This window comes from Flammeovirgaceae bacterium (genome assembly GCA_015180985.1).
Taxonomy (GTDB): Bacteria; Bacteroidota; Bacteroidia; order Cytophagales; family Cyclobacteriaceae; genus UBA2336.
In genome coordinates, this window is record CP054185.1 from 2,332,009 (window position 1) to 2,447,351 (window position 115,343).

The 115,343-nt window shown below is 45.9% G+C and carries 109 protein-coding genes (2 of these 109 only partly in view); 60 read left to right on the forward strand and 49 right to left on the reverse strand.

The annotated features are described in order from the left end of the window. The 6 genes from HRU69_10855 to HRU69_10880 form a co-directional block, all read left to right on the forward strand. On the forward strand, positions 1-181 hold the end of the coding sequence (locus tag HRU69_10855; GenBank protein QOI97952.1) for a hypothetical protein. The gene continues 722 nt to the left of window position 1, outside the view; only the last 181 of its 903 coding nucleotides appear in the window; the start codon falls outside the window, past its left edge; the stop codon is at positions 179-181. Between the two features lie 119 nt (positions 182-300). Then, complete coding sequence (thyA, locus tag HRU69_10860; GenBank protein QOI97953.1) at positions 301-1,095, forward strand: thymidylate synthase; 795 nt, start codon at positions 301-303, stop codon at positions 1,093-1,095. A 71-nt stretch (positions 1,096-1,166) separates the two neighbouring features. Beyond that, positions 1,167-1,844, forward strand: a complete 678-nt coding sequence (gene sdaAB / locus HRU69_10865) for an L-serine ammonia-lyase, iron-sulfur-dependent, subunit beta (GenBank protein QOI97954.1) — start codon at positions 1,167-1,169, stop codon at positions 1,842-1,844. A 10-nt stretch (positions 1,845-1,854) separates the two neighbouring features. Beyond that, entirely contained in the window at positions 1,855-3,273 is a 1,419-nt protein-coding gene (locus HRU69_10870; protein QOI97955.1) for a TolC family protein, read from the forward strand. A 23-nt stretch (positions 3,274-3,296) separates the two neighbouring features. Next, positions 3,297-4,667 carry an efflux RND transporter periplasmic adaptor subunit gene (locus tag HRU69_10875; GenBank protein QOI97956.1) on the forward strand — a complete coding sequence of 457 codons (1,371 nt, stop codon included), beginning with the start codon at positions 3,297-3,299 and terminating at the stop codon, positions 4,665-4,667. A gap of 79 nt (positions 4,668-4,746) precedes the next feature. Further along, a complete protein-coding gene (locus tag HRU69_10880; protein QOI98904.1) occupies positions 4,747-5,283 on the forward strand; it encodes an inorganic diphosphatase in 537 nt (178 codons plus the stop codon). Here the strand turns inward: HRU69_10880 and HRU69_10885 are convergent, their stop codons facing one another. Further along, a complete protein-coding gene (locus tag HRU69_10885) occupies positions 5,284-6,276 on the reverse strand; it encodes a lipopolysaccharide biosynthesis protein (GenBank protein ID QOI98905.1) in 993 nt (330 codons plus the stop codon). It abuts the gene before it with no gap. 1 nt (position 6,277) lies between these two features. Beyond that, positions 6,278-6,973, reverse strand: coding sequence for an FkbM family methyltransferase (locus HRU69_10890; GenBank protein ID QOI97957.1), 696 nt, complete (start codon positions 6,971-6,973; stop codon positions 6,278-6,280). A 117-nt stretch (positions 6,974-7,090) separates the two neighbouring features. Here HRU69_10890 and HRU69_10895 point away from each other — a divergent pair, with 117 nt between their 5' ends. Next, a complete protein-coding gene (locus HRU69_10895; GenBank protein ID QOI97958.1) occupies positions 7,091-7,846 on the forward strand; it encodes a glycosyltransferase family 2 protein in 756 nt (251 codons plus the stop codon). Between the two features lie 7 nt (positions 7,847-7,853). After that, positions 7,854-8,555: a hypothetical protein gene (locus HRU69_10900; protein QOI97959.1), complete on the forward strand. Its 702-nt coding sequence runs from the start codon at positions 7,854-7,856 to the stop codon at positions 8,553-8,555. Here HRU69_10900 and HRU69_10905 read toward each other — a convergent pair. The 4 genes from HRU69_10905 to accC are packed head-to-tail and all read right to left on the reverse strand — an operon-like array spanning position 8,552 to position 12,810. Then, on the reverse strand, positions 8,552-9,487 hold the full coding sequence (locus HRU69_10905) for a CPBP family intramembrane metalloprotease (protein QOI97960.1): 936 nt from the start codon (positions 9,485-9,487) through the stop codon (positions 8,552-8,554). The two genes, HRU69_10900 and HRU69_10905, sit on opposite strands and share 4 nt — an antisense overlap. Further along, the gene (gene maf, locus HRU69_10910; protein QOI97961.1) at positions 9,488-10,057 is read right to left on the reverse strand and encodes a septum formation protein Maf; all 570 of its coding nucleotides are present in this window, start codon (positions 10,055-10,057) and stop codon (positions 9,488-9,490) included. It abuts the gene before it with no gap. Then, complete coding sequence (locus HRU69_10915) at positions 10,023-11,318, reverse strand: DUF1015 domain-containing protein (protein ID QOI97962.1); 1,296 nt, start codon at positions 11,316-11,318, stop codon at positions 10,023-10,025. Before HRU69_10915 ends, maf begins: the two co-directional genes overlap by 35 nt. A 1-nt stretch (position 11,319) precedes the next feature. After that, positions 11,320-12,810 (reverse strand): acetyl-CoA carboxylase biotin carboxylase subunit, encoded by a 1,491-nt coding sequence (gene accC, locus HRU69_10920; protein ID QOI97963.1) that lies wholly within the window; start codon positions 12,808-12,810, stop codon positions 11,320-11,322. Between the two features lie 142 nt (positions 12,811-12,952). On the opposite strand from accC, the gene HRU69_10925 reads away from it, so the two are divergent. After that, positions 12,953-14,206, forward strand: coding sequence for an aminotransferase class I/II-fold pyridoxal phosphate-dependent enzyme (locus HRU69_10925; GenBank protein QOI98906.1), 1,254 nt, complete (start codon positions 12,953-12,955; stop codon positions 14,204-14,206). An 85-nt stretch (positions 14,207-14,291) separates the two neighbouring features. Beyond that, positions 14,292-14,468: a histone H1 gene (locus tag HRU69_10930; GenBank protein QOI97964.1), complete on the forward strand. Its 177-nt coding sequence runs from the start codon at positions 14,292-14,294 to the stop codon at positions 14,466-14,468. Between the two features lie 46 nt (positions 14,469-14,514). Here HRU69_10930 and HRU69_10935 read toward each other — a convergent pair whose 3' ends face one another. The 15 genes from HRU69_10935 to HRU69_11005 all read right to left on the reverse strand — a co-directional run bounded on the left by HRU69_10935 (position 14,515) and on the right by HRU69_11005 (position 29,724). Continuing rightward, entirely contained in the window at positions 14,515-15,399 is an 885-nt protein-coding gene (locus tag HRU69_10935) for a 4-hydroxy-tetrahydrodipicolinate synthase (GenBank protein QOI97965.1), read from the reverse strand. 3 nt (positions 15,400-15,402) lie between these two features. Continuing rightward, positions 15,403-15,909, reverse strand: coding sequence for a hypothetical protein (locus HRU69_10940; protein ID QOI97966.1), 507 nt, complete (start codon positions 15,907-15,909; stop codon positions 15,403-15,405). Continuing rightward, the gene (gene ligA / locus HRU69_10945) at positions 15,906-17,930 is read right to left on the reverse strand and encodes an NAD-dependent DNA ligase LigA (GenBank protein ID QOI97967.1); all 2,025 of its coding nucleotides are present in this window, start codon (positions 17,928-17,930) and stop codon (positions 15,906-15,908) included. The genes HRU69_10940 and ligA overlap by 4 nt, the downstream gene beginning before the upstream one ends. Positions 17,931-17,974: 44 nt before the next feature. Further along, positions 17,975-19,834 (reverse strand): M1 family metallopeptidase, encoded by a 1,860-nt coding sequence (locus HRU69_10950; protein ID QOI97968.1) that lies wholly within the window; start codon positions 19,832-19,834, stop codon positions 17,975-17,977. Positions 19,835-19,877: 43 nt separating this feature from the next. Then, positions 19,878-20,822: a hypothetical protein gene (locus HRU69_10955; protein ID QOI97969.1), complete on the reverse strand. Its 945-nt coding sequence runs from the start codon at positions 20,820-20,822 to the stop codon at positions 19,878-19,880. A 6-nt stretch (positions 20,823-20,828) separates the two neighbouring features. Then, entirely contained in the window at positions 20,829-21,335 is a 507-nt protein-coding gene (locus HRU69_10960; protein ID QOI97970.1) for a hypothetical protein, read from the reverse strand. 6 nt (positions 21,336-21,341) lie between these two features. After that, complete coding sequence (locus HRU69_10965) at positions 21,342-21,749, reverse strand: hypothetical protein (GenBank protein QOI97971.1); 408 nt, start codon at positions 21,747-21,749, stop codon at positions 21,342-21,344. Positions 21,750-21,786: 37 nt separating this feature from the next. Then, positions 21,787-22,323 carry a sigma-70 family RNA polymerase sigma factor gene (locus tag HRU69_10970; GenBank protein ID QOI97972.1) on the reverse strand — a complete coding sequence of 179 codons (537 nt, stop codon included), beginning with the start codon at positions 22,321-22,323 and terminating at the stop codon, positions 21,787-21,789. A 67-nt stretch (positions 22,324-22,390) separates the two neighbouring features. After that, positions 22,391-23,470, reverse strand: a complete 1,080-nt coding sequence (locus HRU69_10975) for an aminotransferase class V-fold PLP-dependent enzyme (GenBank protein ID QOI97973.1) — start codon at positions 23,468-23,470, stop codon at positions 22,391-22,393. A gap of 313 nt (positions 23,471-23,783) precedes the next feature. After that, a complete protein-coding gene (gene serA / locus HRU69_10980) occupies positions 23,784-25,676 on the reverse strand; it encodes a phosphoglycerate dehydrogenase (GenBank protein ID QOI98907.1) in 1,893 nt (630 codons plus the stop codon). Positions 25,677-25,760: 84 nt separating this feature from the next. Next, a complete protein-coding gene (locus HRU69_10985) occupies positions 25,761-26,195 on the reverse strand; it encodes an arsenate reductase ArsC (protein ID QOI97974.1) in 435 nt (144 codons plus the stop codon). A 1-nt stretch (position 26,196) separates the two neighbouring features. Next, positions 26,197-27,078, reverse strand: coding sequence for an arsenite methyltransferase (locus HRU69_10990; protein ID QOI97975.1), 882 nt, complete (start codon positions 27,076-27,078; stop codon positions 26,197-26,199). Positions 27,079-27,126: 48 nt separating this feature from the next. Beyond that, a complete protein-coding gene (locus HRU69_10995; protein QOI97976.1) occupies positions 27,127-27,453 on the reverse strand; it encodes a winged helix-turn-helix transcriptional regulator in 327 nt (108 codons plus the stop codon). A 61-nt stretch (positions 27,454-27,514) separates the two neighbouring features. Beyond that, entirely contained in the window at positions 27,515-28,744 is a 1,230-nt protein-coding gene (locus HRU69_11000; protein QOI97977.1) for an amidohydrolase family protein, read from the reverse strand. Further along, complete coding sequence (locus HRU69_11005; GenBank protein ID QOI97978.1) at positions 28,744-29,724, reverse strand: transketolase family protein; 981 nt, start codon at positions 29,722-29,724, stop codon at positions 28,744-28,746. Before HRU69_11005 ends, HRU69_11000 begins: the two co-directional genes overlap by 1 nt. A 134-nt stretch (positions 29,725-29,858) precedes the next feature. Here HRU69_11005 and HRU69_11010 point away from each other — a divergent pair, with 134 nt between their 5' ends. Then, positions 29,859-31,070 carry an ATP-binding protein gene (locus HRU69_11010; GenBank protein QOI98908.1) on the forward strand — a complete coding sequence of 404 codons (1,212 nt, stop codon included), beginning with the start codon at positions 29,859-29,861 and terminating at the stop codon, positions 31,068-31,070. A 410-nt stretch (positions 31,071-31,480) separates the two neighbouring features. On the opposite strand, the gene HRU69_11015 is transcribed toward HRU69_11010, so the two are convergent. Further along, on the reverse strand, positions 31,481-31,639 hold the full coding sequence (locus tag HRU69_11015; protein ID QOI97979.1) for a hypothetical protein: 159 nt from the start codon (positions 31,637-31,639) through the stop codon (positions 31,481-31,483). Further along, positions 31,636-32,205: a zeta toxin family protein gene (locus HRU69_11020; GenBank protein QOI98909.1), complete on the reverse strand. Its 570-nt coding sequence runs from the start codon at positions 32,203-32,205 to the stop codon at positions 31,636-31,638. Before HRU69_11020 ends, HRU69_11015 begins: the two co-directional genes overlap by 4 nt. 88 nt (positions 32,206-32,293) lie before the next feature. Here HRU69_11020 and HRU69_11025 point away from each other — a divergent pair, with 88 nt between their 5' ends. The 3 genes from HRU69_11025 (at position 32,294) to HRU69_11035 (ending at position 37,109) form a co-directional block, all read left to right on the forward strand. Then, positions 32,294-32,659 carry a hypothetical protein gene (locus HRU69_11025; GenBank protein QOI97980.1) on the forward strand — a complete coding sequence of 122 codons (366 nt, stop codon included), beginning with the start codon at positions 32,294-32,296 and terminating at the stop codon, positions 32,657-32,659. A 100-nt stretch (positions 32,660-32,759) separates the two neighbouring features. After that, entirely contained in the window at positions 32,760-35,789 is a 3,030-nt protein-coding gene (locus HRU69_11030) for an amidohydrolase family protein (GenBank protein QOI97981.1), read from the forward strand. Between the two features lie 21 nt (positions 35,790-35,810). Next, entirely contained in the window at positions 35,811-37,109 is a 1,299-nt protein-coding gene (locus HRU69_11035) for an amidohydrolase family protein (protein ID QOI97982.1), read from the forward strand. Positions 37,110-37,156: 47 nt separating this feature from the next. Here the strand turns inward: HRU69_11035 and HRU69_11040 are convergent, their stop codons facing one another. Further along, positions 37,157-38,158: a metallophosphoesterase gene (locus tag HRU69_11040; GenBank protein QOI97983.1), complete on the reverse strand. Its 1,002-nt coding sequence runs from the start codon at positions 38,156-38,158 to the stop codon at positions 37,157-37,159. A 72-nt stretch (positions 38,159-38,230) separates the two neighbouring features. On the opposite strand from HRU69_11040, the gene HRU69_11045 reads away from it, so the two are divergent. After that, a complete protein-coding gene (locus HRU69_11045) occupies positions 38,231-39,289 on the forward strand; it encodes a membrane dipeptidase (protein ID QOI97984.1) in 1,059 nt (352 codons plus the stop codon). Between the two features lie 4 nt (positions 39,290-39,293). Here the strand turns inward: HRU69_11045 and HRU69_11050 are convergent, their stop codons facing one another. The 5 genes from HRU69_11050 to HRU69_11070 all read right to left on the reverse strand — a co-directional run bounded on the left by HRU69_11050 (position 39,294) and on the right by HRU69_11070 (position 47,630). Further along, positions 39,294-40,550, reverse strand: coding sequence for an aminotransferase class V-fold PLP-dependent enzyme (locus tag HRU69_11050; protein ID QOI97985.1), 1,257 nt, complete (start codon positions 40,548-40,550; stop codon positions 39,294-39,296). 6 nt (positions 40,551-40,556) lie between these two features. Continuing rightward, the gene (locus HRU69_11055; GenBank protein ID QOI98910.1) at positions 40,557-41,204 is read right to left on the reverse strand and encodes a PrsW family intramembrane metalloprotease; all 648 of its coding nucleotides are present in this window, start codon (positions 41,202-41,204) and stop codon (positions 40,557-40,559) included. An 82-nt stretch (positions 41,205-41,286) separates the two neighbouring features. Next, positions 41,287-44,301 carry a hypothetical protein gene (locus tag HRU69_11060; protein ID QOI97986.1) on the reverse strand — a complete coding sequence of 1,005 codons (3,015 nt, stop codon included), beginning with the start codon at positions 44,299-44,301 and terminating at the stop codon, positions 41,287-41,289. A 64-nt stretch (positions 44,302-44,365) separates the two neighbouring features. Beyond that, positions 44,366-45,412 (reverse strand): hypothetical protein, encoded by a 1,047-nt coding sequence (locus HRU69_11065; protein QOI97987.1) that lies wholly within the window; start codon positions 45,410-45,412, stop codon positions 44,366-44,368. 100 nt (positions 45,413-45,512) lie between these two features. Next, entirely contained in the window at positions 45,513-47,630 is a 2,118-nt protein-coding gene (locus HRU69_11070) for a tetratricopeptide repeat protein (GenBank protein QOI97988.1), read from the reverse strand. A 98-nt stretch (positions 47,631-47,728) separates the two neighbouring features. On the opposite strand from HRU69_11070, the gene HRU69_11075 reads away from it, so the two are divergent. Both HRU69_11075 and HRU69_11080 read left to right on the forward strand, forming a co-directional pair. Beyond that, positions 47,729-48,952 (forward strand): asparagine synthetase B, encoded by a 1,224-nt coding sequence (locus HRU69_11075; GenBank protein ID QOI97989.1) that lies wholly within the window; start codon positions 47,729-47,731, stop codon positions 48,950-48,952. Positions 48,953-48,973: 21 nt separating this feature from the next. Continuing rightward, entirely contained in the window at positions 48,974-50,665 is a 1,692-nt protein-coding gene (locus HRU69_11080; protein ID QOI97990.1) for a DUF4071 domain-containing protein, read from the forward strand. On the opposite strand, the gene HRU69_11085 is transcribed toward HRU69_11080, so the two are convergent. From HRU69_11085 to HRU69_11095, 3 genes are read right to left on the reverse strand one after another with little or no spacing between them, the layout of a single operon-like run. Continuing rightward, positions 50,666-52,087 carry a metallophosphoesterase gene (locus HRU69_11085; protein ID QOI97991.1) on the reverse strand — a complete coding sequence of 474 codons (1,422 nt, stop codon included), beginning with the start codon at positions 52,085-52,087 and terminating at the stop codon, positions 50,666-50,668. It lies immediately after the preceding gene. Between the two features lie 9 nt (positions 52,088-52,096). Next, on the reverse strand, positions 52,097-53,104 hold the full coding sequence (locus HRU69_11090; GenBank protein ID QOI97992.1) for a hypothetical protein: 1,008 nt from the start codon (positions 53,102-53,104) through the stop codon (positions 52,097-52,099). Further along, positions 53,104-53,685, reverse strand: a complete 582-nt coding sequence (locus HRU69_11095; GenBank protein ID QOI97993.1) for a DUF4956 domain-containing protein — start codon at positions 53,683-53,685, stop codon at positions 53,104-53,106. The genes HRU69_11090 and HRU69_11095 overlap by 1 nt, the downstream gene beginning before the upstream one ends. 62 nt (positions 53,686-53,747) lie before the next feature. On the opposite strand from HRU69_11095, the gene HRU69_11100 reads away from it, so the two are divergent. Beyond that, positions 53,748-54,800, forward strand: a complete 1,053-nt coding sequence (locus tag HRU69_11100) for a hypothetical protein (protein ID QOI97994.1) — start codon at positions 53,748-53,750, stop codon at positions 54,798-54,800. A gap of 1 nt (position 54,801) precedes the next feature. Here the strand turns inward: HRU69_11100 and HRU69_11105 are convergent, their stop codons facing one another. Further along, entirely contained in the window at positions 54,802-55,479 is a 678-nt protein-coding gene (locus HRU69_11105) for an energy transducer TonB (GenBank protein QOI97995.1), read from the reverse strand. A 278-nt stretch (positions 55,480-55,757) separates the two neighbouring features. Between HRU69_11105 and HRU69_11110 the strand changes: the two genes are divergently transcribed. Next, positions 55,758-56,954: an AAA family ATPase gene (locus HRU69_11110; GenBank protein QOI97996.1), complete on the forward strand. Its 1,197-nt coding sequence runs from the start codon at positions 55,758-55,760 to the stop codon at positions 56,952-56,954. A gap of 25 nt (positions 56,955-56,979) precedes the next feature. Here HRU69_11110 and HRU69_11115 read toward each other — a convergent pair whose 3' ends face one another. From HRU69_11115 to HRU69_11130, 4 genes are all read right to left on the reverse strand, one after another. Continuing rightward, a complete protein-coding gene (locus HRU69_11115) occupies positions 56,980-57,831 on the reverse strand; it encodes a transketolase (GenBank protein ID QOI97997.1) in 852 nt (283 codons plus the stop codon). A gap of 181 nt (positions 57,832-58,012) precedes the next feature. After that, positions 58,013-58,549, reverse strand: coding sequence for a thioredoxin-dependent thiol peroxidase (gene bcp / locus HRU69_11120; GenBank protein ID QOI97998.1), 537 nt, complete (start codon positions 58,547-58,549; stop codon positions 58,013-58,015). Positions 58,550-58,551: 2 nt separating this feature from the next. Then, the gene (locus HRU69_11125) at positions 58,552-60,453 is read right to left on the reverse strand and encodes a M23 family metallopeptidase (protein QOI97999.1); all 1,902 of its coding nucleotides are present in this window, start codon (positions 60,451-60,453) and stop codon (positions 58,552-58,554) included. Beyond that, positions 60,440-61,054 (reverse strand): fumarylacetoacetate hydrolase family protein, encoded by a 615-nt coding sequence (locus HRU69_11130; protein ID QOI98000.1) that lies wholly within the window; start codon positions 61,052-61,054, stop codon positions 60,440-60,442. Before HRU69_11130 ends, HRU69_11125 begins: the two co-directional genes overlap by 14 nt. Before the next feature lie 79 nt (positions 61,055-61,133). Between HRU69_11130 and HRU69_11135 the strand changes: the two genes are divergently transcribed. The 4 genes from HRU69_11135 (at position 61,134) to HRU69_11150 (ending at position 65,444) form a co-directional block, all read left to right on the forward strand. After that, complete coding sequence (locus tag HRU69_11135) at positions 61,134-61,928, forward strand: M48 family metallopeptidase (GenBank protein ID QOI98001.1); 795 nt, start codon at positions 61,134-61,136, stop codon at positions 61,926-61,928. Between the two features lie 76 nt (positions 61,929-62,004). Further along, on the forward strand, positions 62,005-62,736 hold the full coding sequence (locus HRU69_11140) for a hypothetical protein (GenBank protein ID QOI98002.1): 732 nt from the start codon (positions 62,005-62,007) through the stop codon (positions 62,734-62,736). Positions 62,737-63,079: 343 nt separating this feature from the next. Further along, entirely contained in the window at positions 63,080-64,465 is a 1,386-nt protein-coding gene (gene nhaD / locus HRU69_11145; protein ID QOI98003.1) for a sodium:proton antiporter NhaD, read from the forward strand. A 19-nt stretch (positions 64,466-64,484) separates the two neighbouring features. Then, complete coding sequence (locus tag HRU69_11150) at positions 64,485-65,444, forward strand: calcium/sodium antiporter (protein QOI98004.1); 960 nt, start codon at positions 64,485-64,487, stop codon at positions 65,442-65,444. A gap of 496 nt (positions 65,445-65,940) precedes the next feature. On the opposite strand, the gene HRU69_11155 is transcribed toward HRU69_11150, so the two are convergent. The 3 genes from HRU69_11155 to HRU69_11165 all read right to left on the reverse strand — a co-directional run bounded on the left by HRU69_11155 (position 65,941) and on the right by HRU69_11165 (position 68,123). Next, complete coding sequence (locus tag HRU69_11155) at positions 65,941-66,096, reverse strand: hypothetical protein (protein QOI98005.1); 156 nt, start codon at positions 66,094-66,096, stop codon at positions 65,941-65,943. Positions 66,097-66,387: 291 nt separating this feature from the next. Then, entirely contained in the window at positions 66,388-67,191 is an 804-nt protein-coding gene (locus tag HRU69_11160) for a 3'-5' exonuclease (protein ID QOI98006.1), read from the reverse strand. 14 nt (positions 67,192-67,205) lie between these two features. Then, entirely contained in the window at positions 67,206-68,123 is a 918-nt protein-coding gene (locus HRU69_11165; protein ID QOI98007.1) for a hypothetical protein, read from the reverse strand. A 236-nt stretch (positions 68,124-68,359) separates the two neighbouring features. On the opposite strand from HRU69_11165, the gene dnaB reads away from it, so the two are divergent. Continuing rightward, complete coding sequence (dnaB, locus tag HRU69_11170) at positions 68,360-69,892, forward strand: replicative DNA helicase (GenBank protein QOI98008.1); 1,533 nt, start codon at positions 68,360-68,362, stop codon at positions 69,890-69,892. On the opposite strand, the gene HRU69_11175 is transcribed toward dnaB, so the two are convergent. Then, positions 69,889-70,206: a tetratricopeptide repeat protein gene (locus HRU69_11175; protein ID QOI98009.1), complete on the reverse strand. Its 318-nt coding sequence runs from the start codon at positions 70,204-70,206 to the stop codon at positions 69,889-69,891. The two genes, dnaB and HRU69_11175, sit on opposite strands and share 4 nt — an antisense overlap. A 93-nt stretch (positions 70,207-70,299) precedes the next feature. On the opposite strand from HRU69_11175, the gene HRU69_11180 reads away from it, so the two are divergent. The 16 genes from HRU69_11180 (at position 70,300) to HRU69_11255 (ending at position 85,515) form a co-directional block, all read left to right on the forward strand. Then, the gene (locus HRU69_11180) at positions 70,300-71,037 is read left to right on the forward strand and encodes an electron transfer flavoprotein subunit beta/FixA family protein (protein ID QOI98010.1); all 738 of its coding nucleotides are present in this window, start codon (positions 70,300-70,302) and stop codon (positions 71,035-71,037) included. 29 nt (positions 71,038-71,066) lie between these two features. After that, positions 71,067-72,020, forward strand: a complete 954-nt coding sequence (locus HRU69_11185) for an electron transfer flavoprotein subunit alpha/FixB family protein (protein ID QOI98011.1) — start codon at positions 71,067-71,069, stop codon at positions 72,018-72,020. A gap of 2 nt (positions 72,021-72,022) precedes the next feature. Further along, a complete protein-coding gene (locus HRU69_11190; protein QOI98012.1) occupies positions 72,023-72,619 on the forward strand; it encodes a bifunctional nuclease family protein in 597 nt (198 codons plus the stop codon). Positions 72,620-72,679: 60 nt separating this feature from the next. After that, on the forward strand, positions 72,680-73,993 hold the full coding sequence (locus HRU69_11195; GenBank protein ID QOI98013.1) for a NupC/NupG family nucleoside CNT transporter: 1,314 nt from the start codon (positions 72,680-72,682) through the stop codon (positions 73,991-73,993). Between the two features lie 6 nt (positions 73,994-73,999). Next, the gene (locus tag HRU69_11200) at positions 74,000-74,686 is read left to right on the forward strand and encodes an RNA methyltransferase (protein ID QOI98014.1); all 687 of its coding nucleotides are present in this window, start codon (positions 74,000-74,002) and stop codon (positions 74,684-74,686) included. Positions 74,687-74,716: 30 nt separating this feature from the next. Then, positions 74,717-75,361: a YdcF family protein gene (locus HRU69_11205; GenBank protein QOI98015.1), complete on the forward strand. Its 645-nt coding sequence runs from the start codon at positions 74,717-74,719 to the stop codon at positions 75,359-75,361. 75 nt (positions 75,362-75,436) lie between these two features. Then, entirely contained in the window at positions 75,437-77,923 is a 2,487-nt protein-coding gene (locus HRU69_11210) for a carboxypeptidase-like regulatory domain-containing protein (protein ID QOI98016.1), read from the forward strand. A 57-nt stretch (positions 77,924-77,980) separates the two neighbouring features. Then, positions 77,981-79,915, forward strand: a complete 1,935-nt coding sequence (thrS, locus tag HRU69_11215; GenBank protein ID QOI98017.1) for a threonine--tRNA ligase — start codon at positions 77,981-77,983, stop codon at positions 79,913-79,915. A 203-nt stretch (positions 79,916-80,118) separates the two neighbouring features. Further along, a complete protein-coding gene (locus tag HRU69_11220) occupies positions 80,119-80,619 on the forward strand; it encodes a translation initiation factor IF-3 (protein ID QOI98911.1) in 501 nt (166 codons plus the stop codon). Between the two features lie 9 nt (positions 80,620-80,628). Beyond that, positions 80,629-80,829, forward strand: coding sequence for a 50S ribosomal protein L35 (gene rpmI / locus HRU69_11225; protein QOI98018.1), 201 nt, complete (start codon positions 80,629-80,631; stop codon positions 80,827-80,829). A 100-nt stretch (positions 80,830-80,929) separates the two neighbouring features. Next, complete coding sequence (gene rplT, locus HRU69_11230; protein QOI98019.1) at positions 80,930-81,274, forward strand: 50S ribosomal protein L20; 345 nt, start codon at positions 80,930-80,932, stop codon at positions 81,272-81,274. A 32-nt stretch (positions 81,275-81,306) separates the two neighbouring features. Then, positions 81,307-81,495, forward strand: coding sequence for a hypothetical protein (locus HRU69_11235; protein QOI98020.1), 189 nt, complete (start codon positions 81,307-81,309; stop codon positions 81,493-81,495). A 332-nt stretch (positions 81,496-81,827) separates the two neighbouring features. Then, the gene (locus HRU69_11240; GenBank protein QOI98021.1) at positions 81,828-82,661 is read left to right on the forward strand and encodes a SprB repeat-containing protein; all 834 of its coding nucleotides are present in this window, start codon (positions 81,828-81,830) and stop codon (positions 82,659-82,661) included. Between the two features lie 3 nt (positions 82,662-82,664). Continuing rightward, positions 82,665-83,225 carry a YceI family protein gene (locus HRU69_11245; protein ID QOI98022.1) on the forward strand — a complete coding sequence of 187 codons (561 nt, stop codon included), beginning with the start codon at positions 82,665-82,667 and terminating at the stop codon, positions 83,223-83,225. Positions 83,226-83,231: 6 nt separating this feature from the next. Beyond that, complete coding sequence (locus tag HRU69_11250) at positions 83,232-84,113, forward strand: hypothetical protein (protein ID QOI98023.1); 882 nt, start codon at positions 83,232-83,234, stop codon at positions 84,111-84,113. A 19-nt stretch (positions 84,114-84,132) separates the two neighbouring features. Further along, positions 84,133-85,515 (forward strand): sodium:solute symporter family protein, encoded by a 1,383-nt coding sequence (locus tag HRU69_11255; GenBank protein QOI98024.1) that lies wholly within the window; start codon positions 84,133-84,135, stop codon positions 85,513-85,515. Here the strand turns inward: HRU69_11255 and HRU69_11260 are convergent. Then, entirely contained in the window at positions 85,508-86,647 is a 1,140-nt protein-coding gene (locus tag HRU69_11260) for a ThiF family adenylyltransferase (protein ID QOI98025.1), read from the reverse strand. The two genes, HRU69_11255 and HRU69_11260, sit on opposite strands and share 8 nt — an antisense overlap. A gap of 17 nt (positions 86,648-86,664) precedes the next feature. Between HRU69_11260 and HRU69_11265 the strand changes: the two genes are divergently transcribed. Then, on the forward strand, positions 86,665-87,096 hold the full coding sequence (locus tag HRU69_11265) for a RidA family protein (protein ID QOI98026.1): 432 nt from the start codon (positions 86,665-86,667) through the stop codon (positions 87,094-87,096). A 36-nt stretch (positions 87,097-87,132) separates the two neighbouring features. Further along, on the forward strand, positions 87,133-87,882 hold the full coding sequence (locus HRU69_11270) for a hypothetical protein (GenBank protein QOI98027.1): 750 nt from the start codon (positions 87,133-87,135) through the stop codon (positions 87,880-87,882). Positions 87,883-87,887: 5 nt separating this feature from the next. Here HRU69_11270 and lhgO read toward each other — a convergent pair whose 3' ends face one another. After that, the gene (gene lhgO / locus HRU69_11275) at positions 87,888-89,087 is read right to left on the reverse strand and encodes an L-2-hydroxyglutarate oxidase (GenBank protein ID QOI98028.1); all 1,200 of its coding nucleotides are present in this window, start codon (positions 89,085-89,087) and stop codon (positions 87,888-87,890) included. 227 nt (positions 89,088-89,314) lie between these two features. Here lhgO and HRU69_11280 point away from each other — a divergent pair, with 227 nt between their 5' ends. From HRU69_11280 to HRU69_11360, 17 genes are all read left to right on the forward strand, one after another. Further along, a complete protein-coding gene (locus tag HRU69_11280) occupies positions 89,315-91,252 on the forward strand; it encodes a GAF domain-containing protein (GenBank protein QOI98029.1) in 1,938 nt (645 codons plus the stop codon). Positions 91,253-91,415: 163 nt separating this feature from the next. Next, positions 91,416-92,249 carry a hypothetical protein gene (locus tag HRU69_11285; protein ID QOI98030.1) on the forward strand — a complete coding sequence of 278 codons (834 nt, stop codon included), beginning with the start codon at positions 91,416-91,418 and terminating at the stop codon, positions 92,247-92,249. Continuing rightward, entirely contained in the window at positions 92,239-92,727 is a 489-nt protein-coding gene (locus HRU69_11290; GenBank protein QOI98031.1) for a hypothetical protein, read from the forward strand. Before HRU69_11285 ends, HRU69_11290 begins: the two co-directional genes overlap by 11 nt. Positions 92,728-92,927: 200 nt before the next feature. Next, positions 92,928-94,274, forward strand: a complete 1,347-nt coding sequence (locus tag HRU69_11295) for a hypothetical protein (protein QOI98032.1) — start codon at positions 92,928-92,930, stop codon at positions 94,272-94,274. Positions 94,275-94,289: 15 nt separating this feature from the next. Further along, complete coding sequence (locus HRU69_11300; protein ID QOI98033.1) at positions 94,290-94,688, forward strand: hypothetical protein; 399 nt, start codon at positions 94,290-94,292, stop codon at positions 94,686-94,688. 107 nt (positions 94,689-94,795) lie between these two features. Then, entirely contained in the window at positions 94,796-95,524 is a 729-nt protein-coding gene (locus HRU69_11305; GenBank protein QOI98034.1) for a hypothetical protein, read from the forward strand. Between the two features lies 1 nt (position 95,525). Beyond that, complete coding sequence (locus tag HRU69_11310; protein ID QOI98035.1) at positions 95,526-96,155, forward strand: hypothetical protein; 630 nt, start codon at positions 95,526-95,528, stop codon at positions 96,153-96,155. 363 nt (positions 96,156-96,518) lie between these two features. Beyond that, complete coding sequence (locus tag HRU69_11315; GenBank protein QOI98036.1) at positions 96,519-96,668, forward strand: transposase; 150 nt, start codon at positions 96,519-96,521, stop codon at positions 96,666-96,668. Between the two features lie 252 nt (positions 96,669-96,920). Continuing rightward, positions 96,921-97,415 (forward strand): ORF6N domain-containing protein, encoded by a 495-nt coding sequence (locus HRU69_11320; protein QOI98912.1) that lies wholly within the window; start codon positions 96,921-96,923, stop codon positions 97,413-97,415. A gap of 44 nt (positions 97,416-97,459) precedes the next feature. Beyond that, positions 97,460-98,818, forward strand: coding sequence for a hypothetical protein (locus HRU69_11325; GenBank protein ID QOI98037.1), 1,359 nt, complete (start codon positions 97,460-97,462; stop codon positions 98,816-98,818). Positions 98,819-98,826: 8 nt separating this feature from the next. After that, the gene (locus tag HRU69_11330) at positions 98,827-99,204 is read left to right on the forward strand and encodes a hypothetical protein (GenBank protein QOI98038.1); all 378 of its coding nucleotides are present in this window, start codon (positions 98,827-98,829) and stop codon (positions 99,202-99,204) included. Between the two features lie 278 nt (positions 99,205-99,482). Beyond that, the gene (locus HRU69_11335; protein ID QOI98039.1) at positions 99,483-100,472 is read left to right on the forward strand and encodes a hypothetical protein; all 990 of its coding nucleotides are present in this window, start codon (positions 99,483-99,485) and stop codon (positions 100,470-100,472) included. 13 nt (positions 100,473-100,485) lie between these two features. Next, positions 100,486-100,944, forward strand: coding sequence for a hypothetical protein (locus HRU69_11340; GenBank protein ID QOI98040.1), 459 nt, complete (start codon positions 100,486-100,488; stop codon positions 100,942-100,944). Between the two features lie 72 nt (positions 100,945-101,016). Continuing rightward, positions 101,017-101,181 carry a hypothetical protein gene (locus HRU69_11345; protein ID QOI98041.1) on the forward strand — a complete coding sequence of 55 codons (165 nt, stop codon included), beginning with the start codon at positions 101,017-101,019 and terminating at the stop codon, positions 101,179-101,181. After that, positions 101,168-101,539, forward strand: a complete 372-nt coding sequence (locus HRU69_11350) for a type II toxin-antitoxin system VapC family toxin (GenBank protein ID QOI98042.1) — start codon at positions 101,168-101,170, stop codon at positions 101,537-101,539. Before HRU69_11345 ends, HRU69_11350 begins: the two co-directional genes overlap by 14 nt. Before the next feature lie 137 nt (positions 101,540-101,676). Beyond that, entirely contained in the window at positions 101,677-102,966 is a 1,290-nt protein-coding gene (locus tag HRU69_11355) for a hypothetical protein (GenBank protein QOI98043.1), read from the forward strand. Further along, on the forward strand, positions 102,966-103,580 hold the full coding sequence (locus HRU69_11360) for a hypothetical protein (GenBank protein QOI98044.1): 615 nt from the start codon (positions 102,966-102,968) through the stop codon (positions 103,578-103,580). The genes HRU69_11355 and HRU69_11360 overlap by 1 nt, the downstream gene beginning before the upstream one ends. Before the next feature lie 659 nt (positions 103,581-104,239). Here HRU69_11360 and msrA read toward each other — a convergent pair. From msrA to HRU69_11390, 6 genes are all read right to left on the reverse strand, one after another. After that, positions 104,240-104,863 (reverse strand): peptide-methionine (S)-S-oxide reductase MsrA, encoded by a 624-nt coding sequence (gene msrA / locus HRU69_11365; protein ID QOI98045.1) that lies wholly within the window; start codon positions 104,861-104,863, stop codon positions 104,240-104,242. Between the two features lie 75 nt (positions 104,864-104,938). Then, a complete protein-coding gene (locus HRU69_11370; GenBank protein QOI98046.1) occupies positions 104,939-106,075 on the reverse strand; it encodes a hypothetical protein in 1,137 nt (378 codons plus the stop codon). Positions 106,076-106,124: 49 nt separating this feature from the next. Further along, positions 106,125-107,339: a hypothetical protein gene (locus HRU69_11375; GenBank protein QOI98047.1), complete on the reverse strand. Its 1,215-nt coding sequence runs from the start codon at positions 107,337-107,339 to the stop codon at positions 106,125-106,127. Then, the gene (locus tag HRU69_11380) at positions 107,336-108,868 is read right to left on the reverse strand and encodes an MFS transporter (GenBank protein ID QOI98048.1); all 1,533 of its coding nucleotides are present in this window, start codon (positions 108,866-108,868) and stop codon (positions 107,336-107,338) included. The genes HRU69_11375 and HRU69_11380 overlap by 4 nt, the downstream gene beginning before the upstream one ends. 7 nt (positions 108,869-108,875) lie before the next feature. Next, the gene (locus tag HRU69_11385; GenBank protein ID QOI98049.1) at positions 108,876-111,278 is read right to left on the reverse strand and encodes a DUF4968 domain-containing protein; all 2,403 of its coding nucleotides are present in this window, start codon (positions 111,276-111,278) and stop codon (positions 108,876-108,878) included. A gap of 99 nt (positions 111,279-111,377) precedes the next feature. Next, positions 111,378-112,418, reverse strand: coding sequence for a LacI family DNA-binding transcriptional regulator (locus tag HRU69_11390; protein ID QOI98050.1), 1,041 nt, complete (start codon positions 112,416-112,418; stop codon positions 111,378-111,380). Positions 112,419-112,585: 167 nt separating this feature from the next. Here HRU69_11390 and HRU69_11395 point away from each other — a divergent pair, with 167 nt between their 5' ends. Beyond that, positions 112,586-115,343, forward strand: the 5' portion of a protein-coding gene (locus tag HRU69_11395; GenBank protein QOI98051.1) for an alpha-amylase. 101 nt of this gene lie beyond the right edge of the window; the window shows 2,758 of its 2,859 coding nt (coding positions 1-2,758); it begins with the start codon at positions 112,586-112,588; its stop codon lies beyond the right edge, outside the window.

A 115,343-nucleotide genomic window follows, 5' to 3' on the forward strand; every position in this document is an offset into this window, starting at 1 on the left:
TGTTGAAGAACTCGTTTATAAGAGAGGCTGCCCGATTGCCGTTTCCGGAGTTAAAGAATTTACCGATGTGGCTTCCGGCAAAGTAATCACGATTGACTATGGCGATGGCGATTGCGACCGGATAATTACCATCTCGGTTGATGGCCAGTCGAGAAGTTTTGAAGTAAGACGCAGAGGGTAGTTAGGGTTGTCCGTGCCGTGCCTGTGCCTACAGGTGCGGGCGGACTTTTAGTGTGTCCTGGTCCCGGTTTAGCCGGGGTCAGGACTTTTTATTTTATTTGCAGGCATAATCCCACACCGATGAAGCAGTACCTCGATCTGATGCGCGATATTCTTGATAACGGTACTAAAAAAACAGATCGGACCGGTACAGGAACCCTTTCGGTGTTTGGGCGCCAGCTCCGGTTTAACCTGCAGGAGGGATTTCCCCTTGTTACCACAAAGAAACTTCATATTCGTTCGATAATTATTGAGTTGCTGTGGTTTCTTCGGGGAGACACCAACATCAAATACCTGCATGAACATAATGTAACCATCTGGGACGAGTGGGCCGATGCCAACGGGGACCTCGGCCCCGTGTACGGCCACCAATGGCGCAGCTGGCCTGCTCCGGGCGGGGGAACCATTGACCAGATTAGCAAGGTACTTGAGCAGCTCAAAGCAAAACCGGATTCGCGAAGGCATATTGTTACCGCCTGGAACCCGGCCGAAGTCGATAAAATGGCCTTGCCTCCCTGCCATGCCCTTTTTCAGTTTTATGTAGCCGATGGAAAACTCTCATGCCAGTTGTACCAGCGCTCGGCCGATTACTTTTTAGGTGTTCCCTTTAATATCGCCAGCTATGCCTTACTTACCCATATGGTTGCCCAGCAATGCGATTTACAGCCCGGTGAATTTGTTTGGACAGGGGGAGACGTTCACCTGTATACCAACCACCTTGAACAGGCGCAGCTTCAGCTTTCCAGAGAACCGTATCCCTTGCCCCAACTGGTCATCAGGCGCAAGCCATCAACTATTTTTGATTACCGGTACGAAGACTTCGAGATAGGTAACTATCAGGCGCATCCTTCTATAAAGGCACCCATTGCTGTATAGTTTCAAACTATAATTGTGTTAGGTGTAACGAACGCATCCTTTAAGCGACAAATGCCGTATTCAAACCAGCCATGCACGAGAAAAGCAGTGTTTTTGATATGATAGGCCCGATAATGATCGGCCCGTCAAGTTCGCACACTGCCGGGGTAGTGCGCATTGCCCGTACAGCCCTCAAACTCCTGGGCGATATTCCGGAGGAGGCCGAAATCATTTTTTACAATTCGTTTGCCCGGACGTACGAGGGGCACGGCAGCGACCGGGCCATTATTGCCGGCCTGCTTGACATGAAAACCGATGATAAGCGTATTAAGGAATCGCTGGAACTGGCTAAAGCAAAAGGGCTTAAGTACACGTTTAAATCCATCGGCAATGCCTCCACATTTCATCCAAACACCATCCGGCTCACTATAAAAAAAGGTGACCGGGAAATTGAAGTGCTGGGCGAAAGTAAGGGTGGTGGTATAATTAATATTGCTGAAGTTGATGGCTTTAAAGCCGACTTCAGTGCAAGCCTGCACACGCTTGTAATTTTTGCCGATGATGTTAAAGGCAGCATTGCCTTCATTGCCGGTATACTGGCTAACGATGATTGCAACATCGCCACGATGTCGGTATCGCGCAAGGGTAAGCACGATGAGGCCTGCCTGGTTATAGAAATGGATTCGGGTATCAAACCTGTAACATTAGAGTACCTGCGGAGTCTAACCTGGGTTAAGGAAGTTATCTACATACCGGATATTGATCGTTGAAATCAGTTATATGAAAAGGATTGTTTTTTTATTGAGCATAGTTACATCCTTCGCGTTCGGGCAGGAGGTAAAAAAAACCTGGACACTGCGTGAGTTAATTGATTACGCCATTGCCAACAACCTGGCAGTTAAACGAAGCAATTATAACGTGCGAACCGGTGAAATAAACCTGCTGCAATCAAAAATGGCCATGCTGCCCAATTTGAATGCCAACGGGAATTACGGTATCAACTGGGGTCGTACCATCGACCCGACTACCAACATTTTTACTGAGAACGAAGTGCGTAACTCCAACCTGAGCGCCAGCAGCAGTTGGTTGTTGTGGAACGGATTTCGGTTGTTCTATAATTTAAAGCAAAACGACACAGAACTGGAAGCCATTAATGAAGACCTGATTAAAGCCCGTAATGACGTAATACTGAATGTAATCACCCTGTATCTGAATGTTGTATTTAATAAGGAGTTGTATAGCGTGGCGCAACTACAGGTTAAATCAACCCAGGAGCAGTTGGTGCGTACGCGTAAATTAGCCGATGCCGGGTCGGTACCAATTGGTGATGTACTAAATCTTGAAGCTCAACTAGCCACCAACGAACTGAGTGTGGTGCAACAGGAAAATGCTTTGAACCTTTCATTATTGCAACTAAAGCAGGCATTACAACTACCCGCTTCCTCATCCATGGATGTTGAGCTTCCTCAGGTTGATATCGGGAATGAAACAAGTTTGACAAAAAGTGCTGACGAGATATATGAAATTGCTACACTGGCTATGCCCGAAGTAAAGGCTGCTGAACTTCGCAAGAAGGGTGCGATGTATGCGTTTCGGTCGGCCAAAGGCAATCTCTATCCCCGCATTAGCATCAATGGTAATTATAACACGGTCTATTCTGATCAACGCCAGCAATTTACACCGGATGGTTCATCAATCGATGTTCCGATTGGTTTTGTGCAGGGTACAGGCGATCTGGTTGTGCGAAGTACTCCTACCGGAACATTTTACGTTCCAGGCATCGGAGATCAGTTCAGGGATAACCGCGGCCGGAGTGTTGGCCTGAATATTCAAATACCTGTGTTTAATGGGTTGCAGGCGCGGTCGGCAGTACAGCGGGCAGCTATCAGCCGCGACCTCGCCACTATTTCTGCCATTGAAATACAAAACCAGTTACGTCAAACTGTTGAAACAGCGTACAACAATGCAGTTGCTGCACTAAAAACGTATAATTCAACCGAAAAGCAGGTAAAAGCCCGCGATGAAGCTTTCAGAATGACCACACAGCGATATAACCTGGGGGCTGTGAATTTTGTCGATTACCAGATTGCTGAAAACAACTTGTTCCAGGCGCAGTCTGATTTGCTGCGGGCGAAATACGAATTTATTTTCAGGAAAAAGGTACTTGATTTTTACCAGGGCCTCCCTTTAGGATTTTAAAATACTGACCTAACATTTTATCCATGGCTAAACAAAAGAAAAAGTCGAATAAGTTATTATATGTTTTAATAGGCACGGTGGTCATTCTCCTGCTGTTTATCATCATCGGCCGCTCGGCCGGTTGGATTGGTAAGCCCAAAGATTTGGAAGTTGAACTGGCAAAAGCGGGCCGTACCACTATTGTTGAAAAGGTAAGTGCATCGGGCACGGTACAACCGGTTACCGAAGTGAAACTTGCACCGGAGGTGTCGGGCGAGATTCGCGAGTTGCTCGTTGAAGATGGCGATTCGGTAAGCCGGGGTAAACTGCTTGTAAAAATACGCCCCGACACATGGCTTTCACAACTGGAACGTGCCGAGGCTTCATTGAATCAGCAGCGCGCTAATCTGGTCTCGGCTGAAGCTTCGTTGGCCAGGGCTGAAGCTACCTATACCCGTGCCGAGCAGGAGTTTGAACGACAAAAAAAATTGTGGAACGAAAAGGTCATCTCCGAAGCGGAGTGGCAACTGGCCCAGCAAAACTTTAAAGTAGCTGAAAATGACCTGAAATCGGCCAGGCAATCGGTTCAGGCTGCCAAATACATTGTTCGAAGCGGTGAGGCAACCGTAAATGAAGCGCGCGAAAATGTACGCCTGACCAGTGTGGTAGCTCCTATGGACGGGTACGTGTCTAAACTAAATGTGAAGAAAGGTGAGCGCGTAGTGGGTACAGCCCAGATGCAGGGCACTGAAATGATGCGTATTGCCGACCTGAGCAAAATGGAGGTTCGTGTAAACGTAAATGAAAATGATATCGTGCGTGTGCATATAGGCGACACCACTATTATTGATGTTGATGCTTATACCAATTCCGGTAAACGCTTTAAGGGCATTGTTACACACATTGCCAATACAGCAAAGGACAAAGTCTCGGCCGATGCCATTACCGAGTTTGAGGTACGCATCCTGATATTAAATTCTTCGTACAGCGATCTGGTTGCAGAAGGAAAGAAATACCCCTTCCGCCCGGGTATGACCGCCAGCGTTGAAATACTGACCAACCGAAAGGAAAATGTGTTGTCTGTTCCGCTTTCGGCCGTAACTACCCGCAGCGATGAGAAAAAATTGCAAGCTGCACAAGAGGGAACTGCCCAACCGGCCGGACAAGCCAAGCCCGCTCCTAAAAAGGAAGAAAAGGTAGTTGTGTTTGTTAACGATAAAGGCGTGGCCAAAATGGTGGAAGTAAAAACCGGTATGAGCGATTATGATAATATTGAAATTCTTTCGGGCGTAACCGATAGCACCGAAGTGGTTACCGGGCCTTTTCTGGTAGTTTCCAAGCGGTTAAAAGACGGAGATAAGATCCGGAAAGCCGAACCAAAAAAAGAGAAGAAGCCGGAAGCTAAAACTGAATAATTAATTGAAGGTTTAAGGTTTAAAGTTAAGATCATTTAAATTCGGGTGTTTAACTTTAAACCTTGCACCTTGAACTATGATACTGCATCCCTGGCACGAGGTTTATACCGGCAAAAATCCACCGCATGAAGTAAATGCCATCATTGAAATTCCGCGTGGTTCGCGGGCTAAGTACGAAGTGGATAAAGCAAGCGGTTTAATTAAGCTTGACAGGGTAATTTATGCTTCCATGTATTACCCTCTGAATTACGGGTTCATTCCGCAAACACTTGGCGATGACCTAGATCCGCTGGACATCGTAGTGCTTACCCAGGTGGCAGTAGTACCCTTATGCCTTATTCCTGCAAAAGTTATCGGGGTGATGCATATGATTGACAGGGGAGAGGCGGATGAAAAGATAATTGCCGTGGCTGAACAGGATGCCAGCGTAAGCCATATCAATGATGTTTCGGAGTTACCCGATTATTTTCGGGTGGAGCTCAAACACTTTTTCGAGAATTATAAAACCCTTGAAAACAAAAAAGTGGAAGTACCTGAGTTTGGCAGCAGAGACAAAGCTTTGCCGGTTATTGAAAAGAGTATAGCCTATTACAACGCTACATACAGAAATAAATAATCACTCGTAATACGGCTGGGGGCGGTAGGGTAGTTGCCCGGTCTTAAAAAAATACTTCTCCAGTACAAGCAATGAAATTATATCTTCGCGCTTTTTGTTTTTGAATTGTGCCACGTATTCGTTGGCATTATGGATGATCGTAAGGCACTCTTCCGGATGGTTAATGTAATAGGTTAAACGTTCCTCCAAGTCAGAGTAATCATCTTTAATCTGAATATAATGATGGTTAGGAATGAGCGTACCTTCCATAAACCAGGTTTCAAATTTCGGTTTGGGCATTACGGCCAGCGAGTTGGATGACATGACCCACTTCAGGTTACTGGCCACATCGTTGCCTTCAAGGCAAAGAATAAACTTGTAGTCCAGTTGCTCGTCAATCGTTAGCCGTTCTTTAATCCAATGATCATTTTTCCCCCACCGGTTTGTTTGCCCGATGTTGCACAAGGGGTGGCTGAAATACATTTCATAAAATTTAATACGGTGTGGGCGTGTAATTCCGCCTCTTCCTACAAGCATGTTTTTCTTGCTTGCAAAGGGTTTCTTATCATTGGTGTAAATAAAGTGGCGTACCTTGTTGAGTTTCAGCAGAACTGAATTGACGTTGTCGTCAGTAATTGGCCGGCTTTTTAGCAGGCTCGGTATTTCCGGCACTTCGCGGATGTCGCCAAAACGGAAGGACGCTTTTAATTGTCCCGTAAAGTAACGGAGGTACTCCTGGGTATCAAAAAAATAAACCTTTTGCTTTTTTTTGAGTTTAAGCGCTGTTAATGCAGGTGTGGTTTCGGGCAGCTTTACCGGCACTGTAAGTTTATTATAGTAATTCGTACGAAACCGGATGTAATCGGTATCAAATTCACTTGCCTGAGCAAGTTTATTCTTTAGGTTTAACCGGAAGAACTGGGGCGGCAGCAACAGCCTGGCAAACCCTGTTGCGTAATACAGGAATTTATTGTTCTTATGCCTAACGGATAACTTTTTGCGCAGCGATTTCATTTCAGGCAACGGCCATAATCTCGGTATCGCCCTTAATACCGTCCTGATTCAGAATATTAAACTGATATGCGTGTGTATTGAGAAATTGAACTACATAATTGTGTGTTTCCGGACTGTGTGTGGCAATCAGTAACTTGGGTTTGTGTTGTGATATGGTTTGCTCGCATCCTTTTAGTACTTCTATTTCACCGCCCTCCACATCAATTTTAATAAAATCCGGTGGCGGCAGTTTGCCTGAATTAACAAGCTGGTCAACCGATACAACTTCGACTGTTAAATTACCGGTCTCCGAAAGATGGCCGGTTGCTGTACCCGTGTTGGCATTAAAGCGTAAGGTTCCTGCTTGCTCGGCAACGGCCGCTTTTGTTAAGGTAAAATTACTAAAGCCGTTTATGGCCATGTGCCGCAAGTAGAACTTTGCATTGTCGGGACGAGGCTCAAATGCATATACGTGGCCGGACTCCTGGTTGATGGAGCAGGCAATGGCCGAGAAATAGCCTATATGTGCGCCTATGTCATAGAAAACAGAACCTTTTTTAAAGTGATCTAAAAAGGCCTGCGTTTTATATTCTTCAAACCTACCGGTAATGAATTTTTTACCGGATGTGGCAATCCACCGTTTACCTTTTAGTGGTCCGGATTGAATGGGCAGGGTTATACCGCTCAACAGGTTTTTGATTATGTGTTTGAACTTCAAGGCGTATCGGGTTTACTAATCGGCTTGTAAAATAATTCTTTTTTGCCGACTTCGCATCCGGTTAACAACTTGCAGTCTTTAAGTAAGACCGTATCTTTGTAACCTTACCAGACTGGAATGGCCAAACTGACTGCCCTTATTCCCACCGGAAATGAAGAACACAATATTATCGAAGTACTCCATAGCGTAAGTTTTGCCGATGAAATACTGGTAGTTGATTCATTCAGCACGGATCGTACCGTTGAACTGGCAAGGCCCCTTGCCACCCGTATTATTCAGCGTGAATACATCAATTCGGCTTCGCAAAAAAACTGGGCCATACCACAGGCCGCCCACGAGTGGATACTGATTGTAGATGCTGATGAGCGGGTAACACCCGAACTTCGGGAAGAAATACAATCCCTGTTAAAACAGGATAATCATCCTTACGTAGCCTATGATATTTACCTGAACGAACATTTTATGGGTCAGCGCATGCATTACAGCAGCCTTCAGGGCAACAAGGCTACCCGGTTTTTTATGCGTGACAAGTGCCGGTACGAAGAAAAGCATGTGCATGCGGATATTATTGCCGATGGCCCCATTGGCGTGTTAAAGGGAAAACTCAACCACAACACCTACCGCGATTTTGACGCCTTTATCAATAAACTTAACCGGTATGCGTGGTGGCAGGCCCGTGATTATGAAAAGCGGGTAGGGAAAATCACTCCTTTGCATGTGGTGATTAAGCCATTCTTTCGGTTTATGAAACACTACGTTATCCGCCTGGGCTTTTTGGATGGATTTGCCGGATTTGCGTATGCCTATGTGCAATCGTATGCGGTGATGACACGCTATTTGAAATTATGGCTCCTTCGAAGGGGCCTTAAATAATAAATGGATGACAGTAATAAGAAAACCCTCTGCGCTTAATCAATTCTACAGAGACATTAAGGAGAAGTTCAATCAAAAAGTGCTCAGGCGCTTTAAGCTCCCCTGGATGAAATCAAAAGAATTGGATATTATTCTTGAAGTGATTTCGAAATTACAACCAAAGGTATGCTTTGAGTGGGGCAGCGGCTTCAGCACAGTTTATTTTCCCGAAGTTTTTCCATTTATCGAGAAGTGGTATTCGGTTGAGCATAACCCGGAATGGTTTAAAGTTATTTCTGAAAAAATAAATGATCCACGGGTAGATTTAGTGCATATAAAACGCGATCAGGAAGCAGATCCTAACGGAACCGGACATAATGATGGTAGTTATGCTGACTTTAAAAGTTACGTGGAGTATCCGCTCACTCTGAATACACTGTTTGATTTTATTTTTATTGACGGCCGTGCACGGAAAGCCTGCCTGCAGAAAGCGTATGACCTCATTACCGATAAGGGCATTGTAATAGTTCATGATGCCAACCGCGATTATTATGTGAGGGATATGCCGCCCTTTACCCATGTGTTGCGTCTAACGGACTACCGAAAGAAACGAGGCGGTATTTTGCTGGCTTCTAAAAGCAGGCCGATGGGTGAAGTGCTGGATATTAAAGCTCATCAGGCCGCCTGGAAAATTCATGACATTATTGCAAAAATATTAGTGATGCGCTAAGGCGCGCGAAACAACCCCTGCAGGTAAGCGGCCAGTTCCATGAGCCAGGCTATGCCCACATGCACAATCACACCGCCCCAGATGCTGCGTGTTTGGTACGCAATCGCACCCAATATAAATCCGCCAAAAATCGAGCTTACCGCTTCGCCCATCGGTTTGCCAAAGTGAAGGAAACAATACAGCGAAGCCATGCTAAGCACACTGTTCCGCCCCAGTACCTGCATCATACCCATTACCAGGAACCCGCGGTAGAAAAACTCAATCGATACGAAATTTATTCCGTAGGTCAGTTCATAGATTACCGCCACAACCCATTCATCCACACCGAAATAAAGGTGTGCTGATGTGCTTTCGTATCGCGGGTATTGTTGCTGAAAATCAGGTAAAAAAGATGCAGCCGTAATAAGCGGCAGCATCATCAGCAGCATAACGAAGTACGGTTTAAAATCGAATTGATTGGCGTTCAGTCCGTAGCGATAACCCTTGTCACGATCGGATTTCCAATAGAACAAGAGCAGCGGAAAAATAAGAATTAAAACGCCTGCCATGTTTTTACCAATCTTATACATGTAGTATAGCGTTTGCCGATTGGCTAGTTGATTGATGAGATTATCGAAATAAGGCAAACTACGGTAAATACTCAGCAGCAATAGCGCCAGTAAACTCCGAAACCAGAAGCTACGCGAATGAAAAACACGGGCTTTTCGGATACCCGCATAGAGCGCTACCGGTACATAGTAGGCTATGCAATGCCACAAAAAGTAGAAAAGAATGCGCTGTTGTTCGGGGCGCGTGTCCAGGTAGCTGTCTTCAAAATCAAAGCGGTAGTTCAGGTATATGCTAACTGCCAGAAAAAGAAATGTGAGCGTGTATACGGTTACATTAAAATCTTCTTTAAGATGTTGAGTTACGTAATTCCAGACTTTACGCATCTACCAGTTTTTTAAGGCTGCATACACTTTATGAATAGGGAGGCCCATCACATTAAAGTACGAGCCGTTAATTTTCTCAATGGCTATCATGCCAATAAAATCCTGTGCGCCATACGCGCCTGCTTTATCGTATGGTTTATGGGTATCTACATAGTAGGCTATCTCTTCTGGTGTAAGTTTTTTAAAGGTTACTTCGGTGGTATCATCAAAACTTATTTCTTTTTCGGCTGATAAAATGCATACACCGGTCATTACGAAGTGGGTTTTTCCGGAAAGCTGAGAAAGCATGTGTATGGCCTCGTTCCGGTCGGCCGGCTTGTTGATAATTTTTCCGTTAAGAATAACCACCGTATCGGCCGTAACAAACACCTGGTCGCCATGAATTATGGTACGAAAGTATTCGGCTTTTTTTTGTGCAAGGTATCGGGCTACCTGCTCTGCCGGCAAGTCAACCGGAAAGGATTCATCCACACCGGGTTTTTCAACTGTAAAGGTAAACCCGGCCTCTTTCATCAGGTAGTGCCTGCGAGGGGAGCTAGAAGCGAGAATAAGGTGGTGTTTGAAATTCATCCTGCTTTATTGAACTGAACAAAAAACCGCATATTACCTTCGGATAGAAATAGGTGGATTTCTGTGGCATGGTAGCCCCGCTATGGCATACGGTTTTCACATCCTCAATAGAAACCTCGTTAGTAATTATAGCCAGTTGGGCTTCACCTGTAATTACTTTTTTTAAGCAGTCGGAAAAACTACGGTCAAACAGAATGTGTTCTGATTTCCGTTGCTCCTTACCGGGAATGCCCAGGGCTTTTTCAATGATGAAGTAGTGCATCACGGTGAGGTCCAGTTTTTTAACAACCTCCGGAAAGTGCCAACTCATGGTATTGAGTGCTTCTGGTTTAAGGCGGACTTTGTAGGTATTTTCTTTAAACATCAACCCGAAAGCCCAGGGTTTACCGGCAATAATTTCATTAACGGTGTCGGCATCCTCAAGGGGTTTAATAATAAAATTAGGTTCAAGCTTTTTTAATATGGCCTGCTCGTTAAAATCGGTCAGGCCGCGGATGAGCCGGTGCGTGGGCAATATTTTCAAGTCATCAGCTTCGGTGTTTGTCAGGTACATCAGGTGAAAATTGTAACCTTCGTTGCCGGTATGGGCGGGATTGTTATTGATCATTTTTTTCCGAAATTCCAATGATGCTTCATACCGGTGATGGCCATCGGCCAGGATAATGGTCTTAGTCTTTATCGCATCAATGAACCGCTGAATCACTTCGGCATTGTGAATAACGGCCAGCACATCCCGAACGCCCTGGTAATCTTCAGTTTCGTAAAGCGGATTTTGAATGGCCTCATCCATATAAGGCTCCAGTTCATGGTTGAGATCGGTGTAAAGTCCGTGTGTGGGGCTTACCTGCAGCAGGGTTTTTTCCAAAAGTTCAATCCGGTCGTTTACGGCTTTCGGTATGGTATTTTCATGGCGTAGAATTACCCCTTCGTTCCAGTCGTACGCACGGATGTGGCAGATGAATCCCTTCCGGCAAAATTCTTTGTGTGTGCCAGGCAGTGTAAAGTATTGGTAGTACACATAAATACCGGGCAGCTTATCCTGCTCCAACACGTGGGTTAACTTCCATTGTTCAAGTAAGGAAGAGGCCTCATCGGCACTGCCCTGTGGTACCGACAGGTAAATGCTGTTGTATGGGTGTTGGTACAATGCCTTGCGCTGCTTATCGGATACGACATCAAACAGTGGGGAGGTTAGTTCATCAAGTTGTTGCGCAAGGTTGCGGTTATAGCGCCAGGCCCTGAGCGGTAGAATATCGGCCATATTAATGCGTTCGGTTCTTTTTCCATTTACCGGAAGAGCCGGTGGCAGGTTCCATTTGGTTGGTATTTTCCGGTTTTAATAAATAGGTTGTCAGCGCAGCAGCCAGTTTTTCTTCTTCAGCCCCGGGAGGAAGGTTTAATGCTTCAGGACTGAAGTAGTTCTCGACAAATTTGGTATCGAATTGGCCCGACCGGAAAGCCTCATGGTTGAGCACATACCGGCAAAACCCCAGCGTGGTTTCGATGCCGGTAATCTCGTATTCGTCAATAGCCCTGATGGTTTTTGCAATGGCCATGTCGCGGGTTTCGGCATGGCAAATCATTTTGGCAATCATCGGGTCATAATAAAACGGGATGCTCATGCCTTGCTCGAAGCCGTCATCAATGCGGATGCCGTTACCATCGGGCCGCTTATACGTTTTCAAAATACCAATATCGGGGAGGAAATTGTTAGCAGGGTCTTCGGCATATACGCGTATTTCGATGGCATGGCCGCGCATACTAAGCTGCTGCTGTGTAAAGGGCAACTTTTCTCCTTCGGCAATCCGAATTTGCAACTTTACTAAATCAATGCCTGTAATCATCTCCGTTACGGGATGTTCCACCTGCAGGCGGGTATTCATTTCCAAAAAGTAGAAGTTCAGTTTTTCGTCAAGTATAAATTCAACCGTACCTGCACCGTAGTAATTGGCTGCGCGTGCCACGTTGCAGGCGGCTTCGCCCATGGCTTTTCGAAGCGCTGGCGTAAGCACCGATGAGGGAGCTTCTTCAATTACCTTCTGATGCCTTCGCTGAATGGAACACTCGCGTTCGAAAAGGTGAACCACGTTTCCATGCTTGTCGCCAAAAATCTGGAATTCAATATGGCGGGGTTGGGTAACATATTTTTCAATGAATACCGAACCGTCTCCGAAGGCAGAGGTTGCTTCGCTAACAGCCCGCTCCATTTGTTCAATAAATTCCGCATCGTTGTGCACGATGCGCATCCCTTTACCGCCACCGCCCGCGCTGGCCTTGATTAGAACCGGATAGCCGATCTGGGCAGCCAGCTTTTTTGCAGCCGGTATATCCGTAATCGGTTCGCTGGTACCGGGTACAAGGGGAACATTAAACTTTGCAACAGCCGCTTTGGCAGCAAGTTTACTTCCCATTAAAGCAATGGAGTGGGCGGATGGCCCGATAAAAATCAATCCGGCCTTTTCAACCTGTTCGGCAAAATCTTCATTCTCCGACAGAAAACCGTACCCCGGATGAATGGCATCGGCACCGGTGCTGCACGCTGCTTCGATAATGGTGCCGATTTTAAGGTAGGATTCCGAAGAAGGAGGAGGACCAATGCATACAGCCTCATCGGCAAACCGAACGTGCAAGGCATTCCGATCTGCCTCGCTGTATACAGCCACAGTTTTAATACCCATTTCGCGTGCACTGCGCATAACCCGCAAGGCAATTTCACCGCGGTTGGCCACTAAAACTTTGTTGATTTTTTTCATCCTTAATACCGAAAGTTGCAATGCTAATGAATTAAAACGGTTGCGCCAACGGGCAGGGAGTTCATAATGGGTTAGGTCGTTTCTTGGAAGTAGGCTTTTTTCGCTATTTTTGCCGCAATTTTTAATCCCCATTATCCCCATGATTGACTTATTTGACAAGCTGAAGATGGAGGCCGGCCCGTTGGCCAAATATTCCCATTTACCTGATGATTATTTCTTTTTCCCTAAGCTGGAGGGCGACATTGGCCCGCACATGAATTTTATGGGCAAGCCGGTGCTTAACTGGAGCCTGAATAACTATCTGGGATTAGCCAATCACCCGGAAGTTCGCAGGGTTGACGCTGAAGCTGCTGCCCGGTTTGGTCTTGGCCACCCAATGGGTGCCCGCATGATGTCGGGCAACTCGGTGCACCACATTGAACTGGAGAAACAACTTGCCGATTTTATTAAAAAGGAAGATGTGATGCTGCTCAATTACGGTTATCAGGGTGTGGTATCTATTATTGATGCTTTGGTTGATCGGAAAGATGTAATTGTTTACGATGCCGAATCGCATGCCTGTATTATTGATGGCGTGCGGTTGCACATGGGCAAGCGTTTTGTTTACGCCCATAACGATATGGATAGCCTGGAGAAGCAACTGCAACGTGCAACCAAGCTGGCCAACGAAACAGGTGGAGGTATTCTGGTTATTACTGAAGGCGTATTTGGTATGTCGGGCCGTCAAGGCGACTTAAAAGGCGTGGTGGCACTCAAGAATAAATACAATTTCCGGTTGTTTGTGGATGATGCACACGGTTTTGGTACTATGGGAACTACCGGTGCCGGTACCGGTGAGGAGCAGGGCGTACAGGATCAGATTGACTTGTATTTTTCGACCTTCGCCAAATCCATGGCCAGCATTGGTGCATTTGTTGGCGGTGATAAGCGGATTATCAAATACCTCAGGTACTCGCTTCGCTCGCAGATTTATGCCAAAAGCTTGCCCATGCCCTTAGTTATTGGTGCTATTAAGCGGCTGGAGTTGTTGCGTACAAAACCCGAACTGAAGGACAATTTATGGAAGATTGTACGGGCCATGCAGGATGGCCTGAAGGCCCGGGGCTTTAATATTGGGTTAACCTCATCACCTGTAACACCCGTCCTGTTTAAGGGTGGTGTTGGTGAAGCAGCCAATATGGCCATGGACCTGCGGGAGAACTTCCATATTTTCTGCTCGGTAGTTATCTATCCTGTTGTTCCTAAGGATGTTATCATGTTCCGGATAATCCCCACTGCGGTACATACCTTGGAGGATGTAAACCGTACACTGGAAGCCTTTTCGGCCTTAAAAAGCAAGCTTGACAGCGGTTTTTACCGTAACGAAGAACTGGTAGCTGTTACCAAGGCGCTATAAAAAAAATGCCCTTTTGAGTTGATTTTTTAGGTTTTTAGTTAAATTGGCATACGAAAATTCAATTAACCATTTAAATATCAGGACAATGCAAAAATTTCAAGAACTCAAAAACCTCATTGCTTCACTGGAAAACGATGCTGATAAGTTCTACAACAAAGGCAACAGTGCGGCCGGAACCCGTTTACGGAAGGGTATGCAGGAGTTAAAAAACATGGCTCAGCAGATTCGCGGAGAGGTTCAGGAGCTCAAGAATAAGGCATAAGTTTTTTAAACCTAAACCTTGTATTGTGAAAAGGATAACTTTTTGGTTATCCTTTTCTGTTTTTTAAGGTTTTCAGGATTGCTTTGATCTTCTTTTGAAGACCTTCGGATGCAGGCACCAATGGCAGTCGTACAAAATTTTTACAGATGCCCATTTCCTGCAATACCTGTTTAATGCCTACCGGGTTTCCTTCTTCATACATCGGGCTGTTAATTTCAAGCAGATTGAAAAGAGCCTTTTGGGCGCTTGCATAATCACCTTTAAAGGCGCTTTCTTTCATTTGCCTGAAGGTAACCGGAAAGGCATTGGCTAACACTGAAATAACACCTCTGGCCCCGATGCTGTACAAGGGCACGGTAAGCAGGTCATCGCCCGATATCAACAAAAAACCACGGGGCATGTTTTTGCTAATCTTCATGCACTGCTCCAGGTTGCCTGAGGCTTCTTTGATGCCAATGATGTTCGGGTGTTTTGCCAGTTGCAGGGTGGTTTCTGCACTCAGGTTTGAAGCAGTACGCCCGGGAACATTATACAGAATAACAGGTACCGGGCATGCATCTGCAACGGTTGTAAAATGCTCCACAATACCTTGTTGCGAGGGCTTGTTGTAATACGGACTAACCGAAAGCACAGCATCAACGCCTTTGAAATCGGTTGAACGGATAGCTTCTAAAACGGATTGTGTGTTGTTGCCGCCAATGCCGTAAACAATGGGTAAGCGTGCCGGGTTGTTATCTTTTACAAACTGAAGTATCTTCTTCCTTTCTTCCGTTGTAACCGTTACCGATTCACCGGTGGTGCCCATTACCACATAGTAGTCAATACCGGATGATGTATGATTTAACAGTTTTTTTAACGCGGTAAAATCAATGGCATTTTTTTTATCGAACGGGGTAATCAGGGCTACTCCGGTTCCTTCCAGTTTTTTCATGATCTATTTCAGTTGAGTGGAATATTTATAAACGCCTTCTATGAGGTTGCGGGTACTCGCTTCGCTGTTGAGCATCAACTCAAAATAAGGCTCACCGCTTGTCCAGAAACGGCCTACACGGCATTTGGCCTGACTGCGCGCAAGCAGGTATAAAATGTAGGGATTCGGTTCTGTATCCAGATAGTACAGGTAATCGAAGGGTGTTTCACAAAATTTAATGGCAGTTTGCGAAGTGATTTTACCCCAAAACGATACATCTTTCACGGTAAAGAAATCAAAAAGGAATTCGTGATTTTCCCGTTTTTCCGGCAGAAAACTCATGACATGCACTTTCTTTCCGTCTTGCTCTAATTTATGGATAAAGTCTTTTATCTGGTCGTGTTTTTGCCGGTCAGCAACAGTAAAGACAACACCTACAGTTTGTGCCCTTTTGTACGGCATGTTTCCCCGCTGCGTGTTGTTGTGACGCAGTTGTCGGGATGTTCGGCTCTTTAAAAATCGTAGTTTCATTCGGCAGGCAACTTACCTTTGAGCAATGCTTCAAATTGTTTCTCCGAAATAATGGTCACCCCCAGTTTTTCGGCTTTTTCGCGTTTGGAAGGCCCCATGTTTTCTCCGGCCACTAAGTAATCCAATTTTCCTGATACTGACGCCAACACACGGCCTCCATTTTTAAGTATTATTTCTTTTAACTGGTCGCGTTCATAATTTTGGAAGACCCCCGAGATAACAAAGGATTTATTGGCCAGTACATCGCTTTCTTTTGTAATCTCCTCCTCATTCACTTCAACCCGAAGGCCGGCCTTCTTCAACCGTTCAATTTCACGCTGGTTTTCAGGATTATCGAAGAACTGCCGTACGCTTAACGCAATTTTTTCGCCCACTTCAGGGGCCTGAAGCAATTCGTCATAACGTGCTTCAGCAAGTTTATCGATTGATTTAAAATAGCGGGCCAGTTTTTCGGCCACGGTTTTACCTACATACCGGATGCCGATGGCGAATAATACACTTTCAAACGGTGTGGCTTTCGATTGTTCGATTCCGTTTAGCACATTGCGCGCTGATTTTTCTTTAAACCCATCCAGCTTAAGTAAATCATTAAGCGTGAGATCATACAAATCAGCCGGACTTTTTACAAGTCCCAGTTCATATAATTGTTCAATCGTGCGAAAGCCCAACGAATCAATATCCATGGCTTTACGCTGGATGAAGTGCTCAATTCGGCCTTTGATTTGGGGCGGGCAGCCGTTCACATTGGGGCAGTAGTGGGCCGCTTCGCCTTCTATGCGGATAAGTTTTGTATTGCACTCGGGGCAGCGGTCAATATACGTTACAGGCTCGGTGTTCTTTGTCCGCCTGGCTAAATCTACTCCGGTTACTTTAGGAATAATCTCACCACCTTTTTCAACAAACACGTAATCGCCAATATGCAAATCAAGGCGGGCAATTTCGTTGGCATTGTGAAGGGAGGCGCGCTTTACCGTAGTGCCCGATAGAAAGACTGGTTCCAGTTCAGCCACCGGTGTAATGGCACCGGTTCGTCCTACCTGGTAAGTAATGCTATTGAGGCGCGTACTTACCGATTGCGCTTTGTATTTATACGCGATGGCCCACCGCGGACTTTTTGCTGTAAAGCCGAGCCGCTCCTGCTGATCTAACCGGTTTACTTTGATCACAACCCCATCGGTTTCGAGCGGTAAATTTTCGCGCTTGTTTTCCCAATCAGCAATGTAGTTCAGTACTTCCTGTATGTTTTTACACTTCCGGTAAGTAGGCGATACATTGAACTTCCATTTTTCGAGTTGATGAATCCCTTGTTCATGGGTTTCGATACCTTCATAGCCCAGCAGGTAATAGGCAAAGCAATCAAGCCTTCGTTGCGCTACTATTGATGAGTCCTGCATCTTTAGTGTACCGGAGGCTGTATTCCGTGCGTTGGCATAGCGTTCCTCGCCAATATCTTCCCGCTCTTTATTCAACTGTTCAAAAACAGTTTTGGGCATAAAAACTTCTCCGCGAACTTCAAAATTTGCAGGAGCCGACTTATCGTGTATCCGCAGGGGAATGCTCCGGATGGTTTTTACATTGGCTGTTACGTCATCACCCCGTACACCATCGCCCCGGGTTACACCCCGTACCAACAGGCCATTTTCGTAAATCAGGCTGATGGAAACACCATCGAACTTCAACTCGCAAAAGTATTCGTAGGGTTCGCCTTCAAGGCCTTTGGCAACGCGCGTGTCAAAATCTTGCAGTTCCTGCTGTGAATACGTATTCCCCAGCGAGAGCATGGGGTATTGGTGATTAACGGTTTTAAACTCTTTGGTGATGGTGCCGCCTACCCTCTGGCTGGGAGAATCCTCGGTTTTTAGTTGAGGAAAGTCGGTTTCCAGCTTGATTAACCTCTCCAGCAACTGATCAAATTCGTAATCGCTTATTTCAGTTCGGTGCTGCTGATAATAGAGTTCGTTATGGTAATTGATTTTTGCGGTGAGTTCCTGAATTTTCTTCCGGGCCTGTTCAACGGTCATTGGGTAAGGGGGCTTTTCAGGAGCGAAAATACATTAATTCAAACTTACCGAGTGGGGTTGGAATACGCTTTTAAATCTTTTGCGAACTCAACCTTGTTATTTTTCCGGTCGATGTCGGCCATGCGCATTGACGGGTCAATTTCGATGGAAGCGATTTCAGACGAAGGTTTACCAATAGCCAGTGTATAGGTAGGATTGACCCATGGCCAGGCTTCCAGGTCAACCCGTTTCACTGATTTATCTTCGGCCGGTTTATTGCCGATGGTTTCATTAATGGGTAAGTAAAATAGTTCTTTTGCACCATCGCGATAAGTAATTAGTAAGTCAACAGGCATAGGTAACTCACCAATGCGGTCGATGGTTATGTATGTTGTTTTATCGCGCTCATAGATACTTTTTACGCCATAATCGATTCGTTTAGTTGTATTAACCCAATAACTCATAAACCAGCGCAACTGCATGCCCGAGGTTTTTTCCATTACACGGATAAAATCATTGGGTTCAGGATGCCGGAATTTCCAGGCGTTGTAGTAGTTGCGCATGCCCTTGTAAAAATTTTCTGAACCGATAATGTACCTGATTTGATTTAACAACATACTGCCCATGTTGTATGCAGCAGTTCCGTATGCCCGGTTGGTGGTGTAGTGATCGGAGTGCTGGCTTATCGGTTCCTGCAATCCGCTGCGCACCAGGTTAAAGTAGCCTGCGTACGTTGACGCATGTGGATTTTCTGTGTTTGAATTGGTGATGAAGGCAAGCGACTCATCGGTGGCAAAGGTAGTAAAGCCTTCGTCCATCCACGGATACAGCGATTCGTTGGAGGCCAGCACGGCCTGGTACCAGCTGTGACAGATTTCGTGTATGGTGGTTCCGGCAAGGCCGTTAAAGTTCCCTTCGCCAAGAACAAGTGTACACATGGGATATTCCATACCGCCATCGCCTCCCTGTATTACCGAATATACTTCGTAGGGATATTTTCCAAACGTGCGGTTCATAAACTGGAAATGTTTTACAACATAGTCTTCCAGTTTTTTCCAGTTGTCGGCAGTTTTTTCATTTTTCTGAAACAGGAAATGCACTTCCGGGCCGTCAGGCACCTGAACGATTGTATGCGTATAGTCCGGGTCGGCAGCCCAGGCAAAATCAATAACATTTTTAGCTACGAAGTGCCAGGTAAGTTCACCGGATGGGCGGGTTACTTTGGTATTTGGTTTTTCGTAACCATGCCCTACCTTATCGGCATTCTGAAGTCTGCCGGTGCCGCCAACTACAAAGGTTGGATCAATGGTAATCTTCACATCGAAGTCTCCCCATACGCCATGAAATTCTCTGGCAACGTATTGATACGCATGCCAGCCCTGGTGATCATATTCGGCAAGTTTGGGGTACCACTGGGTCATCGAGTAGGCAATGCCTTCGCGGTTGTTACGCCCGGTGCGCCTGATTTGCACGGGCACCTGCGACTCAAATTTCATATCAAAGGTTGTTTTTGATTTGGGCAGCAGCGGTTTTGCCAGTTCAACTTCCAGAATTGTTCCCAATACCTTGTATGCAATGTCTTTGCCATCCTGTTTTAAACTTGCAATATGCTGGTAGCCGATTTCATCGTCTTTTAATTTAGATATCCGGTCGGTAACACGTCCATCCGGGTCGGCAATGTTACGCGAGCGTACATCCATCATGCTGCCGGGTTGGAAAGCATTGAAGTACAAATGGTAGTAAACCTTTCGCAGCGTATCGGGCGAGTTGTTGGTGTAAATCAGTTTTTGAGTGCCGTAAACTTTATGCGTTTTCACATCCAGCCGCACATCCATGGTGTATTCCACCCGTTGCTGCCAGCGGTAATCCTGGGCGAGTGTAGCAACAGTAAGGTGAAGTAAGGGCAGGAGGGTAATTAAGCGCATGGTTCGGTAGGTTAGGGAAGCAAAATATCCAAACCGGTTGATTTTACAAAGCCGGTTTTTTACGCCTGGGTGTAAGCAGGTACATGATGCTGGCGCTGATGAAGCCGCTCTCGGAAAGTGTAAGTGTTTCGCCCGGCAATGCTTTTGGAATGTTGTACGTATAGCTTGCCGAAAAAGTCCAGTTTTTGTAGTGGGCGTAGAGCGGAGCCGTAAATGCATAATTCATGATACCAAATTCATTACGGGATTTTACAGTATACCATGGTAATCCGTTTTGAATTTTTATCCAGGCGATAATCCATTCGGCACGGGTTTGTGGCAGGATAATTTCTGTAATGGTTGCGTTTCCAAGCAAAACGAATACCCCGGGTGTGAAAGCAATCTTATCAACACCTATAAAATTTTTCTTTTCAAGTTTACCGCTTACCGAAGGGAGTAACCGGTGCACCTGCTGGTCGCCAAAAAAGTAGGAGTAATCAAACCTGATGGTCGCATACTTAAAATCAAGAAATGGGGTTACGGTGACTGCATTTTCGAAAGGGGTAAAATCTTCATCAAACCGGTAAAAGTACCGGTCGTAGCTGGCGATGACTGAGAATGATTTTGAAAATGTATGCATATAGCCAGCCGACAGAATGGTTAAGTAGTATTTTGGTTCAAAATCTTTACTCCAGAAAAAGGAGGCATCGGCATACAAGCCGGTTTTGTGGTAATAGGATATACCGGGTGACAAGCCAAACTGGTCAATACCCAATGTGCGGCCGGCAGCCAGTACGTTACTGTTGTACATTAACCGGAAACCTAGTTGTGAAGCCGGTTTTTCTTCCGGCAAGGAAAGCAGGCTATCAATCAGTTTAAAAATGGATAACGAATCGTTGAGGGTCAGCAACGAATCAGGTTTAATAAATAACGAATCAGCGTCCTGAGCATTAGCTACCCATGACGCTGACAGAGCTATTGCAATAAGCCAACCTTTATGGTGCCGCATTCATGCTTAATTGTTTCGTTGCCGGAGGCGCTGTTCGTTTCGTTCCTGAAATTGCTGCCTTCGCTGTTCCTGTAATTGCCGTTGCTGTATCTGCCGGATGACCATGTTTCTGAAATCCTGCTCGGCCTGCCGCAGGGCTATCAGTTTTTGAGCTGAAATGGTGTTAAGTATGCGACCAGAATATTCCTTTTCCAGGTCAAGTTCGCGTTGTTTAATCTGGAAACTTAAATCAAGTAGCTGCCGCTCATTCTCTTCTTTTGTTCGTTTTGGATCAGGGGTCCGTTTAGCCTGTTCAAGTTCCTGGCGAAGGGCCAGCCGTTTTGTGGCAAACTCGTGGTATACCGGCCAGAACTTTTCAGCTTCGGCAGGTGTGAGGCCGAGGCGTTCGGTAATAAAGGCAATGCGGGCGGCTTTTATCTTTTCCTGCGCCTTTTGATCTTTAACCTGCTCTTCCTGCGCCAATAAGGGAACCGCCAGCAGGAACAGGGTCAGCATGTTTACAATTTTTTTCATAGCACACTATAAATTATCCAGTTCAGTTTCTAAATCATCAAGAACTTCTGCCGGGAGTAACATAAAGGCCTCGGCTTCAATAGCCTCAACCACCGCGTCATCATAGGTGGCATTTTCCAACAACTCGTCCAGGCTCATATCACTTTGTTCAAGGTAGGTGGCCAGTTCTTCGGTACTCACTGAAGCAAGTAAACCCTCTGCATCCAGGGGTTGGGCAGGTTTTAGGAAGATCAAAGCGGCCACCAGTAATACCACAACCGGTAAAGCGTATTGTAATGCATACCGCAGGTAAGGCCGGGCCTCCTGGGGCCTGTTCTCGGTTATGCGGGCCTGAATAACTCCGGGAAGCTTGTGGAAATACCCATCGGGTACTTCAAAAATGGCTTTTTTGGGTATTTCTTCAAGCTTTTTCATGATGGTGTATTGACAGTTTTTATGGTAACAGGTTTAATCATTCCTCCAGAAATTCTTCAATTTTCTTTACGGCATGGTGGTAGCTTGCCTTCAGGGCGCCTACGCTGGTGTTGGTAATCTCTGCTATCTGTTCATAGGAAAGATCGTCATAGTATTTCATATTAAAAACAAGCCGCTGTTTTTCGGGTAGTTTGATGATGGCCTTTTGAAGTTTTTTCTGAATATCGTCTCCGCTGATGTGAGGTGCCTGGTCTACTTTTGAAACCAGTTCGCTCTTAACATCGCCAATGGGCAGGAAGAAACGTCTTTTTTTCTTTTGCAGAAAACTCAGGCATTCATTGGTGGCAATCCGGTAAATCCAGGTAAAGAGTTGCGCGTCTTCGCGGAAGGTATCGATATGCCGATGTATTTTAATGAACACTTCCTGGGTCAGATCATCGGCATCATCATGGTCGATAACCATTTTCCGTATATGATAGTACACCCGTTGCTGGTAGGTGCGAACCAGCATGTTGAAGCCGTAATCCCGGGTTTCCGGATTGCGGATTTTGGAGAGTAACTCCTTATCTTCCACGGGGGTGTCAGGGTAAAAAGCGCAAATTAGACAAATCCTTGGTCAGGAAGTTTAATTAACTACTTCATTAAGGTTCAAAATTTTGCAGCAGGTCAACCAAAAGTTCAACCTGCTCTTTTGAATGGGCCGGAAAATTAGCGAACCGCAGTTGCATAGCGTGATAAGAACCATATCCTTCGCCCGGTTGAATGCCTTTTTGCATAAGGTATTCAGTTAGTGATTTGGTGTAAGTACCGCAATCGGCTACTACTACTGTTTTGGATCGCCATTCCGTTTTACGGACAAAAGGCTTAATAAAGCGGTTTGCTTCCAGCGCCTGGTATAGAATAGCAGCTTTGTATTCTGTTTCATTTCGGATGGCTTTGATACCCCTGCGGAGCATGTCTTCAACAACCATTGCCAACAGGTATATACCCAACACGTTTGGCGTTTCAGGAGTTTGATTTTTTCTGGCATAGCTTACCAGTGAAGGCAGGTTATGGTAAGTTCCTATCAGAGCACCTTTTGATTTTATTTGCTCTGCTCGCTCAAGGCACCTGGTATTTACAATCCATACACCCAGGCCGGCCGGCAAACCAAAACCTTTTTGAACGGAAAAGAACAGGGAATCAATTTTTGTAAAATCGAATTCAGGGTAGGGCAGGGATGATACGGCATCGACTGCAATCAGGGCTTGCGGATTTGTTTCACGGAAGCCGTTAATGAATGCCATTGGAAGTGATACGCCAGTACTGGTTTCGTTGTGGGTAAGCGCAATGAGTTCGGCTGAATCATGGGTCTGCTGTGTAGTAAAGCCCTCGTCATCCGATGCAGTTATAGCCTCCGCTTTTTTACCAAGCTGACCTGCTGTTTCGAAGAAACGTTTACCAAAGGCCCCGTTTACATAATGTGCTGATTGTTCAGCAACCAGGTTTTGAATGCATCGTTCCCATATCTCAGTAGCAGAAGCGGTAAATACAATATGAAAATGCTCAGGGATGCCCAGCAAACTCCGAAGCCCGGCTGTTGCGCGGATAAAAATTTCCTCGAATGTTTTACTCCGGTGAGAGAGCGAAGGAATACCATCGCGAAAAGCTTTTCGGATATGATCTTCTACGGTAAAGTAAAGCTGGGATGGCCCGGGCGTGAAAATTATTTTTTGCTTCATAAAAATCGGGCCAAACTTAACATGACTTGCTTAATCAAAAAATAATTGAAACACAATCTTGAACAGCTTTACTCTTTTGTATACGTTTGGATTGAATTCCCACTCGGATTTGGGACACGTTTGCTGAACCTAACAATTAAAAACAATACCGAGTGAAGCATTCATCCAAAACCAGGCCTCATCCTGGCGGTTTCCGTCAGGACCTCGTTCTCCGGAGCAGGATAACAGTGGAAGGTTGCGGGTGCAGTGCAGCTCAAAACCTGTCTTTTATGGGGTTCAGAAACACCTCACCAAATCCGGTGGGTTTTTATATTTAATAGAGCACCCTGAATTTAATCGTATGCTCAATGCCGCGTAATTCTTTAATCACCTCGGGGTCGTACTCCTTGTCAATGTCGGTAATTACGTAACCAATCAGTTCATTGGTTTTCAGGTACTGTCCTACAATGTTAATGTTATGGTTGGCCAGCACCTGATTTATCCTGGCCAGTATGCCGGGCACATTATCATGAATGTGGATAAGGCGATGGGCATTCTCCAGTGTAGGTAATGTTAAGTTCGGGAAATTCACACTGTTTGATGTGCTGCCTGTGTTTATATAATCCTGGAATTTACCCGGCACAAAATGCCCGATGTTTTCCTGGGCTTCGAGTGTGCTGCCGCCAATATGCGGAGTGAGGATAGTATTCGGCAAACCGCGTAATTCAGAGATGAATTCTTCGTTGTTGCTAACCGGTTCGTACGGAAACACGTCAATGGCGCAACCGGCAAGTTTTCCCGATTCAATAGCTTGTTTTAGTGCGGCAATATCCACTACATGGCCGCGGCTCAGGTTGATGAATATGGCTCCTTTCTTCATCCATTCAAATTGCTGCGTTCCAAAGTAGTTTGTGTTCGATTCGCGCCCGTCAATATGCAATGACACTACATCGGCTTTCTGAAGCAGTTCTTTTAATGATTTGCATTTGGTAGCATTGCCCAGTGCCAGTTTTTCTTCAATATCATAATAGAGCACGTTCATGCCCAGCGATTCGGCCAGTACCGAAAGCTGGGTGCCAATGTTTCCGTAACCTACAATGCCTAATTTCTTTCCGCGTATTTCAAAACTTCCCTGTGCCGATTTATCCCAACTACCGCGATGCATTTTGTTCGACTTATCTACCAGGTTACGCATCAGTACTATCATTTCGGCAATAGCCAGTTCAACCACCGAGCGTGTGTTGCTGAATGGCGCATTAAATACGGCAACGCCTTTTTTGGTAGCCTCTTTCAGGTCAATCTGGTTGGTGCCGATGCAGAAAGCGCCAATGGCCATCAGGCGGTTAGCCTGCTCAAGCACCTTTTTTGTTACCTGCGTTTTTGAGCGGATGCCCAGCACACTCACATTTTTAATCCGTTTGCAAAGTTCCTCCTCCGTTAAGGCGGCCGGATACGTTTCTACATTAAAACCATCAGCTTTCAGTATCTCTACGGCAACGGGGTGAATGTTTTCGAGGAGCAGTACATTGATCCGGTTTTTCGGATAGGAGATGGCTGTGTTCAGTTTATTCAGATAAAGAAATTCATCCAGACTGGGCGTAATGTGATCGGCTTTATCCAGAATACCGTTGCGCTCCACATTTTCAGTAAATGCATAGAATTTATTGGCCAGTCCGGCCAGTTTTATTTCGTAATCGGTATACCCATCGCCAATTACATACACATCGCCCGGCAGATTGAGGCGCTTGAGTTGTTCAACTTTTCCGTTGTTGGCCGATAGGGGATTATCTTTATCGAAACCAACTACATTGCCCTGTTCATCGAAATGGAAACGATTAGCGAGGATGTTTTCGGGCTTGATGCCAAAATCAGTAACTACCGGATCGATAAACACATGGAAACCATTGGAGATAACGTAAATGTTATCGGCATACTTTTTAAAAAAATCTTTATTGCGCTTAAACGATTCGGATACCTGGCTTTTTAACCGTTCGGCTAACTGCACCAGTTGGTGTCGTTTGGGTGCGAGCAGTTGTATACGCTTTTCGAGCGACTCGCGGAAGGAGATGGTACCGTCCATACCCTGGTTGGTAATGTCGGCAATTTGCTTTTTGATGGATTCTTTCTCCGGGCTACCGTCCAGGCTGATGTCGGCCAGCAGATCAAATGCTTCAACCTTGGTAAAGGTGCTGTCGAAATCGATTACGATGAACTTATTGAGCTTCATTGAGATGAAAACAATCCCAAATGTAGAAAAATAGTCGATAGTCACGGCTGATCGGTCAATGGTAGATTGTTACCTGTTGACAGCTTAATCGTTGACTACCGACTCAATAAATGATTTTGAAAACGTTTTGATTTGCTGACGCACCTGCCTGAACTGATTCATTATTTCAGTTTCACTACCGGTGGCTTTTGCCGGATCGGGAAAATTGTGGTGAACCGTTTTTACTTTGGCCGGAAAGTATGGACAGTTTTCCAGGGCATTATCGCAAACGGTAATAACATAGTCGAAATCCATGTGGGCGTATTCGCTGACATTGTTGGAAGTGTGATGCGAAATATCAATTCCATCTTCTTTCATAATGGCCACAGCCCGCGGATTTACGCCATGTGCTTCAATACCTGCACTGAAAATATCGGCTTTTCCTTTAGCAAAATGCCGAAGGTAACCTTCGGCAATCTGGCTTCGGCACGAGTTGCCGGTGCACAAAACAAGAATTTTTTTCTTTTGCTGACCGGCCATATCAGCAACAGGTTGATTCAGCACCGCAACAAGCAGCCTTCTGTGCCTGCTTCTCTTCTTTTGTTAGCGCGGGCTTCTCTGCGTAAACCGTTATGCTGTAAATACCTGATTCGCCCGATTTGAACCGAATGAACTCTTCCTTACTAAGGTGGGCTGCCGCAATTTCATCGGGAATGGTGATCATTTTTTCCTTTTGAATTTTTACATTTTTAAAACCTGTTTCCTCAATGATATTCAGGTAATCTTTTTTAGAAATGGCTCCGGCCACACAGCCGGCATACATCTCCGCACTTTTTCTGAGGCCTTCGGGTAATTCGCCACGCAGCACAATGTCGGAGACACTGAAATGACCACCCGGTTTCAACACCCGGAATGTTTCGGCAAAGGCTTTTTGTTTGTCGGGTACCAGGTTAAGTACGCAATTGCTTACCACAACATCCGCAACGTTGGCTGTTACCGGCAGGTTTTCAATATCTCCCAGCCGGAACTCCACATTATTGTAGCCGAGTTTTTCAGCGTTTGCCCGTGCTTTACCTATCATTTTTTCGGTTAAGTCAACGCCAATCACTTTTCCTCTTTCTCCGGTTATGCTTCTGGCAACAAACGCATCGTTCCCGGCACCTGAACCTAAATCAATAACGGTATCGCCTTCCTTGATTAGTGCAAACTCGGTAGGAAGTCCGCAACCAAGCCCTAAATCGGCTTCAGCGACATACCCCTTGAGTTTCGAATAATCATCGGCCATAACAACGTAGTCACTACTGCAACCGCAGCCGGCTCCGCAACAACTTGTTGCATTCTGTTGGTAGCTCTGCTCGGCTATCTGGCCGTACTTTTCTTTTACGATTTCTTTCAGTTTTTCAGCGCTTTCGGTGGTTTTCATAGTACTGTGGTTTAATCGGTTTATTACGATGAATGAGTTTAAAATTTTTTAACAGCAGTCCTGGCCGGTATAACTTTCAAGAAAACCGGAAAGCGCTGATTTAGCCTTGTTCCAGTTTTTTTCATCGATACAATAGCACACGCTGGTGCCCGTAATGTTTCCTTTTATCAGGCCTGCATCCTTTAGTTCTTTCAGGTGTTGCGAAACCGTTGATTGTGAGAGCGGCATAACATCAACCAGATCACCACAGATACACTGGCGGGTTTGTATCAGGTGGTTCAGAATGGCAATCCGTGCCGGGTGGGCAAGGGCTTTGGCCCATGCGGCAAGCTGGTTTTCTGTTTTGGTGAATTCGTTGGCTTTGGTCAGTCCCATTCTGACTACATTTATCGTAATATTACGATAAATGTTTCAGGATTTTTGATTTTTTTAGATTTTATTTTTCAGGTAATCCAAAAGGAATGCGCTTCAAGGCGATGGTGCCGTTGCTGATAACCATGAGCACATCCTGCAGGTAGCGGATTTCTTCAAGCGGGTTGCCCGGTATCAAAATCAGGTCGGCTTCGTAGCCGGGTTGTATGCGGCCTGTGGTTTTTTCAATACCCAGTAATTCAGCTGCCACAACGGTGGCCGACTGTATGGCTTCGAAAGGGATCATGCCCATGCGCACGTAATGCTGGCATTCGAGCGAGATGCGGGAGGTAGTAGCTGCCGAGTAGCCGTTGTCGGCACCGGTAACGATTTTAACGCCAAGTTCCTTTGCTTTACGGAAAACTTTTTCAGCCTGCGGCATCATGAATTTTCCGCGCAGTTCAAGCATCGGTCCGAAATAATCGCCACCGGGCTGTGTCAGGTCTTCAAGCGTGATAAAGGTGGGCACCAGGTAAGTTCCTTTTGCTTTCATCAGTTTGAGGGTTTCCTCTGAAAGAAAAGTGCCGTGTTCAATGCTTTTAGCGCCTGCACGCACGGCAGCGCGTGCACCCTCATCGCCATGGGCATGCACCATTACAGGTACTCCGCGTTTGGCAGCTTCGTCAACAATGATCTTCAGTTGATGTTCGGTGTACACCTGTTCGCGCGGGTCGGTATCGGGCCGGCCGGCACGTTCGGTGCCGCGCGTCTTTATCACTTTGGCTCCGCGATCGATATTTACGTTTACCAGTAATTTCAATTCTCCATCGCTGCGCACTCCGTTGATTAGCGGGGCAAGCCGCACATCGGCTAAAATAGTTTCTTCAAGATTAGGTGTAACATAAACACCGGCAGGGATAATGTCGGGTCCGGCAATTTTTCCCTGGCGCGAAAGTTCCATCAGGCTTACGTCCTGAAAAGCTGATACACCTGCGGTACGCACAGTAGTAACACCGGTAGCCAGAGCACGTTTGGCTGATTCGAGGTTATCGAGGTGGGAGTGGGCATCGATCAGGCCTGGCAAGATGTAGTAGCCTTGGCAATCTATCCGTTCGTAACCAGCCGGAATGTTTTCCCCCGTCTTTCCTAGGCGTTCAATTTTACCATCTTTAATGAGTATGAGGGAGTTCGGTTGAATACGGTTGTCAGTTCCGTTAAACAGATTAGCATTTGTTAAGGCGAGGTTTTTAGGCTGCCCGAAGACAACGGATATTGCAAAAAGGAATAAACACCCTATAGTACACCTTACCGTCATTATTTACGTGTAAGTACTTTTTCCACGGCAGCCACAATGTTTTCGGGAGCAAGGCCGTACTTCTTCAGCAGTTGTGCGGGTGTTCCGCTTTCGCCAAACGAATCGTTTACGGCAACCATTTCAAGCGGGGCAGGGTAGTGGCGGCTGAGTACCTGGGCTATGCTGTCGCCAAGCCCGCCATTGATCTGATGTTCTTCGCAGCTAACCGCGCACCTTGTTTTTTGCACGGACTGCAAAACGGCTTCTACATCCAGTGGTTTAACGGTGTGGATGTTAATGACTTCGGCACGTATTCCTTTTTCTGCCAATGCAGCTTCGGCTTCAATGGCTTGCCATACCATATGGCCGCAGGCAAAAATGCTTACATCGCTTCCTTCAATCATTTTATCAGCTTTGCCAATGGTAAAGGGCCTGTTAGCTTCGGTGAATATGGGCCACGAAGGGCGGCCAAAACGCAGGTAGGCGGGGCCGTGATGATTGCCAAGGGCCAATGTAGCGGCTTTGGTTTGGTTGTAATCACACGGCACAATCACCGTCATGCCCGGCAGCATTTTCATCATGCCGATGTCTTCAAGGATTTGGTGGGTGGCGCCATCCTCACCCAGCGTAACACCTGCATGGGATGCACATATTTTTACATTCTTATGAGAATAAGCAATCGATTGACGAATCTGATCATAAACCCGACCGGTAGAAAAATTGGCAAAGGTTCCGGTAAACGGAATCTTACCGCCAATGGTCATGCCGGCAGCCAGGCCCATCATGTTGGCCTCGGCAATGCCCACCTGGAAGAAGCGCTCGGGAAATTCCTTTTTAAAGGCGTCCATTTTTAACGAGCCGGTCAGGTCAGCACAAAGGCCAACCACGTTGGGGTTTTTGCGGCCCAGTTCAAGTAATCCGGCTCCAAAGCCGGAACGGGTGTCTTTTTTTTCGGTAAAGGTGAATTTGGTCTTCGGGGGGGTAGTGGTTGCCGTGCTCATAGATAAGGCAATTATACGACACCTTTTGAAATGGTGAAATGTTTTAAGGTTTTGCAACTTTTAACATTGAATTTTATGTATAGTAAAAATAATTAATTATCTTAGTATAATTTTTGTATATACTTAAAACTTTAATTAAAACATCTAAATTGTATACCCTTAGGCCTATTTATACTGAAAGGATTAAACCGTACATCGGTAAAAACCTGATAAAAGTGCTGGTGGGGCAGCGGAGAGTTGGCAAAAGTACCCTGTTGCTTCAGTTGATGGATATTATCCGTCAACAAGACTCGACTGCTAATATCATTTACATCAATAAAGAGCTTTTCGAATATGACAGTCTGCGGGATTACAAAGACTTGATAAAGAGCGTGACCAGTCAAACCAACAAGGCAGGTAAGAACTATCTTTTTATAGATGAAATCCAGGACATCGAAAATTTTGAAAAGGCCATTCGTAGTCTGCAAGCCAAAGGTGAGCACGATATTTATATCACCGGAAGCAATGCATTTTTACTTTCGGGCGAGTTGGCAACCTATTTAAGCGGGCGCTATGTGGAGTTTACAATTTTCGGGTTGTCGTACAATGAGTTTCTCACGTTCCATACGTTACCCGATTCACAAGATACATTTTTGAAATACCTGCGCTACGGAGGTTTGCCCTATCTTATCAACATCAATCTTACCGATGATTTGGTATTTGATTACCTGCGTAATATTTATGCAGCTATTCTCTTTAAAGATATTGTGGCGCGCCACAACATTCGCAATGTTTCATTACTCGAAAATCTGGTTAGCTATGTAGCCGATAATATTGGGAGTTTACTTTCCGCCAAAAGCATCAGCGACTGTCTTAAATCGCAAAAGGTTAAAGTAACACCTAATGTAGTCCTTAGCTATTTGTTTTTTTTAGAGCAGGCATTCTTTATTCTGAAAGTGAACCGGGAGGAGTTGCGAGGTAAAAAGATATTTGAGATCGGCCAGAAATACTATTTAGAAGACCTGGGCTTGCGCCATGCATTATTAGGTTATCGCACTGCTGATATAGGGAAGATCCTTGAGAACATCGTTTATCTGCATTTACTGATAGCGGGTTACCAGGTGCGCATTGGTAAATTTCAAAACAAGGAAATCGATTTTGTGTGTACCCGCGGTGATGAAAAGATCTATGTACAGGTAGCTTATCTGATTACGGATGAGGCTACCCGCAAAAGAGAGTTTGGTAATCTCGGACTGATACATGACAACTACCCGAAATTTGTAGTATCACTGGATGAAAATGCAGGTGGGAATATAGAGGGTATTAGACATGTTCATGTGCGTGAGTTTATTAAACAACTAATTTAATAGCACTGAACAATACCCTCTGTAGTTCCCGGATTCGAATAAGACATATTCATCAGTTACCGCCACAACGATAACCGTTTGGGTAACTGAATTTGTAAAGGCCTTACAGGAGGAATTAGCAGCCACCATCAAAGAGCCGATATCCGTTTATTTTGACACCAACCCACACGATGGCTTGCTCGAAACACACAATGTAGATAAGAGCCTGGAAGGAAAACTCAAGAGTTTGAGGAAGCCAACAGGCAAGCAAATCTTTCCGATAAGAATAGGTTATTAGATTTCCAGCTATTCAGAGCTTATTTGATGTCACAAGGTAAACCGCCTTATGATCTTTCTGCCACACCAAACTTTGCCAAAAAGCTGCGTCAGGCTGGTGTTGCAGTGCCGTAGTAAGTTGTAATAGATGTTATTTATTTCAGATCTTTTGCTTTAACGCGCACAACTTTTCCATTTCTCGAAACAACCAATTCACCACCTTCTTTTTTAGTGCGTTCAATAAGGCGCTCGATGGCGAGTTTAACACCCTTGGTAATCTTTTTTTCTAGTTGTTCAACTTCTGATTTGCTCATCTTCTGCCCGCTATTTTAGACCAAAGTTCGGTATTTAAAACGGTAATATCCAAAGGAGCACTACCAACTGCAACAAGGGTAGGTTCCGCGTTGGAGTTATCATAAATCATCCAACTATCAACGATTTCCATATAAATCGTGAAGAAGTTGTTCAGCCCACGTTTATACCTGCGTTCTATAACTGAAGGAGGAATATTATGCCCCCCTTTTTCAACCCGTGATTTAACACGGGCTTTAGCAAGGTCAACAGACTCGAGCCAAAAATAGATGAGTGTCACTGAATAGCCTTTCTTTTTAGCATCCGCAAGTAGAGATGCATAACTTCGGGTGGCTAAGGTTGTTTCAAAACCGAAATCACTTTTTGCTTTCAGTAACTCCTTTATCCGGTTCAACATTATTCGTCCCGCTTGAAAAGATACCTTTTCTGGTTGAAAAGGAGAGAGCCCGCGGGCGATTTCATCTGCATTTACAAACTCTTTACAGTTAAGCATTTCCGGTAAAACCGTATATGAGGTAGTGGTTTTGCCTGCTCCGTTGCAACCCGCTATTACGTAAAGGTTTGGCATCAACGCAAATTAAATTTAAATCTATATAAAAGCCATTCCTCAGATTGTTTGGGCAATATTGTTTCCTGGAAACGCCTATCTTTGAACAATGCCCTCTGTAGTTCCCAGCTTCGAATACGATATATTTATTAGTTACCGCTACAACGATAATCGTTCGGGTTGGGTAACGGAATTTGTGAAAGCCTTACAGGAAGAACTGGCTGCCACCATCAAAGAGCCGGTTTCAGTTTACTTTGATACCAACCCTCATGATGGCTTGCTTGAAACCCACAACGTGGACAAAAGCCTGGAGGGAAAATTAAAGTGCCTCATTTTTATACCCATCATTTCCCAAACGTATTGTGATCCAAAATCCTTTGCGTGGCAACATGAGTTTTGTGCGTTTAACCGAACCTGCGGTGTGCATGCTCCTGAAGAGGGGCCGGGGGTTTTGTACCTAATTTCAATCCGTTAGAATACTCTCAAAGGAAACCGTATTTTACCGCACATCCTTAATTTTTTTGGCGCCTCACCATTAATTCCTACTTTTCAAACCAGTTAATACTAATTCATTTATGAGACAGATTCTACTAACGAGTTCCCTTATTTTGCTCGTTGCCGGAAGCCTGGTGGCCCAGGAAACCTTTCCGCGCAACGATGTAAAAGATCCCCGTGCGGGATTGTTTGCCTTTACCAATGCCACCATTGTGGTCGATCCGCAAACCACCATTCAAAATGCAACCCTGCTGGTTAAGAACGGCCGGGTTGAGCAGGTGGGCCCCAACATTACGGTCCCTAAAGGCTACACTACCTACGATGTGAAGGGCAAATACATTTACCCTTCGTTGATTGATCTTTCTACCAACTACGGTTTGCCCGAAGTGCAGCGCCCGCGCGGAGGCGGGGGCGGCTTTACCGGTGCCGAACAGATGGAGTCGAATACCAAGGGAGCTTACAATGCCAACCAGGCTATTCGCTCGCATTATAATGCCGCTGATGAGTTTTCAGTAAATGCAACCAAAGCCGATGAATTGCGAAAAGCCGGGTTCGGTGCGGTGCTTACCTACAAACCCGATGGCCTTGCCCGCGGCACAGCCGCCTTTGTTACACTGGGCGAATCATCAGATAATAACGTTTTGCTTCGGCAGAAGGCAGCTGCAGCGTATTCCTTTGAGAAGGGAACTTCAACGCAAAACTATCCATCATCGCTGATGGGTTGCATTGCCGTTCTTCGCCAAACCTACATGGATGCCGAGTGGTTCGGCAGCCTAACCCCCAGGCCGTTTGCCGACAACTCACTGGAGGCCTGGATTCAAAACCAGAAACTTCCTCAGGTGTTTGATGCCAACGGCTGGATGAATGTACTCCGGGCCGATAAGGTGGGCGATGAGTTTGGTGTTCAGTACATCATCCGCGGAAGCGGTGATGAATACAAGCGCGTTAAAGAAATTAAAGCCACCAATGCCTCCTTGATTGTTCCGGTAAACTACCCAGAAGCATACGATGTGGAGGATCCGTTCGATGCCGCCCGTGTTTCGCTGGCCGAGATGAAGCATTGGGAACTGGCCCCGACTAACTTAGGGGCACTTGAAAAGGCCGGTATCAATTTCTCCATCACCAGTCAGAGCTTACGGAAGGTTTCCGATCTCATCCCCAATGTGCGTAAAGCAATCGAAAATGGTTTGAGTGAAACAGCTGCATTAAAAGCGCTTACCACCACACCAGCCCAACTCATCAAAATGGATGATCAGATAGGCAGCCTTAAAAAAGGTATGGTGGCGAACTTCCTGATTACTTCAGGAAAACTGTTCGATGAAAAAACCATCATCCATCAGAACTGGGTTCAGGGCCAGCCCTTTGCCATTAAACCGTTAGACACGAAAGATTTCAGCGGTACCTATAACCTGAGCCTGAACAATTCAAATTACAACCTTGAAGTTACCGGTGAAGCCGGAGCACATAAGGCCAAAGTAAAGGTAAACGACAGCACTTCGGTTGATGCTACTGCTACCTTTGGTAACGATTTAATCACCCTCAGCTTTAAGCCCGATGCAAAAGCGCAGGGCAGCATCCGCCTTACCGGGTGGACGCAAGGAAACGGCTGGAAGGGAAGGGGGCAACTGATTAACGGAACCTGGGTTGACTGGTCGGCCACGCGCACGGGCGATGTGAAAGCCGGTGGCCCGCAACGACCGGGTGGTGATAATAAGAAAGACGAACCGGGTAAAGTAATCTATCCGTTCATCGGGCATGGTTACCCCGCATTGCCGGTAGCCGAAACGATGATCATTCGCAATGCAACAGTATGGACCAACGAAGCAGACGGCATTTTGCAAAACACCGATGTGCTGGTGAAAGACGGCAAGATTGCCCGTATTGGAAAAAACCTTTCCGAACCCGGAGCGAAAGTAATTGACGGCACCGGTAAGCACCTCACAGCCGGCATTATTGATGAGCACTCGCACATTGCTGCAGCCAGCATCAACGATGTGGCTTCCAACTCGGGTATGGTGCGCATTGGCGATAACATTGATGCCGAAAACATCAACGTTTACCGTGCACTGGCAGGCGGTGTGGTGGCTGTTCAGATTCTCCATGGTTCAGCCAACCCCATTGGCGGTCAGTCGGCTTTGGTAAAACTGCGTTGGGGTGAAGCTCCGGAGAATTACAAGATTCAGGGCGCTGATCGCTTCATCAAATTTGCATTAGGCGAAAACGTTAAGCGCACGGCCAACCCCAGTTCCATCCGGTACCCGCAAACCCGCATGGGTGTTGAGCAGGTGTACATGGATGCTTTTACCAGCGCGCTCGAATACCAGAAACGCTGGAACGCCTACAACAGCCTGCCGGCTAAAGAAAAAATGCTTGCCGTTAAGCCACGCAGGGATTTGGCTGACGAGGCCATGCTCGATATCATCAACAGGAAATTATTTATCACCTGCCACTCGTATGTGCAGTCGGAGATCAACATGTTGATGAAGGTGGCCGAAAAATTCAATTTCAGGGTGAACACGTTTACGCACATCCTGGAAGGTTACAAAGTTGCCGATAAAATGGCGCAGCACGGTGTGGGTGCTTCTACGTTCTCCGACTGGTGGAATTACAAGTGGGAAGTGCGCTATGCCATTCCCTACAACGCAGCGATTATGAACCGGGCAGGTGTACTTACGGCTATCAATTCGGATGATGCTGAGATGGGAAGGCGGTTGAACCAGGAAGCTGCGAAAGTGGTAAAGTACGGAGGTATCTCAGAAGAAGAAGCCTTGAAAATGGTTACGCTCAATCCTGCCAAAATGCTGCACCTCGATAACCAGATGGGAAGCATTAAGGTGGGTAAGTCGGCTGATATTGTGCTCTGGACCGATCACCCGCTGTCGGTTTATGCGAAACCTGAGAAAACAATCATTGATGGCAAGGTGTACTTCGATATTGAAAAAGATGCCCAAAACAACAAAGAGCAGGAAGCAGAGCGCGCCCGTCTGATTCAGAAGTTAAAGAACGCCAAACGTGCCGGTATGCCTACTCAGCGGTCGGAAGGACGTTCGCAGGCTGAGTTCCATTGCGAAGATGTGTTAGGGCAGGAAAATGAAGGGCACGAACATTAATCATTTTAAAATCTGACGATCATGAAAAAGATATTCACTACCATACTTATGCTGCTGGCCGGTGTTTACACCTTTGCCCAGGCACCCGTTCCGGCAAAAGCCCAGGATAAGCCCATTGCGTTAACGGGTGGTGTTGCTCACTTAGGCAACGGGCAGGTTATTGAAAACTCGGTAATTGCCTTTGATAAAGGAAAACTGACGATTGTTACCAGTGCTTCGGCTAACCCGAATTTAACCGGCTACGAAGTTATCCGCATTGATGGTAAACATGTTTACCCGGGTTTTATTCTGCCCAACTCGCAAGTAGGCTTGCAGGAGGTAACGTCCATCCGCGCGATGAACGATTATCAGGAACGGGGTGACATGAACCCGAATGTCAGGTCACTGATTTCATACAATACCGATTCAGAGTTCATTCCCACTTTCCGATTTAATGGCGTGTTGCTGGCTGAAACCACACCTACCGGGGGAACCATTTCAGGTTCCTCGTCAGTAATGGAGATGGAGGGTTGGAATTGGGAAGATGCTGTGCACTCGGCCGACATCGGTATTCACATGAACTGGCCCGCATTAATGAGAAGGCAGTTTGATTTCAACACCTTTAGTTTTTCTGAATCGCCCAATGCCGATTATGAAAAGCAGGTTACAGCCCTTGTTCAATTTTTTGCCGAGGCCCAGGCGTATGGAAAATTGGCTTCCAAAGAAACAAACCTCAAGTTTGATGCCTTACAAGGTTTGTTCGATGGCTCCAAAGTACTATTTATTCATGCTACCATGCCAAAGGAAATTGTAGAATCGATCCGCTTTGCCCAGCGCAGCGGTGTGCAGCGCATCACGCTGCTTTCCGGCCAGGGTGCGTATTGGGTAGCCGACTTTTTGAAAGAGAACAACATACCGGTGATCTTGCCTGACACACACAGTTTACCCGACCGTACCGATGACGATATTGATATGCCCTTCAAACTTCCTTACCTGTTAACCCAGGCGGGTGTGCAGGTGTCATTATCCTGCACCGGTGCCCTCCATGGAGGAAGGAACCTTGCCTTCTTTGCCGGTACGGCCGCTGCCTATGGATTAGGCAAAGAAGATGCACTAAAGGCTATTACCTCCAATACAGCCAAAGCGTTGGGTATTGATAAGCGTGTTGGAACACTTGAAGTTGGCAAAGATGCGACCTTGTTTGTTAGTTCGGGCGATGCGCTGGATATGCGCACCAATAATTTATCGCATGCCTTCATCAGCGGTAAGCAGGTTACGCTTCCCGGAAACCAGCAGGAGTTGTACGAACGCTTTTCAAAGAAGTACGGACAGATGAGATAAAATCCTTAACTCAATATTAAAGCAGCTTCATAAAGAGGCTGCTTTTTTTATTTCCTGCATCGCGAAGCCTGGAAGCACAGGCTGTCGCCACCGAGCGGAATTTTACCTTCTTTATTCAGGATGCCATCCATCCGCAGGTTGGCAATGGAAGGTCCGGTATCATCCATGGTTATCCACATGATGTGATCAAAAGCACTTTGGCTTAGTGCATTTTGTCCACCGCTGGTGGTGGCAGCCATAATATAATCGCGGTTGTTGCGCTGGGTATATGCGTATTCGTGCAAATGCCCGTTGATAACGGTGTAGTTGCGGTTGCCCAATGCAGCTTCAATGCGTGAAAGATTGCCGTCACCTTCGCGCTTCCATACCGGCTTATGCATAAACAGGAACGTCCATCGTACATTGGGATTATCGGCAATCACTTTTTCGAAGTAGGCAGATTGGTCAGCACCGATTTCTCCGGTAGCCCGTTCCGGCATTTTGAAGTAATCCATTTGCCTGGCGTTTTCCGGATTGGGTCCATCCAGTACTTTGATAGCGGATGCACGCGCTTCGTAGATCTGCTGCATCCGTGCTGCGTTGTAATCCTCCGAATCGAGCACCAGGAATAGAACATTCTTGTAAATAAAGTGGTAATACCTGCGGCCATACCGCTGTTCCCAGTAGTTTCGCATGCTTATGTTGGTAATGTCGTGGTTGCCGACTACATGGAAGAATGGTGCTGATAGTTTGCCTGCCCGCTGGTCAAAAAAATCGAATTGCTTCCGGAGTTCGGTAGTGTCTTCCGTGCCGCCATCCACCAGGTCGCCCACGCTAAGCACAAGGTCGGGTTTCAGCAGGTTCAATTGCTCTACCGCTATTTCAAAAACGCCTTCGCGTTCACCGCTGTGTAAATCGCCAATAACGGCAAAACTGAAATCATCAGTTTGCTTACCGGCCGGCTCGTAGCTCCAGGGGTAAGTGCCGGAGCTTGTATCGTGTTTAAAGGTTTCCGGGCTTTTGGCACAGGAAAGCAGCACAATCAACGCAACAATCCAAGGGCGTCTCATAGGAATATTGTTTTGTATAGTTGCAAAATATGACACTGCCGGAAATAATTAAGGATGTTTTATTTTTACGTTATGGTCACACGCAGAAAATTTATCCAATCAACTGCTACCCTGGCAACAGGCGCAGTGCTGGTTCAACCGGCATTCAGTTTTGTCCCTTTCGTTTCAATCCCGTGTTTTGACTTACACACCCACCCGGGTATTTTTTTTGCCAAAGGCAGTGAGCAGTATCCGGGTGATACCGCAGTTAAGAAGACGTTATCAGAGATGAAAGATGGTAATGTGGCCGGAGCATTTTTTTCGCTGGTGGCCGATGCGCGCATCATTAAAGTAGGCCCGGATGGCGTTCGGCCTTTTGGAAATTTTGCCAAAGGCGAAGCCTGGACAGATTACAAACGCCAGCTTGGTTTGGTTCGGGAGGCGATACAAGGCTCCACGTCTGTTGTACTCGCAGCAGAGAAGAATTCGTTTGATAAGAATCCCGGCAAGGTATCGGCCTTCATTTCAATTGAAGGTGGCGATTACCTGGAAGGTGATGCTGGCCGCCTGGAAGAAATGTATAACGATGGCATCCGGTCCATTCAACTGGTTCACTACCACCCAAACGAGTTGGGCGATTTGCAAACGGAGCCCCCGCAGCACAATGGCCTTTCGCAAGCGGGTGTTGAAGCGGTAAAACGAATGAACAAACTGGGTATGCTCATTGATGTGGCGCATGCCAGTTATGAAACAACCAAAGCGGTTGCCGATGTCACAACGCATCCCATCGTGCTGTCGCACAGCATGCTTCATAACGGCAGTCAACACCCCGTAGCCAAACGAATGGTATCGGCTGATCATGCACGTGTTGTAGCCGGCACCGGTGGTGTTATCGGTATGTGGCCCAGCGGATTGAATAATGACCTTGCCGATTTTGTGGATAACACCATGCGACTGGTTGACGTGGTGGGTATTGATCACGTGGGTCTGGGCACCGACATGGACGCCAACTTCAGGCCGGTGCTCTTCAGCTACCTGCAGGTGAGCGAGTGGCTCAACGGTCTGCAAGCGAAGGGGCTCGGTGATAAAGATGTTGCCAAAATTGCCGGTGGCAATGCCAGGCGTGTTTTGAATAAAGTGTTTCGCAGCTAGCGCCTCATACTAATTCCTTCAAAGCTTTAACAAACACATCCAGTTCCTGGGTAGTGGTGTAGATGTTCGGGGTTATCCGGCATCCGTGCACGTTGGCGCTGTCGATGGCTACGGTGTAGATTTTATATTTATCCATCAGCGTCTTTGCCAGATCCTGGGGTTTCATGTTTTTCACTCCCACGTTGGCTATACCGCAGCACCGGGTTTGGTCGGCCGGTGTATTTAAAATAATATGCGGAAGGTTGCGCACCTTGCTGGTCCAGTAGTTTTGCAGGTAGCGTAAACGTTCCTCTTTTCGTTCGGCACCAATTTTTTCGTAGTAGTCGATGGCGTTGTTAACGGCCAGATCGGTATGCACCGGAATGGTACCGGTGTGGTTAAGCCGGTAGATGTCATCCTCTTTCATATCGTAGGGGGCCAGCAGCGGCCATACCGAACTGATATTCTCTTTCTTGACATAAAGAAGCCCGGCACCAAGCGGTACACTCAGCCATTTATGAAGACTTGACCCGTAGTAATCGCAGTTCAAATCAGGAATAGAAAATTTGATGTGGGCCACAGCATGGGCGCCATCCACCATTACCTTAACGCCTTTGCTGTGCGCCATGTCGCAGATTTTTTTTACCGGCAATATCTGCCCGGTTATATTAATCATGTGGCAAACCATCAGCAATTTGGTTTTTGGTGTGATGGCCTGTTCATACAAGCGAACGATTTCATCATCATCTTTCGGGTGGTTGGGTACCGATACGATTTTGTTTACCATACCGTATCGTTTGGCCACCTGTTTAAACATGTTCAGCATGGCCGGGTAATCCTGTTCGGCCATCACTGCCTCATCACCCGGTCGCCAGTTTTGTCCGCTGATGATCAGGTCGAGCGATTCGGTGGTATTTCGGGTAATCACTACCTCTTCGGGTGAGCATCCCATCAGGTTGGCAAGCCGGGCTGCCGTTTTCCGTTTGTTTTCAACCTGTACGGTGCGCATGTAGTAGGAGCCCTGGTAGTTTACTTCGCGGATGTGGTTGATGTAGTTTTCGAGTGTTTCCTGCGGAAGGAAACAGTAGTAACCGTTTTCAAGATTGATATAATCCGGTTTGAGTTTGTACCCGCCCCGGATTTGCATCCAGAAATCATCATTGGCTGCCAATTGGTCTGCCGGAAGGTGTTGTACCTGCTTCACAAGGGTTTCCAAAGAAGCAAAGGATGGTAATCCAACGGAGAGAATACCAAGGTTTTTAAGAAATGTACGTTTGTCCATAGCGTATCAAATTGAATTTTTATTGGTTTCAGTAGTTTGAATAAAAGGCGAAGCTTGCTGGTGCAGGCGAACGGCTTTGCGGGCCAGGATGAAGGCCACAAGAAGTGAAACGGCCGACCATACCCAAATGCCCGGAACAAATGAGATGAACAGAAAATAATCGTAAATGCCATGGAAGAATGTTGCGGTAAGGAGCGCCAGAAGACTGAGTCGCTTTTCTTTGGCGTGTATAAATTTTGCTTTGCCCAGCCAGTATCCCATCAGTATGGCAAAGAGTGCGTGTGCAGGAATCGCTGAAAACATGCGCATAATAGCGGTGCCTCCACCGCCATGCCATACATAAATAATGTTTTCGGCTGTAGCAAACCCCATGCCCACCATTACGGCATACACAATGCCATCGAGTGGTTCGTTAAAGTTTCTATTGCGGTAAAGTATGCCACGAATAAAAACAAACTTGCTCAGCTCTTCTAAAAAGGCTACTACGGCAAATGCATGAAAGGCCTGTGCTTTCAGGTCGTGTTCTTCGATTGGAATCAGGCTGTCAATGGGTAAGGCAATGGCCAGGTTAAGGGCAAGACTCAGTACACCATAAAAAAAGCTCAGCGCCAGCAGCCACACCGGTTCGGGTTCGTGCTTATCGTGAATGTACATGTATATAGCAATGGCGATACCGGGTGTTAGTGCAATCGTTACGAGGAAAAAGGTGCTCACAACCTGATGATAATTTAAAACCCTATTTAAGTAATTTCAGCGAAACCATCCACTCGCTGTATCGTTTGTTGTTATCATTCAAGTCGAAGGCGTTGGCATAGCCTACCGAAAAAGTTGATTCGAGCAGGGAGAAGATAACAATTTTCATATCGAGTTGAGAGCCCACGTTGATGAACCGGTTGTTACCGAAGTCATTTTCCTTGGTGAACAAAGCAGAGGAAAATGCAGTAAGCTGCATCCAGTTTGAGTAGAGGTTTAATCCACCCAGTTGCCTGAAGCGGATGGGTGGCAGCACAAACTCAACCATGCCTTTGGCAAACGATTTGGCGATAATGAATTTGTCGGCTTCGAAGCTTAACCCGGGAAATGAAAAAATATTCCGGTACCGCCTGGCTACCTGGTAATCGATATAATTGTTTCCGAAGGCAGCAAAACCGAACCGTGTAAACGGGTTGAAGGTATCGCTTAATGAATTGCCGGCTGCAGTGCGGAACCAAACGGAGAAGTGATTAACCGGAAGTTGGATGCCGACATCGTATGAGCCAATCAGTGTGGAATATACCTTTCCGTTCGAATGGGCAGCCAGGGTTCGGAATGTCCATTTATACCCCTTCTCGGCATCTACGGCACCGAGCGAACCTCGGAGGTTAGTATACATCAGGCTTACATCGGCATTGACGAACAGGCTGTCGGTAAATCCCCGGGTTTCTATTTGCTGGAAGAAGGGTGATTGTTGCAGGCCATAAAATGCCCCGGCACCTAATACCAAATCGAGTTTTCGTGGCATATCCCAAATAAGTGATCGGGTATGGTCTACCCGTGTAACTAGTCCTCTTCGTGAAAAGCGGGTAGGGCCAAACAGGTCGTAAAAGCTGGCAGGATTATGCTGTATGCTAAAGGTGTAGCGCCCTATTTTACCGGAAGCCGACAGGTGCAGTTGTTCCGAGTCATCCAGCACCATGTTAATGCTGTCTCGTGTGCTGGCCATCGGATTAACCCAGGTGCGCGGTGTGTATGACACCGAAAGCTCGAACTCGCGAAAGTTAAGCGGGTCGCCAAAGTTGATGGTATAGCCCGGTCCAAAAAAATTCTTGTAGCCGGTTATAATCGGGTAGGCTGAATTGAGTTGAATTTGTTGCCCAGCGCGGTATTGCCCCTCCTTTATCGTCAGGCTTTCTATATCAATCATATCAGGTGTAGCAATAGGAAGTTCCCACTTTTTTAGTTCCGGGTATTTTTCAATGGTTTTATTCCCTAAGAACTCAATGGAAGCGACTTCATCAACCGGCTTGTTGGGCAGGTATACCGGTTGAAAGCCATCGGCTGTGAAGTTAAACGCAAACAGTTTTTCGTTATCGATGGGCAGCGGGCGGAAAAAACCGGTGATGGCATTGCTCATGGCAATAATTTCTTTTGTGGTTACATCAACCCGAAAGATGTTACTGACTCCTGAATAGTATGATGAGCCATACAGATACTTACCATCCTCTGTAAACCGGAAACCTTGCGGTGATGAAACTTCAAAATTAAAAACCGTGTCAATCACAGCTTTGTTTTTCATCAGGCTGTCAACATTAAACAGTAACAACGATTGGTTGCCTCGGTAATCGGATACGGCCGCACTCAGTAACTTGCCATCGGGCGAGATGTCAATATCAAAAATGTCGTGCCCGTAAGGCAGTGTGTAGCGCTGCTGCCACTGGCTGTAAGGTGCCGCTGGGTTTTGCGGTGTTGATTCAGGAATCCTGACGATGGTAGAGAATCCATTAAGATGTTTTATTCCCCAAATGGACTTATCGGTTTTATTAAAGGCTAAATCACCTGTTCTGAAATCTTTTTGCAGTCGTGTTACCTTACCTGTTTTAATATCGTAGCAGTTGAGGTCGCGCCATGCATCATTATCCGTTGTAAAGTAAATCTTGTCCGCCTGTTCATCGTAGGTAACGGAGGAGACATAAAAGAGCGCAGCCCCTTTAATATCGGCCAGCCGTTCCAGTTTGCCATCGGCTAAATGCAGGGCGGCCAGGTGGGGCGCCTGCCCGGGATAGTTAACGGCCATGTACATTTTGTTGCGGGCTTTGTCGTGATGCGGATAGGAGACCGATCCGATTTTTTTGGTAGTGATAGGCTGGGTGGGTGTTACCGGAAATTCCTTAATCCGCCCGGCATTTTCAAGTTGCCATTTTTTTTCAAACTGTATCCAGTTTCTCCATTCCTTGTTCAGTGATTGACCGAATACATGTTCAAACTGTGAAGAGTAGGATCGTTTGCTGCCGTCTCTGCGTTTAACCCATTCTATTATTTTATCAGGCCCGTGTTGGTAGGAGAGGTAGCCCATAAACCGGGTGCCATATAAATATGAGTTTGTTTTTCCCTGGAAGTCGGTAGTTGTTCCTTCTGATTCAAGACCCTGCGCAGTATAAATATGTGCATTTTGTAATACGCGTGTACGGAAAACCATCTCATCGTAGCTACCCATAGCCAGCCCCACACCACCGCTCATCCACGTTTCGACATACGAAGCAATTCCTTCGTGGTACCACCGGGGCGAGTACCTGCGCGGGCTGGTGAGGTAGCTGTAAAAGGCCGTGAGCGGATTTTCTTTGGTGGGGCTTACTTTTCCGAAAAATACTTTATGAAAAAACCGATCGGTACCACTTGAATTATCAAGCGCAATCACGTGTACCAGTTCGTGGTTCATCATGCTAAATACCCGTTCGCCTGCCGGACTGGTTTCAAACGTGTAACTGAACGGGGAAAGGCCCATGGAGATGGCGTTTTTCGGAACGGCCGTGGCTCCGCCATTTCCATAATCGCCAAAATCCTGAATGAGCACCGTTATTTTTTCGGAGGGAGTATAATCAAAAAGTTTGCGATGAAACTGCAGCGCGTTGTGGTAACACCGCCCGGCATGGGGCAGTACGTACTTATGCCCAAAGTCGTACGTAACCAGGCGCATGTCCTTTGTTTCAATCATGTTCAGTTGCCCGTAGGCAAGAACAGGTATGAAAAGAAGGGAGGCGATTAACCGGTGCATAACAACAACCCGAAAAAAAACCCTGACGGTTGAGGTCAGGGTTTTGAGTAGGCATTACATTAGTTTACTGAAAGTCTGCGCTGGCCATCTTTTCCAGTTGGGTAAACTGCGAGGACTTCATTAGTTCGGTGAACGTCTGATTTTTCATCAGATCACCGAAGGCCGGATTTTTGGCAAGTTCAGCAAACTGTGCATTCTTAGCCAGATCGGTAAAGGCCGGTGATTTGGCTACTTCCATAAACTGGGGCGACTTCATCAGGTCGGCAAAGGCAGCGTTCTTGGCCAGGTCGGCAAAGGCAGGTGATTTAGCCAGTTCCATAAACTGCGCGTTCTTGGCCAGATCGGCAAAGGCTGCATTCTTTGCCAATTCACCGAAGGCCGGATTTTTTGCCAGATCAAGGAACTGCGGATTTTTTGCCAGGGCAGTAAAGGCCGGATTTTTTGCCAACTCCTGGAAACTTGCATTCCTGGCCAGTTCAGCAAAGTCGGGGTTCTTTGCCAGTTCAGCAAAGCGACCCGACTTGGCAAGGTCCATCATCGCAGGATTTTTTGCCAGGTCATCGAAGGCCGGATTTTTGGCTACATCCATAAATTGAGGCGACTTCATCAGTTCGGCAAATGTGTTTGACTTAGCCAGTTCGGTAAACGCAGGCGACTTGGCCAGCTCCATAAATTCCGGATTCTTTGCAAGCTCTGCGAAATCAGGATTTTTTGCCAACTCGGTAAATGAAGCTGATTTAGCTAAGTCAAGAAACTGTGCATTTTTTGCCAGGTCGTTGAATGCCGGACTTTTTGCCAGGTCGAGGAACTCGGGGTTTTTGGCTAACTCGGTAAACTCGGGCGATTTCATCAGATCGCGGAAACTGCGATCGCGCATCAGCGCCTGAAACTGATCGTTCTGAAGTAGTTGCTGTACTTCAGCGCCTTGTAAATCAACCGTGGCAGTGGCGTTTTCGCTTTTATATTTACCCGCTTTTTTAACACCGCCAATACCGGACCCCTCCGCATCATCGGGAGAGAAGTTAAACTGTCCACCCGCCAGGTAATAACCAACTGTGGCAATTGCTGCTACAGCAATTACGCCAAGAAACACTTTCTTAGACTTATCCATAGACTATTTGTTAGGTTGTTTATTGAGAGTTGAGGAAAATAAAGTTAAGTAAAAATCCGTAAAGATTTATACAGGTAATCCATGGGGTTTTGTAAAATGCTTAAAGTTTCATTTTTCGCCTGAATTCGGCATAGCGCGGGTCATTTTCCATTGACCGAAGCCAGGGGTTTCCGGTTAACGTGCTAAGGCCGCCATCGCGCTGGGCATAGGCCTTCTCAAGCCAGGCAAATACCTGGCCGGCATCGTTGCGGCAGCCATAGATTTCAGCAATCTGAAATGCGCTCACCTCCTGGAACTCTGTAATGAAATTTTTTAGCAGTACGTCAGCTTCTTTTATTTTTCCGGCTTTGTAGTAGGCCATCGCTAATCCCTGCATACGCCAGTCTTCTACTACTTCTTTTTGAAGTTCTTCGATGGCTTTTGCTGCATTTCCTTGTAACAGATAAATAAGCCCGAGTCGGTAGCGGGCGGTTGGAAAATTCGGATTTAATTCAAGGGCCCTGTTCAGTTGCTGCGCAGCTTCATCCAGCCGGTTGGCGTGCATCAGGGTCATGGCCAGATTTACCTTGATGACCGTGCGCAATGGATCCAGTTCCAGCGCTTTGGTATATAAGGAAATGGCCTGATCAAATTGCCCTAATGTCAGGGCAAGGTTGGCCATGCCGTTAATGGCCCCGATGTTGGAGGGGTCGCGGGCAATGGCTTTCCGGAATTCATCCTGTGCACCCGGCCAGTTCCAATCGTATGCCGACAAGATAGAGGCGAGTGCGTAGTGGCCGCTGGCCAGATCATCGGCAAGGCCTATTGCTTTATTTGCTGCCGTGCGGGCCTTCTCAAAACCTTCAGCCGGATCAATGTAGCCGTTGTTCGCGTGGGAGGCATAGGCCAACGACAAGGCAGCCCAGGCATCAGCCAATGAATTGTCGATAGCGATTGCCTGGTTGAATAAATCGATGGCTTCATCCACATCTTCGCGCCTGTGTTTTGCAAAAAAGTAGCGGCCCTGCAGGTAAAGGTTATATGCTTCTGAGTTTGCAGGACGTGGATGAACCTCGTTACCGCTAAGTGTTAACTTCAGTTCCTGTACAACTGCATTGGCAATTTCATCCTGAATCTTAAAAATGTCTCCCAACGTTCGGTCATACGTCTTCGACCAGATGTGACTGCCATCGCTGACGTGGATAAGCTGCGCGGTGATCCGGATTTTATCGGAAGATTTTCTTACGCTTCCTTCAAGAATGTGGGTTACTCCGAGTTTTTTACCGATTGACCGGATGTCCTCATTCTTGCCTTTAAATGAAAATGCCGAAGTGCGCGAAATGACTTTCAGTTCCGGTATGCGCGCCAGCAGGTTCAGGAGTTCTTCACTCAGGCCATCGGAAAAATATTCCTGGTCGCCTTCCGGGCTCAGGTCGGCAAAAGGCAAAACAGCAATTCCTTGCTCTTCCGATTGGCCGGAAGGCATACTATTATCTGAACGAAAATAATAGAAGGCTGCTACCAGCAGAATAAGTGCTGCAACAGTACCGAATACGATCTTCCTGTTTGCGGTAGTCTTAGTGATAACTTCGGATTTGTTGTAAACTTCCGCTGAAACTTTTTCGCCACCCGGGCCTTTCATGCGTATTCCGGCAATGGTTTGCTTGATGGTATTGGCTACTTTGTTAATCTGGTCGCGGTAAAAAATGTGGTTAAGGTTTTCTTTAGGCTCATCTTCGTGTGCGCGCAACGGCCGGTTAACACCGGGTGTCCGGTAAATGAAATCCAGTGAACGCAAGGTGCCGCCCAGTTCGGATTCAATTAATTTGTGATCTTGCTCCTCTAATTCATGGATGCGAATAGGAAGTACCCGGCTGTTCACATTGCCGTTGGCCAGCCTGATGTACATACCAAACTGATCGGTACTCGCCAGTTTGTTAAAGGCGCAGAACTCGTGTTTCCAGGCATAGCTGTTTGGGTCGCAATACGTTTGCGACAGGATGGGTATAAAAATCAGGCATTTCAGTTTACCCTCCAGGCTCTTGTCAACCACCTGGGTTTCGAGCAGGCCATCGTGCGGGTTGGAATCGAAGTAAACAGACAGTTCCTCCTTAAACGTTGCGGCAATCTCTTTTTTCAGATTGTCAACAAATTCACTCACCCAGCCATCGTATTTATTGTCCTTGTGCCGGTAGCTGATGAAGATATCGTATTCGTATCCGGGAACTATAGACGGCATTGGTCAAAGATAGGTCATTGCCTCTCCAAAACCGAATAATTGGAATTGTTCCAGGGCAATTCTTTTGTTCTTCTGATAATACTGCCGAACTTTAACGTATGCGAAGGTGGGTGATCCTGATTGCTTTAATGGTTTCCGGTAAGGTGCTGGCATCATCCCTGCTTATCCCGATGGATAACAGCCAGCGCAACCACCTGAAAGCTTACGGGTTAGCTTTTTACACACTTCAGCGCAACATACCGGTTGACTGGCTGCTGAATTACCGGGGTGGAAGTTTTTTGATTGCTTATTCAAAGGAGCTTGCCAGTGAGTGCAAGGTGCGCGATGTTTCCGTTGAAATTCTTAGCGACACCGAGGTAAACAAATTGCTTAACCAGATTGAAAGTCCTGCTGTGAACATGAACCTGGTGCGGATGGAACGCGCCCCGCGCATAGCCGTGTACTCACCTAAAAACGAAGTGATTCTTGATGAGACCGATGCGGTAATCCTGGTACTGGATTATGCCGAGATACCGTATGATATTATTTATGATGAGCAGATCTTAAAAGAAGATGCCTTATTGCGGTACGACTGGCTGCACCTTCACCACGAAGACTTTACCGGCCAGGTAAGCAAGGTGCAGTTCAGGCAGTCGGCCCAGCTTGAAGTTAAATTATTGGAAACTACTGCTGCACAATTAGGGTATAGCCGGGTATCGGCCATGAAATACGATGTGATAAAAAAGATACATGCTTTTTGCGCAAGCGGGGGTTACTTGTTCGCCATGTGCTCCGGAGCTGAAACCTTTGACATTGCACTTGCAGCCAACGGGGTTGATCTGGAAAACACATTGGATGAACTGGAGGTACCGCTCGACTATGCCAAAAGCCTGGCGTTTGAAAACTACACGCTGGAGCCAACCATGAACCGCAGTTTCTCAACCATCAATGTAGGCGGGTGGGGGTATAATGATTCGGGAACTGAGTTTTTCACACTGTTCGAGTTCTCGGCTAAGTGGGATGTTATTCCATCCATCTTAACGCAAAATCACGAATACCTTATCCGCGAATTTTCGGGGCTCACTACAGCGTTCAATAAACCACATGTGAAACCGGATGTGCTCATCCTGGCTGAAAACAGGCAGCGGCCTTATGTACGCTATATATATGGAGAGCTCGGCAACGGCCACTGGACGTATTACAGCGGACACGACCCGGAAGGAGGCCGCGGGCGGGGCCGTGGGCCTACCGATTTGAATTTATTTCCCCACTCACCCGGGTACCGGCTTATATTAAATAATGTGCTCTTTCCTTCGGCCGGTAAAAAGAAGCGGAAGACCTGAAAGCATCTGTTCACTAAAAATTTGCCCGAATCTATTCAACATATCGAAAACCTGATCAACCACGGGCGGTTTCTGGAAGCACGCACAAAAGCTGAGGAGTTACTGAAATCTTCTACCGATACCCGGCTCGCTCAGCTCTATGCGCTGGCTTTATCGAAGTCGGGCATGCCCGAAGCCGCCAAGGAATTCCTCGAACCGGTTTACCGTACAAACCCGGCCGACCCCGAAACAGCCGGGATACTGGGCAGCATTTTCAAGGAGTTATTTAAGAAAAGCCAGCAAAGCACCTTTGCATTGCAATCGCGCGATACATACCTCAAGAATTTTGTCACAACCCAGAATTATTATACCGGCATCAATGCGGCCTCTATGTCGGCCATGATCATGCAATCCGGCAAAAGCCGGGACATTGCGCAACAGGTGATCAGTATGATTAAACCGGAAACAACTGATTTCTGGGAACTGGCCACGCTGGGCGAAGCCTACATGCTGCTGAAAGACAGGGCGAACTCTATTTCGTGTTATGTGAAGGCACGCAAAGCAGCCGGAACGGACTGGGGTAAAATTACCAGTGTGTACAACCAATTGTGGTTGCTCAATCATTACATACCGGTATCCGGTGAGGTGATGAAGGTTTTTAACCCGCCCGGAGTGGTGGCATTTGTCGGACATATGATTGATCATCCGGAGCGCAAATCACCGCGCTTTCCGCCTGAGCTTGAACCAAGAATTAAAGAGGCTATCCGCAGCAGCATTCGTACACTCAATGCCAAGATTGGTTATTGTTCACTGGCCTGTGGTGGCGACATTCTGTTTGCCGAAGCCATGGCCGAAGAGGAGGGTGAAGTAAATATTTTTCTGCCTTTTAATCAGGATGATTTCCTGGATGTAAGTGTTCGGTTTGCCGGTGAGCAGTGGGTGCAGCGCTTCCATGACCTGCGGCAAAAATTTCCGGTACGGTATGTTACCAATGAAGGCTATGAAGGCCACGATGATCTGTTTACCCTGCAAAGCCGTGTAATTTTTGGTTCGGCTGTGCTGCGAAGTGCAGTACATCATGCCGTGCCTTCGTTGTTAACCGTTTTATCGGAAGTTGACCTTAAGCGTAGTACCGGTGGCACACGCGATACCATCAGGTTGTGGCCTTATCCGGATCATTACCTGAACATTAATCCGGATGTGATGCTGGCAACAACAGCTGAAGGCGACAACGGAACCAACGAGCATTCACCTGTTCCGTTAACCGACCGGCCCGTTCACTACCTAGTTCTGGCTGATCTTGCCTTTCTGAAAACCATGGAGAAGGAGCGGGTTTACAAACTGATTAACCAACGCCTGGATGAAGACCGCATTCCTTATGCCGCTCCAGACCCGGCCCACGACAATGTGCTGATGGCTTTTGAGTATGAAACAGCAGCCATGGAGATGGTACGGGCGCTGATTGATGCCGTTCCGACTCATAAAAAAGAACCGGAGCTTAAAATCACTCTGCATGTTGGTCCGGTACTCAGACACGATGGGGATATAAAGGGAGAAGCAATTAACCTGATACACACCCTTAGTACCCTATCACCAAGGGGGGCTTTGTGTGCCAGCAGCCAGTTTGCGGCTTTGCTGGCACTGGATGCGAAACGGTATGCAATTGAATACGCAGGAATCGTTACCGGTAAAGAACAGGCTGAATTCCCCGTTTACAAAGTGGTGTTAAAATAATTAGCGCGTAATCCGGATTTCGTCAAGCAGGTTGCCGGAAGTGTCTATCTGTTTCAGTGTCAACACCGTGCCGTTTGTTTCGATTAATGTGAATGAATGTTTATCGGTTATCATTTTAGCGGTAAACGGCACCCAGTTTTCGGGCGGATCGTGTTTCCATAATTCAGGGTTGCTTCCCAGTTCTTTATCGTATAGCGAGGCGCCACCCGCACCGGTAACGATGTGGATTATTCCAATGGGTTTTGTGTTGATTGTTCCGTCAAACGCTGTATCTAAAGTAAACACCCCGTCCACGCGGCCCTCATCCGAAACTACATAGCGTGTTCCGGCTTCATCTTTTTTAGGATTGAATTTCAACGGAACGCTGCGCTGGTAGTTGTGCACATGGCCGGTTAATACCAGGTCAACACCCAATTCCTCAAGCAAAGGTGAGAGTAACCGCATCCACTGCTGGTTGTAATGTGCTTTGCTTGAGTTAAAACCGGGATGATGATAGGCCACAATCTTCCAGTCGGCTTTACTGTTACCGATGTCGGTGCGAAGCCATTCTACCAACAGTGGGTCGAGCGGATTAACGTAGTCATTGGCATCGAGGCAGGTAATGTGAACATTGCCGTAATCGAACGAATAGTTTGCGGTAACCGGAAACCTGGGTGCGGTATTCTTTTTAAATGCGCTTACAATTTGCGGTTCACCTGTTGGAGTAACGGTTAATGCTGTTATGGGTGCATTGCGGGGTAAATCCGTGTAGTAAAAGTAGGCGAGGCCATCAGGGTATTTACTCAGGTTTGCACTGTACGTGTCGTGGTTTCCGAGCAGCATATAAAAAGGAATGCTGTTCATAAGTGGTGCTCCTTTATCAGGTGCGGGTTCTGCAGCAAGGTAATACGGAAAAAACCGGTGGCGGTATTCCAGTTCACGGCCGTTGTTATATACCATGTCACCGGTTAGCAGCACAAACTGTGGCTTCTGCTGATAAACCCGGTAAGCAATTTCCGCCTGTTGCTGCGTTCCGGCACCGCAATCACCAAACACGGCAAAGCGTGTCTGTGGTTTTTTGCTACGGGTTTCAAATTGGTGTTGAGCAATTGGCTTATCGTTTAACAACACCGTGTAGCTATAAACCTGATCAGTCTTTAAACCGGTGAGGGTTGCCCTGTAAAGCAAGGTTGTTTTGTTCAGCAAGCTGAGTTTGGTAACAACGGGTTTTACTTTAACGGACTTGCTTGTTGTTCCAACCGGTGCACACTCGACTAAAAAATTAGCGGCCACGCTATCAGTTTGCCAGATGACTACTTTTTGTTCTTTAGTAAGGGATGAGGCATTGCCCGGTTGCAGGTAAGGCTGCACCAACAACTGTTGGGGAAAAGCCTGTAGTGAGAAAAGGAGTAATATAACAATTTGACTTACCCGGATTTTCATAAGGCTAGTTCAAAACTTGCGGCACTTTTGAACAATGTTTTCTCTAAAACTTTTGTCGCTTTTTAAGGTACTGAAAAATTCGCCCAGGTATCGCCTGGTGTCGGCACTGTCCCTGGGATGCAGTTTTCCTTCAAAGCAAGTCACTACATCCAGCAAAACGGGTTCCAGTCTAAGGTATTCTGATCGTGCGTACTCAAATAGTTCCGGGTTGCGGCAAAAGCCCCGATAAACCCTTTCACGAACATTGCTGGTTCCTACAAGTTCGCTCACCTGGCCGTAGGGCGCATTCACCAATCCCGACATATCAAAATCGTATGCCACTGGAATAAGTTGATTTTTTGATTCAAACACTACAATGTTGTGAGATTGCACAGCCGACCAGTCGGAGTTAGAGATCATGTACTGAAAAAAATCCTGCATAATGGTTGCTGTATCAGCCAGTTTCATCGGGTGGACTTTCTCTGAGGCATACGTTTTTGCTTTAAGCCGTTTGGCAACAAGGTCGTCATCTTCTATAAATAATCCGGTTAATTCGTGGTTTTTTGCACTCTTACCCCGGCCATCTGTTAACGAAAGATTTACCAGTCGGGTATTGAAGTAATACGGTGTTACTTCTTTATAGAGTTGATATGCCAGGTGTTCCTTAATGATGAGGTCGTTGTACAACTTGCCGCTCTGGCACGGCACAACCAGTTTCAGGTTTTTGTTTCCGGCAAACGGAGTTTTGTCGCCCTGACCTTTTTTAATTTTTACTTTTAGCGGAGGAAAGGAACAGTTGGCCCTTCTGAAATGCCCCCGGGCGCGTAGGTCAATTTTAACGGAATCCCAGGTACCTGCCGTTGTCTGATATGCAAGTACTGATGCTGTGTATACCGTATCATTTGTGTTCTTCTTAAGTTCTTTAATGGAAAAGTTAAGCCGGATTGAAAGCGGTTCTTCTGATCTGAAAAGTGGAGTTACTTCCTGAGCGTACCCGGGGCAGGTTAGTAGCAGCAGGAAGAGTAACAACCTTTTCATCAGGAATAATAGTAGATTTTTATTTCAGCCCTGTTGCGGGTAAAGTCTATCTGTTCTACTGAAATGCGGTTGATGTTCAATCCGGTACGTTGCTTCAGATCTTCGATTAGCAAATGATGTTTATCAGGTTTGATATTTTCAAGACCTTCGTATTCCACCATTTTTGTTTTTTGGTTTTTCATCAGAATGTTGCCGTCAACAATGTAAACTGCCAGTAACAGCATTCCGTTTACAATAGCGATCTCCAGCACGGTGCCCATCATGACCGAGTTAATCAGGCCCAGTGCCATGATGATAAACAGGTAAGTCATATCTTTAGATGACAGCGTTTCAGTTCGGAAGCGGAGCAGTGAGAAAGCTGCCAGCAAACCAAATGCGCTGCTAAGCGAACTGAACGCTTTTGCTTTCTCCAGCATAAATGCCAGCAGAAATACCACGAAGTTCAGCAGGAAGTAAGTAAAGAACAGGTTTCGCTTGTTATAGGTGTGATAGTAAATGAAACGGATCAGGATGATCATTGCTGTTGTATTAATGAGCAACCTGACGAAAAAATAGCCGGTAAAAAGTTGAAGGTTCTCCATGGTTAAAGATAAGGATATGTTTTAAAATGCGATCGGGAGATTTTAGGTAATTTGTAAACCCAATGGAGAGAGTTGTGAAACGATTTGCTTTGCTTCTTGCTATCCTTATTTTTTCAATAGTTGTATTTGGCCAGGAACCGCTGTTTAGAAGCGATGATGTACTGCAGCTGGTTATTGCTGGCGATATCCGGGCGGTGCTTAAAGATCGTGGCAATAACCCCTTGTATCACCCGTTTACCCTAAATTATGAAAGTAATGGTGAGCAGGTTGTCATGCCGGTACGGATACGGACAAGGGGGCACTTCCGGAAATCGGATCAAATCTGCTACTATCCGCCATTGCTCCTGAACTTTGCAAAGAAGGATGTTGCTGGAACCGTTTTCAGCGGCTCAGATAAACTTAAACTCGTAACACCCTGCCAGGGCGAAGAATATGTGGTGCGCGAGTACCTGGTTTACCGGCTGTACAACCTCATAACACCGAAAAGTTTCAGGGTGCGTTTGGTGAAGGTTATTTATGATGACACCGGTAAGGGCAAACAAAGCAAACCGCTATATGGGTTTCTGTTAGAAGAGGATGACCAGATGGCCAGGCGCAACAAGGCTGTTTTAATTGAAAAGCGATTAATCCGACCTGAACAAACTCAGGCTGACGATTTTCTGACGATGGCCATGTTTCAGTTTATGATTGGCAATACTGACTGGTCTATTCAATACCGTCAAAATATTAAACTTATTGCTACTGACTCGCTGGCAATGCCATCCCCGGTTCCATACGATTTTGATCATGCCGGGATAGTTGGTGCGCCCTATGCCAGGCCGGCTGAAGAACTTAAGCTTACCAGTACCCGTGAACGAAGGTATAGAGGTTATTGTGTGAATGAGTTGGGTTTATTTGCCGGAGTTATTGAAAGGTTTAATGAATTGAAGCCTGCTTTTTACAAACTTTACTCAACAACGAACCTGGTTGACAATGTTTACAAGAGCAAAACACTTCGCTACCTCGATGAATTTTACGAACTAGTTAATGATCCCAGGAAATCGAAAGAAGCTTTGCTTTATCCGTGCCGGAAAGACGGTACCGGTAATGTGGTTATCAAAGGGCTTAAGCAATAACTTATTGATCCAGCGCAAAAACAATAGGCACTGTAATCCGGCTTCGTACCGGCCGGCCCCGTTGTTTTGCCGGAATCCAGTTCGGCAGTTTGCTCACCACACGCACGGCTTCTTCATCGCAGCCGGCACCAATGCCTTTAAGCACCTGCACGTTGGTTACCGAGCCGTCTTTTTCAATAACAGCCGCGAGAAAAACTTTGCCTTCAATGCCCATGCGCCTGGCCTGGTTCGGGTATTTCAGATTTTCGCTTACAAATTTTATCAGCGCTGTGCGGCCACCTTTAAATTCGGCTTCTGATTCAACCACCAGAAAAATCTGGTCGGTTTCTTCCTCTTCATGCTGTACTTCAACCTGTGCGGCTTCAGGTGTAAACTCGGCTACCGTCTCCTGATCAAGAGCAATGGTCAGTTCTTCTTTAATCTCCTCTTCATCGGGTACTTCAACTACTTTAAGGGGTTGAACGCGCTGGGGTGGCGGGGGAGGTAATTGTTCGGTTGGCGGAATTTCAATCAGGTCATCGGTCTCTTCTTGTGTATGATCCCGGGCAACATGTTTCCTTTCGGCTGTACGCCAGTTAAACGCCAAAATCACAACGGTCAGTGTGGTTACCAGGCCTACCCCAAAAAACAGGGGCCGCATACTTTCAAGATCGGCCGAAGGGTTTTTCTTGACCTCCATACAATTCTAAAAAGTGTTCAAACCAGTTACTCTGTAGTACTTAGTGTTAAGTTTTGAGTTGGGTAACCCAAGGTTGGCTGTTTTTAACGGTGGCACTGATGACCTGTGGGAGGGCAACCACCTGAAGGTGAAAAAACTGAAGGTGCCTAAGAAGTGATAAAGCACTTACTCATTCCATTGCCCGCCCACCCTCAACACACATTTGCAAAACGGGTAAACCCAAGTTTGTTTCAATTGTGAAACGATTTTAATACATTTACGTATCAATTAAGATACACATGGAGTCGCTGATTGCCAAGTATCGTTCCTTGCGGGATGGGGTTGAAACTACCTTTGTGCGTTACCTCATGCAAAAAATCAACTGGAAAGCACGGGCTATCCGGATTGAGGGAGCTCGCGGAACGGGGAAGTCAACCCTGATGCTACAATACATCAAAGAGCAGTTGCCGGTAAAGAATACGCTATACCTTACACTTGACGACCTGTACTTCCGGCAACATACCCTGACGGAGGTTGCAGAGGAATTTTACCAACTAGGAGGCCGCTACCTTTTTCTTGACGAGGTGCACAAATATCAGGGCTGGCAAACGGAAGTTAAGAACCTGTACGATTTCAAAAAAGAGCTTCAACTGGTCATTTCAGGTTCCTCCATTCTTGCACTCCAAAAGTCCTCAGCCGATCTTTCCAGGCGGGTTATGGAATATCATCTTCCCGGACTTTCCTTTCGGGAGTACCTGTCTCTTTTGCATGGCATAGACTTACCAGCCTACACTTTTGAAGAGATTATTCGTGATCATGAAAGCATAAGCGGGTTGATCATAAAAAAAGTAAAGGCGTTGCTGGCCCATTATCATCACTACATTAAGTATGGTGTTTATCCTTTTTTCATAGAAGGGGAAGCGGCTTATCTCACCAAGCTCAATCAGTTAATAAATGTCATTATTGATTACGATCTGCCCGAGGCCCGGGCAATGGAAGGCGCTTCGTTAGCCAGGCTGAAGAAGCTGCTCTACATCATATCGCGGTCAGTACCGTTTACTCCAAATATTCACAAACTTTCGGTAGCGGTTGGCACCAGTCGCATACGAGTCCTTGAAATGCTGGATACGCTGGAAAAAGCTCAGCTTATCCGTAACCTTCGGTCGGATGTGAAGGGTATAAGCCTGATGAACAAGCCGGACAAGATTTACCTGAACAATACCAACCTGGTGCATGCGTTGGCCGATGAAAAACCAAACAAAGGAAATATCAGAGAAACATTGTTTTTATCACATGTTCAGGATGCCGGGTTGACGGTGTCCTATCCGAAGGTTGGCGATTTTAAAGTGAATGAGAAATATACGTTCGAAGTTGGAGGAAAGGAAAAGACAAACGTCCAGATTAAAGGAGTAAAGAATGCTTATATCGTTGCGGATGATATAGAATATGGCTTTGGTAATAAAATTCCATTGTGGCTCTTTGGTTTTCTCTATTAGCTACATACAATGTTCACAGAAAGGATCAGTAATCCCCTAACTCAGTAACCTCCAACTGCGCCATCGCTTTGGCAAACTCCTCATCGTTGGGTGCCACGCCATGCCATTTGTGCGAGCCCATCATAAAGTCAACGCCATAGCCCATTTCGGTGCGCATCAGGTTAAGTACGGGTTTGCCCTTGCCCGTTAAGGTTTTTGCTTTTTCAAGGCCGGTGATCACTTCTTCCAGCTTGTTGCCATTGAATTCCTGTACGTCCCAGCCGAAGGCTTCATACTTTGCACGAAGGTTCTTCAAATCAATGATGTCCTTAACAGGGCCGTCAATCTGCTGGCCGTTGTAGTCAATGGTAGCAATCAGGTTGTCAACCTTGTGGTGGGCGGCATACATGGCCGCTTCCCATACCTGGCCTTCCTGCTGTTCGCCATCGCCCATCAGTACAAAAACAAAGTGATCGTCTTTGTTTAGTTTTTTCGCCTGGGCGGCTCCCACAGCTACAGAAAGTCCCTGGCCCAATGATCCCGAAGCTACTCTTACTCCAGGCAAACCTTCATGCGTAGCCGGGTGACCCTGCAAGCGCGAATTGATAAAGCGGAAGGTGGAAAGTTCTTTTACATCAAAATAACCGGCCCGTGCCAGGGTGGAATACCAAACCGGAGAAATATGCCCGTTGGACAGAAAGAAAATGTCTTCACCAATTCCATCCATATTGAAGCCGGGTTTTCTCCGCATAATGTGGAAATACAGTGCCACAAAAAACTCGGTACACCCCAGCGATCCGCCCGGGTGGCCGCTCTGGCAGGCGTGTACCATGCGCACAATGTCGCGCCTGATCTGCGCACATAGTTTTTTCAGGTAGGGGTAGTCAGGCTGGGGCATAGCATGTAGTGGTTAATCCGGGGTGAAGATACCGTGCCACATTACTTTCTCCAAGTTCTCCTTCAAATTTCAAGAGTTATCATGTCATATTCATAGAACACCTTGTTAAGAGGTCCTTCGAAGGCTCAGGCCAATCACAATGTCAGGCTGCTTCAATGCGCAGGCAAGTATTTTTGCGGTATCATTTCTTCTTTTTACCTGTCTTTTTCTTTGCGGCCACTTTCTTTTTAGCCGGAGATTTCTTTGCTGACTTTACGGGTGTGGTACCCAAACCTTTAAGTATCTGGTCGGCATGGTTTTTCGTATCCACTTTTTCAATCACGTCATCAATCACGCCCTTTTCATTAATAATATAGGTAACCCGTGCGGTGCCCATGTACTTTCGTCCGTACATCGATTTTTCAATCCAGGTTTCGTACTTGGTGTGAACGGTTTTATCTACATCGGCCAGTAGGCGGAAGGGCAGCTTTTCTTTGGCAATAAATTTCTGGTGCGATTTTTCGCTGTCGGTGCTCACACCCAGCACTTCATAGCCTTGTTTCTGCAGCAATTTATAATTGTCGCGCAGGTTGCACGCTTCGGCCGTGCAGCCGGGAGTTTGATCTTTAGGATAGAAGTAAAGTACTACTTTCTTGCCTTTATAGTCGGATAATTTAACCGGTTTACCGTCCTGGTCGGTGGTTGTAAAATCAGGGGCTTTGGTTCCAGCTTTCAGCATAGTTAGTTAATGGTTTGTTTAAATACCTGTTGGTTTCCTGCATTGTCAGTTATCGTCAGTACGAAATCGCCTTGCAGTAATGTATTCTTATTTACAGTTTCTGATTCTATTGTATTCGACTTTTCATCATAGTTCATTAACAGCCACTGCCCCCCAAGTGTTGCTTCAATGGATGCAATGCCCGAAAGATTATCGCGTATTTTAAACCGGGTACCATAGCGGTTGACTTGCAGGGGAGTAATGGCTGGTGGAATGGAGTCAGTCAGTAATGTAAACGTGCCAAAGTCGCGTGTTGTAAATTGAATTTTTCCGTATGTCCAGGTACCGCCTTCGAATAAGTAACCTTTTCCATTCTTGCGATAAACGCTTGTTTTTTCTGGAGTGGTGTAACTGCGATTGGGTTTCAGGGTTACTTTAATGCTTTGCCGGAGCGGCACATTCGGATCACCAATAGTGAACAACTCCAGGGAGTCGTTGGTGGCCAAGTAGGAAGTGGAGAAGTACAATGTATCGTATGAGGCTCTTGCCGGGAACTGGATATCGGTGTAGCCGCTGTAAAAGGTATATTCTCTACCGGGATATACCCGTGCCTGAACCGGTGGTATAACACGTCCACCACAAAGAATAACTGAATCGGGCAATGGGTTGCGCAGGTCGATCAGGTAAACGGTAGTGGCGGAGTTCAGGTATGCCGGATCAATTACCGATGGCTCTCCTTTTTTCCAGGCCAGCGTATTTTTCGGACATGTTTTTGTTGTGATGACCCAGGTGTTTTCCTGAATGGAGTACGTTGTGGTTTCTACCGGATTCAACCACTTAACCAGGTTTACCGGTTTGCTGTGGTTAAGAGTTAGCCGCAGGGTACTGTTATTACCGTACGCATCCGATAATATAATCTTAACAGGAGTTAGTGCATCGGGAGTTACAGTAATTTTGCCGTTACGGGTTGCACGGTAAAATCCAAGCTGGTTGCCATCATCCACGTATAATTTATAAAACCGATCGCCAGCCGTCCGAAGTGTTTTGAAATCCATCACGGTAAACACCGACCGGCCTTCGTTCAGGTTCAGTTGTTCGATGGCCTGGCTGAATACCTGCTGGCTGTCGGCATACACTTCAATATAATTTACCCCGCAACGGTAGTTTGGGTTGTCTACCACATCGTAAGCCAGCACTTCAATGCCGATGTTGCCGTGAGCAAAGATGGGCTGGGGGAGTACATACTCACGGCCTGTTTTCGTAACATAAAACTCGAACCGTCCAAACTGGTCGTTAATGCGTGCGTCCATATCAAGTGTTCTTAGCGCAACTTTCCGTACAACCGGAGGCGCGTTATCAACAACTTCTGAAAAATTGAACCGCAGTGGATCAAGGGCGCGGTTGTTTTCATCGCGGATGTCGAAGTGCAGGTGCGGACCGGCCGAGGAGCCGGTATTTCCGGAAAAGGCAATGGTATCGCCCCGGTTAACTTTAAACTGATCTTTTCGGAAATACAAATCAATGGACGATGTCTTTCTGCGGTAGCGTTCTCTGCGAACGTATTCGTCAACTTCCTTTTTGAATTTATCAAGATGTCCATACACGGTGGTGTAGCCATCGGGGTGCTTTACGTACATGACAAGGCCGAAGCCGGAAGGGGAGATGGTTATCCGCGATATGTAACCCTGGTTGGCAGCACGTACAGGCCAGCCGATTTCATTCAGGGTGCGTATGTCGATGCCGGTATGAAAATGCGTGGAGCGCAACTCGCCCATCGTACCCGCCAATGCAGCGGGTTGACCGGGCTTAACAGGAAACAGGTACGTAGCTGCCGGTGGCATGTTATCGGTTTCACTGAACTGGGCATTACCTGTGAGTACAAAGCCAATCAGCGCAACAACTACTAACCCATTACTTAACTTCAAATTCCAGCAGTTTTTCATCTTCAATAAAAGCCGCAAGCACATTTCCGGGTTTTACCGGCCCAACTCCTTTCGGGGTTCCGGTAAAAATCAGGTCACCGGTGCGCAGGGTAAAAAATTTTGATAAGTATGAAACAATATAATCAAAACTAAAAATCATCAGGCCGGTATTGCCTTGTTGTTTCAACTGGCCGTCAACTGTTAAACGGAAATTAATGTCTGATAAGTTCTTAAAACTGGTTACCGGAATAAATTTGTCTGAAATGGGTGCCGAGCCGTTAAACCCTTTGGCGATATCCCACGGCAGGCCTTTTTCTTTTGCCTTGTTTTGTAAGTCGCGCGCGGTAAAATCAATCCCGATACCGAGGCTGTCGTAGTACTTACCTGCAAATTTTTCCTGGATGTTTTTGCCTTCTTTGCAGATGCGCAACACCAATTCCACCTCGTGGTGGATGTCATTGGAGAAATCGGGGTAGTAAAAAGGTTCGTTATTTTTGAGTAAAGCGGTATCGGGCTTGGTAAAAATTACCGGTTCGTCCGGTCGTTCGTTGTTCAGTTCCCGGATGTGCTCAACATAGTTCCGGCCAATGGCAAAAATCCGCATATTAGTTCAGTTCTTATTACCGTAAAGGTATTAACAAATAAGGGGTTGAATGTTTATTTTTGCTTTAAAATTAATCACCATGCTACGAAAAGTACTTTTTCTGTTGATGAGCGGTTTGCTGATGTACGCATGTACAACGGTTGCTGTTACCGGTCGCAGTCAGTTAACCCTGATTTCCAATGCCGAAATTATTCCGATGGCAGCGCAGCAATACCGTGAGGTTATTGCCAAGGGTCCGTTATCCAAAAATGCTGAACAAACCGAGTTGATCAGGCGCGTGGGTGTTAATATTCAAAAGGCTGTTGAACAGTACATGGCTGAGAAAAATTTATCCTCTCAACTTGACGGATTTGCGTGGGAGTTTAACCTGATAGATGACCCAACAGTGAATGCCTGGTGTATGCCAGGAGGAAAAGTGGCATTTTATACGGGCATTCTTCCGATATGTAAAGATGAACTTGGCGTAGCGGTAGTGATGGGACACGAAGTGGCGCATGCCATTGCCAATCATGGCCGCGAACGGATGAGTCAGCAGATGGTTGCCCAGGTTGGCCTGCAATCACTTGGTGCCTTAATGGGCCAGAACCCAACGTTGGGAAATGAGTTGTTAATGCAGGCTGTTGGTGCCGGTGCCGGTATCGGTATGCTGAAGTTCAGCCGGCAGCACGAGTCGGAAGCCGACCGGATGGGGTTGATTTTTATGGCGATGGCGGGCTATGATCCGCAGGAAGCACCCAAATTCTGGGAGCGCATGAAGACACTTAGTGGCGGGCAACAACCACCCGAATTTCTTTCAACCCACCCTTCGAACGAAACCCGCATTAGCGATTTAAACAGCTGGATGCCGGAGGCAATGAAATACTATAAAAAGTAAACACGTTTGTACAGGTGACTCCTCAACTTTGAACCCTGAACTTTAAATAGTGAACCTTAATCGTTGAATTATCAGTATGAAGCTTCCAATCAATTTTTTGATCATCCTGATGGTTAGCACCGGTTTCATTTATGGCCAAAGCCTGGCCGGAGCCTGGAAACTGGCAACGCAAAACGGCAAGCTGTTTACAAATGAGTGCATAAAAATTTACAGCGATACATATTTTATGTTTGGAGTGTATGATAAGGATGGGAAGTTTATAAAGGCGGGAGGCGGCAATTATACACTTACCGGAAAGAATTACACCGAAACCTTTGATTTTTATACAACCGACAGCACACAGGTTCGTCAGCCGGTTACTTATACCTATACTATTAAAAAAGATGAGTTAACCATTGAATCTCCGATGCATGGAACAAGGGTAAAGGAAACCTGGAAGAAAGTTGATGATACATCGACTGCGCTTACCGGGGCCTGGCGTTTTGGTGCGCGGGTTGATGATAACGGAGTGGCTGGTGACCGGAGAGGAAGTACATCACCCCGTCAAACCATTAAAATTCTTTCTGGTAAATATTTTCAGTGGGCTGCCTTTAATCATGAAACCCGGCAGTTTATGGGAACCGGTGGAGGTGAATACCAGGTTAAAGACGGGAAATACACTGAAAGCATCCGGTTTTTTTCGCGCGACAATTCACGGGCGGGTATGGCGCTGGCATTTGATTGCAGATTAGATGGTACCGATTGGTATCACAGAGGAAAGGGTACTACCGGTAATCCGGTTAGTGAAGTGTGGGAGAAGATTAAGTAAACTCCAATGGTACCTGCCCTGTGTTTCTTCATTCAGCACAGGTTCGTTTATTCCTGTGGCAATCGTGATAATGAGTAAAGTTTACCTCGTTCACTGGCTGACTGACCAGTTTCTTTTACCCCTTTCGTACACAAACACCTGACTGCACATCAGAACAAAGGCACTCAATACGGAAGGCCGGCAGGTTGGTCGTTACCCGGGAGGCTAAAGTAGAAAAAATGAACTGGAAAGCATAGGATTAGCAATGGAATTAGTTGGCTGCCCGGTCGCAAAAAAATAAAAACCCAGAAAGTCGAACAACCTGTTGTATAATTATGATCTTTGTACAAGATCACTTTACGCCATGCTCACCCTTATTATTGTAGTCTTTGTTCTAGGCTATCTGGGTATTGCGTTTGAACACTCCCTAAGAATCAACAAAACAGCCATTGCCATTGTAACCGGTGTTCTTTGCTGGACCTTGTTTATGGTCAGCTCTCCGGAGGAGAAGTTATTGCAAAGCCCTGCCTATGCAAATTTTCTGGCAATAAGAGGTGTAGAGAACGACCATACACTTAATACCGAAATTACACCTATAGAGCTTCACCGGGAATTTGTAACCTTCTCACTTTCCGAACACTTGGCTGAAATTTCCCAGATATTGTTTTTCCTTTTGGGCGCAATGACCATTGTTGAGTTGGTGGATGCTCATCACGGCTTCCGGTTGATTACCGACAGGATCAAGACAAGAAATCCCAGAACCCTGCTTTGGTTAGTATGTTGGATAGCATTCTTTCTTTCTTCTATTCTTGACAATCTCACCACCACCATCGTTATGGTCTCACTTTTACGGAAATTGATACCTGATAAAGAGACTAAACTCTTTTTTGCAAGTATGGTGGTCATTGCGGCCAATGCTGGCGGAGCATGGACTCCCATAGGGGATGTAACCACCACTATGCTGTGGATTGGTGGTCAGATAACTTCCCTGAATATTATGAAAATGCTCTTTGTGCCGAGCGCAATTTGTTTAATGGCCCCTTTGCTAGTGCTAGGCATTACAATGAAGCACTCATTTAATACATTAACAGCAAGCCAACCTACAGTTGACAGACCGCCAACATTACACGGAAAAGTCATGCTATTTGCAGGGGTAGGTGCTTTGATTTCTGTCCCTGTTTTCAAAACGTTTACACACATGCCTCCCTATACAGGCATATTGCTTGGATTGGGTATACTCTGGATTATATCCGAACTGCTTAACCCTGAAAAAGACGAAGCCAGTCGAAAGCATTATACGGTGGCCGGGGCCCTTCAGCGAGTGGATGTTCCTAGTGTATTGTTCTTTCTTGGGATTTTGCTTGCCGTTAGTGCCTTGGAAACCATGCAGGTACTACAGCACTTTGCGCAAACGCTTGAGCAAACATTTGGTGACCAACGAATTATTGTTACTCTAATCGGTTTATTATCGGCCATTGTTGACAATGTACCATTGGTGGCTGCTACCATGGGCATGTACGATCTTTCTGTCTACCCGCCAGACCATATGGTCTGGGAATACCTTGCTTATTGTGCAGGAACAGGCGGTAGTCTTCTGATTATCGGCTCGGCTGCGGGCGTGGCCGTAATGGGCATGGAAAAGGTGGATTTCATTTGGTACCTAAAAAGGATCAGCCTACTGGCTCTCATAGGATATGCCTCCGGTGCTGCTGCCTATATCCTGATAGAACGGTACCTGATTCACGTATAGCTTAAAATTACATTATCCGATGGTAAACTTACTTTTGCTGTTAGCCGGATTTGCAATCCTGATTAAGGGGGCCGATTTCCTGGTAGTTGGAGCCTCATCAATAGCCAAAAAGTGCGGCATATCAAACCTGGCCATTGGACTAACTGTGGTGGCTTTTGGCACTTCGATGCCCGAATTTATCGTGAGCCTGCTTGCGGCCATCAACGGTCAGAATGACGCCTCGTTCGGTAACGTGATTGGTAGTAACAATTTCAATCTCCTTTTTATTCTTGGTCTTGCAGGAATCATTTATCCCTTGGTAGTACAGAAAAGCACCGTGAAATACGAAATTCCGATATCGTTGATTGCTGCGGGTGTTTTGTTTTTACTGGTAAATGACGAACTCATCCGGAATGGAACCGGCAATTCGCTTGGGAGGGTCGATAGTGGTGTACTCATGCTGTGTTTCGCCTTATTTATGGGATACATTTATAAGACGATGAAAAATTCATCAGGCGAAGAAGTAGCAACTAACACTAAAGTCTATCGAATGTCAATAGCAATAGTTATGGTGGTGGTGGGACTGGTTATGTTGATAGGAGGGGGCAAACTTGTTGTGGACAGTGCTATTTCGATCGCGCACCATTTTGGATTGAGTGAAAAATTAATCGGGCTGACCATTCTTGCCGCGGGTACATCCTTACCTGAACTGGCAACATCAGCAGTGGCTGCTTATAAACGCAACACCGACATTGCCATTGGCAATGTAATAGGCTCCAACATCTTCAATATTTTTTTTATTTTAGGATTAACCGGACTTATCACCCCAATCCATTTTAACACCGCAATGAACTTTGATATTTACGTTCTCCTTGGGTCAACCATTGTGCTGATGATCTTTATGTTTACAATTAATCGGGCAAAACTAGACCGGTGGGAAGCCATAATCCTGCTTGGGGCTTACCTTGTTTATACCGCTGTATTGATTAGCATGGATTAGTTATTCAATGCACTCAGGTGATAGGCCTTAACTCATAGTGATTTGAGGAACTCCTTCAGATACTTATTTCTAGAGGCCATCTCAAAAATCAGGCTAACCACAAAGTAGCACAGAGAAAGCACAAAGGTCACAAAGAAAGAGGTCAGTATATTGTGTTTCTCCGTATCCTTTGTGTGTACTTAGTGGCCTTTGTGGTTAAGTTTATTTTTGAGATGACCTCTAGTAATTGTAAATGAACAAACCAGCGTCCCCGTGATAACGCTGTTTGGAGCTTGCAGGTAGTTTTCTTTCCAACTCAATTAGCGCTATTAATTGATTAAAAATTGGCCACCGCAATCATTAGACCTAGAAATAGGACTGTCATAATAAGGAGGAACCAATAGCGCGAGAGAAAATCGATCACTCTTTTCATAGAGAAATAATTAGTTCAGAAGGTGGAGAAAAATTGAATGTACTCTGCCCGTAATTCGGGGGAGGCTCAATACTTTTGCAAGTGTCAGGGCGCCTGGGCCGAGAGCGTATTGTAAATGGGGTGTTGGTAAACGAACCCGCCAACATGAAAAAAATTGCGAACCGATGAAAACGGAAGAGATTCTGCTGTGAAGAAATACGAAGTGGTTTTCAATGTGTCATCGGTAAGTTTCTTTTCCACTGTTTCCGGTGAAGCTGTGAAAAGGCTATGAAGCACTAACTTGCTGGATGCTGCAGTGAACCCTTTTTTGCCCATACCAGTCTGAACCGGGGTAGCGACCGACCATGCAAGCAGGCTGAGAACTTGGAGGAGGATGCAGGACTTTCTAATCACACAAATAAGGGATAGGCCAAAGGTAGCATAAATCGCAGCATGAATTTTTAATTCTTTTTTAAAAAAAAACTTAGCTCCGATTCCAGGGTAGCACGTGGTCTGCTGTAGGCAATTTGCAGTAAAGAAGAAGAACCTAAATTACTTTTTAAAACCTTTAAGCTTGATTTCGGTAAGTTTTCGCTTGGTATCCATCGGAAAATCGCCATTCATCATCCAGTCGTAATACGAGGGCTCATCGCGCAATACATCCAGTACGTTTTTACCCTTGTGTTTGCCGAAGTTAAATTGGATTTCGCCCTGTTTGCCTTTTATCATTCTGCCGGCCAGATCAACCAAATCCGAAGTGGTAAGTTGGGCTAGTGTGTCCATATCGTTTTTTATCTCACCGATTTTTTTACCCATGCCATCGGTTACCGGCTGGTTATTATACCGTTCAACCTGGGCCAGCAACACTTCCATGGACGCTTCGGTATCAGCTTCGGCTGTGTGAGCATCGGCTAGTTGTTTGTTCAGGTAAAACTGGTAGGCGGCCGCCAGGGTTCTTTTTTCCATGAGGTGGTAAATCCGCTGCGAGTCGATTATTTTCTTTCGCGAGTAGTCAAACTCAACACCCGCCCGGAGAAATTCTTCAACCAGTATAGGAATATCAAATTTCAGGATATTGAAACCGGCCAAATCAGCTCCTTCCAGAAGCCTGGCGTATTCCCTCGCCACTTCTTTAAAGGTTGGTTTGTTTTTAACAGCATCATTTGTTATGCCGTGCACAGCTGTTGCTTCAGCAGGGATGGGTATTGTGGGATTCAGCATGTTCGATTTTCGGGATACCTCTCCGTTCGGGAAAAGTTTTATTACGGCAATTTCAATGATCCGATCCTGTATGATATTTGTGCCGGTAGTTTCCAGATCGAAAAAGCACAGCGGATTGCGTAGATTTAATTTCATCAAGGTATAAAGCATTACAAAGTAAAATGCTGGATGGCTTCGTAAAATTTTTCAGCAGGCACGCCAATGCGCCTCAGTAATTCCATGGCGCCACTCATGCTTTCAAAATTCTGCGTGCCGTAAACCTGCACCGGTATTTTGTTCTTTCCGGCTATGATGTAGTGCTTGCCCTGATCGGATGTATGCGGATGAATTTTATACGGAATACTTAACACATCGGGTCGCTGTTTTGCCCCGACAACCGTTGCCAGTGTGTTATTTTCGCAGTAAAACAGCAACCCGCCTTTTGGTGTCCGGTCGCCAAACGCATCAAACTGTTTAACATAATCTTCTTCGCTTTTAAACGGACTGGTATGATCCCAGTTAATACTGCATATCAGGCCGATATGATGTTGGTAGTGTAGAAATCCGGCTGTTTGGTCTACTGGGCCGGGCGACTCATCACCCTCAATTATTATTAATGGGGCATCCGTTAGGCGTACTGTTTCCGGTAGCCATTTCAGAGGGCGGTTGATTACGTAATCAAAAGGGCGTTTAAAGTAGTGTAAAGCAAACAGCACCATTGCTGTCAGTCCAGCTCTTCCACGGCTGCCCGCAACAACAATGCGTTGTTTGTCTATGGCCTGCCTGTAGATGAACTCGGGATACGAGTAAATTGCAACTCCTGTTTTTCTTGCTGCCGTTAGTTCGGGATTTTGGTTTTCAGTTTCCGGCCCAACAATAACGGCCGTAATACCGGGATGAATCTTTTCAGGGAACCAACCCTGGGCGGCAGGCAGTAAACCGTGTTTAAGCAGTTCTTCACGCACCGGCTCTTCAAGTGTAACATCCGACCCGGTAACCGAAAAGCCTTTTTTATGAAGAGAAATCGCCAGGTTGTGCATGATGGCCCCGCCAATGCCGGTAAAGTGAACTGCCTGAAGTGCTGACATAGGCTTTGATTAAGGCATCAAAATACTATAAAAACTGATTCGTCAATAGGTGATAATAATTCCGTCACAGCTTGTCACCGAAGTCCATGTATCTTGGTTGAAAATCTGCTGTGTACAATTTGTTAACCACCTTGTGGATGATTGGCCATGGGGTGTTGAACGATTGTCGTTAACCCAAGTACCTGTTTGCTTACGTTTGTCCACTTAACAAGCAACATGTACAACAACCACGTGTAATGGAGCAAAACCGGTCAACACCTTTACGAACAGGAAGTAAGTCCCTGGTGACTACGGGAAAGAGCAAACTGCTGGTGCGCGATATTTCCGAAAGTCTGGGTAAACTTCCACCGCAGGCGCTTGATTTGGAAGAGGCTGTGTTAGGCGCGCTGATGCTTGAAAAAGGCGCGCTTAACGCAGTTGTCGAGTTTTTAAAACCCGAGCATTTTTATTCCGAACAGCACCAGGAGATCTACCGGGCTATCATTGAATTGTTCAAAGGTTCGGAGCCTGTGGATATGCGCACGGTGGTAAACCAGTTGCGCAAAGAGGGTAAAATTGAACTGGTAGGCGGGGCTTATTACATTGCTGAACTGACATCAAAAGTCAGTTCAGGCGCCAATATCGAATACCACGCTCGTGTGGTGATTGAGATGGCGATTAAACGTAATCTTATACAGATTGCCTCCCAAATCCATCACGATGCCTACGAAGACACTACCGATGTATTTGAACTACTGGATAAAACCGAGCAATCCATCTTCGAAATATCCGACAGCAACCTGCGCAAGAATTACGACAACATGCGCAACCTGATGTACCGGGCTATAACCGAGTTACAGAAACTTAAGGAACATAAAGACGGGCTTACCGGAGTACCCTCAGGCTTTGTGGCACTCGATCGGATGACTTCTGGCTGGCAGAATTCCGATCTGATTATTATTGCTGCCCGGCCCGGTATGGGTAAAACTGCCTTTGTTGTTTCGGCTATGCGTAATGCTGCCGTTGATTTTAAACGACCGGTAGCCATCTTTTCGTTAGAAATGGCCTCGGTACAACTGGTGAACAGGATGATATCGGCCGAAGCCGAACTGGAAGGTGAAAAAATCCGCAAAGGCCAGCTGGCTGATTTTGAATGGCAACAACTGGTGCACAAAACCAACAAACTTTCAGCAGCACCCATTTTTATTGATGACACCCCGGCATTAACTATACTGGAATTACGCGCCAAATGCCGCAGGTTAAAAGCCGAACACGGAGTACAGCTAATTATTGTTGATTACCTGCAATTGATGCGCGGTGATACGGGCGGAAACCGCGAACAGGAAATTGCATCTATCTCTCGTGCATTAAAAGGCATTGCCAAAGAACTGAACGTTCCGGTTATCGCCCTGTCGCAATTAAGTCGGGGCGTTGAAACACGAGGGGGCGATAAAAAGCCGCAACTTTCGGATTTGCGAGAGTCAGGCTCCATCGAACAGGATGCCGACCTGGTTATATTTTTATACCGGCCGGAGTATTATAAAATAACGCAGGATGAGGAAGGTATGACGACCACGGGTATGGGCGAAGTAATCATTGCCAAACACCGCAACGGCTCTACCGGCTCGGTTAAACTCAGGTTTATCGGTAAGTACACCAAGTTTACCGACTACGAAGCACCGGCAGCTGATCGTAGTTTTGGTATGATTACCCGCGAAAGCCGCCTGAACCAGATTCGGCCGGAGGATGAACCTCCGCCATCAGCCAATGAAGGCGATATGCCGTTTTAAGATTCCAGTTGCTGCAGCGCTTCTTTGAGTTCGCGCAGGGTGGCTGTTTCTCGTAAACGGGTGGCCAGAATAATACCTTGCTTCAGTAAATCTACGGCTGCATCGGTCTTACCAAGTTCCGACTTAAGCACAGCTGCCATGTAGTAGGCCGGAAGATAATCCGGATTAGCGGTTATGAGTTTGTTAAACAATTCTTCCGCTTTTTGAGGTTCAGTTTTACGGTATTCCAGCGCCAGGGCATACTTTGAGAAGGCATCGTTTGGGTCTTCTTCCACAAAGTGAAGCAATTGCTTAATGCGGTCTTCCGGAGTCAATTTTTTTGATTTTTTGGTGTGCCAAATTTCGGATTTTATGCTTTATCTTGAGGCCCGTTTAAAGATTATTTAGTTTGTGCTTAAGTTAATCCGATGAAGATTCTTGTTTGCATTTCGCACGTTCCGGACACCACATCCAAAATCAATTTCACCGATAACAACACCAAATTTGATTCCAACGGGGTTCAGTTTATCATCGGCCCGTATGATGATTATGCCCTGGCCCGTGCTGTTGAAATCAAAGAGGCTGCCGGGGCTACTGTTACGGTGCTTAATGTGGGGCCGGCCGAAACAGAACCAACTTTAAGAAAAGCCCTGGCCATTGGTGCAGATGATGCCGTACGTGTAAATGCAGAACCTACCGATTCGTTTTTTGTTGCCAAACAAATAGCCGAGCATGCCCGCTCGGTTGGATACGATCTGATCCTTATGGGACGTGAATCCATCGACTACAATGGTGGTGCGGTTCATGGAATTGTGGGTGAGATGCTGGGTATCCCGTCACTGTCACCGGTAATGAAACTGGATATTGACGGAAACCGAGCAAAACTGGCCCGCGAAATTGAAGGAGGCAAAGAGTATCTTGAAGTAAACCTTCCGTTTGTTGCCGGTTGCCAGGAACCTATTGCAGAATGGAAGATACCCAACATGCGCGGCATTATGTCGGCACGCACCAAGCCATTAAAAGTGGTTGAACCGGTTGCTGTTGACAGTGGTATTAAACTGAAACAATATGAATTACCTCCGCCCAAGGGCGCGGTAAAGATGATCCCTGCCGATAACGTTCAGGAGTTGGTGAGTTTGCTTAAGAATGAGGCCAAAGTATTGTAAAAGAGATTTTGAATTTTGAACCTTGAATTATGAACATACTGGTGTTTGTTGAAAGTGCTGACGGAAAGGTGAAAAAAAATTCACTTGAAGCGGTTGCCTATGCGCACGCTATGGGAGGCCAGGTAACGGCCATTGCCCTGGGTAATGTGGATAAAGCTGATTTGGAAAGTTTGGGCAAGTATGGAGCAAAAAAAGTGCTTCATGCTGCTGACGAAAAATTGAATAAGGGCATCATCCAGGCGTATGCCACGGTTATTGCCAGAGCCTTTCAGGATGAGAATGCCGATGTACTTGTGTTAGCCGACTCCTCATTAGGTACACCGGTTGCAGCACGCGTAGCCACTAAACTGGATGCCAGTCTTGCATCGAATGTGGTTGCATTGCCCGATACATCGGGCGGCTTTGTTGTTAAACGCAGCATCTTTACCGGTAAGGCCTTTGCCCGCGTTGAATTAACAAAACCCAAAAAAGTAATTGGCATTAAAAAGAATGCGGCCGTTGTGACGCAGGTAGCAAGCCCCTGTTCGGTAACTCCGTATGCTGTGCCCCTTGCTGAAACTGACTTTGCAACAACTATTACCTCATCGGAAAAAGCAACGGGCGAAGTACTTCTTCCTGAAGCGAACATTGTGGTATCGGGTGGCCGGGGTATGAAGGGCCCCGAACACTGGGGTATGCTTGAAGACCTTGCCAAAACCCTTCATGCCGCCACCGGGTGCAGCAAACCGGTTTCTGATATGGGCTGGCGGCCGCACCATGAACATGTTGGCCAAACAGGCGTAAAAGTTGCGCCTCAATTGTATATAGCCGTAGGAATTTCCGGGGCTATCCAGCACCTGGCAGGGGTAAACTCATCAAAATGCATTGTGGTTATCAACAAAGATCCGGAAGCACCATTTTTCAAGGCTGCCGACTATGGAATTGTGGGCGATGCTTTCGATATTTTGCCTAAATTGAATGAAGCTATTAAAGCGGCCAGGTAATCGTGAAGAAGATAAAATTAGAAATACTCGGACTATCCTCCAGCCAGTCACAAACCGGTTCGTTTGCCCTTGTACTTGGTGAGGCCGATGGCAACCGCAGGCTGCCGATAATTATTGGAATGTTTGAGGCGCAGGCCATCGCCATTGAAATTGAAAAGATAATTCCCAACCGGCCCATGACACACGACTTGTTCAAGTCGTTTGCCAATAATTTTCATTTTACGGTTGAGGAAATTGTTATATCTGATCTGAAAGAAGGAGTTTTCTTTGCCAAAATTATTTGTTCTGACGGCCTTAAGCGTACTGAAATTGATGCGCGACCCTCGGATGCTATTGCTATCGGTTTGCGGTTTGATTCACCCATTTTTACGTACGAAAATATTCTGGCCGAAGCCGGCATTGTATTAACTGACGAACCGGAAGAAGAAGCGGCCGAGCCAAAACCCCGTGCGCGTGTACGAAAGGATGCTCCAAAAAAAGGCGAGGATATGAAGAACATGCCCGTTGAGAAACTGAATGAATTGCTGAAAGAAGCCATTGAGCGGGAAGATTATGAGCGGGCGGCCAAAATCCGTGACGAACTGAGCAAACGCAATTAACCGGCAAAACCAGTTGAATAGCCTTACACCTTTGTTTTATTATACAAATCCCCTTTGTTAATGGATTATGTTCGGGGAATTATCGGTTTAATCATCATCATTAGCCTGGCCTTCCTCTTTTCTTCGCAGCGCAGGCGTATTGATTGGAAACTGGTGGGCGTAGGCATCATTCTGCAGCTTGTAATTGCGCTATTAATTTTTAAGGTACCGTTTGTACGTTCGGGCTTTGAAAAGGTAGGCAGTGCCTTTGTTAAATTTCTGAGCTTTGCACTAAATGGCGCGCAGTTTCTGTTTGGCGATCTGGCCAAAAACAGCGATGCGGTTGAGGGCGCCCGTCACGGCCTGGGGTTTTTGTTTGCATTCCAGGCATTACCGACCGTCATCTTCTTTTCGGCTGTTACGGCCGGTTTGTATTACCTGGGCGTTTTGCAAAAAATTGTGTTTGGCTTTGCCTGGATAATGACTAAAACCATGCGCTTATCGGGCGCTGAAAGTCTTTCAGCAGCGGGCAATATTTTTCTTGGACAAACCGAGGCGCCCCTGTTGGTACGCCCCTTTATCAGCCGGATGACGCAATCAGAACTGCACTGCCTGATGACGGGCGGCATGGCCACCATTGCCGGCAGCGTAATGGGCGCTTACATTACTTTTTTGGGAGGAACTGACCCTGACCAGTTGGTAAAATTTGCAACCTACTTGCTTTGTGCATCCATTATGAATGCACCGGCTGCTATTGTCATGTCGAAGATTTTTTTGCCCGAAACGGAACCTGAAAAGATTGACAGAACTCTTCAGGTGAATAAAGAATCCATCGGTGTAAATGTGGTTGATGCCCTGGCAACCGGGGCAGCCGATGGCCTTAAACTCGCCTTAAATATTGGCGCCATGTTGCTGGCCTTTATTGCGGTAATCTATGCACTAAACTGGATACTGGTTGACGGCATCGGCTCGTGGACAGGTTTGAATGAATGGGTGGCGGCATCCACTAACGGGGCGTTTACCGGCTTTTCATTGCAGTATATTTTTGGTCAGCTGTTTCGCCTCTTTGCTTTTGCCATGGGAGTTGACTGGAGCGAAACGTTGTACGTAGGAAGTTTCCTCGGCCAGAAACTGGTTATTAATGAATTCGTTGCTTACCTGAGCCTCGCTGAAGTGAAAGCAACGGGCGTACTCAGTGAAAAATCATTACTGATTTCTACATACGCTTTGTGCGGATTTGCCAATTTCAGTTCCATTGCTATTCAGATAGGGGGCATAGGCGGCATGGCTCCGGGCCGGCAAGCCGATTTGTCACGCCTCGGTTTTCGTGCACTCATGGCGGCATCGTTGGCTACTATGATGACGGCCACCATCGCGGGTGCCTTATTCAGTTAACAATATATGCCGCTATCGGCTAATGACTATAAATTAATAGAACACCTCGGTGAGTATATCACTAAGCACCGAAAACAACTCATTGATCAGGTGCTGGATTCACGTACCCGCCACCTGACCGTGGTGCTCGAGAACATTTATCAATCGCACAATGCCAGTGCGGTGGTGCGCTCGTGCGAGTGCATGGGCCTGCAGGACATCCACATTATTGAAGGAGAAACACCTTATCAGGTGAATAAAAAAGTACTCAAGGGTTCGTACAAGTGGGTAAATGTGATGCGCTATAAATCAAAGGATGTTCAAGCCGCGAAATCCTGCTTCGGTTTATTGAAAGCAAAAGGATACTCAATAGTCATTACCGATCCGGCCGGTGAGGTGTCAATTCATGAACTTGATCCCACACTAACTAAAACAGCCCTGGTTTTCGGCAACGAAGATACCGGGGTTTCGGATTATGCGCGCAGCCATGCTATTGGATCAGTGCGCATACCCATGTATGGCTTTACCGAAAGCATGAATATTTCGGTGAGTGTAGCTATTTGCCTGAATGTATTAATGACCAAATTAAGGACTACAGACTGGAAGTATGGATTAACACCCGATGAACGCGATGAGTTAAAACTGGCCTGGTACCGGAAAATTGTAAAGCGGTCTGATCTGATTGAAAAACGCTTTATGCAGTCAATTGCGTAACTTTGCAGCTGTTGGGTTTAATCAAAGAGTATGAAGTGGGCCAGGCGCACGCTTATTTTCTTGACGCTGTCGGTTGTTTTGTTTTTCATCGGATCCAATATCTGGATTGTTAAAAGTACCGAAGACAGGGTCTTTTCCGATTCTTCAAAATTACCCGATCACCGGGTGGCCCTGGTCTTGGGGACCAGCCATAAATTGGTGGGTGGAAAGCCAAACCCTTTTTTTGAAAAGCGCATGGATACGGCAGCCGGATTATTCAAAGAAGGAAAAATTGACCAGTTTCTGCTTAGTGGTGACAATCGAACGAAATTTTATAACGAACCGAATGAAATGCGCAAAGCGCTTATCGCCCGCGGTGTACCTGCTTCGGCCATAACGTTGGATTATGCCGGCCTTCGCACACTCGACTCAGTTGTTAGGAGCAAGGAAATTTTCGGCCAAAACCAAATCACCATTATCACCCAGCCTTTTCATAGCTACCGCGCCCTGTTTATCAGTGAATTTTATGACATTGAAGCGGTGGCCATGGTGGCCGATGAGCCAACTGCTGAATCTTCCCTGAAAGTGCGCATTCGCGAATACTTTGCCCGGGCAAAAGCAGTTCTCGACTTATATCTCCTTAAAACCGAACCCCGTTTTTTGGGCGATAAGGAATCCATGCAGCAAAACAGCTGATTTTTAATCCACTGCATGCGGACAACGTATAATCGTTATTTTTACGTTTTAACTGAATTGATTTTGCCTGTCAGGATGAAGTTAGTGAAGGTTTCAGTTTTTCTTCTGTGTTGTTTCCCCCTCATTTTACCGGCCCAGATTACAACGGTTAAGGGCAAAGTTACTGATGTAACAACCGGGGATCCGATTCCCTTTGTGAATATTGTTTTTAAGGGAACCAGCATCGGAACCACCACTGACTTTGATGGTAATTACACGCTTGCTACTCCAAACCCAACTGATTCCCTATTGGCCTCCTATATCGGCTATAAAGCGCGGGTTAAAGCCGTTCAGCGGGGTGTTTCACAAACAATCAACTTTCAGTTGGAAGAAGAGATTACCCGTTTGCGCGATGTGGTTATCCTGGCAGGTGAAAATCCGGCATTCCCGATAATGCGAAATGTGATTAAGAATAAGGAGCGTAACGACAAGCGTAACCTATCAGCTTATGAGTATGACACCTACTCAAAAATCGAGATTGATATCGACAACATGACGGATAAATTCCGTAAGAAGAAAATCATAACCCAGATAACCCAGGTACTCGACAGCGTAGCCATTATTGCCGGTGAAGACGGAAAGCCTATTCTCCCTGTATTTATTTCAGAAAGCGTGTCGCGATATTATTACCGGAATAATCCGGAATTGAAATTAGAAAATATAAAAGACACCAAGATAAGCGGCCTGGGTTTCGAAGACGGCTCGCTCACCAGTCAACTTATCGGTCCTACCTTTCAGGAATACAACTTTTACCAAAATTGGCTGACTATTCTGGAGAAGGATTTTGTTTCTCCCATTGCGGATGGCTGGCGAATGTATTATGAATACGACCTGATGGATAGCCTGTACGTTGGCGATCAGTATTGCTACCGTATCGATTTTTTCCCGAAAAGTCCGCAGGCCCTGGCATTTACCGGCTCCATGTGGATTACCAAAGAAGGCTTTGCTATCCGCCAAATTGAAGCAACCATTGGCAAACAGGCTAACCTGAACTTTATTGAGAAGATAAAAATTCAGCAGGAGTTGCTGCCCACCGAAGCAGGTCCGTGGCTCCCGGTTAAAAACAGGGTACTGATTAACGTGGGCCAGGTGCGTGACGACTGGGCCGGTATGCTTGCCAAATTTTATACCTCCAACCGCGACTTTGTTATCAACCAGCCCAAACCACCCAAATTTTACGAAAAGCAAATCCTGCTGGATGAAGGCTACATCCTTAACCAGTATAACGATGAGCATTGGAACAACCTACGCCACGAACCGCTTACAGAAACCGAGAAGAATGTATATCGGATGATCGATACCCTAACCAACATTCCGGTTGTTCGCACGTATGTTGATATCGTCAAGATTATTATTAACGGATATAAAAAAGTAGGTAAAGTGGATATTGGTCCGTACCTCAGCCTGATGGCACTGAATAACATCGAAGGCGTTCGTATCCAATCCGGTTTTAAAACGAACTACCTGTTCAGCCGAAAATGGGAGTTTGGCGCGCAACTGGGCTATGGATTCCGGGATGAGCGTATTAAATATTCAGCATTTGTACGGAATATTCTTGACCGAAAGCGTTGGACAACAGTTGGTATTCGGGTGCGGCATGATTTGGGCCGCGTAGGTATTGATGACGAAAACCTGGCCGATGATTACTTATTCCTGGCCGCCTCACGGTTTGGTATTTTTCGCAGGGGTTTTTATTTCGATGAGTACCGCTTTAATTTTCAACGCGAGCTGGTCAAGGGTTTTTCGCAACGCCTAGCCTTTCGCTACAATACCTTTAAACCGGTTTTTGATTTCGGCTACTATACCATGCCGGGCGATGTAAACTCGCTGGCCACCACCTTTCAGCGGGCCGAAGTTGTGTTTGAATCGCGCCTGTCGCGCGATGAACTTTTTTTGCAATACGATAACGAACGTGTTAGCCTGGGGCCTCAGAAGTGGCCCATCATCACCTTCCGGTACAGCCGGGGTCTTAAAGGTGTTTGGGGCAGTGATTTTGAATACGATAAATTCAGACTGACGTTTGTTAAACGATTACCCATGGGCCCCCTGGGAACCGGCCGGTTAACTCTTACGGGCGAATACACCGATGACGTATTGCCCTATCCGCTGCTCTCACTTCATATCGGTAACGAAACGCCTTTTTACACCGACATTGTTTATAGCTTAATGAATTTTGGCGAGTTCTTCAGCGACCAGTTTGTTTCCCTTCAATATCGACAACATTTCGAAGGGTTTATTCTAAATCGCATACCCCTTATGCGCAGGCTGCACTGGCGCTTAACCGGCCTGGCCAATGTTATCTACGGTAATCTGAGTGATGAAAACCTGGCCATCAGCAATCCGCTTCCGTTTCCTCAGGGCAACAACAACATTACCTGGAGGCGACCCTACATTGAATTGGGATATGGTGTCGAAAATATCTTCCGGTTTTTCAGGGTTGATTTTATTCATCGGTTAAGTTACCTCGAAAACGAGCGGGCCCGTAAGTTCGGAGTTTTGTTTACCGCACAGTTTAAACTGTGATACCCCGGTAATCAGAGAATCTCCGCTATATTTGCCCAACTTTTTAAGCGCTGTATAATGAATGTGAAGATTAGCTTGCCGGATGGAAGCATTCGTGAGTTTTCCACCGGTGTTAAAGGAATTGAAATAGCCCGAAGCATCAGCGAAGGCCTTGCACGTAATGCCCTGGCCATTGAAGTAAACGGAGAAATCTGGGATTTGGAACGGCCCATCGCTACCGATGCGTCCGTTAAAATACTCACCTGGAACGATGCCGGGGGTAAGTATGCCTTCTGGCACTCATCGGCCCACCTGATGGCCGAAGCGCTGGAAGCCCTATATCCCGGTGTAAAATTTGGAATCGGCCCGCCCATTGAAAATGGTTTTTATTACGATGTTGACCTGGGCGACAGGCCGTTTGGTGAGGCAGAACTTGCAGCAGTTGAGGCCAAAATGAAAGAACTGGCTAAAGCTGAAAGCCGGTTTTCAAGACGGGTCGTAAGCAAAGCCGAGGCACTCGATTATTTCAAGAAGAAAAACGATCCGTACAAAGTTGAGCTTATTACCGATTTACAGGATGGTACTATAACCTTTTACCAGCAGGGTAATTTTGTTGATTTGTGTAAAGGCCCGCATATACCGCACACCGGTTTCATAAAGGCCATAAAATTGCTAAACGTAGCCGGGGCCTATTGGCGCGGTAACGAGAAGAACAAGATGCTTACCCGCATCTATGGCATTACGTTCCCAAAGCAAAAAGAACTTGATGATTACCTGACGCTGCTTGAAGAGGCCAAAAAGCGTGATCATCGCAAACTCGGTAAAGAACTTGAATTGTTCACCTTCTCCGATAAAGTAGGGCAGGGCTTGCCGCTGTGGTTACCCAAAGGCACTATTCTTCGCGAGCGGCTTGAACAATTTATGAGGCGCGCCCAGGTAAAGGCCGGGTACGATCCGGTTGTTACACCACACATCGGCAGTAAAGCCCTTTATGTAACATCCGGTCATTATGAAAAATACGGTAAAGATTCTTTTCAACCCATCCATACACCCGATGAGAATGAGGAGTTTTTACTTAAACCAATGAATTGCCCGCATCACTGCGAAATATACAAGTCAAAACCACGCTCATACCGTGATTTACCTGTTCGCCTGGCTGAGTTCGGCACGGTTTATCGGTATGAACAAAGCGGTGAGTTACACGGACTAACACGCGTACGTGGTTTTACTCAGGATGATGCCCATATCTTTTGCCGGCCCGACCAGGTTAAAGAGGAATTTATTAAGGTGATAGACCTTGTACTGCATGTGTTTAATTCGTTGGGCTTTGAAAACTACACGGCACAGGTTTCACTGCGCGATCCGGCTAACAAGGAGAAATACATTGGTGCTGATGAGTTATGGGACAGGGCCGAGCGCGAAATTCAGGAAGCTGCTGATGAACGGGGCCTTAAAACCGTAGCCGTAAAGGGCGAAGCCGCCTTCTATGGCCCGAAACTGGACTTTATGGTTAAAGACGCCCTTGGCCGGAGTTGGCAATTGGGCACCATCCAGGTTGATTATCAATTACCACAGCGTTTTGAACTTGAGTATGTTGGTGCCGATAATCAGCGGCACCGGCCTGTGATGATTCACCGTGCCCCGTTTGGTTCACTTGAGCGCTTTGTGGCCGTATTGATTGAACATTGTGCCGGTAATTTCCCGCTTTGGCTGGCACCGGAGCAGGTGGCGGTTTTGCCGATTTCTGAGCGCTTTAATGAGTATGCATTGGTTGTAATAAACACACTTAAAGACCTCGATATCAGGGGTTTTGTTGACGATCGGGATGAAAAGATTGGCCGGAAAATCCGGGATGCCGAAATTAGAAAAATACCGTACATGCTCATTGTTGGCGAACGCGAATCGGCTGAAAAAACTGTTTCGGTGCGCAGGCACGGACAGGGCGACAAGGGCAGCGTCTCACTTAATGACTTTGTGAATCAATTCCGTTCGGAAGCAGCTTCCCCGATTTAAAAAGGCAGGGCCTGAAATTTGAATTGCGCATTTTGATTCTTGCAGAATATGCCGATATTTGCAGCCTTTCCTGATAAACCGACCTGTTTGGCATAGGATTTAATCAGGATATTGTTGGATTTAAACAGAGAGACCGTATCATAAACCAAACAAACAGACCCTTCTTTCGGAGGGGGCCCCAACGGCCGGAAGAGCCCTACCGGATTAACGAAAGAATTACCGCGCCAAGGGTGCGGTTGGTTGGCGAAAACGTTAAAGTAGATGTGTACCCCGTACGGGAGGCGCTGCGCATCGCGCAGGAACAGGGGTTAGACCTGGTGGAGATTTCACCGAATGCCGACCCGCCCGTTTGTAAGGTTGTTGATTACTCCAAGTTTAAATACGAACAGAAAAAGAAGCAGAAAGAGATCAAATCGAAAGCCGTTAAGGTTGTTGTGAAGGAGATTCGGTTTGGCCCTAATACGGAAGAACATGACTTTAACTTTAAGCTGAAGCATGCCGTAAATTTTTTACAGGAAGGTGCCAAAGTAAAGGCAACTGTATTCTTCCCCGGCCGTACCATTGTGTACAAAGAACGAGGGGAGATTCTGTTGCTCAAGTTTGCTCAGGCCCTTGAAGAAGTTGGTAAAGTAGAACAGTTGCCCAAACTGGAGGGTAAGCGAATGTCAATGTTTATTCAGCCTAAAGGAAAGGGAAGTAAATAAGTACGAACAATGCCGAAAGTAAAAACCAAATCAGGAGCGAAGAAACGGTTTAAAGTTACCGGTACCGGTAAAATCAAGCACAAGCGTGCTTATAAAAACCATATTCTTACTAAAAAGGAAACAAAGCAAAAGCGCAGGCTTACAAAAAAGGCTGTGGTTAAAGCCACCGATGTAGTGAACATCAAGCCCATGTTGCCATACGCTTTTTAAGATATCCCGTAAGCGGGAAGGTTCAATGTTCAACCCGGTTGCAGTGCTTAAGTATCACGCCTGAGGCGTGATCGCCTTCAACCAAAAACTGTAATGTAAAATGCCAAGATCAGTAAACAATGTTGCATCGCGCGCCAAACGAAAGCGCATCCTGAAAAAGGCCAAAGGATATTTTGGCCGTAAGAAAAATGTATGGACGGTAGCCAAGAATGCTATCGAAAAGGGTATGGTGTATGCCTACCGCGACCGCAAACAGAAGAAAAGAGAGTTCCGTAACCTGTGGATTGCCCGTATCAATGCCGGTGTACGCCAGCACGATATGTCGTACTCGGAGTTTATGGGTAAACTTAAGAAGAGCGGTATTGAACTTAATCGAAAAGTATTGGCCGACCTGGCCATGAACCACCCCGAAGCCTTTGAGGCTGTGGTAAAAAAAGTTAAGTAAAACCAGGGGGCTCAGGCCCCTTTTTTATTGTCATGAATCTCACCCGTAAACTGTTTATTCTTGGATTCATTGTGTTTATTGCTGCACTCCTTTATGCGAGTTATGACATAGCCACCCGTACCACCTTTCCGGGTTCAAAACCGCAGTTAAAGGAACGGATTAAGGATAAACTGAATTTGAAAGACACAAGTCAACGGGATTCCGTAATTAAAAAACCTTAAAATCCGTTGCTTTTTTCGATTCTTCCTGTACCTTTACCAACGATTAAAGCCAACTGTAGACATTGAAAACCTCCGCTTGTCGTGTACCTGCCGGGGGTTTTCATTTTTTCAGGCCTTTTTCAACTGTATTACCAACCGTTTATCTGCTATAAAAGCGGGCTGCCGATACGGTAATTGCCAACTACTAATCATGCAATACCTTTAGTTCAAGATTAAAGCCAACTATAGACATGATTAACCCCCGGGGTCCAGGACTTTGGGGGTTTTTCATTTCTAGGGGGGTTGATTGACTGATGCATTTGACTTATTTTAGGTTTAAAATGCCACTTTGTATGCAACTTAAAACCCTCTTATTTTACCGGTTAGCCGGCATCAGTTTATTCGTAACCACCTTTTTGCTATCCAACTGCTCCAGCAACGATGAGCCTGAGGTAGTGAATTGTGCAACCACCGACCTGGCTATTTCGCTGGTCAGCAAAACCGATCCCACAAACTGCACGGCAGTAAATGGCAGCATTTCGGTTACTGCATCTGGCGGAGTTTTACCCTATCAGTTTAAACTGGATGCGGGCACCTTCGGTACGGCAGCCGTTTTTAACAACCTGGGTGGTGGTACGTTTATCATTACTGTTAGGGATAATAATGGTTGTGAAAAGGAGCTTTCTGTTACGCTTGAATTACCTTCAGGTCTTACGGCTACAGAAACCTCGCAAACATCAAACAGCAATTGCCTTCCTCCTTACAATGGGTCAGTGTCTGTTAGTGCAAGCGGTGGCAGCGGTACGTATGAATATGCGATTGATGGCGGAGTGTTTGGTACGTCAAATTCCTTTAACGCATTAAAGGACGGAATCCATACCATAACAGTAAAAGATGTTGGTGATAACTGTACGTTTGAATTAAGCGTAAATGTGGGCCGGTTGCCAACCGGTGTCAAGTATAATGGTGTAGGTCAGATAAAAGAGTTGTTTCAGACTAAATGTAGTGGTGGCAGTTGCCACCCTTCAAATGGTGATTGGTTCACCTATTCATCAGCCTTTGCCAAGCGTAACGAGATTAAATCGCGGACACAAAGCGGGGATATGCCTCGTGGCGGAGGTACCTTAACTCAGGATCAAAAGGATTTGATAGCCTGCTGGGTTGACGATGGCGCCCCTGAAAATTAAGCTATGAAATTCTTCAACCGTTTTTCAAGGCGGGGGCTGCTTCTATTGGTTTTATATACCAGCCTTTCAGTTGTTGCGCATGCACAAAAATATTCGGTGGCCGAAGGGGTTATTACTTTTTTTTCGTCTGCTACCCTCGAGGACATTAAGGCCGATAACCGCAAAGTGGCCAGTGTATTCAACACGGCTTCCGGTGAGATTGCTTTTTCAATACCCATTAACCAGTTTCAGTTCGAAAAAAAACTGATGCAGGAACACTTTAATGAAAAATACCTGGAATCCGATAAATATCCGAAATCAACTTTTGCCGGAAAAGTAGAAGGGTTTACCATGGGTAAACCGGGCATGCAGCAAGCCACTGCCAAAGGTAAACTTACTATTCATGGCGTTACCCGCGATGTTGAAATTCCCGGTACCATCGAAGTGCAGGCGGGCAGTCTGAAGCTCCAATCAAAATTTATGGTGAAGCTGGAAGACTACAATGTGAAAATTCCAAAACTGATGTGGCAGAATATTGCCGAGCAGGTAGAAGTTACGGTTGACCTGACTTACAAACCTCAATAAAATACTATGAAAGTCTTCTTCTATTTTTTAACGATGCTGTGTATCGTTTCTGGTTATGCACAGGATAACCTCCTGAGCGAACTTGATGATAACCATAGTGGACCGCAGTATACAATTGCAACCTTCAAGGGTACGCGGGTGGTAAACGGCCAATCGGTTGAAACGAAACGAAAAGGCGAACTGGAATTTATTTTTTCGCATCGGTTTGGCTTACTCAATGAAGGTGCTTATGCGTTGTGGGGACTGGATGAATCAGTTACCCGATTGGGACTGGAATATGGAATTTCTGATCGATTTGGACTCGGTATAGGTCGTACTTCTGTCGATAAGACATTCGATGGCTATTTTCGGTATAAGGCATTGCGTCAAAGCGATAAATTTCCGGTAACAGTAACCGCGCTGGGGTCGGTGTTTTACAAAACCTATCCGCGCAACAGCGAGAGCCCGGTTCCATTATCTGCCGAGGATAGGCTTGCGTACGCAGCACAGCTGCTGATTGCCCGTAAATTCAGTCCCAAACTTTCTCTACAGGTAAACCCGATTTACATTCACCGCAATACCGTTGATCAGGATGTTGAAAATAACGATGACCTGGCCCTGGGCTTTGCCGGTCGTTACAAAATTACCCGCAGTGTGGCCCTGTCGGGCGAGTATTTTTTAAGGCTAAATGCCAAAGAAAATCAACCACCGGATTATGTGCGCTATGACGCGGTGGGTATTGGTATCGACATTGAAACCGGAGGGCACGTATTTCAGTTGGTATTTACCAACACGCTGGGTATGTTTGAACGTTATACCATTACTGAAACCTATGAGAATTTTTGGGATGGCGATATCCACTTTGGGTTTAATATTACCCGCACCTTTCAGCTTGGAGGCAAACGATAATTTTTGCTTATAATTCACGTTGCTGCTACTTTCCATCATTCTCTACCTTCTTCTTACTGTGATGGTAGGCTTTTGGGCTGCCCGCAGGGTACGGAATACCGGTGATTTTATGCTTGCCGGCCGGAGCCTGCCGATTGTGTTAAGTACATCGGCCTTGTTTGCCACCTGGTTCGGATCGGAAACGGTGTTTGGTGCGTCATCAGAGTTTCTGAAAGGCGGATTGTTCGCGGTTATTGAAGATCCGTTTGGCGCTGCACTTTGTTTGTTGCTTTTCGGCATATTCTTCGCCCGAAAGTTGTATGCGATGAATCTGCTAACCCTGGCCGACTTCTTTAAAGTACGCTTTGGCAAGCGTACGGAGTTGGTCGCCAGCATTTTCATGGTGCCTTCGTATTTTGGCTATACGGCCGGTCAGTTGGTAGCCCTGGGATTGATTCTGAATGTTGTTGCCGGATTACCGGTGTGGCAAGGGGTGGTCATCAGTTCAGCCATAGTTACCCTTTATACATTTGTCGGGGGTATGTGGGCCATATCCGTTACCGATTTTATTCAAAGCATCATTATTGTTTTAGGGCTTGTTATCCTTGCCGTTGTACTGGCTGGTAAGGCGGGAGGAGCAATGACGGTACTTAATGAGGTGCCAAAAGAGAATTTTAAGTTTTTACCTGAATTCACCCCGGCTGCCATTCTCACCTACCTTGCTGCCTGGTCGGTATTGGGCTTGGGCTCCATCCCTTCACAGGATGTTTTTCAACGGGCCATGTCGTCCGGTTCATCAACCATAGCAGTAAAATCGTGTTACTATGCCGCGGTGCTTTACCTCACGGTAGCCATGCTCCCGCTGTTCATCAGTTTATGCATTAAACACCTTTACCCCGGCCAACTTAGCGAGGACACACAATTGACTCTTCCGAGCATGGTTTTGGCACATACAGCCCTGCCGGTTCAGATCTTGTTTTTTGGCTCGCTGCTCTCGGCCATTCTCAGCACAACAAGTTCTTCCATCCTGGCGCCTGCTGCTATTTTATCTGAAAATATTGTTAAGCCGATGATGCAAACAGCCCCGACCGATAGGCAACTGCTTTTAATTACGCGCGTTTCAGTATTGATTTTCAGTGTAGGCGCAACCGTTATGGCATCGTTAAAATCAAATATTTATGAATTGGTAGGAGGGTCATCAATCCTGAGTCTTGTATCGCTGTTTGTGCCGATGTTGCTGGGGTTATACTGGAAGGGTACCAGTGGCACAGGCGCCATGGTGTCGATGGTATCGGGAATGGCGGCCTGGATTTATTTTGAACTGTACCCGATATCCGTACCGGCACTTATACCGGCTACCGCCATCAGCTTTGCGGCTGCAGTAGTTGGCAGTATTTTTTTTCCTGACAGGAAGTTTAGCTGACCGGCAGCGAGGGATCAATTTCGCGGGCCCACGCCAGAATACCGCCTTTCAGGTTATACAGGTTATCGAAGCCGTGATTTTTTTCAAGCCACTGGATGATATTTCCGCTGCGTCCGCCACTGCGGCAATGAATTACTACCTTCTTTGTTTTTGAAATGCTGGCAATATTATGGGGCACCTCGGCCATTGGAATAAGTTCGCCACCAAGGTTTGATAATTCATTTTCATACGATTCGCGGACATCAATAAGCTGAAAATCCTCTCCGTTGTCAAGCATTTGTTTCAGTTCCTGTACAGTTACTTCTTTCATGCCCAAAGATTTGTTTTTATTCTGATTTATACCACAAAATAGTTCGTAATCGATTAATTCGGTTATGTAATTCCGCCCATTCCTATCAGGAATAGTGAGTGTTGTGGTATGAAGCACCTGGCTATCAAAAAGAAAGAGTTTACCCGCAAGTAATTCACCTTTACCGGTTAATAGTTTGATTGCCTCATTGGCCATCAGGCTACCAACAATGCCCGGAAGTACACCTAAAACTCCGGCTTCCTCACAATTGGGCACTTCGTCCGGCCGGGGTGGGTGAGGGAATAAGTCGCGGTAATTTGCGCTACGGGTTCCATCTTTCTTCACTATATTGAATACGGCTACCTGCCCTTCATATTGCAGGATGGCTCCGTACACCAGTGGCTTGTTGCACAATACGCAGGCATCGTTAACGAGGTAACGCGTAGGGAAATTATCCGATCCATCGATAACCAGATCATAGTGAGTGATTATTTCCAGCGCATTGTGCCTGGTAAGTTTTACCGGATACGCAGTAAATGCCGGAAAGGGGTTTAGTTTTGCAAGTCTTTCAACGGCAGCTTCAGATTTATTTCTTCCAATGTCATCTGTTGTAAACAGTATCTGCCGCTGCAGGTTTGATTCCTGCACAACATCAAAATCGGCAATACCGATAGTGCCCACCCCTGCGGCCGTAAGGTACAGCAGGACAGGGCAGCCCAGCCCGCCCGCTCCAACCACCAGAACACGCGTGGATTTTAATTTTAGTTGTGCTTCAATACCGAAATCGGTTAAAACCAGGTGGCGGCTATAGCGTATTAATTCCTCAGCAGTTAACTTGTTCACAAATTAAATGTACTACAATGCGCAAAAACTTTTCAACCGGAGCTAAATGGGAGGATATTGTGGGGTATTCGCGGGCTGTACAGGTAGACAATCAACTGGAGGTTACCGGTACTGTGGCTGTTGATGAAAATGGCACGTTGGTGGGGAAAGATGATTTTTACGAACAAACCCGTTTTATTTTAGGCAAGATGGCGCGGGTAATTGAATCTGCGGGCTTTGCCCTTAGCGATGTGGTGCGCACCCGTATTTTTGTTACGGATATATCGAAATGGGAGGAAGTCGGGCGCGCCCATCAGCAGTTTTTCGGTACCATTAAGCCGGCAACCACCATGGTTGAAGTAAGCGCCTTAATATCTCCTGAATACCTTGTTGAAGTTGAGGCATCACTTATAAAATCAGCTGGTGGTGAAGTAAAGCGCCAGCGGCTTGAACTTTGGTCAACCCGGTAACCGGTTGGCCTGATGATTGCTGGTTAAAGGCTTACTATGAAACGTTTTTTCGTCATTCTTGCAGTTTGCATGACAGGCACCTTGTATGCCCAGGTTGACGAGATTAAACAGGCTTCTGACGATAACAGCAGCAAAAAGTCAGGTCATTCAGATTCCGGTGATGATGGGGATAGTGGTGGCGGATTTTTTGCCTTCGATTTGTTTTTTAACGCTATTCCCGATTGGCAACGGTTTAAACTGCAGGACGCCCGGGCGCGGTATCCGTCTATGGTTTCGCTGGAGGTATTTATGCAGGGTGCGGTAAAGCCTTCATCGTATTACATACTATGGCCCCGCATTCGGGGTAATTGGGGGTTGTTTTCAACAGACTATCGTATTAACTATCTTATTGAAGAGGATGCCGATGGCGGACTTAAGCATATCCGTACAAACGATTGGCAAGTCCTTCAGCTTAACCTGATAACAAGCCGGTTTATAACATTCCGCCTTGGTACCGGAGTGATGAAAGAAGCCTTTGCAGATGGCCGGTCATTTAACGAGTGGGATTTTATGCTGGGCTTTCATGCGCCTGATCAGTTCAAGCAAATCTGGTTTGAATACCGGTTTGCCAAGGATTGGGAGACAGGCGCAAACCCGCGTAGGGAGTTTAGTGCACAGTACCAGCACCAGCTCTTTTCAGCTGGTGCCTTGCACGGCTATTTCTCTGCTGGTGTAGTGTACCAGCGTTACTATAACAGTATTGAAGTCTGGGGGATTCAGGGAGGTTTAATCCTCCGGCTCTATTAATTAAATCAGCTAAGTCTTTTTAATACCTTTTCAGTTATTGTTTGCCCAATAGCGAGTGATGAAGTTGCTGCCGGAGAAGGTGCATTGCATACATTGATAACATGCCTGTCTTCCAGGATCAGAAAATCATCAACCAGGCCACCGGTGCGGTTGCACGCCTGGGCCCGTACGCCTGCGCCACCGTCAATCAGGTCGGCCTGTTGTATTTCAGGAAGTAGCTTTTGCAACGCTTTGGTAAATGCGGCTTTTGAAAACGAACGGTACATTTCTCCCATACCGGTTCTCCAATACTTCCAGGCTACCTTTTGAAACCCCGGCCAGGTCAATGATTCCATCAACTCTCGCATGTTCACATCGGATTTCCGGTATCCTTCGCGCTTAAAAGCCAGTACCGCGTTAGGGCCCGCTTCAACACCACCTTTTATCATCCGGGTAAAATGAACACCAAGGAAGGGGAAGTTCGGATCAGGAACCGGGTAAATTAAATTTCTAACCAGGTACTCTTTCTCTTTTCGTAATTTATAGTACTCGCCACGGAAGGGGATGATTTTTACGTTCAGTTTCTGTACAGTCAGGTTTGCGATTTTATCAGAGTATAGTCCGGCACAGTTCACAACCAGTTTTGCTGAATATGTTTGCCGGTTGGATGCAACAATAACTTTGTTATCCCCGGGCTGCAGATCAATTACTTTCTCATTGAATAGCAGTTTGCCTTCTGCTTGTTGAATCAGTTTACTGTACATCAGTGCCACTTCCTTGTAATCAATTATCCCCGTTTGTGGCACATGGATGCCGGCAAGGCCATTTACGTGTGGCTCGTATTCTTTAAGTTCTTCCTTGCCCAGCATGCGCAGCCCGGTAAGCCCGTTTTCAATACCCCTGTTAAACAGATTCTTCAGTAAAGGAATTTCTGCCCCGGCAGTAGCAACAATAATTTTACCACACAATTCGTATCGCACACCGTACTGATCACAAAATTGCAGCAACTGGTTGTAACCGGTAATGCAGTTTGTGGCCTTGAGGCTTCCCGGCTTATAATAGATACCCGAATGGATTACCCCGCTGTTATTTCCGGTTTGGTGCCGGGCTACTTCGCTTTCCTTTTCGATAAGTGTAAGCTTAAGCCTGGGATTGTTCCGGAGAATCTGGTAGGCAGTTGCCAGTCCTACAATACCCCCGCCTATAATTATTACATCGCTCTGCACGTGGCTTTATTTTGCCCGAAACTAAGGAAACAACCCTAAACACTCCAATAAATCGGGGCAGTTGGGCCTCTGTAAATTGGCAACTTCTTTACTGGTCTGTTTGATGTCAGAATTTCGGCAGTTTTTCAGGTTTTGCCTATGCGGATTTATCCTATTTTTGCCTGCTTACAGAGAACGAGGCAGTTTTACCTGCCAGGTCGCTGTTATTATATTATTCAACTACGTTTATGGATAAGAAGAAAGGCCGGTTTAGTTTCAGGTTTACCATCGGAAATAAAATCCTTGGGGGGTTTATGGCTGTTATGGCCCTCTTTATTGTTAATGCCGCCATTATATTCATGACCGGCAACCAGATTGATAATGTAGTTAAAACCTCAGCGGAGATCATCCGCCCATCAAAAGATGCAATAAATGAGTTCGTTTTAACCGTTGAGCGGTACCAGAAACTGGTAACCAGTTGGGTTTATCTGCAAACCAATGAAGAAAATAAAAAAGCCCTGATACAATTGGTTAAATATGAATACCCGGAATTAAAAGAACGCATCGAAAAGCTTAAAAACACCTGGGAGGTTGATAGTCAGAAAGTAATTGTTGATTCTGTTTTTGCCCGATTTGAACGCATCCAGCGTAGTGCCGAATCACAAATCACTTCACAACTGGCCACCTTCGAGAGTTATGAAGACGGCATTACCAAGCTGCTTGCCGAAGATGTTTTGGAGAGTCAGATTAACCCCCAGTTGCAAACAATCCTTACTGATTTAAACAACCTGGCTAAAGCGCAAACGGTAATAACGGCTCAATCTGAAGAAGAGTTGATTGTCTCCACCCGAAACTTGCGGAACATTACCCTTATTTTGGCCGGTGTTACCATTTTGCTTGGTTTTGGTGCTGCCCTCTTGCTGATGCGATCAATAACCCGTCCGGTTAACTTTCTTAAGAATGTGGTTGTAAAACTGGGCCGTGGCGAGTTGGTTGAAGAAAAGCAAACCAAGTTCAGCAACGATGAAATCGGAGAGATGGCCCAGGCGATGGATAACCTTGTTACTGGTTTAAAAGCCACTACGTTATTTGCCGGCAATATCGGTAAAGGAAATTATGCCACTGATTTCAAGCCCCTCAGCGATCATGATGTGCTGGGTAATGCGCTGATAAACATGCGCGATAACCTGGCCCGCGTAGCTGAAGAGGATAAGAAGCGCAACTGGGCTACCGAAGGGCTTGCCAGGTTCGGTGAAATACTTCGGTCCAATACAAACGACCTGAATAAGCTGGCTGATGAGATTATCATGAACCTGGTAAAATACCTAAAAGGCAACCAGGGCGCCATTTATATTGTTGATGACGTTGAACGCGGAGAAGAACCCACCATTTCGATGAAATCGTGTTATGCGTGGGATAAGAAGAAATACCTGAACCACAAAATTCATAAGGGCGAAGGTCTGGCCGGGCAGGCCTGGCAGGAAGGCGAAACAATTTACCTGACTGAAGTTCCACAGAATTACATTAAGATTACCTCAGGCCTGGGCGATGCCAACCCCACCTGTATTTTGATTGTTCCGCTTAAAGTAAATGAACAGATATTCGGTATTGTTGAAATTGCCTCATTCACTGAATTGCAGGACTTTGAAATTGAATTTGTTGAGAAAATTGCCGAGAGTATTGCGTCAACTATTTCAACGGTAAAAGTAAATGCCCGTACACAGCGCCTGCTGGAAGAGTCGCAGGAAATGACGGAACAGATGCGTGCGCAGGAGGAAGAGATGCGCCAGAATATGGAGGAGCTGCAGGCTACGCAGGAAGAGATGCAACGCAACCAGTCGGAAACCGAGGGCACTATGCTGGCCATTAACAATGCGCTGGCTATAGCCGATTATGATGTGGAGGGTAAGATCACCAAAATCAACAGCAACTACCTTACCTTATTGGGGTATTCGCAAAGTGAAGTTATCGGTGAGCATCACCGGTTGTTTGTAACCAAAGACGAAAAGAGCAGCGAGGAATACAGGCAATTCTGGCGCGACCTGGCCTTGGGTAATTCAAAGCGTGGCACCTTTAAGCGGTTAACCCGCAGGGGAGAAGTGATTACCGTAAAATCCAATTTTAATCCGGTTAAAAACCGGCAGGGTGAAATCGTTCGTATAATGGAAATCGCCTATGAGGCTTGATCTTCAGAACCCCTGTAAACGCAAAAAAGTCCCGCGCCCCGGGACTTTTTTGTTTACCTAAACCTAAACCTATGAGAAGAATTACTCTACTCAGCCATTCTTATATGCGCCTGCGGGCCAGGGCATAACCGGCAGCGGGCATTGGGCGGTGGGCTTGCGGAGCGTGAGTGAAAATTTTGCGTTGCTGTCAGGCAGTGCTTTTGGTGCGTTATACAACACCGCTAACCTATCCGACAGCGAGCGGTTTAACATGGCGCTGGCTATGTCGCAGCGGCCATCTGAAAGTGATTTAAGCTATATTGCTGCTGCCTTAGGTGCAAAAGGCATGGAAGTAAGCGGCAATAATATGTGGATGACTGTGAATCTTGAGCAAGCAGTTTATGCCGGAGGATTGGAAGCCGAAAATCAAATCCGCATGGGCACCTATGGTGTGATCAATTTCTCAATAGGTGTTGGAAAGAAGCATCTACTTTCAGCTCTTCGTTCTCATTATCGGCAACAACAGCAACAAACCGAAAAGGGGCCACTCTTCATTGATGGAATGATTTTGAACACCGATAATCCTTACAGGTATTCTCCCGTAGCTTATTTCAATTACACGCTAACAACAGGTGAAGGACACGTAGCAATTTATTCCGGCAACAGTGTTCGAATTATTTCCATTGATGGAAAAGGGAATTTAACGGATCGTACATCAAAGGTGGGTCCGAAGATTGATTTAATGAAGTACACTTCAAACAATGGATTTTTTCAATTGCCAAGAGATTATTCCAGATCGAGTCTTGAAGAAGCAATGGGTAAAAAGTATGCGGATCAGTTCTGGCAAGTCTTTACAAATGGTGATGGTTACTTTATGACTGACAAGCCATTCAAAGCAATTGGAGCTTATCTAAATGATGCCCCATATAGTGATATCACATTTAGGTTTAGGTTCAACGTCAACAATTTTGAAGGGCACAATTACAATGTGGTTTTAAATGTTTACTATGGTCATTAGATTATTCAAGGATAGATATTTTCAATCCTGTTTGTTGATTTGTTTTGTGCTCGGCTTCAGTCAGTGCAGCCGTAAGGATTGTTATCGACTACAGTTTCCAGTAACTCAAGATTCGACTTTAACCAAGGGGGCTCCAGTAGTATTTGATAACGGGATAGTTGGTTATGTTGAAGACGTGGAGAAATCAAATGAAGGTTCAGTTGCAGAGTTTTGTCTTCCTAATGCCGTGCAAATCCCTAAGAACTCAAAAATCTACGTTGGCTTTATTCAAGCCTTCAGTGTTTACGGGATCAAGATTGAGTCAAGCAGTGAATCAGGATTTATAAGCAGTAAGGAATTATTGCAAGGATTTCCAATGGATTCTATTGACGTCAATTTTTCAGTTTCCGACACAGCGTTGACAAATAAGCTAATAGATATCGTGAAGGATATCAACGAGGAGCAAAAGAATAAAAAGGATTCAACTTCTAAGGAATAGAAACGCAAAGCCCCGCGACCCGGGGCTTTTGTTTTATCAACCAGCAACCAAGTTTGAAAGGTTGTCTTTAAGTTTTTTCTTAGCGATGAGTGAATCGAGCAGAGCGAGGAAAGCAGACTTTTCTTTCTGTCCCCGCAGCGCCTCCTGCAAGGAACTCTGCGGCAGGGTAGTATGTAAATAGCAAAAACCGTATCTTAGTGATGTGCAATGACCTGCGCCCAATCGAATATTATCTACAATGTTTACCCGCCAAAGCAAATCGAAGGCAAACGGTCACCAGTTGCCTGCCCACCGCAGCCTTGGCGAAGGTGGGGACCCGCGAAAACGTAACCGGCAACAACTTTTTATACAACGGGGGCACGGAGCTAAACACTACCACTAACGTGTATGACCTGTTTTTCCGCAACTACGACCCCACCCTGGGCCGCATGAATCAAATTGATCCGATGGCCGCCAAGTACGCCAGCCTTACACCATATAACTACAGCTTTAACAACCCGATAGGCTATAACGACCCCAGCGGAGCTGAGCCGCCCCAAACCATCAACCACAGCGCGTTTTATAACCAGTACTACATTGGCTATACCTACGATGACCGGGTAGATTACACCGGCCTGGGTGACCCAGTGTGCGGCCACTGCTGGCGCACGGGCAACAGTTTAACCATGTATCAAAGTTTTACAGGATATAGTACATCTAGCATGGGCCCCGGGTGGCGGCCTGGGCAGAGCGGCTTAACGCCCATCATCAGCCAATGGGCACCTGATTTTGGCGGGCCGGTGTATCTGGGTTTAGATGCTAACGGAAACTCAATACATGCGCTGCCGAGTCAAATTGAAAGAGCTGGGGGCGCTCGCGCGTACTTTAACCAAGTATATAATTACCGCCTGGGAATGGCAGCGTTTAATATGGTGCAGCGACCACTTGTAAAAGACGAGGGATATTCAGGCTTTTTTCCGGTAGTGAACGGGCGGTTGGATTTAGCGAATGCAAAATTTTACAGGTGGAGTGCAGAGATTGACCTGAAAAATATTGTTGCGAGTGCACGAGAGCAACAAACCGGAGGGTGCCCTCCGGGTACGCCATGCGATGGGCCATGGCTAAAAAACTCAGTTAATCAATATCATCCACCACAGAATAACCCTGAAGGGCTCTCTACTTCATTTATTCTAGGAACTTCTTTTACGGCAGGAAAGAACGTTGCCACCAAAGCTCGTCTAGAGATTCTAAGGCAAATCAAAATTAACAATTCACTAAGAGGCCCAAGTGTTCAATTTGACGGCCCACTAAAAGTACCCAACGGTGTAAAGTTCGTGGCTTCATATGGTGGCTATGGTTTTACTGCTTGGGGCGCCTATGATGTCAATTCACAATGGAAGTCGGGTCAATTAAGCACTGGCCAAATGGTAGTTGAACAAATATCCAACGTCATTGGTGCTATAACCTATATGGGCATTGGTACTGCATGGAGCATTGGCTGGAATCTCGGAGGACAATATGGTCCAAGTAAGTGGTATGGCAGTGATGATACAAAGTGGTTTAAATAGAAATAAAAAATTAGAATGCTGTACCGATATATTTTTTGCAAAGCATATTACTTCTGCATCTGGGCTTTTAAGGAGAGAGAGTTTCCATGGGCATGGGCGGCTATGACTACATCAATGATTATTGTAGGTACAGTTATTACCTTATTGGAATTACTCGAAGTATTGATGTTGCCTGAAAGAATCAACATATACGGAGAGTACCACAAATATTTTTCGTTAGGCATGGCGATACTTTCTCTTTTCTATGTAAAGCACAATAACAGGTATCTGAAGATATTAAAGGGTTGCAAAAAGTTATCCGAGAGAAGAAGAAAATTCCTGCGCTTTGTGTGCGTTGCTTACCTGTTGATTTTAGTTGTAGGCTTTTTTTGGTTTGGAGGAATAATCAGAGATTTCAATATTAAACACAAGTGAAACTATTCTGTCCCCGCAGCGTCTCCTGCAAGGGAGTCTGCGGCAGGGCAGTATATAAATAACAAAAACCGTATCTTAGTAATGTGTCCCGTCCCGGTTCGGTAACTATGACCTGCACCAAATCCAATATCATCCACGAACGATTTAACATGGCTATGGGGTTGGTAAAAGATTATGGAGGTACCATAACACACGCGCCCACCATTGAAGCCATATGGAATACATTAAGTAACAACGGTGCAGTTGTATTTACCTTTGGCGGAGTTAGCGGCATAAATAACATCTATCTGGTAGGCGGCATAACGGCCACCGACAGGTCACCGGGCCCGCTAATTGCATCACAGGGCGGGTTTGCACCATGGATGCTGGCGGGGTGGCAGCAGGGGCAAACGCAAGAGGGGCCGCAGGGTCCGAAATTTTATTATGATGCGATTCACGGTATGGTTTTGAACGATGGAAAGACATTAAGCCGTGATGATGTTGCTTTGTCTTTTGATCCATCGCCAGGTAATGCGACCTATCTTGGTTTTAAGAATGGAAAGCACCATGTGAATTTCAATATCGAAGACTTTGAAATAACGAAGGGTAATATTCGTGCTTTGATGATACACGAAATATTTGGCCATGGAGTCAAAGGTTATGGAGATAAAACAAATGATCATTACAAAGCATATTGGGCATCAATTGATAGCAAGTATTGGTCTTCAACAACTGACCAATTCAGAATCCATACAGCTGAAGGTTTATGGCTAACATGGACACGCATAGGAAACTATGACGGAATGCCAACAAAGTACATGAATGTAATTTATCAGTACCATCCATCTTTCAGGTAAAATGAGAAAGCTTTTGTTAGTATTGTTGCTGTTGAAAAGTGGAATTATATCAGCAGATGACTGTAAAAAAATTTCCAAAGAAGATATCTACAACTATGCAGATATAATTTTTTTAGGTCATGTATTTGAGGTAGGAGATTCGACCTACCGAATAAATGTTATGGAGTGGTACAAGGGTAAATTTCTTGAGGATACGCTAACAGGGATGATTACTCAAAGAGTAATGACTCCAAAGACTGGGAGCATTTGGCTAATCTTTGGCAAAACGCAGCCAGGTGATAAATTTTTGGCCGATGTATGTAGTGGTTCAAAGAGCCTAAGTTCACCACATGGTACACATGATATTACTTTTCCTGAAGTGCCCCCGCCTGATGTTTTTAAAAACCCTTCACAGCTTTTCTTGGCTAAGCAGATAGTTTTAGATAAAGCCCTGAACGAGTTTTATTTTGATGTTGCCAGTTTACGGGCAAGGAAAGCGCAACAGGTAAATGAGAGTATAAAGGAAAAGTATAGTCATCTGGAAAAAAAATACTCTCAATTATCCGATGACCTGAATTTTTTGAAGTGGGCAGTAATTGTTTTGATTATTGTGACAGTAACATCAACTGTCGTCCGTTTGATAAAGAAATGATTAACAAACGCAAAATGGGCCTATCTCAATGACTGTTGGAAATGAACCAACAGGTACCGCGTATGTCAGAGGTTATCCTGTTGATGTCCGTGATGGACAGGGTCGAGGGATAATTTTCGAAGTTCCAACATATGCAATGACTGTTTCAGGCACTGATGCAAAAGGAAATGCAGTTTCGAAAACTTTTACAGTTCTACGTTATGGAGTTTATAATAACAAGAACGGGCCAAGTGTAGTAGGCACAAATAGTGGGACGTATAATCTTACTTGGGGAAATTATCTTGGTGGAGCGGTACTAGGCTGCTTTTTTTGTACAGGTTAAAAGTAGGATTTTCTAATTTAACCAACCAAAAAAAAGTCAAAATGAAGAAGAGCAAATTTACCGAGGCCCAGATTATTGGCATCCTCAACGAACAAATCCAACAAGACCAGAAGGTGGCCGAAGTATGCCGCAAGCATGGTATTAGCTCTGTCCCCGCAGCGTCTCCTGCAAGGAACGCTGCGGCAGGGTAGTATGTAAATAGCAAAAACCGTATCTTAGTGATGTCTCCCGTCCGGTACGGTAACTATGACTATGGCCTGTACCAAATTTAATGTCACCCAAAATCTGCCAAAGCATGAACGAAGTCGGGAGTATTACTTCCGCAACCATAACCTTGTTCTAAGCCCAGCTTTTGCCTTGGGGTGAAGAAATTTTTGGAGATATTTGAATAATAGCTAAAAGAACGGATGACAAAGAGTGTTGCAGTTCCTGATGAAGTGGTAATGAATAAAATTTACCTGATCAGAAATCATAAAGTAATGTTGGACAGAGACCTTGCGGAACTTTACGGAGTGAAAGCCATACGATTAAGAGAACAGGTGAAACGTAATCAAGAGCGGTTCCCCGGGAATTTCATGTTCCAACTTACCGAACAGGAGGCAGAAAGCATGGTATCGCAAAATGCGATACCTTCAAAACAACACCTGGGTGGTTACTTACCTTATGCTTTTACTGAACACGGAGTGTTAATGCTGGCCAATGTTTTAAAAAGTGAGCAGGCGATTAAAATGAGTATCCGGATAATAGAAATCTTTGTGAAGCTTCGGGAAACGTTACTGACTCACAAAGACATTCTACTGAAGCTTGAACAATTGGAAAGAAAAACCCTTCGGCAAGATGGAGACATAAAACTGATTTTTAAATACCTGAAAGAATTACTCAATCCGCCTACCGTACCTACGCGCAAGATTGGTTTTAGGCGCAAAGAAGAAGATTAGGGAAGCTAAGTGGAAGTACCCTGCCAAACAAGAATAACTTAGCCATGACCTGCGCCAAATCCAATATCATCCAATACCCGCCAAAGCAAAAGCGAAGGCAAACGGTCACCAGTTGCCTGCCCACCGCAGCCTTGGCGAAGGTGGGGACCCGCGAAAACGTAACCGGCAACAACTTTTTATACAACGGGGGCACGGAACTGAATACTACCACTAACGTGTACGATCTGTTTTTCCGCAACTACGACCCCGCCTTGGACCACATGAACGCCTGCCTGCCGAAGCGTTTGCGTAGGCATGGGGTAGACCCGATGGCGAGGAAGTACGCGAGCTTAACGCCTTACAATTATTCATTTAACGACCCGGTAACCTTCACCGATCCGAATGGTGCCGACCCTGAGGGATACTGGGAAGGAGCCGAGCCGATTTTTGAACAATACACAATGCGGATGTACAGCCCAACTTACGGCTGGCTGCAGGATGATGTTATCTATCAGCGTATTGTTGGCTGGCGCGGCCCTGGAGCACGGTATGCCGGTCCGGGGCTTGACTGGATGTTTGGCAAGGCGGGAATAGGACCGGCATCGGGAGGGCACTGGGCAGTGGGCTTGCGGAGCGTGAGTGAAAATTTTGCGTTGCTGTCAGGTAGTGCTTTTGGTGCGTTATACAACACCGCTAACCTATCCGACAGCGAGCGGTTTAACATGGCGCTGGCTATGTCGCAGCGGCCATCTGAAAGTGATTTAAGCTATATTGCTGCTGCCTTAGGTGCAAAAGGCATGGAAGTAAGCGGCAATAATGTGTGGATGACTGTGAATCTTGAGCAAGCAGTTTATGCCGGAGGATTGGAAGCCGAAAATCAAATCCGCATGGGCACCTATGGTGTGATCAATTTCTCAATAGGTGTTGGAAAGAAGCATCTACTTTCAGCTCTTCGTTCTCATTATCGGCAACAACAGACACAGGGAAATGGGCCAAACGGATGGAATCAATTTTGGATCGGATTTGCTGGTTCGCAGAACTCTACGGATTTCAGTTCGGCAACTACTGTAACAAGCACGGCTTTATTCTGGGTTGATGGTGTGGGAAGTTCAGTCAAGTACAGTGCTAGGACTTTTGGTGAACTCCGAAATGCTGTGAGAGCGGAAAAGTTCTTTAAACCTCTAGGTGTTGTTGGTGGGATAGTAACAACCTCAATGACAGCATATGATGCGACACAGGATGGAAGTATATCAAATGGCGACTGGTTTAAAATTGGTGCTGGTGTTCTCCAAGTAGGTTTAGCTTTTACTCCAGTTGGGTGGGGTGTACTTGCCTACAATGGTGTAGATCTCTTAGTTGGCATCACGACAGGAACATCTGTTACAGACAGAATAGCAAATGGAATAGACAAAATAGGTAAATAGTATATACAATGATTCTTTTTGATTACATCTGGCTCAGGATCGCTAAAGTTTATTACAAATGGAGGGACAGTGAAGGTTTTACTGCTACTGGCTTTTTATCGTTGAGTCAAGGAATTTTAGTTGGCGATATAGTACAAATCATTCTTAAGTTAACAGGTACTTCTGATTCGCTTTATGATTCTCTAGGCAAAGGAGGCTATAGTAAGCTTGGTCTCGGCCTTACTCTTTTCCTGCTTGTCTTTAATTATCTCCGTTACCGAAAAAAGTACTGGCCTTTGCGAGAGCGATGGAGAGATGAGAGCCATTCATTTTTGAAAGGAATCTTAGTCATCTTGGCTCTACTATTCCCACTTGTTTTGTGGTACATGCTCATAAAATTGTTTTAACCAAATATAGAGAAGAGGCTGTCTCAAAAGAAGAGATGGCTTCTTTTTTTGAAGGCTTAGATTTTCTTTTAGCTTTTGAAGTAATTTTTTGAAGAAGAAAAATCTTGAGCCGGACTTAGGCTGCCCATTTCGCTATATTATGTGCCAGAGCAAGCAATCCGGTTTCAATTTTCTTCCCCCGCAGCGTCTCCTGCAAGGGCTCTGCGGCAGGCGGTGTACGTAAGCAAAAATAATTCTAACTTAGTAAATGTATAAAAAGTCAATCCAGTCCCGCCTGCATGAACCAGGTTTATAAATACAGCCTTAACAACCCGGTGGGCTATAACGACCCCAGCGGAGCTGAGCCGCCCCCAACCATTAACCACAGCGCGTTTTATAACCAGTACTACATAGGCTATACCTACGATGACCGGGTAGATTACACCGGCCTGGGCGACCCGGTGTGCGGCCACTGCTGGCGTACCGAAATGCCCGGGGTTATGGGCTTTTATATGGCGGCTACGGGGTATGGCGGTGCCTTATTTGGCATGGGCCCCGGGTGGAAGCCGGGGCAGGGCAGTATGTTTGCCGCTTTTAATGCGTGGGTTGACAACCAGGTAGCAAAAGCCCACCAGCGACAGAATATTAAGAGAGGAATTACAGAAGCGCTTACAAGTAAAGACCAAGGAATATTTAATGTCGATCCCCGAACAGGAAAGGTTACCCAACTATTTTCGCAGGATAAATTCAGAAAGGACTTTGACACATATATTAACATGATTGCAGGTACTACTTCTTTTGTGCGGGGGTATGAAGGAGCTGCAGGGCCCGGTCATCCATTGTGGAGTTTATTTTTGGGCAAATTACGCAACACATTGGAGACATTAGGCTTTCGTGAAAGAGAGGGTACAAAAATTGGTTTTAACAGTAATGGATATGGAGTAGTTATTATCGGTAACGGTAATACGGAGCATGCTCTAAAAAAAGTAGGCTACAAGCATATTGGTGAAGTGGATCTAAACAACCCTGAAGATCTATTTAACATATTGAATAAACTAACGGCAGCCAATGAACTGGAAGCAATCAGTAGTTTTTATCAAACATTCTATACCAATCCACTGAATCAGAATTGGCGGGGTGAGTTGAAACTGTATTATCGTGATCCTTCGCACCCGGGATATTACTGGAGCCCTGCCACAAGTGGCGATATCGGATATAAAATTCAAATATCCTCGGATGGAAGCTGGTCCGTTCGGTCATTTTCTTGGCAACTTGGTCCTCCTAATTAACTTTTCTAGTTATATGATCGTAATGCTTAAACTCATAGTACCTATTTTACTGCTGTTGATTAACATTTCTTGTAGAGTAAATCCTGAGATTGCAAAAAGGATTGAACTGGATGGGCTAAATGGACGATGTTACTACTTTTTTAGTAGAGACAATAGAAATATTATTCGTGTGGCAAAAATTGAATACTTAAAGTATATCTGTTGTGATGTTACAATAAACAGTGATACTATTTTAATTGGCGAAAAATTTATTGCAGACATTTCTGTCACAGGCCGAGATTTCAAAGCATTTATAACCGAGCCATCACAGGATACAATCACAGGGAAATTTGAACCGAGCGAACTTCCTCAGAAAACGAAAGCTTACTATTTTGAACCCACCGTCCCTGGTCTTTTCAATTTTAAATGCAGAATCGAATATGATACAATTTCAATTCCCTTTGAGTATAAGTTTCTTGTTTTGCCAAAGTGAGGGGTTTAGTAAATAGTCACAGTATTTTCTGCTATAACTTAAAATTCCTTTATATTTGTTTATCATGTATCTATGATAATAAGAGTAAAAAAGCGAATGAAGCCGGAAGAGGTGGAGAAGAAGCTTCGAACCCGCAAGAAAACTAAAGTTCTTCGCGCCAAGGATCATTTAGGCAAGGTAAAATGGAACGAAGACCCTCTTGCTTATCAAATCCGCAAGCGGAATGAGTGGGATTAGAATTGTTTCGGACACCAACCCGTTAATTTACCTGCTGTCCGGAAGTAAAGAAGTTGGAAATCATCTGGATGGAAAAGAATGTTGGATTTCAGTAATAACCGAACTGGAATTATTTGGCAAAAAAGGTCTTAGTGCTCAGCATAAACGCGAGATCCAAAAATTATTGGATAGTTGTTTTATTGTTGACTTGCTTCCGGAAATCAAGTCTCTTATTAAAGATATTCAGCAGACCAATACCTTAAAGTTACCAGATGCCATTATTGCTGCAACTGCAATATACCTTGATTTACCCCTGCTTACAGCCGATAAGAATTTTAAAAAGATCGGAGACCTTGAGCTTATTCTGATTTCAATTTAATTTCTTCTCTCCATGGCCTTTGTTGTGCCTTCTTCTCCCTTCCCCGCAGCATCTCCTGCAAGGTGCTCTGCGGCAGGGCAGTATGTAAATAACAAAAACCGTATCTTAGTGATGTATCCCGTTGCGGTACGGTAACTATGACCTGCACCCAATCGAATATCATCTACAATGTTTACCCGCCAAAGCAAAATCGAAGGCAAACGGTCACCAGTTGCCTGCCCACCGCAGCCTTGGCGAAGGTGGGGACCCGCGAAAACGTAACCGGCAACAACTTTTTATACAACGGGGGCACGGAATTAAACCCCGCTACCAACGTGTATGATCTGTTTTTCCGCAACTACGACCCCGCCCTGGGCCGCATGAATCAAATTGATCCGATGGCCGCCAAGTACGCCAGCCTTACGCCTTATAACTTTGCCCTTAACAACCCCGCCACCCTTAACGACCCGCTGGGCGATGACGTGGAGCCGCCCCCGCCCGGTGAGTACCGCGAATATATTTGCGGCCAGTGCTGGCGCGATGAACGCAGCATGAATATGTACATGTCCGCTACAGGATATGGCGGAGGAGGTTATACCAACTGGCAGGCCAGTACGTTTGCTGGAATGATGTCCATTGGTTCATTTCTTTCAGCAGCTTTGAGTAGTCCTCATGGAGGAACGTGGCGTGCCGGCAATGCCACATTTTTTACCAGTACTTCGCAGGCGATAGCTGTGGGTTTGAACTATTTGAGTTTCCATGGAGTTTCCAAGTCACTAGGTTCTGCATTGGCGTCAAATTCTTCGGGTAAATCTACTGATGTAAAGGCAGAAAGTGGGTGGGTACGTGGCTGGGCTAAAGTATGGAACGGGAAGTATGGTGAAAAGAGCAGAAATGTTTGGAAGAGGATACCAAAGCTGGGTACAGACAAGAAGGAGGGGAGAGCTGAAAGCACTAATTTTTTAACCTGGACACATTCAGCATGGATGCTGGCGGGGTGGCAGCAGGGGCAAACCCAAACAGGGCCTGACTTTTATTATAACGCATTAAATGGCTTGGTGCTTAATAATGGTACAATACTGAGTAAAAATGATTTGGTTTTAACTTTTAATAATTTGCCATATAGAGATGCGAGATACTTAGGATTTAAAGACGGTAAGTATCATGTAAACTTCGACATTAAAAGTTTCGAAGAAACTCAAGCCAATATACGGGCAACAGCAATACATGAAATTTTTGGTCATGGTGTTAAGGGTTACGGCAATCCTGACAAGACGCACCATAAGGCATATTTTGCTACTATCGATAGTAAATACTGGAAAGCAACCACTGATGCTTTTAAAACATCTACGGTCGATCTCATGTGGAAATATTTTTATAATGAGGTCGGTAATCAAAGGATGCCAGAACCTTATCAGACCTTGTACGATTTATACCACAGTAAGTGATGAAGAAGGTAATTTTTATGTCTTTATTGACTCTTACTTTTGTGGAGTCGTTAGCTTGTGCCTGTACAACAATCTCGAAGTATGATGATTACACGACTTCGGACTTTGTATTTATTGGAACGGTCACAGATGTAAATAACGTGTTTTTTGAAATTAGAGCACATGAATTTTTCAAAGGACAAAGTTCTGACACCTTAGTTGCCAATATTGATGACTGCTCGATAGTCCCGGAGAAAGGAGAGATTTGGTTGTTCTATGCAGTTAAGACAGATGATAATAGAATTTATGTGAGCCAGTGTGGGTCATCACGAAGTTTTAGAAGACCCTTTAGCTTTAACATGAACAATTTTCCTAAACCACCACCACCTAACGTTGATGAAGGACTCCTAAAAGTAATGAATGAATTGAATAAGGATAGGGCGCTCGCGGAACTTCATCATGACATATCGAGTCTTCGCGTAAAGAAAATTCAGACTGACTTACAAAATGCTAATGAAGATCTATTGGAAGTCAAAGGGCAAGTCAGATTGCTTATTGTTGGTCTATGTTTTTGCATCGTTCTAACAGGTATTCTTGGAGTTATTATTTACAGGAAAGTTCGAAGAAACCATTGAGGCTGAAGTGACCGGAGAGTAGGGAGAGAAGTTCAAACGCAAGGAAGGCCTGACCCTATAGATATTTGGAACAAGGACAGATTAGCCGTATTAAATGGTTTGTTAGATCACTTACACTACATGGGGCATCATCCTGATGAACAACATAATCTGCGAGATATAGTAAAAAGTTTTAACGAACCTGTTCCGTGGTGGAAAGGTTGGATACCAGGAGCTGGCCCAAGTAATTCTACGGGAGGTATTGCCAAAGTATTTGGAGGGTATGTTCAATGGAACATTGCTGCGGCATTGGAAATCCTGATTGGTGAGCAACCGCCATGTATTATCTTTAATTTATCGGAGGAGTGTTCGTCTTTGCGCTGTACACCATCTTCGATCCCCACCACAAAAGCCCTTACGTTGACCGGTGGAACATGCGGATGGGCTTTGAGTACATACTAAAAATGCGGAATAAAAGCCTGTTGAAGATAAAGCCGAAATACATTAACCAGTAGTTAATATAATATAAAGCAAAAAAGTCCCGCGCCCCGGGACTTTTTTGTTTACCTAAACCTAAACCTATGAGAAGAATTACTCTACTCAGCCATTCTTAACGGCATGAGCGTATTAAGGTTTCGGCTATGCGGGCAATTTTTTTATAAATTATACCAGCGGAAGGGCTATTTCTTCAGTTTTTCAGCAAACACCTTTTTAAACTTATCCACCTTTGGCTGGATAACATACGAGCAATACGGGGCGCTGCCGTTCAGGTTATAGTAGTTCTGGTGGTAGTCTTCGGCTTTATAAAATCCGGTAAATGGGCTAATCTCTGTTACAATAGGGCTTTCAAACGCTCCGGAGGCATCTAGGTTTTTCTTGTATTTTTCAGCCAGTTGTTTTTGTTCAGGTGAATGGTAAAAAATCACCGACCGGTATTGTGTGCCTACATCGGCACCCTGCCGGTTAAGGGTAGTGGGGTCGTGGGTTTGCCAGAAAATCTCCAGCAACTCATCGAACGAAATTACTTTCGGATCATAAGTGATTTGGACAACCTCGGCATGACCGGTTAACCCACTGCAAACCTCTTTGTAGGTTGGGTTTTTGACCCGCCCACCTGCATAACCTGATTCAACTTTTTCCACGCCTTTTACGCGTTGAAAGATGGCCTCGGTACACCAGAAGCAACCGCTTCCGAATGTGGCAAATGATAGACTTTGATTCATGGTGGTTTTCGTACGGTTTTCCTGGCTATAGCATGCAACGGATAGCAGGGCAATGAATATAATGGTAAGTCGTGTAAGCATACCTCATTAACTGCCTGGCAGGTAATTTGGTTTAAGCATTTAAATAAATCCGGTGATTTTGTCTTACAGCTTACATCAATAGTTCTGGTAAAACTGGCGGATAGCCGGTATCAGCTGGTCGTATATAGGGCTGGCAAAAGCCAGAAACATGGCCTGCGCATCAGGCGGATAGGCCTCTTTACGTTTACACAGTTCAACCTGTTGCGGGGTAAGGGCGCGCTCATCGCCATTAAATTTACCCCAGGTGGCATTCCAAACGTACCGCCCCGGAAATTTTCGATGAGTAAGTACGCCACCGGTTTTGGCATCAACCACAATCATGCTAAGCAGGCCTTCTGAAACTACTTCTTTACGAACGGTGGTAACTTTGGCTGAAACGGTGTTGTAAACCGGCACCGTTTTACCATCAACCTTGGCTTCGCCAACTTTTACACTGTCTTTGGTTACGGTTTCTACGCGTTCGTTTACGGTAGTATTACCCACCGAAAAGTCATCAAAATGCAAACGCAGGATGTGGTCCGTTCGGGGCAGGTTAATGTTCTTCGCCTCACCGGGTGTAAAGAAGCGTACAAAGTCGCGCTCGGTATAATTGCGGTGGAGGTATTCTTCTACTTTATCCTGGAAGAATCCGCCACTCAGGTTATAGCGGTTCGGTACAGCCACCTGGTCAACCACTACAAAAACCGTTGCTTCAAATTTGGCTTTATCCAGGTACTCTACAACGTCTTTATAGTTTGGCACGTATTGATTGGCTTCGGCAAACTGAAAGTAGGCTCGTTTTGCATCGGCCCGGGTTCCTTTCATTAATGAGTTGATGCCTTCGTTATACAGTTCATCAGCAGCTTTTTCTTTAACAGATCCGAGTTGGTCGTAGTAGTTTTTTGGATTCGGAATTACTCGTAATGCGCCCGGTGCCTGGCGGATGGCTTCGTACATGTTGTTGATTTTCTGATACGACTCCAGGGCATTTTTCCATTTTGTATTTGAATTGGAGGCAATTTGATTTTTTGCATCCGTTTCGAGCCACTCCACGGCCATCGGATAACTGTTGCGAAGGGTTTCTTTTGATTTGTCATGATCCGGATTTTGGCGCAGCCGCCCAATGGCTTGCATCACTGCCCCATAGTAGTCGCCCCGTTCAAAGGCCTGTTTACCTGAAGAACAACCGATTAAAAAACTCAGTACGAGCAGATACAGGAAATTTCTCAGCATATACTTTTAGTTGAACTGATTACAAAATAAGTGCCCGAATTTAGCCAGATTAATTCTTTCCGGAAGGAAAAAAATAAACCAGAATATCATCTACTGTATCGCGCCAGTTTCCCCACGAATGCCCCTGGCTGGTTTCAGTATAATGATAGGTACAGGTGTTTTTATCAAATATTTCTTTCATTTTCTGAGCTCCTTCCCGGGCATCGTTGATGGTGCCGGTGGTCAGGAAGATTTTAACCGGGGGCCTATCGGCCTGTTCACAAAAGTTGTAGATGGCCGGCTTAAACCAAAATGCCGGTGACTGGATGCCGGCCATACCGAAAATATCCGGCCGTGAAAAAGCGAAATAGGCAGCCGTTAACCCGCCCATGCTGGTGCCGATGATGGCCCGTTCGTCCGGGTTGGGTGCGGCCTTTAGTTTTGATTCAACCAGGGGTATTAATTCATCGGTAAAGAACGAAAGGTATCGGTCGTTCATGGCCAACTCCTGCATTCTGCGGTTGTTCGATCGGTTTACCGGTTCACGGTGATCGACCAGTACAACCAGCAGGGGTTGTATTTTATTCTGATTGATCAGGTTATTTAGAATCACCTCCAGATTACCCAGCTTGGGGTGCAGGTATTCGTACGCGTCAGTAAAATAGGCTATGGCATATCTTCCGGAAGATTTATAGTTGGGTGGATAATAAACAGAATACATTACCTGATAGCCGAGCACTTTACTGGTAAGAAGGATGTCGCGTTCTAATGTACCGGCAGGTGTACCGGGTATGGGTTGCGTTATCTGATCAGGCTTCCAATCCGGCATTCTTAGTTCCGAGTTGGGACTACCACCACCAACCCCTGACCATTGCTGAAGGGGGTTGGCCGGATCAAGGATCCAGTCCTTCTCATTTAACAGAATTTTGTAATCAAGCCGGGCATCTTTCGGAAAAGAAGCCTTGGCCATCCACAGGTCAGTACCCCTAAGTCGGGTACCGGTAAGCGGGTAATTTGTTTTATATCCCCAATTGTTAAAATCACCTCGCCAGGCTACCTGGTTGGCCTTGCCACGAAACAAAAACAAAACGGAATCCTTATCAGCTAAAGGAATTTGGCCATTGTTTAGCAGCGAGTTCCATAGCCTGTTTAAGTCGGTATTCCGGAGAGAGTCTGATGAGATGGCAGCTATTCGATTCAGTTCTGCTGTAACATGGCCAATCAGCGCATAATCCTGCGCGAACAGCCGACAAGTCAGCATGCATACAAGGGGTAGCAGTTTCATTTTGCTGAGCGGATGATCACTTCATCATGGTCATCTACACGTAAACTTAACAAACCGGCAATAATCATTGAAATCCCTCCTGTAACCAGGATATAAATGGATTCGCCTTTGAAGAAGTGCGTCAGCATAAATCCCAAAATAGTGCCGGCAATAATTTGGGGGATCACAATAAAAAAATTAAACACGCCCATGTAGTAGCCCATCTTTTCGGCAGGTAATGAACCGGAGAGCATGGCATAAGGTATTGATAGAATACTGGCCCAGGCAATGCCTACACCCACCATTGAAAGAATAAGCAGGCTTGAATCCTGTAAAAAGTAGAAAGACATCAGGCCCATACCGCCCAGTACCAGTGCAACCAGGTGGGTTACTTTGCGGCTGGTGTATTTAGCGGCCACGGGTAATACAAATGCAGTTAAGGCGGCCACACCATTGTAAACCGCAAACAGAAAATTCACCCAGTCGGCTCCCTCATTATAGGCTTTTCCCACCGTATCGGTAGCCTGATAAAAATATTTAGTTACAACGGGTGTAGTGTAAATCCACATGGAAAACAAAGCAAACCACGAGAAGAACTGTACGCGTGCTAATTGTACCATAGTTTTAGGCATATTCATAAAATCGCTTGCCATGTGCACGATGCCAAGGTAGGAGCGTTGTTTCCGTATATATAAAGCCGTCAACAGAAATATAGCACCGAAGATTATCAGGCCACCGGGCAATACGTACAATTCTTTTTCAACGTTTCTGTTAAAAATCAGGGCGGCAACTACTGTTCCGAGCAATAAAAGCATTGCCCCGGTTTTTACAAACCGCTTCCGATTTCCTTCTTCATTGTCCAGTTTTCGTTTTTCGCGGCTTTTCAGTTTTTCATGTTCTTCAGCGGTAGGCGGATATTCTTTGGTGCTGAAAACCGTCCACATAACAGTGACGAAAAGCATGAACGCTCCGACATAGAAGGAGTACTTAACCGAATCCGGTACAGTTCCCACTTGGGCTGTATTTGCAATTTTTAGCCAATTTGAAAAGATGTAGGGGAGGAGTGAGGCGACAACGGCACCGGTTCCGATAAAAAAACTCTGCATGGCAAACCCGGCTGTACGCTGGGCCGGTGGCAGCAGGTCGCCAACAAATGCACGGAAGGGCTCCATGCTGATGTTGATGGAGGCATCCATTATCCAGAGCATGCCTACTGCTACCCACAAAGCCGGTGAGTTGGGCATAAAGCAAAGCGCCAGCGAAGCCATGATAGCTCCAATAGTAAAATATGGCCTCCTGCGGCCCCAGGTAGAGTGCCAGGTGCGGTCGCTGTAAAAACCAACAATAGGTTGTACAATCAAACCGGTTATAGGAGCGGCCAGCCAGTAAACGGCCAGGTCTTCCGGTTTGGCTTCAAGGGTCTGAAAGATGCGGCTGGTATTGGCGTTTTGCAAAGCAAAGCCGAATTGAATGCCGAGAAAACCGAAACTCATATTCCAGATTTGCCAGAAACTGAGCCGGGGTTTGTTTACTTGACTGAGTGAACTCATACGTTAGTTAATTCCATCTGATAGTAAAAGTATCAGCGTTGTTTTCAAAAGCAATTATCGTTACCGGTTCTTCCGGTGCCGGATCAGGATCTGTAATAGGATCATATTTTTCGAGCGGCTCAAAAAAGCGGTTTATGGCCTGGGTAATGTTTTGTAACTGGCCGTTAACAGTTACCTGATTTACTTGTGGGAAGCCATGAAGAACAACATTCAGTGATCGGATTCCTTCGGTAAACTGGCGATGCAGCTTTTCGATAACAATTCCTTTGGCCGCACCGTTAAGTTCGATGTGCCATAACGCAAAGTTTCCATTTGAATAATTAAAGGTATGGCCATCATCCCAATACAGGCGAACGGAGGAAGTAGTTAAAGAAAAATACACATGAAGTTCCAATGTACCAGAATGTGACACCGTGTTGAAGCCGGGCTCCTGCATGGCTATAATAGCCCCTTCTTTTACAAACACCGGCAACCGGTGTATGGGGCACTCAATCAGAAATTCCTGGGGACCTGTGTATTGTTTCCCATCATACAACGAATACCAGTTTCCTTCAGGTAAATACACCCGGGTAATGTCCTTTGTACTTTCAACGGGTGCCACCAGTATAAACGGCCCGAAAAGATACTGGTGATGGTACCGGTGATCATAAATTTTTGAATCATGCGTGTAATCAATTGCAAGCGATCGTTGTACCGGCATGCCGGTTTGAACGGCCTCGTAAAATGCTGAATAGATATAAGGCATGATACGGTACCGGAATCGGATATAGTTTCGGCATATTTGTTCTGCTTCTTCTCCGTACGTCCAGGGTTCGGCATCGCGTGAGTTTATCATGGAATGCCCCCGGAAGAAAGGGGAGAAACTGCCGATAGTAAGCCATCGTGTAAATAGTTTACTATCGGCATTGCCTACAAATCCGCCTACATCGTATCCGGCAAAGGCGATACCGGTTAAGCCCATGCTGTTCACCAGGCGTACACCCAGCATCATGTGTTCATCATAGGCCACATTGTCGCCCGTCCATACCGCTGCGTAGCGCTGTACACCCGAAAAGCCTGAGCGTGTAAGGTTGAATGGCCGCCTGCCGGCCAGCAGGTTTACGGTGCCTTCGTAGGTGCTTCTGGCCATCATCAGGCCGTAGATGTTGCGGCCCCTGCGCATGGTGGATTTGTTCCCTTCAAAATCAAGTTCAATATTCTCCGGCAGCATGTGGCCCCAGGTGGCAATCTCGTTCATGTCGTTCCAGAAGCCATCAATACCCAGATCGGTATAGGCTTTAAGTTGATTCATCCACCAATTTCTGGTGTCGGGTTTGGTAAAATCGGGGAAGTGACACCAGCCGGGCCACACCTGGCCGGTGTAGTTGGTTCCATCCGGGTACTTTAAAAATACATCGTGCTTTAGGCCGTCATCATAGGTCTCGTATCCATTTTCAACTTTAATGCCCGGGTCGCACATAACCACCACGTGAAAACCCAGGTTTTCGAGTTGCTGAAGCATGGATTTTGGATCGGGAAAATGCTGGTTGTCCCAGGTAAAGATTTTGTACTTCTCCATGTAGTGGATGTCGAGCACAATAACATCGCAGGGTATATTTTTATCGCGAAAGGTATTGGCAACACTCAACACTTCCTTATCGGGATAATAACTGTACCGGCATTGCTGGTAACCGAGACTCCATTTTGGGGGTAAGCTCATCCGACCGGTAAGGTGGGTGTATTGGCGGATGACATCGGCAACCGAAGTTCCATAGATAAAGTAGTAATCCATTTCGCCCTGGTCGGCCGAGAAACTGGCGAATCGGTTATTGGATGCACCAAAATTGAAGAAAGATTTATGTGTGTTATCGAAGTAAATGCCGTAGCAGAGACCATTGTGAATACCCATATAAAAAGGAGTGGAGCAATACAGCGGGTCGGAGCCTGCATGGTAACCGTAGGCATCGGTATTCCAGTTCTGATAGCCACTTCCTCTTCGATCGAGCGGACCTGTTTTTTCACCAAGACCGACAAAGCGTTCACCGGGTTGTAGTTTCTTATAAGTTGTAACCTGCTCGCCATTCCAGCAGGTGCCCAGCGGATCATCTTCGTTAATAACCTGTTGTGCCGGTGTAAGAAATGCAAATCCTGAATTTTGCTTTCGGATATTTACCGTTAACGCTTGAGTTCGAAGGGAAATGAGGTTTTCATCTTCCATTACGGAGAACTCAGTGTTTTCGGGATGCGCAATAACGGCATACGAAAAATCTTCAAACTGCTTTTCGGTTGTACAGGTGATACGGATAACAGAACCCGAGAACAACTGTACTTTTACCAGCGCCTCGTTGGTATAAAAAGTAATGCCATCGTGTTGCTTTGTCCATTCTTTCAGATTTCCTAATGAACGGGTTGCAGTTTTAAAACGGCTCATGCTTGCAGATAAAGTTCGGCAACCAATATAAATGGAAAATACCGCAATGCCTGAATGGAATTTAGTGAACTACACAGCAAACGTTTTCGAAGGAGGGAGTCAGGCTTTTTTACGCAAAGAGGATTCTCTTACTATTAAGCGGGTTTTAAGTATCCGGGTTTCGGGTGGGACAACGGCATTTTCTTTTCCTTGCTTTTCAATCTGCCGGATGAGCAGTTTGGCTGCCTCCTGCCCCATTTCGAAACCGGGTTGATCAACCGATGAGAGGGGAGGGTCCATCAATGCGCTGAAGAACCAGTTGCTGAACCCGACTACGGCAACATCATCAGGAATTTTTAATCCACTTTGTTTAATAGCCTGCATGGCGCCCATAGCCAGCAGGTCGTTGTTGGCAAAAATAGCATCGGGCCGTGGGTTAAATTTCAATAATTTTTCAGCAGCTGCTTTACCTTCGTCCAACGAACCGGTCGGACAAATGATAATCAGTGATTCATCAGCGGGCAGCCCATTTTCGGTAAGTGCATCGAGGTAACCCTTTTTACGGTCTTCGGCAATGGCCAGGCCGGGGGCTGATTCGAGGTGTGCTATGCGCTTGCATCCTTGTTTAATAAGGTGAAGAACCGCCTCATGTGCGCCCACGTAATCATCAACAATAACTTTGCTGGTGTTTGGATTGGTGTACATCCGGTCAAAAAATACAATGGGAACTTCTTTGGCCAGGATGGACTCAATGTGTTCATAGTTTTTGGTTTCGCGCGAGATGGAGATGAGCATGCCGTCAACACGGCTGTTAAAGAGGGCTTTCAGGTCGGTGGCTTCGCGTTCAAACGATTCATTGGATTGGGTGAGGATGACGTTGTAACCTGCTTCGTAAGCCACCGATTCGATGCCACTGATTACGGTTGAGAAGAAGAAGTGCACAATTTCCGGAATGACAACGCCTACGGTATTCGTTTTACTTTGGCGAAGGCTCAACGCTACGATGTTGGGCTGGTAGTTAAGTTTTTCGGCCAGTTCGTTAACGGCTTTTTTTGTGTCAGGGCTGATGTCGGGGTGGTCTTTTAATGCACGGCTCACCGTGGAGGGCGAAATGCCCAGTTCGCGGGCGATGTCTTTAATGGTAACCTGATTGAACTTCATACAGCTAAGGTAAGCAATCAATGCAACATGTTGCACAAACGTTTGAAAATCATTTTGAAAGAGATTTTTTCAATACCCCCGTTCACAGGCAGGTTTTATTTTTACAGATGCCGTGAATGATTGTGATTGTATTTTATTTTTAAGCGGTGCAAGTAAATTGAAGTTGAATGATTCGGAACATACTTTTTATTACGGTATTAATCTTTTTAGTCTTTACTGTAAATGGTAAAGAAGCAATTAACCCCACAATTACTCCCGTTTTCTTTACACCATCAACCACCATTACCGTTACGTACGATGTTACAGGTACCCCACTTGCTAATTTAACCACAGCGTATATCTGGGTGTGGATTCCCGGTAAAAACACCAATGCCATCTATAACATTAACCCGGCAAATGCCACGGCAGCACCTGCCATGTTTACCAAAAACCTGGTTGGCGGACGGACCTTATTTTCAATTACATTTACCCCATCAGCATTTTTTTCAGGCAGTATTGCTGCCGAAACTTCCATCGGCATGTTGCTTAAAGGCCCTGACTGGAGTAATGGCCAGACAACCGATTACATTGCCAATTTTTGGGATGGCAATTTTAAAGTTCAACTTACCTCTCCGCAACAACAACCCCTCTTTGTATCAAATCTTGACATAATTCATATTGAGGCACAAACACCTGTTGTTGCAACCTTTCAACTCTTTGTTAATGGTAATCTGGTTAACTCGCAATCGGGAATTACGGTCTATTCGTACGATCATCAGGTTACTGAAGTGGCGGGCGGCAGCACGGTAGCGGTAGTAGCCCAGGCGGGTGCTGCATCAGACAACGCCTCCTTTCAGTACCTCATTTCAACGAGTAGTCCCGTACAACCCAGGCCAAGTGGTGTAAGGCCCGGAATCAATTACCAGCCAGATAATACGCGGGCTATTCTTTGCTTGTGGGCCCCGGGCAAAAACTCAGTTTATGCCTTTGGTGATTTCAGTAACTGGCAAGTGCTGCCGGAACATTTAATGTTTCGGGATGGCGAGTATTTCTGGATTGAATTAACCGGACTACAACCTCAGCAGGAATATGGTTACCAGTACCTGGTTAATGAACAACTTAAACTGGCCGACCCGTTTGCTGATAAAATTCTTGACCCGCTTGATCAGTATATCTCACCATCAGTTTATCCGGCTCTTAAACCTTATCCGGTTCAGGCGCTTAATTCAGCTGACTATTTTAATCGTGTTTCTGTTTTTCAAACAGGTCAGGTACCATTTACCTGGCAGATCAGCAATTTTCAAAAACCTGCCAAAGAGAACCTTGTTATTTATGAAGTTCTGCTTCGTGATTATTTCTCAAGCCAACACCGAACATACCAAAGCCTGCTCGATACGCTGTCGTACCTGAAGCGCCTGGGCGTTAACGCAATTGAGTTAATGCCCATTATGGAATTTAATGGGAATGAGGGGTGGGGCTATAACCCTACCTTTATGTTTGCACCTGACAAATACTATGGGCCCAAAGAAAAGTTAAAGGAACTGGTTGATGCCTGCCATGCTAATGGAATGGCTGTAATACTGGACATTGCTTTAAATCATCAGGATATTCCTAACCCGATGGTGCTGCTTGATTTTGATTTTTCCACTTTCAGGCCAACAGCACAAAACCGTTGGTTTTTTACTCAAGCCAGGCATCCGTTTAATGTCTTCTATGACATGAACCACGGCAGCACCTACACGCAACAGTACGTGGATACGGTTAATTACTACTGGCTTAAAGAGTATAAAATTGACGGTTTCCGGTTTGACCTTTCCAAGGGTTTTAGCACAACTAATTACTGCACAACCCCAAACTGCGATACCGGGGGGGAAGTTGCGGCCTGGAGCGGGTATGATGCAACCCGCATTGCTTTATTGAAGCGGATGGCTGATAAAATCTGGAGTCACTCTCCGGATGCCTATATCATTCTTGAACATCTGGGCTCAAATACCGAAGAAAAGGAGTTGGCAGAATACCGATACAGCGAAGGCAAAGGAATGTTGCTGTGGGGTAATATGAATCATGCCTATAGCCAGATTAGCATGGGCTACGGCTCCGATGCTGATATCAGCGGAGTTTATTATAAAAACCGTTCGTGGGAAACACCGGGTTTGGTGGCTTATATGGAGAGTCACGATGAGGAAAGAATCATGTACAGAAATTTGACAAATGGTAATTCGGCCTCGGGATACTCTGTGCGCAATCTCAGTACGGCATTAAACCGGATAAAGGCCGCGTCATTACTGTTCTATACCGTGCCCGGTCCGAAAATGCTCTGGCAATTTGGTGAGCTGGGTTATGATTTCAGCATCAACCAGTGCGTAGGTGGATCGGTTAGTTCAAATTGCAGGTTAGATCCCAAGCCGGTTGTGTGGGATTATTACAATCAGCCCTCCAGGCAATCGCTGTTTTATTACACGGCCGATCTCATACGTTTGAAGAAAACGTATGATGTTTTTCAGTCGGGTAATTTATTAATGACTACCGGCAACTCCTTAGTTAAGCAAATAATTCTTCGCAATGAGCCTTATACAGCTGCCCCCACATCAGCTGATGACATGAACGTAGTTATTGTAGCTAATTTTGATGTTGTACCTGTAACGACCAATATATCCTTTCCACACACCGGTGTTTGGTTTGACTATTATTCCTATGGAATGCCCATCACGATTTCATCAACCTCTACCAGTTTTACTCTGGCACCCGGTCAGTATCGGCTTTTTACCGATGTTGAAATTGAAAACGGCATCGTGACCGGGATTGACCGCACCGCTTGGGAGCCTCTGGTGCTGGATGTTTTTCCAAATCCATTCATCAACAGATTAAATTTGAAAACCGATATGCTGGTTGATAAGGCCTGCCTGATAAACATAACCGGTACACGTTTTTGTTTAACAAAGATTT

Coding starts and splice junctions, on each gene's coding strand:
- HRU69_11130 (QOI98000.1), bottom strand. CDS start 61,054: ATGCGGATTTTTGCCATTGGCCGGAACTATGTTGAGCACATCCGGGAA.
- dnaB (QOI98008.1), top strand. CDS start 68,360: ATGGAGCAAAACCGGTCAACACCTTTACGAACAGGAAGTAAGTCCCTG.
- thrS (QOI98017.1), top strand. CDS start 77,981: ATGAATGTGAAGATTAGCTTGCCGGATGGAAGCATTCGTGAGTTTTCC.
- HRU69_11235 (QOI98020.1), top strand. CDS start 81,307: ATGAATCTCACCCGTAAACTGTTTATTCTTGGATTCATTGTGTTTATT.
- HRU69_11015 (QOI97979.1), bottom strand. CDS start 31,639: ATGAGCAAATCAGAAGTTGAACAACTAGAAAAAAAGATTACCAAGGGT.
- HRU69_11005 (QOI97978.1), bottom strand. CDS start 29,724: ATGAGCACGGCAACCACTACCCCCCCGAAGACCAAATTCACCTTTACC.
- HRU69_11060 (QOI97986.1), bottom strand. CDS start 44,301: ATGCACCGGTTAATCGCCTCCCTTCTTTTCATACCTGTTCTTGCCTAC.
- HRU69_11265 (QOI98026.1), top strand. CDS start 86,665: ATGCGCAAAAACTTTTCAACCGGAGCTAAATGGGAGGATATTGTGGGG.
- HRU69_10875 (QOI97956.1), top strand. CDS start 3,297: ATGGCTAAACAAAAGAAAAAGTCGAATAAGTTATTATATGTTTTAATA.
- HRU69_11025 (QOI97980.1), top strand. CDS start 32,294: ATGCCCTCTGTAGTTCCCAGCTTCGAATACGATATATTTATTAGTTAC.
- HRU69_11320 (QOI98912.1), top strand. CDS start 96,921: ATGAATAAAATTTACCTGATCAGAAATCATAAAGTAATGTTGGACAGA.
- HRU69_11065 (QOI97987.1), bottom strand. CDS start 45,412: ATGGATAAGTCTAAGAAAGTGTTTCTTGGCGTAATTGCTGTAGCAGCA.
- HRU69_11135 (QOI98001.1), top strand. CDS start 61,134: ATGCTACGAAAAGTACTTTTTCTGTTGATGAGCGGTTTGCTGATGTAC.
- HRU69_10870 (QOI97955.1), top strand. CDS start 1,855: ATGAAAAGGATTGTTTTTTTATTGAGCATAGTTACATCCTTCGCGTTC.
- nhaD (QOI98003.1), top strand. CDS start 63,080: ATGCTCACCCTTATTATTGTAGTCTTTGTTCTAGGCTATCTGGGTATT.
- HRU69_11355 (QOI98043.1), top strand. CDS start 101,677: ATGACCTGCACCCAATCGAATATCATCTACAATGTTTACCCGCCAAAG.
- HRU69_11115 (QOI97997.1), bottom strand. CDS start 57,831: ATGCCCCAGCCTGACTACCCCTACCTGAAAAAACTATGTGCGCAGATC.
- rplT (QOI98019.1), top strand. CDS start 80,930: ATGCCAAGATCAGTAAACAATGTTGCATCGCGCGCCAAACGAAAGCGC.
- HRU69_11055 (QOI98910.1), bottom strand. CDS start 41,204: ATGTACATTCACGATAAGCACGAACCCGAACCGGTGTGGCTGCTGGCG.
- HRU69_10895 (QOI97958.1), top strand. CDS start 7,091: ATGGCCAAACTGACTGCCCTTATTCCCACCGGAAATGAAGAACACAAT.
- HRU69_11200 (QOI98014.1), top strand. CDS start 74,000: ATGCCGCTATCGGCTAATGACTATAAATTAATAGAACACCTCGGTGAG.
- HRU69_11195 (QOI98013.1), top strand. CDS start 72,680: ATGGATTATGTTCGGGGAATTATCGGTTTAATCATCATCATTAGCCTG.
- HRU69_11340 (QOI98040.1), top strand. CDS start 100,486: ATGATCGTAATGCTTAAACTCATAGTACCTATTTTACTGCTGTTGATT.
- HRU69_11325 (QOI98037.1), top strand. CDS start 97,460: ATGACCTGCGCCAAATCCAATATCATCCAATACCCGCCAAAGCAAAAG.
- HRU69_11350 (QOI98042.1), top strand. CDS start 101,168: ATGAGTGGGATTAGAATTGTTTCGGACACCAACCCGTTAATTTACCTG.
- HRU69_11300 (QOI98033.1), top strand. CDS start 94,290: ATGCTGTACCGATATATTTTTTGCAAAGCATATTACTTCTGCATCTGG.
- ligA (QOI97967.1), bottom strand. CDS start 17,930: ATGACCGTTGAACAGGCCCGGAAGAAAATTCAGGAACTCACCGCAAAA.
- HRU69_11335 (QOI98039.1), top strand. CDS start 99,483: ATGAACCAGGTTTATAAATACAGCCTTAACAACCCGGTGGGCTATAAC.
- HRU69_11295 (QOI98032.1), top strand. CDS start 92,928: ATGTGCAATGACCTGCGCCCAATCGAATATTATCTACAATGTTTACCC.
- HRU69_11210 (QOI98016.1), top strand. CDS start 75,437: ATGAAGTTAGTGAAGGTTTCAGTTTTTCTTCTGTGTTGTTTCCCCCTC.
- HRU69_11090 (QOI97992.1), bottom strand. CDS start 53,104: ATGAAAAGGTTGTTACTCTTCCTGCTGCTACTAACCTGCCCCGGGTAC.
- HRU69_11105 (QOI97995.1), bottom strand. CDS start 55,479: ATGGAGGTCAAGAAAAACCCTTCGGCCGATCTTGAAAGTATGCGGCCC.
- HRU69_11385 (QOI98049.1), bottom strand. CDS start 111,278: ATGAGCCGTTTTAAAACTGCAACCCGTTCATTAGGAAATCTGAAAGAA.
- HRU69_10955 (QOI97969.1), bottom strand. CDS start 20,822: ATGCGGCACCATAAAGGTTGGCTTATTGCAATAGCTCTGTCAGCGTCA.
- HRU69_11345 (QOI98041.1), top strand. CDS start 101,017: ATGATAATAAGAGTAAAAAAGCGAATGAAGCCGGAAGAGGTGGAGAAG.
- HRU69_11360 (QOI98044.1), top strand. CDS start 102,966: ATGAAGAAGGTAATTTTTATGTCTTTATTGACTCTTACTTTTGTGGAG.
- HRU69_10985 (QOI97974.1), bottom strand. CDS start 26,195: ATGGCCGGTCAGCAAAAGAAAAAAATTCTTGTTTTGTGCACCGGCAAC.
- HRU69_11280 (QOI98029.1), top strand. CDS start 89,315: ATGGATAAGAAGAAAGGCCGGTTTAGTTTCAGGTTTACCATCGGAAAT.
- HRU69_11380 (QOI98048.1), bottom strand. CDS start 108,868: ATGAGTTCACTCAGTCAAGTAAACAAACCCCGGCTCAGTTTCTGGCAA.
- HRU69_10915 (QOI97962.1), bottom strand. CDS start 11,318: ATGGCCGATATTCTACCGCTCAGGGCCTGGCGCTATAACCGCAACCTT.
- HRU69_11085 (QOI97991.1), bottom strand. CDS start 52,087: ATGAAAATCCGGGTAAGTCAAATTGTTATATTACTCCTTTTCTCACTA.
- HRU69_11075 (QOI97989.1), top strand. CDS start 47,729: ATGCGAAGGTGGGTGATCCTGATTGCTTTAATGGTTTCCGGTAAGGTG.
- HRU69_11240 (QOI98021.1), top strand. CDS start 81,828: ATGCAACTTAAAACCCTCTTATTTTACCGGTTAGCCGGCATCAGTTTA.
- HRU69_11315 (QOI98036.1), top strand. CDS start 96,519: ATGAAGAAGAGCAAATTTACCGAGGCCCAGATTATTGGCATCCTCAAC.
- HRU69_10905 (QOI97960.1), bottom strand. CDS start 9,487: ATGCGTAAAGTCTGGAATTACGTAACTCAACATCTTAAAGAAGATTTT.
- HRU69_11375 (QOI98047.1), bottom strand. CDS start 107,339: ATGAAACTGCTACCCCTTGTATGCATGCTGACTTGTCGGCTGTTCGCG.
- HRU69_10950 (QOI97968.1), bottom strand. CDS start 19,834: ATGCGCTTAATTACCCTCCTGCCCTTACTTCACCTTACTGTTGCTACA.
- HRU69_11000 (QOI97977.1), bottom strand. CDS start 28,744: ATGACGGTAAGGTGTACTATAGGGTGTTTATTCCTTTTTGCAATATCC.
- HRU69_11050 (QOI97985.1), bottom strand. CDS start 40,550: ATGGACAAACGTACATTTCTTAAAAACCTTGGTATTCTCTCCGTTGGA.
- thyA (QOI97953.1), top strand. CDS start 301: ATGAAGCAGTACCTCGATCTGATGCGCGATATTCTTGATAACGGTACT.
- HRU69_11110 (QOI97996.1), top strand. CDS start 55,758: ATGGAGTCGCTGATTGCCAAGTATCGTTCCTTGCGGGATGGGGTTGAA.
- HRU69_11305 (QOI98034.1), top strand. CDS start 94,796: ATGACCTGCACCAAATCCAATATCATCCACGAACGATTTAACATGGCT.
- HRU69_10940 (QOI97966.1), bottom strand. CDS start 15,909: ATGAAACTACGATTTTTAAAGAGCCGAACATCCCGACAACTGCGTCAC.
- HRU69_11070 (QOI97988.1), bottom strand. CDS start 47,630: ATGCCGTCTATAGTTCCCGGATACGAATACGATATCTTCATCAGCTAC.
- HRU69_10965 (QOI97971.1), bottom strand. CDS start 21,749: ATGAAAAAGCTTGAAGAAATACCCAAAAAAGCCATTTTTGAAGTACCC.
- HRU69_11180 (QOI98010.1), top strand. CDS start 70,300: ATGAAGATTCTTGTTTGCATTTCGCACGTTCCGGACACCACATCCAAA.
- HRU69_11185 (QOI98011.1), top strand. CDS start 71,067: ATGAACATACTGGTGTTTGTTGAAAGTGCTGACGGAAAGGTGAAAAAA.
- HRU69_11095 (QOI97993.1), bottom strand. CDS start 53,685: ATGGAGAACCTTCAACTTTTTACCGGCTATTTTTTCGTCAGGTTGCTC.
- HRU69_10885 (QOI98905.1), bottom strand. CDS start 6,276: ATGAAATCGCTGCGCAAAAAGTTATCCGTTAGGCATAAGAACAATAAA.
- HRU69_11160 (QOI98006.1), bottom strand. CDS start 67,191: ATGAAATTAAATCTACGCAATCCGCTGTGCTTTTTCGATCTGGAAACT.
- HRU69_11100 (QOI97994.1), top strand. CDS start 53,748: ATGGAGAGAGTTGTGAAACGATTTGCTTTGCTTCTTGCTATCCTTATT.
- HRU69_11205 (QOI98015.1), top strand. CDS start 74,717: ATGAAGTGGGCCAGGCGCACGCTTATTTTCTTGACGCTGTCGGTTGTT.
- HRU69_11290 (QOI98031.1), top strand. CDS start 92,239: ATGGTCATTAGATTATTCAAGGATAGATATTTTCAATCCTGTTTGTTG.
- HRU69_11035 (QOI97982.1), top strand. CDS start 35,811: ATGAAAAAGATATTCACTACCATACTTATGCTGCTGGCCGGTGTTTAC.
- sdaAB (QOI97954.1), top strand. CDS start 1,167: ATGCACGAGAAAAGCAGTGTTTTTGATATGATAGGCCCGATAATGATC.
- rpmI (QOI98018.1), top strand. CDS start 80,629: ATGCCGAAAGTAAAAACCAAATCAGGAGCGAAGAAACGGTTTAAAGTT.
- accC (QOI97963.1), bottom strand. CDS start 12,810: ATGAAAAAAATCAACAAAGTTTTAGTGGCCAACCGCGGTGAAATTGCC.
- HRU69_11310 (QOI98035.1), top strand. CDS start 95,526: ATGAGAAAGCTTTTGTTAGTATTGTTGCTGTTGAAAAGTGGAATTATA.
- serA (QOI98907.1), bottom strand. CDS start 25,676: ATGAAGCTCAATAAGTTCATCGTAATCGATTTCGACAGCACCTTTACC.
- HRU69_10960 (QOI97970.1), bottom strand. CDS start 21,335: ATGAAAAAAATTGTAAACATGCTGACCCTGTTCCTGCTGGCGGTTCCC.
- msrA (QOI98045.1), bottom strand. CDS start 104,863: ATGCTTACACGACTTACCATTATATTCATTGCCCTGCTATCCGTTGCA.
- HRU69_11245 (QOI98022.1), top strand. CDS start 82,665: ATGAAATTCTTCAACCGTTTTTCAAGGCGGGGGCTGCTTCTATTGGTT.
- HRU69_11330 (QOI98038.1), top strand. CDS start 98,827: ATGATTCTTTTTGATTACATCTGGCTCAGGATCGCTAAAGTTTATTAC.
- HRU69_11370 (QOI98046.1), bottom strand. CDS start 106,075: ATGCTGAGAAATTTCCTGTATCTGCTCGTACTGAGTTTTTTAATCGGT.
- HRU69_10935 (QOI97965.1), bottom strand. CDS start 15,399: ATGAAAAAACTGGAAGGAACCGGAGTAGCCCTGATTACCCCGTTCGAT.
- HRU69_10975 (QOI97973.1), bottom strand. CDS start 23,470: ATGAAGCAAAAAATAATTTTCACGCCCGGGCCATCCCAGCTTTACTTT.
- HRU69_11040 (QOI97983.1), bottom strand. CDS start 38,158: ATGAGACGCCCTTGGATTGTTGCGTTGATTGTGCTGCTTTCCTGTGCC.
- HRU69_10995 (QOI97976.1), bottom strand. CDS start 27,453: ATGGGACTGACCAAAGCCAACGAATTCACCAAAACAGAAAACCAGCTT.
- bcp (QOI97998.1), bottom strand. CDS start 58,549: ATGCTGAAAGCTGGAACCAAAGCCCCTGATTTTACAACCACCGACCAG.
- HRU69_10900 (QOI97959.1), top strand. CDS start 7,854: ATGACAGTAATAAGAAAACCCTCTGCGCTTAATCAATTCTACAGAGAC.
- HRU69_11165 (QOI98007.1), bottom strand. CDS start 68,123: ATGTCAGCACTTCAGGCAGTTCACTTTACCGGCATTGGCGGGGCCATC.
- HRU69_11140 (QOI98002.1), top strand. CDS start 62,005: ATGAAGCTTCCAATCAATTTTTTGATCATCCTGATGGTTAGCACCGGT.
- HRU69_11020 (QOI98909.1), bottom strand. CDS start 32,205: ATGCCAAACCTTTACGTAATAGCGGGTTGCAACGGAGCAGGCAAAACC.
- HRU69_10930 (QOI97964.1), top strand. CDS start 14,292: ATGCAAAAATTTCAAGAACTCAAAAACCTCATTGCTTCACTGGAAAAC.
- HRU69_11250 (QOI98023.1), top strand. CDS start 83,232: ATGAAAGTCTTCTTCTATTTTTTAACGATGCTGTGTATCGTTTCTGGT.
- HRU69_11270 (QOI98027.1), top strand. CDS start 87,133: ATGAAACGTTTTTTCGTCATTCTTGCAGTTTGCATGACAGGCACCTTG.
- HRU69_11045 (QOI97984.1), top strand. CDS start 38,231: ATGGTCACACGCAGAAAATTTATCCAATCAACTGCTACCCTGGCAACA.
- HRU69_11390 (QOI98050.1), bottom strand. CDS start 112,418: ATGAAGTTCAATCAGGTTACCATTAAAGACATCGCCCGCGAACTGGGC.
- HRU69_11030 (QOI97981.1), top strand. CDS start 32,760: ATGAGACAGATTCTACTAACGAGTTCCCTTATTTTGCTCGTTGCCGGA.
- HRU69_10990 (QOI97975.1), bottom strand. CDS start 27,078: ATGAAAACCACCGAAAGCGCTGAAAAACTGAAAGAAATCGTAAAAGAA.
- maf (QOI97961.1), bottom strand. CDS start 10,057: ATGAATTTCAAACACCACCTTATTCTCGCTTCTAGCTCCCCTCGCAGG.
- HRU69_11150 (QOI98004.1), top strand. CDS start 64,485: ATGGTAAACTTACTTTTGCTGTTAGCCGGATTTGCAATCCTGATTAAG.